Source organism: Streptomyces sp. KR80, from assembly GCF_052245555.1.
Taxonomy (GTDB): Bacteria; Actinomycetota; Actinomycetes; order Streptomycetales; family Streptomycetaceae; genus Streptomyces.
This window is the reverse complement of record NZ_JBQQCD010000001.1, coordinates 512,280-627,622: the sequence shown is the minus strand read 5'-3', so window position 1 is coordinate 627,622 and position 115,343 is coordinate 512,280. Positions and strand designations below refer to the sequence as shown.

97 protein-coding genes, 4 tRNA genes and 2 pseudogenes (2 of these 103 cut by a window edge) are annotated in these 115,343 nt (G+C 71.0%); 82 read left to right on the top strand and 21 right to left on the bottom strand.

Features of this window, described 5'->3' with window-relative positions; genetic code table 11:
- The 4 genes from ACTWQI_RS02825 to ACTWQI_RS02810 form a co-directional block, all read left to right on the top strand.
- Nucleotides 1-573, top strand: partial view of a mycothiol-dependent nitroreductase Rv2466c family protein gene (locus ACTWQI_RS02825; protein ID WP_443267025.1) — the 3' portion only. Its footprint begins 90 nt before the window's first position; the window shows 573 of its 663 coding nt (coding positions 91-663); its start codon lies off the left edge, out of view; the stop codon is at nucleotides 571-573.
- 100 nt (nucleotides 574-673) lie between these two features.
- Nucleotides 674-1,162 carry a ribose-5-phosphate isomerase gene (locus ACTWQI_RS02820; protein ID WP_443267023.1) on the top strand — a complete coding sequence of 163 codons (489 nt, stop codon included), beginning with the start codon at nucleotides 674-676 and terminating at the stop codon, nucleotides 1,160-1,162.
- Between the two features lie 7 nt (nucleotides 1,163-1,169).
- A complete protein-coding gene (locus tag ACTWQI_RS02815; protein WP_443267022.1) occupies nucleotides 1,170-2,024 on the top strand; it encodes an Fpg/Nei family DNA glycosylase in 855 nt (284 codons plus the stop codon).
- Between the two features lie 168 nt (nucleotides 2,025-2,192).
- Nucleotides 2,193-3,335: a PP2C family protein-serine/threonine phosphatase gene (locus ACTWQI_RS02810; protein ID WP_443267020.1), complete on the top strand. Its 1,143-nt coding sequence runs from the start codon at nucleotides 2,193-2,195 to the stop codon at nucleotides 3,333-3,335.
- 47 nt (nucleotides 3,336-3,382) lie between these two features.
- Here the strand turns inward: ACTWQI_RS02810 and ACTWQI_RS02805 are convergent, their stop codons facing one another.
- The 4 genes from ACTWQI_RS02805 to ACTWQI_RS02790 all read right to left on the bottom strand — a co-directional run bounded on the left by ACTWQI_RS02805 (nucleotide 3,383) and on the right by ACTWQI_RS02790 (nucleotide 8,281).
- A complete protein-coding gene (locus tag ACTWQI_RS02805) occupies nucleotides 3,383-4,774 on the bottom strand; it encodes a hypothetical protein (RefSeq protein WP_443267019.1) in 1,392 nt (463 codons plus the stop codon).
- Nucleotides 4,775-4,856: 82 nt separating this feature from the next.
- On the bottom strand, nucleotides 4,857-6,314 hold the full coding sequence (locus tag ACTWQI_RS02800; RefSeq protein WP_443267017.1) for an ATP-binding protein: 1,458 nt from the start codon (nucleotides 6,312-6,314) through the stop codon (nucleotides 4,857-4,859).
- Nucleotides 6,256-6,933, bottom strand: coding sequence for a response regulator transcription factor (locus ACTWQI_RS02795; RefSeq protein WP_443267015.1), 678 nt, complete (start codon nucleotides 6,931-6,933; stop codon nucleotides 6,256-6,258). Before ACTWQI_RS02795 ends, ACTWQI_RS02800 begins: the two co-directional genes overlap by 59 nt.
- A 151-nt stretch (nucleotides 6,934-7,084) precedes the next feature.
- A complete protein-coding gene (locus ACTWQI_RS02790; RefSeq protein WP_443267013.1) occupies nucleotides 7,085-8,281 on the bottom strand; it encodes an acyltransferase family protein in 1,197 nt (398 codons plus the stop codon).
- Between the two features lie 593 nt (nucleotides 8,282-8,874).
- On the opposite strand from ACTWQI_RS02790, the gene ACTWQI_RS02785 reads away from it, so the two are divergent.
- The gene (locus tag ACTWQI_RS02785) at nucleotides 8,875-9,069 is read left to right on the top strand and encodes a hypothetical protein (protein WP_443267012.1); all 195 of its coding nucleotides are present in this window, start codon (nucleotides 8,875-8,877) and stop codon (nucleotides 9,067-9,069) included.
- Between the two features lie 6 nt (nucleotides 9,070-9,075).
- Here ACTWQI_RS02785 and ACTWQI_RS02780 read toward each other — a convergent pair whose 3' ends face one another.
- Nucleotides 9,076-9,447 (bottom strand): arsenate reductase family protein, encoded by a 372-nt coding sequence (locus ACTWQI_RS02780; RefSeq protein ID WP_443267011.1) that lies wholly within the window; start codon nucleotides 9,445-9,447, stop codon nucleotides 9,076-9,078.
- A 115-nt stretch (nucleotides 9,448-9,562) separates the two neighbouring features.
- Nucleotides 9,563-9,633 (bottom strand) — tRNA-Gly (locus ACTWQI_RS02775).
- A gap of 184 nt (nucleotides 9,634-9,817) precedes the next feature.
- Here ACTWQI_RS02775 and ACTWQI_RS02770 point away from each other — a divergent pair.
- From ACTWQI_RS02770 to clpX, 5 genes are all read left to right on the top strand, one after another.
- Nucleotides 9,818-9,894 (top strand) — tRNA-Pro (locus tag ACTWQI_RS02770).
- A gap of 132 nt (nucleotides 9,895-10,026) precedes the next feature.
- Entirely contained in the window at nucleotides 10,027-11,421 is a 1,395-nt protein-coding gene (gene tig, locus ACTWQI_RS02765) for a trigger factor (RefSeq protein WP_443267010.1), read from the top strand.
- Between the two features lie 486 nt (nucleotides 11,422-11,907).
- Entirely contained in the window at nucleotides 11,908-12,525 is a 618-nt protein-coding gene (locus tag ACTWQI_RS02760; protein ID WP_443267008.1) for an ATP-dependent Clp protease proteolytic subunit, read from the top strand.
- 68 nt (nucleotides 12,526-12,593) lie between these two features.
- Nucleotides 12,594-13,253, top strand: coding sequence for an ATP-dependent Clp protease proteolytic subunit (locus ACTWQI_RS02755; RefSeq protein WP_443267181.1), 660 nt, complete (start codon nucleotides 12,594-12,596; stop codon nucleotides 13,251-13,253).
- Between the two features lie 152 nt (nucleotides 13,254-13,405).
- On the top strand, nucleotides 13,406-14,695 hold the full coding sequence (clpX, locus tag ACTWQI_RS02750) for an ATP-dependent Clp protease ATP-binding subunit ClpX (RefSeq protein WP_443267007.1): 1,290 nt from the start codon (nucleotides 13,406-13,408) through the stop codon (nucleotides 14,693-14,695).
- An 82-nt stretch (nucleotides 14,696-14,777) separates the two neighbouring features.
- Here clpX and ACTWQI_RS02745 read toward each other — a convergent pair whose 3' ends face one another.
- Both ACTWQI_RS02745 and ACTWQI_RS02740 read right to left on the bottom strand, forming a co-directional pair.
- Nucleotides 14,778-15,683: a hypothetical protein gene (locus ACTWQI_RS02745; RefSeq protein ID WP_443267006.1), complete on the bottom strand. Its 906-nt coding sequence runs from the start codon at nucleotides 15,681-15,683 to the stop codon at nucleotides 14,778-14,780.
- A 27-nt stretch (nucleotides 15,684-15,710) separates the two neighbouring features.
- Complete coding sequence (locus ACTWQI_RS02740; protein WP_443267004.1) at nucleotides 15,711-15,857, bottom strand: hypothetical protein; 147 nt, start codon at nucleotides 15,855-15,857, stop codon at nucleotides 15,711-15,713.
- Between the two features lie 383 nt (nucleotides 15,858-16,240).
- On the opposite strand from ACTWQI_RS02740, the gene ACTWQI_RS02735 reads away from it, so the two are divergent.
- The 17 genes from ACTWQI_RS02735 to obgE all read left to right on the top strand — a co-directional run bounded on the left by ACTWQI_RS02735 (nucleotide 16,241) and on the right by obgE (nucleotide 40,828).
- Entirely contained in the window at nucleotides 16,241-18,880 is a 2,640-nt protein-coding gene (locus ACTWQI_RS02735; protein ID WP_443267002.1) for a valine--tRNA ligase, read from the top strand.
- Nucleotides 18,881-18,973: 93 nt separating this feature from the next.
- Complete coding sequence (gene folC / locus ACTWQI_RS02730; protein WP_443267000.1) at nucleotides 18,974-20,512, top strand: bifunctional tetrahydrofolate synthase/dihydrofolate synthase; 1,539 nt, start codon at nucleotides 18,974-18,976, stop codon at nucleotides 20,510-20,512.
- A 10-nt stretch (nucleotides 20,513-20,522) separates the two neighbouring features.
- Nucleotides 20,523-20,879, top strand: coding sequence for a DUF4233 domain-containing protein (locus ACTWQI_RS02725; protein WP_443266998.1), 357 nt, complete (start codon nucleotides 20,523-20,525; stop codon nucleotides 20,877-20,879).
- An 80-nt stretch (nucleotides 20,880-20,959) separates the two neighbouring features.
- Entirely contained in the window at nucleotides 20,960-21,373 is a 414-nt protein-coding gene (gene ndk, locus ACTWQI_RS02720) for a nucleoside-diphosphate kinase (RefSeq protein WP_443266997.1), read from the top strand.
- A gap of 309 nt (nucleotides 21,374-21,682) precedes the next feature.
- Nucleotides 21,683-22,705, top strand: a complete 1,023-nt coding sequence (locus ACTWQI_RS02715) for a rod shape-determining protein (RefSeq protein ID WP_443267180.1) — start codon at nucleotides 21,683-21,685, stop codon at nucleotides 22,703-22,705.
- A 134-nt stretch (nucleotides 22,706-22,839) separates the two neighbouring features.
- The gene (gene mreC, locus ACTWQI_RS02710; RefSeq protein WP_443266995.1) at nucleotides 22,840-23,856 is read left to right on the top strand and encodes a rod shape-determining protein MreC; all 1,017 of its coding nucleotides are present in this window, start codon (nucleotides 22,840-22,842) and stop codon (nucleotides 23,854-23,856) included.
- A gap of 3 nt (nucleotides 23,857-23,859) precedes the next feature.
- Nucleotides 23,860-24,558 carry a rod shape-determining protein MreD gene (gene mreD, locus ACTWQI_RS02705; protein WP_443266993.1) on the top strand — a complete coding sequence of 233 codons (699 nt, stop codon included), beginning with the start codon at nucleotides 23,860-23,862 and terminating at the stop codon, nucleotides 24,556-24,558.
- Between the two features lie 94 nt (nucleotides 24,559-24,652).
- The gene (mrdA, locus tag ACTWQI_RS02700) at nucleotides 24,653-26,833 is read left to right on the top strand and encodes a penicillin-binding protein 2 (RefSeq protein ID WP_443266991.1); all 2,181 of its coding nucleotides are present in this window, start codon (nucleotides 24,653-24,655) and stop codon (nucleotides 26,831-26,833) included.
- Nucleotides 26,833-28,032 (top strand): rod shape-determining protein RodA, encoded by a 1,200-nt coding sequence (rodA, locus tag ACTWQI_RS02695; protein ID WP_443266990.1) that lies wholly within the window; start codon nucleotides 26,833-26,835, stop codon nucleotides 28,030-28,032. The genes mrdA and rodA overlap by 1 nt, the downstream gene beginning before the upstream one ends.
- 65 nt (nucleotides 28,033-28,097) lie before the next feature.
- A complete protein-coding gene (locus tag ACTWQI_RS02690) occupies nucleotides 28,098-29,762 on the top strand; it encodes a CYTH and CHAD domain-containing protein (protein WP_443266988.1) in 1,665 nt (554 codons plus the stop codon).
- A gap of 179 nt (nucleotides 29,763-29,941) precedes the next feature.
- The gene (locus ACTWQI_RS02685) at nucleotides 29,942-31,870 is read left to right on the top strand and encodes a TIGR03960 family B12-binding radical SAM protein (RefSeq protein WP_443266986.1); all 1,929 of its coding nucleotides are present in this window, start codon (nucleotides 29,942-29,944) and stop codon (nucleotides 31,868-31,870) included.
- A 165-nt stretch (nucleotides 31,871-32,035) separates the two neighbouring features.
- The gene (locus ACTWQI_RS02680; protein ID WP_443266983.1) at nucleotides 32,036-33,289 is read left to right on the top strand and encodes a hypothetical protein; all 1,254 of its coding nucleotides are present in this window, start codon (nucleotides 32,036-32,038) and stop codon (nucleotides 33,287-33,289) included.
- Nucleotides 33,290-33,337: 48 nt separating this feature from the next.
- Nucleotides 33,338-34,114, top strand: a complete 777-nt coding sequence (locus tag ACTWQI_RS02675) for a TIGR03936 family radical SAM-associated protein (RefSeq protein WP_443266981.1) — start codon at nucleotides 33,338-33,340, stop codon at nucleotides 34,112-34,114.
- 218 nt (nucleotides 34,115-34,332) lie between these two features.
- Nucleotides 34,333-38,052, top strand: a complete 3,720-nt coding sequence (locus tag ACTWQI_RS02670; protein WP_443266979.1) for an Rne/Rng family ribonuclease — start codon at nucleotides 34,333-34,335, stop codon at nucleotides 38,050-38,052.
- A 599-nt stretch (nucleotides 38,053-38,651) separates the two neighbouring features.
- Nucleotides 38,652-38,972, top strand: coding sequence for a 50S ribosomal protein L21 (gene rplU / locus ACTWQI_RS02665; RefSeq protein WP_443267178.1), 321 nt, complete (start codon nucleotides 38,652-38,654; stop codon nucleotides 38,970-38,972).
- Nucleotides 38,973-38,985: 13 nt separating this feature from the next.
- Complete coding sequence (gene rpmA / locus ACTWQI_RS02660; protein WP_443266977.1) at nucleotides 38,986-39,243, top strand: 50S ribosomal protein L27; 258 nt, start codon at nucleotides 38,986-38,988, stop codon at nucleotides 39,241-39,243.
- A 142-nt stretch (nucleotides 39,244-39,385) separates the two neighbouring features.
- The gene (gene obgE, locus ACTWQI_RS02655) at nucleotides 39,386-40,828 is read left to right on the top strand and encodes a GTPase ObgE (RefSeq protein WP_443266975.1); all 1,443 of its coding nucleotides are present in this window, start codon (nucleotides 39,386-39,388) and stop codon (nucleotides 40,826-40,828) included.
- 165 nt (nucleotides 40,829-40,993) lie between these two features.
- Here the strand turns inward: obgE and ACTWQI_RS02650 are convergent, their stop codons facing one another.
- A complete protein-coding gene (locus tag ACTWQI_RS02650; RefSeq protein ID WP_443266974.1) occupies nucleotides 40,994-43,090 on the bottom strand; it encodes a hypothetical protein in 2,097 nt (698 codons plus the stop codon).
- A gap of 341 nt (nucleotides 43,091-43,431) precedes the next feature.
- Between ACTWQI_RS02650 and proB the strand changes: the two genes are divergently transcribed.
- From proB to ACTWQI_RS02625, 5 genes are all read left to right on the top strand, one after another.
- The gene (gene proB, locus ACTWQI_RS02645) at nucleotides 43,432-44,652 is read left to right on the top strand and encodes a glutamate 5-kinase (RefSeq protein ID WP_443266972.1); all 1,221 of its coding nucleotides are present in this window, start codon (nucleotides 43,432-43,434) and stop codon (nucleotides 44,650-44,652) included.
- Between the two features lie 398 nt (nucleotides 44,653-45,050).
- Nucleotides 45,051-45,563 carry a hypothetical protein gene (locus tag ACTWQI_RS02640; protein ID WP_443267176.1) on the top strand — a complete coding sequence of 171 codons (513 nt, stop codon included), beginning with the start codon at nucleotides 45,051-45,053 and terminating at the stop codon, nucleotides 45,561-45,563.
- 373 nt (nucleotides 45,564-45,936) lie between these two features.
- On the top strand, nucleotides 45,937-47,262 hold the full coding sequence (locus ACTWQI_RS02635) for a glutamate-5-semialdehyde dehydrogenase (RefSeq protein WP_443266971.1): 1,326 nt from the start codon (nucleotides 45,937-45,939) through the stop codon (nucleotides 47,260-47,262).
- Between the two features lie 81 nt (nucleotides 47,263-47,343).
- Entirely contained in the window at nucleotides 47,344-47,961 is a 618-nt protein-coding gene (locus ACTWQI_RS02630) for an SCO2584 family spore wall biosynthesis protein (RefSeq protein ID WP_443266969.1), read from the top strand.
- Nucleotides 47,962-48,051: 90 nt separating this feature from the next.
- The gene (locus ACTWQI_RS02625) at nucleotides 48,052-49,125 is read left to right on the top strand and encodes an SCO2583 family membrane protein (protein ID WP_443266967.1); all 1,074 of its coding nucleotides are present in this window, start codon (nucleotides 48,052-48,054) and stop codon (nucleotides 49,123-49,125) included.
- Here ACTWQI_RS02625 and ACTWQI_RS02620 read toward each other — a convergent pair.
- On the bottom strand, nucleotides 49,103-50,221 hold the full coding sequence (locus ACTWQI_RS02620; protein WP_443266965.1) for a M48 family metallopeptidase: 1,119 nt from the start codon (nucleotides 50,219-50,221) through the stop codon (nucleotides 49,103-49,105). The genes ACTWQI_RS02625 and ACTWQI_RS02620 overlap by 23 nt on opposite strands.
- Nucleotides 50,222-50,496: 275 nt before the next feature.
- On the opposite strand from ACTWQI_RS02620, the gene ACTWQI_RS02615 reads away from it, so the two are divergent.
- The 9 genes from ACTWQI_RS02615 (at nucleotide 50,497) to ACTWQI_RS02575 (ending at nucleotide 55,300) form a co-directional block, all read left to right on the top strand.
- A complete protein-coding gene (locus tag ACTWQI_RS02615) occupies nucleotides 50,497-50,661 on the top strand; it encodes a hypothetical protein (protein ID WP_443266963.1) in 165 nt (54 codons plus the stop codon).
- 79 nt (nucleotides 50,662-50,740) lie between these two features.
- Nucleotides 50,741-51,364, top strand: coding sequence for a nicotinate-nucleotide adenylyltransferase (gene nadD / locus ACTWQI_RS02610; protein ID WP_443266961.1), 624 nt, complete (start codon nucleotides 50,741-50,743; stop codon nucleotides 51,362-51,364).
- Nucleotides 51,365-51,386: 22 nt separating this feature from the next.
- A complete protein-coding gene (locus ACTWQI_RS02605; RefSeq protein ID WP_443266960.1) occupies nucleotides 51,387-53,060 on the top strand; it encodes an LCP family protein in 1,674 nt (557 codons plus the stop codon).
- Between the two features lie 68 nt (nucleotides 53,061-53,128).
- Nucleotides 53,129-53,566: a ribosome silencing factor gene (rsfS, locus tag ACTWQI_RS02600; protein ID WP_443266958.1), complete on the top strand. Its 438-nt coding sequence runs from the start codon at nucleotides 53,129-53,131 to the stop codon at nucleotides 53,564-53,566.
- Nucleotides 53,563-54,216 (top strand): histidine phosphatase family protein, encoded by a 654-nt coding sequence (locus ACTWQI_RS02595; RefSeq protein WP_443267174.1) that lies wholly within the window; start codon nucleotides 53,563-53,565, stop codon nucleotides 54,214-54,216. Before rsfS ends, ACTWQI_RS02595 begins: the two co-directional genes overlap by 4 nt.
- A 151-nt stretch (nucleotides 54,217-54,367) precedes the next feature.
- A tRNA-Ala gene (locus tag ACTWQI_RS02590) sits at nucleotides 54,368-54,440 on the top strand.
- A gap of 138 nt (nucleotides 54,441-54,578) precedes the next feature.
- Nucleotides 54,579-54,815: a hypothetical protein gene (locus tag ACTWQI_RS02585; protein WP_443266956.1), complete on the top strand. Its 237-nt coding sequence runs from the start codon at nucleotides 54,579-54,581 to the stop codon at nucleotides 54,813-54,815.
- A 3-nt stretch (nucleotides 54,816-54,818) separates the two neighbouring features.
- Entirely contained in the window at nucleotides 54,819-55,052 is a 234-nt protein-coding gene (locus ACTWQI_RS02580) for a hypothetical protein (protein WP_443266954.1), read from the top strand.
- A gap of 175 nt (nucleotides 55,053-55,227) precedes the next feature.
- Nucleotides 55,228-55,300 (top strand) — tRNA-Ala (locus ACTWQI_RS02575).
- 58 nt (nucleotides 55,301-55,358) lie between these two features.
- Here ACTWQI_RS02575 and ACTWQI_RS02570 read toward each other — a convergent pair.
- Nucleotides 55,359-56,918, bottom strand: coding sequence for an NADH-ubiquinone oxidoreductase-F iron-sulfur binding region domain-containing protein (locus ACTWQI_RS02570; protein ID WP_443266952.1), 1,560 nt, complete (start codon nucleotides 56,916-56,918; stop codon nucleotides 55,359-55,361).
- Nucleotides 56,915-58,210 (bottom strand): hypothetical protein, encoded by a 1,296-nt coding sequence (locus ACTWQI_RS02565; protein WP_443266950.1) that lies wholly within the window; start codon nucleotides 58,208-58,210, stop codon nucleotides 56,915-56,917. The genes ACTWQI_RS02570 and ACTWQI_RS02565 overlap by 4 nt, the downstream gene beginning before the upstream one ends.
- 414 nt (nucleotides 58,211-58,624) lie before the next feature.
- Here ACTWQI_RS02565 and leuS point away from each other — a divergent pair, with 414 nt between their 5' ends.
- From leuS to ACTWQI_RS02540, 5 genes and pseudogenes are all read left to right on the top strand, one after another.
- Nucleotides 58,625-61,597 carry a leucine--tRNA ligase gene (gene leuS / locus ACTWQI_RS02560; protein ID WP_443266948.1) on the top strand — a complete coding sequence of 991 codons (2,973 nt, stop codon included), beginning with the start codon at nucleotides 58,625-58,627 and terminating at the stop codon, nucleotides 61,595-61,597.
- Nucleotides 61,598-61,831: 234 nt separating this feature from the next.
- Nucleotides 61,832-62,731 carry a hypothetical protein gene (locus ACTWQI_RS02555; RefSeq protein WP_443266946.1) on the top strand — a complete coding sequence of 300 codons (900 nt, stop codon included), beginning with the start codon at nucleotides 61,832-61,834 and terminating at the stop codon, nucleotides 62,729-62,731.
- A gap of 62 nt (nucleotides 62,732-62,793) precedes the next feature.
- Complete coding sequence (locus ACTWQI_RS02550) at nucleotides 62,794-63,642, top strand: DegV family protein (protein WP_443266944.1); 849 nt, start codon at nucleotides 62,794-62,796, stop codon at nucleotides 63,640-63,642.
- 949 nt (nucleotides 63,643-64,591) lie between these two features.
- The gene (locus tag ACTWQI_RS02545) at nucleotides 64,592-65,038 is read left to right on the top strand and encodes a helix-hairpin-helix domain-containing protein (RefSeq protein WP_443266942.1); all 447 of its coding nucleotides are present in this window, start codon (nucleotides 64,592-64,594) and stop codon (nucleotides 65,036-65,038) included.
- A gap of 182 nt (nucleotides 65,039-65,220) precedes the next feature.
- A pseudogene (locus ACTWQI_RS02540) lies at nucleotides 65,221-68,018 on the top strand (ComEC/Rec2 family competence protein); the annotation flags it as partial.
- A 10-nt stretch (nucleotides 68,019-68,028) separates the two neighbouring features.
- Here the strand turns inward: ACTWQI_RS02540 and ACTWQI_RS02535 are convergent.
- The gene (locus ACTWQI_RS02535) at nucleotides 68,029-68,274 is read right to left on the bottom strand and encodes a hypothetical protein (RefSeq protein ID WP_443266940.1); all 246 of its coding nucleotides are present in this window, start codon (nucleotides 68,272-68,274) and stop codon (nucleotides 68,029-68,031) included.
- A 72-nt stretch (nucleotides 68,275-68,346) separates the two neighbouring features.
- Here ACTWQI_RS02535 and holA point away from each other — a divergent pair, with 72 nt between their 5' ends.
- On the top strand, nucleotides 68,347-69,348 hold the full coding sequence (gene holA, locus ACTWQI_RS02530) for a DNA polymerase III subunit delta (protein ID WP_443266938.1): 1,002 nt from the start codon (nucleotides 68,347-68,349) through the stop codon (nucleotides 69,346-69,348).
- Nucleotides 69,349-69,582: 234 nt separating this feature from the next.
- On the opposite strand, the gene ACTWQI_RS02525 is transcribed toward holA, so the two are convergent.
- On the bottom strand, nucleotides 69,583-70,605 hold the full coding sequence (locus ACTWQI_RS02525) for a LysR family transcriptional regulator (protein ID WP_443266936.1): 1,023 nt from the start codon (nucleotides 70,603-70,605) through the stop codon (nucleotides 69,583-69,585).
- Between the two features lie 232 nt (nucleotides 70,606-70,837).
- On the opposite strand from ACTWQI_RS02525, the gene ACTWQI_RS02520 reads away from it, so the two are divergent.
- The 4 genes from ACTWQI_RS02520 to ACTWQI_RS02505 all read left to right on the top strand — a co-directional run bounded on the left by ACTWQI_RS02520 (nucleotide 70,838) and on the right by ACTWQI_RS02505 (nucleotide 76,001).
- Nucleotides 70,838-71,830, top strand: a complete 993-nt coding sequence (locus tag ACTWQI_RS02520; RefSeq protein ID WP_443266934.1) for an L-tyrosine/L-tryptophan isonitrile synthase family protein — start codon at nucleotides 70,838-70,840, stop codon at nucleotides 71,828-71,830.
- An 84-nt stretch (nucleotides 71,831-71,914) separates the two neighbouring features.
- Nucleotides 71,915-72,790: a TauD/TfdA dioxygenase family protein gene (locus tag ACTWQI_RS02515; protein ID WP_443266932.1), complete on the top strand. Its 876-nt coding sequence runs from the start codon at nucleotides 71,915-71,917 to the stop codon at nucleotides 72,788-72,790.
- A complete protein-coding gene (locus ACTWQI_RS02510) occupies nucleotides 72,790-74,709 on the top strand; it encodes an ArnT family glycosyltransferase (protein WP_443266930.1) in 1,920 nt (639 codons plus the stop codon). The genes ACTWQI_RS02515 and ACTWQI_RS02510 overlap by 1 nt, the downstream gene beginning before the upstream one ends.
- A complete protein-coding gene (locus tag ACTWQI_RS02505) occupies nucleotides 74,706-76,001 on the top strand; it encodes a glycosyltransferase 87 family protein (RefSeq protein ID WP_443266928.1) in 1,296 nt (431 codons plus the stop codon). The genes ACTWQI_RS02510 and ACTWQI_RS02505 overlap by 4 nt, the downstream gene beginning before the upstream one ends.
- 328 nt (nucleotides 76,002-76,329) lie before the next feature.
- Here ACTWQI_RS02505 and rpsT read toward each other — a convergent pair whose 3' ends face one another.
- Nucleotides 76,330-76,596, bottom strand: coding sequence for a 30S ribosomal protein S20 (gene rpsT / locus ACTWQI_RS02500; protein WP_443266926.1), 267 nt, complete (start codon nucleotides 76,594-76,596; stop codon nucleotides 76,330-76,332).
- A 190-nt stretch (nucleotides 76,597-76,786) separates the two neighbouring features.
- Here rpsT and lepA point away from each other — a divergent pair, with 190 nt between their 5' ends.
- The 5 genes and pseudogenes from lepA (at nucleotide 76,787) to hemW (ending at nucleotide 83,267) form a co-directional block, all read left to right on the top strand.
- A complete protein-coding gene (gene lepA / locus ACTWQI_RS02495) occupies nucleotides 76,787-78,661 on the top strand; it encodes a translation elongation factor 4 (protein ID WP_443266924.1) in 1,875 nt (624 codons plus the stop codon).
- 262 nt (nucleotides 78,662-78,923) lie between these two features.
- A complete protein-coding gene (locus tag ACTWQI_RS02490; RefSeq protein WP_443266922.1) occupies nucleotides 78,924-79,391 on the top strand; it encodes a hypothetical protein in 468 nt (155 codons plus the stop codon).
- A gap of 310 nt (nucleotides 79,392-79,701) precedes the next feature.
- Nucleotides 79,702-81,591, top strand: a complete 1,890-nt coding sequence (locus tag ACTWQI_RS02485; protein ID WP_443266920.1) for an AMP-dependent synthetase/ligase — start codon at nucleotides 79,702-79,704, stop codon at nucleotides 81,589-81,591.
- Nucleotides 81,592-81,735: 144 nt separating this feature from the next.
- Nucleotides 81,736-81,872: pseudogene (locus tag ACTWQI_RS02480) on the top strand (acetyl-CoA C-acyltransferase); the annotation flags it as partial.
- A 162-nt stretch (nucleotides 81,873-82,034) separates the two neighbouring features.
- Complete coding sequence (gene hemW / locus ACTWQI_RS02475) at nucleotides 82,035-83,267, top strand: radical SAM family heme chaperone HemW (RefSeq protein ID WP_443267173.1); 1,233 nt, start codon at nucleotides 82,035-82,037, stop codon at nucleotides 83,265-83,267.
- 105 nt (nucleotides 83,268-83,372) lie between these two features.
- On the opposite strand, the gene ACTWQI_RS02470 is transcribed toward hemW, so the two are convergent.
- Together ACTWQI_RS02470 and ACTWQI_RS02465 are read right to left on the bottom strand one after the other, a co-directional pair.
- Entirely contained in the window at nucleotides 83,373-84,203 is an 831-nt protein-coding gene (locus ACTWQI_RS02470) for a DUF3097 domain-containing protein (RefSeq protein WP_443266918.1), read from the bottom strand.
- A 34-nt stretch (nucleotides 84,204-84,237) separates the two neighbouring features.
- Nucleotides 84,238-84,975: an MBL fold metallo-hydrolase gene (locus tag ACTWQI_RS02465; RefSeq protein WP_443266917.1), complete on the bottom strand. Its 738-nt coding sequence runs from the start codon at nucleotides 84,973-84,975 to the stop codon at nucleotides 84,238-84,240.
- Between the two features lie 169 nt (nucleotides 84,976-85,144).
- On the opposite strand from ACTWQI_RS02465, the gene hrcA reads away from it, so the two are divergent.
- The 13 genes from hrcA (at nucleotide 85,145) to ACTWQI_RS02400 (ending at nucleotide 100,178) form a co-directional block, all read left to right on the top strand.
- Entirely contained in the window at nucleotides 85,145-86,161 is a 1,017-nt protein-coding gene (gene hrcA / locus ACTWQI_RS02460) for a heat-inducible transcriptional repressor HrcA (protein WP_443266914.1), read from the top strand.
- Complete coding sequence (gene dnaJ, locus ACTWQI_RS02455) at nucleotides 86,162-87,301, top strand: molecular chaperone DnaJ (protein ID WP_443266912.1); 1,140 nt, start codon at nucleotides 86,162-86,164, stop codon at nucleotides 87,299-87,301.
- A gap of 122 nt (nucleotides 87,302-87,423) precedes the next feature.
- Complete coding sequence (locus ACTWQI_RS02450; RefSeq protein ID WP_443266911.1) at nucleotides 87,424-88,494, top strand: nitronate monooxygenase; 1,071 nt, start codon at nucleotides 87,424-87,426, stop codon at nucleotides 88,492-88,494.
- Complete coding sequence (locus tag ACTWQI_RS02445) at nucleotides 88,491-89,234, top strand: 16S rRNA (uracil(1498)-N(3))-methyltransferase (protein WP_443266909.1); 744 nt, start codon at nucleotides 88,491-88,493, stop codon at nucleotides 89,232-89,234. The genes ACTWQI_RS02450 and ACTWQI_RS02445 overlap by 4 nt, the downstream gene beginning before the upstream one ends.
- A gap of 75 nt (nucleotides 89,235-89,309) precedes the next feature.
- A complete protein-coding gene (locus tag ACTWQI_RS02440; RefSeq protein WP_443266907.1) occupies nucleotides 89,310-92,636 on the top strand; it encodes a S41 family peptidase in 3,327 nt (1,108 codons plus the stop codon).
- A gap of 230 nt (nucleotides 92,637-92,866) precedes the next feature.
- Nucleotides 92,867-93,226, top strand: coding sequence for a histidine triad nucleotide-binding protein (locus ACTWQI_RS02435; protein WP_443267171.1), 360 nt, complete (start codon nucleotides 92,867-92,869; stop codon nucleotides 93,224-93,226).
- An 18-nt stretch (nucleotides 93,227-93,244) separates the two neighbouring features.
- Nucleotides 93,245-94,168, top strand: coding sequence for a ribonuclease Z (locus ACTWQI_RS02430; protein ID WP_443266906.1), 924 nt, complete (start codon nucleotides 93,245-93,247; stop codon nucleotides 94,166-94,168).
- Nucleotides 94,169-94,279: 111 nt separating this feature from the next.
- Nucleotides 94,280-95,464, top strand: a complete 1,185-nt coding sequence (locus tag ACTWQI_RS02425; RefSeq protein ID WP_443266904.1) for a carbohydrate kinase family protein — start codon at nucleotides 94,280-94,282, stop codon at nucleotides 95,462-95,464.
- Nucleotides 95,465-95,591: 127 nt separating this feature from the next.
- Nucleotides 95,592-96,593: a PhoH family protein gene (locus ACTWQI_RS02420; RefSeq protein ID WP_443266902.1), complete on the top strand. Its 1,002-nt coding sequence runs from the start codon at nucleotides 95,592-95,594 to the stop codon at nucleotides 96,591-96,593.
- Between the two features lie 13 nt (nucleotides 96,594-96,606).
- On the top strand, nucleotides 96,607-97,104 hold the full coding sequence (gene ybeY, locus ACTWQI_RS02415) for an rRNA maturation RNase YbeY (RefSeq protein ID WP_443266900.1): 498 nt from the start codon (nucleotides 96,607-96,609) through the stop codon (nucleotides 97,102-97,104).
- 153 nt (nucleotides 97,105-97,257) lie between these two features.
- Entirely contained in the window at nucleotides 97,258-98,610 is a 1,353-nt protein-coding gene (locus ACTWQI_RS02410) for a hemolysin family protein (protein ID WP_443266898.1), read from the top strand.
- A gap of 77 nt (nucleotides 98,611-98,687) precedes the next feature.
- Nucleotides 98,688-99,041 (top strand): cytidine deaminase, encoded by a 354-nt coding sequence (locus ACTWQI_RS02405; protein ID WP_443266896.1) that lies wholly within the window; start codon nucleotides 98,688-98,690, stop codon nucleotides 99,039-99,041.
- 117 nt (nucleotides 99,042-99,158) lie between these two features.
- A complete protein-coding gene (locus ACTWQI_RS02400) occupies nucleotides 99,159-100,178 on the top strand; it encodes a GTPase Era (RefSeq protein WP_443266894.1) in 1,020 nt (339 codons plus the stop codon).
- A gap of 76 nt (nucleotides 100,179-100,254) precedes the next feature.
- Here ACTWQI_RS02400 and ACTWQI_RS02395 read toward each other — a convergent pair whose 3' ends face one another.
- Both ACTWQI_RS02395 and ACTWQI_RS02390 read right to left on the bottom strand, forming a co-directional pair.
- Nucleotides 100,255-100,521, bottom strand: a complete 267-nt coding sequence (locus tag ACTWQI_RS02395; protein WP_443266892.1) for a protealysin inhibitor emfourin — start codon at nucleotides 100,519-100,521, stop codon at nucleotides 100,255-100,257.
- 25 nt (nucleotides 100,522-100,546) lie between these two features.
- Nucleotides 100,547-101,629 (bottom strand): M4 family metallopeptidase, encoded by a 1,083-nt coding sequence (locus ACTWQI_RS02390; RefSeq protein WP_443266891.1) that lies wholly within the window; start codon nucleotides 101,627-101,629, stop codon nucleotides 100,547-100,549.
- A 297-nt stretch (nucleotides 101,630-101,926) separates the two neighbouring features.
- Between ACTWQI_RS02390 and leuA the strand changes: the two genes are divergently transcribed.
- Both leuA and ACTWQI_RS02380 read left to right on the top strand, forming a co-directional pair.
- A complete protein-coding gene (gene leuA / locus ACTWQI_RS02385) occupies nucleotides 101,927-103,711 on the top strand; it encodes a 2-isopropylmalate synthase (protein WP_443266889.1) in 1,785 nt (594 codons plus the stop codon).
- A 217-nt stretch (nucleotides 103,712-103,928) separates the two neighbouring features.
- Nucleotides 103,929-104,603: a TerB family tellurite resistance protein gene (locus ACTWQI_RS02380; protein WP_443266887.1), complete on the top strand. Its 675-nt coding sequence runs from the start codon at nucleotides 103,929-103,931 to the stop codon at nucleotides 104,601-104,603.
- A gap of 52 nt (nucleotides 104,604-104,655) precedes the next feature.
- Here the strand turns inward: ACTWQI_RS02380 and ACTWQI_RS02375 are convergent, their stop codons facing one another.
- Complete coding sequence (locus ACTWQI_RS02375; protein ID WP_443266885.1) at nucleotides 104,656-105,714, bottom strand: LuxR C-terminal-related transcriptional regulator; 1,059 nt, start codon at nucleotides 105,712-105,714, stop codon at nucleotides 104,656-104,658.
- Between the two features lie 242 nt (nucleotides 105,715-105,956).
- On the opposite strand from ACTWQI_RS02375, the gene ACTWQI_RS02370 reads away from it, so the two are divergent.
- The 11 genes from ACTWQI_RS02370 to ACTWQI_RS02320 all read left to right on the top strand — a co-directional run bounded on the left by ACTWQI_RS02370 (nucleotide 105,957) and on the right by ACTWQI_RS02320 (nucleotide 115,004).
- Nucleotides 105,957-106,223 (top strand): hypothetical protein, encoded by a 267-nt coding sequence (locus tag ACTWQI_RS02370; RefSeq protein ID WP_443266883.1) that lies wholly within the window; start codon nucleotides 105,957-105,959, stop codon nucleotides 106,221-106,223.
- Nucleotides 106,224-106,494: 271 nt separating this feature from the next.
- Nucleotides 106,495-107,568 (top strand): winged helix DNA-binding domain-containing protein, encoded by a 1,074-nt coding sequence (locus ACTWQI_RS02365; protein ID WP_443266881.1) that lies wholly within the window; start codon nucleotides 106,495-106,497, stop codon nucleotides 107,566-107,568.
- A gap of 75 nt (nucleotides 107,569-107,643) precedes the next feature.
- Nucleotides 107,644-108,054, top strand: coding sequence for a hypothetical protein (locus tag ACTWQI_RS02360; RefSeq protein ID WP_443266879.1), 411 nt, complete (start codon nucleotides 107,644-107,646; stop codon nucleotides 108,052-108,054).
- Nucleotides 108,055-108,225: 171 nt separating this feature from the next.
- A complete protein-coding gene (locus ACTWQI_RS02355; RefSeq protein WP_443266876.1) occupies nucleotides 108,226-108,804 on the top strand; it encodes an SRPBCC family protein in 579 nt (192 codons plus the stop codon).
- Between the two features lie 66 nt (nucleotides 108,805-108,870).
- Nucleotides 108,871-109,335, top strand: a complete 465-nt coding sequence (locus ACTWQI_RS02350) for a MauE/DoxX family redox-associated membrane protein (RefSeq protein ID WP_443266874.1) — start codon at nucleotides 108,871-108,873, stop codon at nucleotides 109,333-109,335.
- The gene (locus ACTWQI_RS02345; RefSeq protein ID WP_443266873.1) at nucleotides 109,332-110,933 is read left to right on the top strand and encodes a radical SAM protein; all 1,602 of its coding nucleotides are present in this window, start codon (nucleotides 109,332-109,334) and stop codon (nucleotides 110,931-110,933) included. The genes ACTWQI_RS02350 and ACTWQI_RS02345 overlap by 4 nt, the downstream gene beginning before the upstream one ends.
- Nucleotides 110,930-111,748: a class I SAM-dependent methyltransferase gene (locus ACTWQI_RS02340; RefSeq protein ID WP_443266872.1), complete on the top strand. Its 819-nt coding sequence runs from the start codon at nucleotides 110,930-110,932 to the stop codon at nucleotides 111,746-111,748. The genes ACTWQI_RS02345 and ACTWQI_RS02340 overlap by 4 nt, the downstream gene beginning before the upstream one ends.
- 110 nt (nucleotides 111,749-111,858) lie before the next feature.
- Nucleotides 111,859-112,344, top strand: a complete 486-nt coding sequence (locus ACTWQI_RS02335) for a hypothetical protein (RefSeq protein WP_443266870.1) — start codon at nucleotides 111,859-111,861, stop codon at nucleotides 112,342-112,344.
- Nucleotides 112,345-112,430: 86 nt separating this feature from the next.
- Nucleotides 112,431-113,246, top strand: a complete 816-nt coding sequence (locus ACTWQI_RS02330; protein ID WP_443266868.1) for a Crp/Fnr family transcriptional regulator — start codon at nucleotides 112,431-112,433, stop codon at nucleotides 113,244-113,246.
- 139 nt (nucleotides 113,247-113,385) lie between these two features.
- Nucleotides 113,386-114,135, top strand: coding sequence for a DNA repair protein RecO (recO, locus tag ACTWQI_RS02325; RefSeq protein WP_443266866.1), 750 nt, complete (start codon nucleotides 113,386-113,388; stop codon nucleotides 114,133-114,135).
- A gap of 56 nt (nucleotides 114,136-114,191) precedes the next feature.
- Nucleotides 114,192-115,004, top strand: a complete 813-nt coding sequence (locus tag ACTWQI_RS02320) for an isoprenyl transferase (RefSeq protein WP_443266864.1) — start codon at nucleotides 114,192-114,194, stop codon at nucleotides 115,002-115,004.
- A 148-nt stretch (nucleotides 115,005-115,152) separates the two neighbouring features.
- Here the strand turns inward: ACTWQI_RS02320 and ACTWQI_RS02315 are convergent, their stop codons facing one another.
- Nucleotides 115,153-115,343 carry the end of a Fur family transcriptional regulator gene (locus tag ACTWQI_RS02315; protein ID WP_443266861.1) on the bottom strand. Its footprint extends 247 nt past the window's final position, so only the last 191 of its 438 coding nucleotides appear in the window; its start codon lies beyond the right edge, outside the window; it ends in the stop codon at nucleotides 115,153-115,155.

Below are 115,343 nucleotides of genomic sequence, written 5' to 3'. Positions count from 1 at the left end.
CTGACCTCGCGCTGGATGCTCGAAGTGGAGAAGGTGCGCCCGGTCGAGGTGCGCTGGCATGTGATGAGTCTGTCGGTGCTCAACGAGCCGAGGCTGGACGAGCTGCCCGAGAACTACCGCAGGTTGGTGGACCGGGCCTGGGGGCCGGTCCGCGTCGCCATCGCCGCGGAGCAGAAGTTCGGGAACGGCGTGCTCGGCCCGTTGTACACCGCTCTCGGCACCCGCCTCCACAACCAGGACCTGCCCCGCGAACGGGAGACGATCGTCGCCGCCCTGGAGGAGGCCGGACTGCCGGCCGATCTCGTGGACTACGCCGACTCGGACGAGTACGACGCCGAGCTGCGCGAGTCCCACCGCGAGGGGATCGAGCTGGTCGGCCAGGACGTCGGCACGCCGGTGATCGCGGTCCCCGGGGCGGACGGCGGACGGATCGCCTTCTTCGGCCCCGTCGTCACCCCGGCCCCCAAGGGCGAGGCCGCGGGCAGGCTCTGGGACGGCACCCTGCTGGTCGCCGCCACCCCCGGCTTCTTCGAGATCAAGCGGACGCGTACGGCGGACCCGGTCTTCGACTGACTGGCAGGCGGACGCCGCCTGAGAAGGCCCCCGCGCGATGGGCCGCGCAGGGGCCTACCCGGTGCCGTCCGGCCGGCGGCGGCCATGTCACACTCGGATCATGCGCGTGTACCTCGGCTCCGATCATGCCGGTTTCGAACTGAAGAACCACCTCGTCGAGTGGCTGAGGGCCCAGGGCCACGAGCCCGTCGACTGCGGGCCCCACATCTACGACGCCCAGGACGACTACCCGCCGTTCTGCCTCCGCGCGGCCGAGCGGACCGCCGCCGACCCCGACAGCCTCGGCATCGTGATCGGCGGCTCGGGCAACGGCGAGCAGATCGCCGCGAACAAGGTCGCGGGCGTACGCGCCGCGCTGGCATGGAGCGAGCAGACTGCCGCGCTCGGCCGGGAGCACAACGACGCCAATGTGATCAGCATCGGCGGCCGGATGCACACCCAGGACGAGGCGACGAAGTTCGTCGAGGTCTTCCTGAACACTCCGTACTCGGGCGAGGAGCGCCACAGCCGCCGCATCGAGATGCTCAGCCGGTACGAGACGACGGGCGAGCTGCCCCCCATCCCCCCGCACCACCCCCAGGAGGGCTGACCGCCGGATGCCCGAGGGGCACACCATCCACCGGCTGGCCGCCGACCACTTCGAGAGGTTCGGCGGCCGCGTCGTGCGCGCCACGAGCCCGCAGGGGAAGTTCACCGACGGCGCCGCACTGATCGACGGCACGGAACTGACCGAGACCGACGCCCACGGCAAGCACCTCTTCCTCGGTTTCCGGGGCACCGGCTGGGTGCACGTCCACCTCGGGCTCTACGGCACCTTCCGGTTCGGCGCGGGCCCGGCCCCCGCACCGGTGGGTGCCGTACGGCTGCGGCTCGCCACTGCCACTGCCACCGCCACCGCCACCGCCGCCGCCTACGCGGAGCTGCGCGGCCCGACCGCCTGCGAGTTGATCACCGACGGTGAGAAGCAGGCGATACACGACCGGCTCGGCGACGACCCGCTCCGCACCGACACCGCGTCCGGCGGCGGGGCGACGGGCGGCGAGGGCGCCTGGGCCCGCGTCTCGCGCAGCCGTACGCCGATCGCCGCGCTGCTCATGGACCAGAAGGTCGTCGCCGGGGTCGGCAACGTCTACCGGGCCGAGGTCCTCTTCCGGCACCGCATCGACCCCTATCGCGCGGGCCGGGACATCACCCGCGCCGAGTGGGAGGCGATCTGGGAGGACTTGGTGGGCCTGATGCGGGAAGGTGTGCGGAACAACCGGATCGACACGGTCCGCCCCGAACACACCCCGGAGGCGATGGGCCGCCCACCGCGGGTCGACGACCACGGCGGCGAGGTCTACGTCTACCGCCGGGCGCAGTTGCCCTGCCATATCTGTGGCGGCGAGGTCCGCACCGCCGACCTCGCCGCCCGCAATCTGTTCTGGTGTCCCGACTGCCAGCAGTCGTAGGGCTGTCAGGCGCCACGGCCCACCCCGACCCGCAGGGCGATCCTGCGGTCAATAACCGTCCCGATCAGCGCTTCCTCGCTCGTGCGTGCGCATTTCCCGTACGAATGTCCATCCCCCGGACGGCCGACGGTGCGCAGCATGCCCGCGGGTGGATAAGGTCCCAGGGCAATGGCACGCGTCGCGGGAGCAGAGACCCTGACGGCCCGGATGCGCAAGGGGACGCACCGGGTGCGTATAGGCCTGCGCCGAGCCGGAGTCAACTACTTCCGCGGCGACGGGACCGACTGGCTCGCGCTGGGCGCGCTGCTGCTGACCGTGCCGGCCCTCGCCGCCTGGACGATCGCGGCACCCGTGTGGTGCCCACCCGCCGCACTCGCGATCCCGATCATCGTCGGCGGGCTGCTGCTGCGCCCCGCCAGCCTGCTGCTGTTGTACGGCGCTTCGGCGGCGGCGCTTATCGGTGAGGCCGCGGCCCTCGGCCCGTACACCGAGGAACCCGCGGGCGTCACCCCCGGCACCATTCTCGTCGTCGGCACCGTGGGCTTCGCGGGGCTGATCATCGCTCAGTTCCGCAGCCGGGTCGGGGTGCCCTGGCGGCGCGGCGGGACCATGCTCTTCGACCTGCGCGAGCGGATCCGCGTGCAGAGCAAGCTGCCGAAGCTGCCGAAGGGCTGGCACCGGGAGATGGCGCTGCGCCCGGCGGGCGGGCAGTCCTTCTCCGGCGACTTCGTCGTCGCGGCCCGTACGAACGGCGGGCGGACGCTGGAGGTCGTCCTCACCGACGTCTCCGGCAAGGGTATGGACGCCGCCTCGCGCGCCCTGCTGCTGTCGGGCGCCTTCGGAGGTCTCCTCGGGTCGCTCCCGCCGCACGAATTCCTCCATGCGGCCAACGGCTATCTGCTGCGCCAGGACTGGGACGAGGGCTTCGCCACCTCCGTCCACCTCGTCCTCGACCTGGACAGCGGGGACTACGAACTCCTCTCGGCCGGGCACATCCCCGCCCTCCAACTCAGTGCGGGCACCGGCCGGTGGGAGGAGAAGGCGGCGGAGGGACCGCTGCTGGGGGTCTACGACGGGGCGCAGTTCGACCCGGTCAAGGGCACGCTGCGCCCCGGGGACGTGCTGATGCTCCTCACGGACGGACTGGTCGAGTCGGCGGAGCGGGATCTGACCGAGGGCATCGACCGGCTGACCGGGGAGGCCGAACGCTATGTCGCAGCCGGCTTCCGGGGCGCGGCGTGGCACCTCATCGAGGCGGTCGCCAGGGATGTCAACGACGACCGGGCGCTGCTGCTGATCTGCCGCGACTAGGGCGTGTCCATAGGACACGCCCCAGTTCGGCCTCCCCGCGGTTCGGGTCACGAGATCTTGAGTCCCGTAACCGTGGTCAGCAGCCCCTTCGCCTCGTCGGCCGCGCCCGGCGAGTCCTTGCCGTCTGCCGCCGTACGCAGCTTGTCCAGATGTGCGTCGAGCCGCTCGGCGTCGTCGGCCGCGAGAGAGTCCTTGATGCGGTCGCGGATCAGCTCGAGGGCGGTGACGTCACCGGCGACCGCCGCCTCGTCGCCCGCTGCCGCATCGGTGGCCGTCTGCCGCGCCCACAGCTGGAGGCGTGCCTGGTCGACGGTGTCGACCGAGGTGTACCGCAGCCGCAGATCGAGGGCGTTCTGGGCGACCCGCAGGGCGGCTGTGCGCGCCTCGGCGGAGCCGGGGTTCGCGGCCGCCGTGCCGAAGGACTCGATGTCGCGGCTCATCTGCCGGTCGAGCAGCTCCGGAATCTCATCCTCCGACCGGTAGCCGTTCCACGCCTCGAGCAGCCTGTCCGCCGCGGCCTGCGCCGCGCTCCGGTCGTTCTTCCCTGCCGTGTCGAAGGCGCCGAGAACGGCAATGGACAGCTCGTCAAGTCCCTTCGGCACAGGGCCGGGCCGGGCGTCCGTCGGGATGGCCAGCGACACCTTCTCCAGGTCGCCCCCGGCGGTCCCGGCGGCGAACTCCCCGTACCCGGGCGCGAAGATCTTGTCCTCACGGCTGCCGTCCATATGCAGCTCGCCCACCGTGATCGCGCCCTTGACCGGCTGGTACGGACCCTCGACCGTCTGCGCGGTGTTCTTGACGTGGACTTCCTCGAAGACCACCCCCGGCGCGTTCTCGGGCCGGTAGACATCGCCCTTCTCCGGCTTGTCAGGCATGATCATCGCGGCGGGTGCCGTGTCCCCGGCGATCCAGGTGCCCGCGGTGTCGGCGACGACCCCGTCCTCGTAGTTGAACACGTCTTCGCCGAAGTACCAGACCGAGCCGTCGTCGGCCTGCGCGAACCAGTCGAGCGCGACTTCCTGGATCCGTCCGTCCGAGAAGGCCGCGTACTGGCTGACCACCGTCTGGACCTTCTCGCCGCGCCAGGTGATGGTCTTCGTCTCCGGCAGCTTGGTGACCTCGGTGCGGAACGGCTTGCCGTCCACCTGGCCGCCGTAAATGGCCTGTTCGATCCGGGCGCTCGGATGCAGCGGATTAGTGATCTTCGTCGGCCGGGAGAACTCCGGGTCGCCGCGGTCCACGCGCTCGCTCTGCGGCGCGATCGGCAGGCACTTGCCGGTTTCCTCACCACTCTCCTCGTCCACCACCTTGATGCATTCGGGCTCCTTTGTCCGGTCCGAGGGCGAGCCCGATTCGCCGCATGCGACGGCCGTCAGGGCTGCCGCCAGGCCCAGTCCGATCGCCGCCGCGACAGGGCGTCGACGTGACGTGCTGTTCATGACGCGCCTCCCGCTCATCGCTCCTGGACTTCACGGTTGCACCGGACCGCTGAACAGAGCCTGAACGGGCCTGAATCCGCGTTCAGCCGGCTGCGAGGAGCGCAGGGAGTGCCACCTCGAAACGGGCGCCGCCCAGCGTGCCCTCCCGCACCGCCACCGTCCCGCCGTGCGCTGCCACCAGCTCCGCGACGATCGCAAGACCGAGGCCGCTGCCACCCCAGTCCCGGGCCCTGGCGTCGTCGAGCCGTACGAACCGTTCGAAGACGCGCTCCCGGTCGGCGGGCGGCACGCCGTCGCCGTCATCCTCCACGGCCAGCAGCGCCCGGCCGTCCTCGTCGCCGAGGCCGAGGGTGAACGAGACCCGTGTACGGGCATGCCGCGCCGCGTTGTCCCCGAGGTTGCGCAGCACGCGCCGCAAGGCCTGCCCGTCCGCGTGCACCCGGCAGGCCGAAACCCCCCTCGTGTCGACCGCCAGGTCCGTGGCCCTCCGCAGCCGCTTGGCCTCCTCCAGCACCAGGTCGTCGAGGTCCACGGGGTGCGGCTGCAACTGCAGGGCGTGCTCGTCGGCGCGGGCGAGCAGCAGCAGATCGTCGACGAGCCGCTGCAGGCGCAGCGCCTCCGCCAGGGCCGTCTCGGCGAGCACCGGGGTCGTGCCGCCGCTCCGCTCCGGGTGCGCGAGCGCGACCTCGGCGTGCTGCCGGATCGAGGCGACGGGGGAGCGCAGCTCGTGTGAGGCGTCGGAGATGAAGCGACGCTGGCTCGCCTGGGCCCGCATCAGCCGGTCGAGCATCCGGTTCATGGTGGCGGCGAGCCGGGCGATCTCGTCCTGTCCCGGCGGCTGCGGGACCCGGCGGTGCAGCTCGGTCGAGGAGATCTCGTCGACTTCGGCGCGGATCCGGTTCACGGGTCCGAGCGCCCGTCCCACCGCCGCCCAGGTCGCGGCCGCGGCGAGCAGCAGCACCAGCGGCAGCCCGATGAGCAGCAGCCGCGTCACGATCGCCGTCGAGTCGGAGACCCCGATCAGTGCGCGCCCGACCACGACGGTCACGGTGCCCTCCGGGCCTTCGGCCTGCTCCGCGACCGCGACGAACGGGTCCTCGTCGAGCGGTGTGGTGACCTGCTCCGCGTCGTTTCCATGCGGTCGTGCCAGGACCGGCAGCTCTTCGGCATTCGGGCTTGCGGCCATGACCTCGCCCCGGGCGTTCAACACCTGGATGTACTGCTCTTCAGGGTCGGCCACGGTCAGGGACGGCACCCCGCGACCGGCCTCCACGACCGCCGCCACCTGCTCCGCGCGGGCCCGCGCCGCGGACTCCACGTCCCCCGTGAGCTCCGCCCGCAATGCGGCCACCAGGCCGAACGCCCCGCCCACCAGGGCCACCGCCACCACCAGCACCGCGATCAGGGTGGACCGGACCTGGACCGTACCGATCCGGTTCCGGACCGTGCGCAGACCGGCCCGGAGCCGTCCCGGGAGCCGCTCATCCGCCATCGGCTGCCAGCCGGTAGCCGCTGCCGCGTACGGTCTCGATCGCCGCACGCCCGAAGGGACGGTCGAGCTTGTTGCGCAGATGGCGGATGTAGACCTCGACGATGTTCGGGTCACCTTCGAAGTCGTAGTCCCAGACGTGGTCGAGGATCTCCCGCTTCGAGACGACTTCGCCGCGCCGCCGCAGCAGGAACTCCAGCAGCGACAGCTCCCGCGCGGTGAGCTCGATCTCGGTGCCACCGCGGGACACCCGCCGCTCCGCGGGATCGAGCCGCAGATCGCCGGCCGTCAGGACCGATGGCCGCTCGTGCACGTCCCGGCGCAGCAGCGCGCGCAGTCGGGCGAGGAGCACGGCGTAGGAGAAGGGCTTGGTGAGGTAGTCGTCGGCGCCGGTGTCCAGACCCTCGACCTCGTCCCACTCGCCCTCCTTGGCGGTGAGCATGAGGATCGGGGTCCAGACCTCCTCCTTGCGGAGCGCGGCGCAGACCCGGTAGCCGTTGAGTCCCGGCAGCATGATGTCGAGCAGGATCGCGTCGTACGCGTTCTCGCACGCGAGCCACAGGCCGTCCGTGCCGTTCAGGGCCGTGTCGACGGCGAAGCCCTCCGCCTCCAGCCCTTCCCGGAGCCCGGCTGCGAACCGCTCTTCGTCCTCGACCACCAGTACACGCATCGCCGTGCCTCCGTCCCGAGGTCACGCATCGATTTTCCCACGCCGAGCTGAAGGTGGGCTGAATGCGTGCGGGGTGCGGAGGGCTCCCGGACGGGCGGGGGGACCGTGCCCCGCCCCTCCGAGGGGCGGGGCGGGATGTGCCGGGGACGCGTCAGGCGGCCTTGGCCGTCTTCGCGCGGTCGCGGGCCAGCTCGGCCGCGTCCTTCTTGAAGGCCCAGTCCATCTTCGGCTCCATCGCGAAGCGGAACATCCGCTGCACCGGTGGGGTGCACAGCAGCGTCACCACGACCGCGGCGATGAAGGTCACGGCGATCGCTCCCAGCGGCGTCTGCAGCCACGCGTAGTCGTCGAACCAGCCCCAGAAGCGGGAGCCCTTGGCGAGGAAGCCGTGCAGCAGATAGCCGTACAGAGTCCCCGCGCCCAGCGCCGTGAACCACATCTTCCGCCGGGGCACCCAGGCGAAGAAGCAGCAGACGAGCAGGACCGAACAGCCGAACAGCGCCGGTGTCATGACCAGGCCGGTCCACCAGGGCGCGGCGAGCTCCTGCACGCTGTCGCGGTGGTAGAACCACGCCGAGGACATCCGGGGCCCCGCCCAGTACGCGATCACCGTCGCCGCAGCGAAGGCCGGCACCGACAGGATCCGCACCTCGCGGCGCCGCATGAGCTGGAAGTGCTCCGGCTTCATGAACAGGCCGATCACGAAGAACGGCAGGAACTGCAGGACCCGCTGCAGGTCGAGGTCGTCGCCGATGTCCGGCGAGATCGAGGCGAGCGTGGCGATCGCCAGCGCCAGCGCCACCGGCCAGCGGACGAGCTTCCAGAGCGGGGTGGTGAGCCGCCATACGAAGAGGGCGGCGAGGAACCAGGTGAGGTACCAGGGGTCGAGGAGGCTGATCGGGTGCGACGGGTCGTCGTCCGCCCACTGCTTGAAGAACGAGTACGCGACCTCGAACAGCACGTACGGCACGGCGATGCCGGTCACCAGCCGCTTGAGCCGGTCCGGCCGCATGTCGAAACTGCGGGAGAAGTAGCCGGAGATGAGGATGAACGCCGGCATGTGGACCGTGTAGACGACCATGTACAGCGCCTCGGCGGCGCGGCTGCCGTCGGTCAGCGGTTCCCAGGAGTGGCCCATGGCGACCAGCACGATGGCCAGGTACTTGGCGTTGTCGAAGAACGCGTCGCGCTGCTTCGGTTTGTCGTCTCCGGCCCCGGTGGCGCTCGGTTTCGGTGGGCCCGTCGCCTTGCCGTCCGGGAGGCGCGAACCGTCGTCCGTGGGCGCGGCTTCCCTGGCCTGAGGGAGCGGCGCTCGCTGATAGCCGTGCGGGCGCAGGGTGTCCGTCATAGGCCCTCCCACCAGGAACTGGGCGAGACGATCCTGGACCTCACTGCGTATCCGGGGGTCGAGGCAGTGTGGAACATCTGAGGCACCTTAGCGTCGGAAGGCGGAATCCGTAAAACCTTCATCTCACCTCTCTACGAATCCTGCTGCTGGCACGTTCACATGAAGTAATAAGCGGGGTCCGGTTGTTGGGCGCGATGGAACCAGTTGCCCGTTCTGTCCCATCTCATCCCCCTTAAATGGGGCATATGCCCCGCAGGCGGCTCCGGTGATATGTCCGGTTCATTGGGGCTTTGTCATCGCCTTTGGTATTCCTGAGTTGGTGCGCCGTCACCTCGCGTTCGCCATTCCGAATAACCGCGAGGGGCGCAGTCGAGAACAGGTCCGTGGAGCACAACATGCATAGGGAAACGATCAGGTTGCATTCATCGCGGACACGGAGCGGGCGCCGGGCGGCCGGGCGGTGGCCTGAACTGTCCCCGGACGACGGGTCCCTGGGGAGCAATCAGTCGTCGGTTGGTGGCACGATGGTCCAAGCGGGGGTATGCGGGGCATGCTCGCCGGTGAGACGTTAGCGACCGAGGGTGTGATCCGTTGTGGCCATTTCGCTGTCCGTGGTGGTGCTGTTGGCGATTGTCCTTGTGGTGATGATCCGCGGGGGATCGATCAAGGCCGGGCCCGCCATCGTGGCGGCGCTGTTCGGCTTCTTCCTGGCCTCGACGGAGATGGCGCCGTCGATCAACAAGTTCCTGAACTCGATATCCGAGACGATCAGCCAGCTCAACTTCTGAGCGGGATCAGCTCCCCGGGCGGCGCGCGAGCGCATCCCGGACCGCCTCTTCGCTGCGCGCGACCGAGGCAGTGCCGTCGTCCGCCGTGATGATCGGCCGCTGGATCAGCCGAGGGTGTGCCGCGAGCGCCTCGATCCACCGCTCGCGCTCCGCCGGCTCCCGCGGCCATGCCCGGAGCCCGAGCTCCTTCGCCTCGTTCTCCTGCATGCGGACGATGTCCCACGGCTCGAGCCCGAGCCGGTCCAGCACCGTACGGAGCTCATCGACGCTCGGCGGCTCCTCCAGATACCGGCGCACGGTGTACTCGGCACCCTCCTCGTCGAGCAGCCGCACGGCGGACCGGCACTTCGAGCACGCGGGGTTGACCCAGATCTCCATGCCGCGCACCTTAACGGCGCACCCCACGGCAGCGGGGGCGGGAGGGCCGGAACGACGAGACCTCCGTACCCGGCCCGCAGGATGGTTGCGGACCGGGGACGGAGGTCGTACTGAGAGCGGGCGACGGGAATCGAACCCGCGTAGCCAGTTTGGAAGACTGGGGCTCTACCATTGAGCTACGCCCGCGGGCGCCGCAGATCGTGAAGACGGCGGCACGCAGTGCATCGTAGCGGGTCCGTACGGTCTCCCGCACACCCCGTCCGTCCTGCGCCATCGCCCCCGGGTTCCGCGCGAAGCCCGCGCGTAGGCAGCACGGTGGTAATGCGGCAGCCGCACCGCGTCCGGGCATGTACCCTACGTGTCGCACCAGCGGGGTGTGGCGCAGCTTGGTAGCGCGTCCGCTTTGGGAGCGGAAGGTCGTCGGTTCGAATCCGGCCACCCCGACCAGCAAGATCGCGTTGTGGGGGCGATCCCGCTTGCGGTTACTATGCAAGCTACGTGCCCGTGTGTCTGTCTACCGGGCGCCATCCGCTGTCACTCAGCAGAACCCCAGCAGTCAGCCCCCAAGGAGACCGAACCGTGAAGAGCGCCGTGGAGACCCTGAACCCGACCCGGGTTCGGCTCACTGTCGAGGTGCCCTTCGAGGAGCTCAAGCCCAGCCTCGACGCGGCGTACAAGAAGATCAACCAGCAGGTCACGGTGCCGGGCTTCCGCAAGGGCAAGATCCCGGCACGCGTCATCGACCAGCGGTTCGGCCGTGGCGCGGTTCTCGAGGAGGCCGTCAACGACGCGCTCCCCAAGTTCTACACCGAGGCTGTCAACGAAGGTGACCTGAACCCGCTGGGCCAGCCCGAGGTCGACATCACCGAGCTCAAGGACAACGAGGTCCTCGCCTTCACCGCCGAGGTCGACGTCCGCCCGACGCTCGAGATCCCGGACTACTCCGGCATCGAGGTCGAGGTCGACGCCGTCGAGGTCTCCGACGAGGACATCGAGAAGTCCGTCGAGCAGCTCCGTGAGCGCTTCGCCTCCACCAGCGCGGTCGAGCGCGCCGCCGCCGAGGGTGACGTCGTGACCATCGACCTCGAGGCCAAGGTCGACGGCGAGGTGCTGGAGGACGGGGTCGCCAAGGGCGTCAGCTACACCATCGGTTCCGGCGAGCTGCTGGACGGCATCGACGAGGCCGTCACCGGCCTCGAGGCCGGTGGCTCCGCCACCTTCACCACCGAGCTCAAGGGCGGCTCGGCTGTGGGCAAGGAGGCCGAGGTCACGGTCGACGTCACCGCGGTCGCCACCCGCGAGCTGCCCGAGCTCGACGACGACTTCGCCCAGCTGGCGAGCGAGTTCGACACCCTCGAGGAACTCCAGGCGGACAGCCGTAAGCGCCTTGAGCAGATGAAGAAGTACGACCAGGCCACCCAGGCGCAGGAGAGGGTGCTGGACGCCCTCCTGGAGCTGGTCGAGGTCCCGATCCCCGAGAAGCTCCTCGAGGACGAGATCCGGACCCGTAAGCACAACCTGGAGAGCCACCAGCTCAGCCAGATGGGCCTGGACCTCGAGGGCTACCTCAAGATCCAGAACAAGTCCGCCGAGGAGTTCGACGCCGAGCTGAAGCAGCAGGCCGAGAAGGGCATCAAGACCCAGTTCGTGCTCGACGAGCTGGTCACCAAGGAGAAGCTCTCGGTCGGCCAGGACGAGCTCACCGAGCACCTCATGCGCCGTGCGCAGTCGTCCGGCATGAGCCCGGACCAGTTCGCCCAGGCCGTCGTCGAGGGCGGCCAGGTGCCGATGCTCGTCGGCGAGGTCGCCCGCGGCAAGGCGCTCGCGGCGGTGGTCGAGGCCGCCACGGTCAAGGACACCAAGGGCGAGGTCGTGGACCTGGACGAGGAGGACGAGACCGCCGAGACGGTGACGGCTGCCGCCGAGGGCGAACCGGAGGCGGCGCAGACCGCCGAGGAGAAGCCCGAAGCCTGAGCCTCGCGAGCCCTCAACCCTTCCGACGGGCCCGGACGCGCCACAGGGCGCAACCGGGCCCGTCGGCGCACCACCGTGTGGTGGGGTCGGGGCCGTGCCGGGGTACGCCCCCGGCTACCGCCGGGGGCGCCCCCCGCCACACCCCCTCCTCACTCGTCTGCCGGGTCCGGCATACCCCCGACCCACCCACGGCGAGGGTGCCACCGACCCACCCACCGGCGACGTTGTCCCGGGGCCGTGCCGGATGGACGGCCCGGGGCCGTCCCGAGCCCGGTCGCGCTACGGCGTGAGCCGCGCGCGTCCGCGCCTGCGCTCACAGCGAACAGTTCCCGATGCGGGATGGCGCCCGCCGACCAGCGCGTTAGGGTCCGTAGATACGAGGGCTGGGGACTCTCCGGACGTCGTCGCAGTGCGCACGGGGAAGCCCTGAACCCAAGAAGAAGACGCTGACGGCGTGCGGCCGTCACACAACGAGCAGGTGGATACGTGACGAATCTGATGCCTTCCGCCGCCGCCGGCGAACCGTCCTTCGGTGGCCTCGGCGACCAGGTCTACAACCGGCTGCTCGGGGAGCGGATCATTTTCCTCGGCCAGCCCGTCGACGACGACATCGCCAACAAGATCACGGCGCAGCTGCTCCTCCTTGCCGCGGACCCGGACAAGGACATCTATCTCTACATCAACAGCCCGGGCGGCTCGATCTCAGCAGGCATGGCGATCTACGACACCATGCAGTACATCAAGAACGACGTGGTCACCATTGCCATGGGCCTGGCCGCCTCCATGGGCCAGTTCCTGCTCAGCGCCGGCACCCCCGGCAAGCGCTTCGCGCTGCCGAACGCCGAGATCCTGATCCACCAGCCTTCCGCTGGTCTGGCGGGTTCCGCCACGGACATCAAGATCCACGCCGAGCGGCTGCTGCACACCAAGAAGCGGATGGCGGAGCTGACCTCCTTCCACACGGGCCAGACCGTCGAGCAGATCATCAAGGACTCGGACCGCGACCGCTGGTTCTCCGCCGACGAGGCCAAGGAGTACGGCCTGATCGACGAGGTCATGGCCGCTGCCGCAGGCGTTCCGGGCGGGGGCGGCACCGGGGCCTGAGTGCCCCGCACGCACCCCGCAGCCGATCCCCAGCCCTCTGATACGCCACCAGGATGGTGAAGACCACGATGAACAACTTCCCCGGCAGCGGCCTCTACCAGGGCCCGGTCGCCGAGTCCCGCTATGTCGTCCCGCGTTTCGTCGAGCGCACCTCCCAGGGTGTCCGCGAGTACGACCCGTACGCCAAGCTCTTCGAAGAGCGCGTCATCTTCCTCGGCGTCCAGATCGACGACGCCTCCGCCAACGACGTCATGGCGCAGCTGCTGTGCCTGGAGTCGATGGATCCGGACCGGGACATCTCGATCTACATCAACTCGCCGGGCGGCTCCTTCACCGCCCTCACCGCGATCTACGACACGATGCAGTTCGTGAAGCCCGACATTCAGACCGTCTGCATGGGCCAGGCGGCCTCCGCCGCGGCCGTACTGCTCGCCGCCGGCACCCCCGGCAAGCGGATGGCGCTGCCCAACGCCCGCATCCTGATCCACCAGCCGTACAGCGAGACCGGGCGCGGCCAGGTGTCCGACCTGGAGATCGCGGCCAACGAGATTCTGCGGATGCGCTCGCAGCTGGAGGAGATGCTCGCCAAGCACTCCACCCAGCCGATCGAGAAGATCCGTGACGACATTGAGCGCGACAAGATTCTTACGGCCGAGGAGTCGCTCGCGTACGGTCTGGTCGACCAGATCGTTTCGACCCGGAAGAGCTCGGTCGGCATCGGCGGCTGACGGCTCAGTCGACAAATCCCCTTGGGCCGGGTCTCGGTCAAGCGAACCGGTCCAAGGGGGGCCCGCACGGGGGGCCCGGCAAGGTACCGTCGATAGGCAAGCACCCGGGTCTGCGTATGCGATGCAGATCCCAGGCGAAGGGGAAGCACCTCGTGGCACGCATCGGTGACGGCGGCGACCTGCTCAAGTGCTCGTTCTGCGGAAAGAGCCAGAAGCAGGTGAAGAAGCTCATCGCAGGCCCCGGTGTGTACATCTGCGACGAGTGCATCGATCTCTGTAACGAGATCATCGAGGAGGAGCTCGCCGAGTCCTCCGAGGTGCGCTGGGAGGAACTTCCCAAACCACGCGAAATCTACGAATTCCTCGAGGGCTACGTCGTCGGCCAGGAGGCCGCCAAGAAGGCGCTCTCCGTGGCCGTTTACAACCACTACAAGCGCGTCCAGGCAGACGAGAACGGGCAGGCCGGGCGCGACGACGGCATCGAGTTGGCGAAGTCCAACATCCTGCTCCTCGGCCCCACGGGCTCCGGCAAGACGCTGCTCGCCCAGACCCTCGCCCGGATGCTCAACGTCCCCTTCGCCATTGCCGATGCCACCGCACTCACCGAAGCGGGCTACGTCGGCGAGGATGTCGAGAACATCCTGCTGAAGCTGATCCAGGCGGCCGACTACGACGTCAAGAAGGCCGAGACCGGCATCATCTACATCGACGAGATCGACAAGGTCGCCCGCAAGAGCGAGAATCCGTCGATCACCCGTGATGTGTCCGGGGAGGGAGTCCAGCAGGCCCTCCTCAAAATCCTTGAGGGCACCACGGCTTCGGTCCCCCCGCAGGGCGGCCGGAAGCACCCGCACCAGGAGTTCATCCAGATCGACACGACGAACGTGCTGTTCATCGTGGGCGGTGCCTTCGCCGGTCTGGAGAAGATCATCGAGGCGAGGGCGGGCGCCAAGGGCATCGGCTTCGGGGCGACGATCCGTTCCAAGCGCGAGATCGACTCCTCGGACCACTTCCGCGAGGTCATGCCGGAGGACCTGGTGAAGTTCGGGATGATCCCGGAGTTCATCGGTCGTCTCCCGGTCATCACCAGCGTGCACAACCTCGACCGCGAGGCGCTCCTCCAGATCCTCGTCGAACCGCGTAACGCGCTGGTGAAGCAGTACCAGCGCCTTTTCGAACTCGACGGCGTAGAGCTGGACTTCGACCGTCCGGCGCTCGAGGCCATCGCGGACCAGGCGATCCTGCGCGGCACGGGCGCGCGCGGCCTGCGCGCCATCATGGAAGAGGTGTTGATGTCGGTGATGTACGAGGTGCCGTCCCGCAAGGACGTGGCCCGCGTCGTCATCACCGAGGACGTCGTGCACTCGAATGTGAACCCCACGCTGGTTCCGCGCGAGCCCCGCGCGATCGGCAAGGGCGAGCGTCACGAGAAGAGTGCATAGCACCCCGTACCCACGGACCTGCGAGGGGCGCCCGGCCGAACGGCTGGGCGCCCCTTCGTATCGTGGGTTCCGCGAACGGGCCTTACTTCTTGACGCGGATCTCGCTGCGGAGTTCGCTCGCGGTCTGCGCCCACTCCTCGACCGACGGGGCCTGCAGGCTGCTCAGGTCGGTCGCCCCGATGGTGGGGATCCAGTAGACGAGGGCCGCGGTGCTGGTGTCCCCCCACACGCAGATGGGGAATTTGGTGACATTACCCGCATTCATCGTGCCGCACTTCATGACATCACCGTCGAAGCCGGAGGGTTCCTGCTCCGTCGCGTCGGTGATCTGCCCCTTCGAGATCATCTCATCAACGGCGGCCGCGGGGTCGTCGATCGTGCCGTACGCGCCGGCGAACCCGAGGCTGTTGGAGGCACCCTTGTAGGAGCCGGAGGCGGTCGTGCCGTTCTCGATGAACTCGTCGCTGCCCGTCTGCCCGCTGCCGGGCAGCTGCTGCCCTGACGCCGAGTTCTTGGTGTACTTGCCGTCGAGCACCGACTCGGGCGTCGCGAGCTTGTACTCGCCGCCTCCGCCACCGCCACCGCTCATGAAGAAGATGACGGTGGTTACCAGCACGACCAGGCCGACGGCACCAGCGATGATGCCGATCAGCTTGCCGTTGCCGCCGCCCTGCGGAGGCGGCGGGGGAGCGGCCCAACCGGTCTGCGGCTGCTGCCCGTACGGGCCGGGCTGCTGCGGGGGCTGGCCCGGCGGCGGGTAACCGTAGCTCTGCTGAGGCGGTTGCTGGGGTGCCTGCTGCGGCGGCACGGGCGCGCCCTGCTGGGGATAGCCGTACCCGGGCTGCCCCTGGGGCGGCTGCGGCGGCTGCCCGTACGGGCCCGGCTGCTGGGACTGACCTCCGTACGGACCGGGCTGTTGAGGCTGGCCGCCGTACGGGCCCGGCTGCTGCGGCTGACCGCCGTACGGGCCGGGCTGGTTGTAGCTCATGGGGTTCCTCTCGCGGTCTGCTTCTCGCTACTGCTTGCTGACGACGCGGGCGTCGCTCCGGGCCTCGGCCGCGGTCTCCGCCGCGGCGCCGAGGTCCGCCGTTGCGGCGATGGCGGCCACCGGGTCGATGGTCATGGTCTGGCCCATCGTGCTGGAGCCGCTCCAGACGGACATGGAATCCCGGCTGACGTGGCGGGCGCGTCCGGGGCGTCGTTCGTGGTCTCGAGTCTCTGGCACGTCATCACGGCGCTGCCGGGCCCGCTCGGTCCCCGGGCGGCTCGGCCCGGCAGCCGGCACACGGCTCCCCGGGCCAGGGTGGCGGCTCGTGGTCGTTCATGACATCCCCCCGTTGGCACGATAGTTGCGGCCATATCCTTCCGGACGGCATACCCGGGCTTCACCCCGGGGCTGCAACAGGTTGGAAACTGTTGCAGCCCCGGGGTGACCCTCGGCGAGCAGCCGCGCCCGCGCGGCGGCCCGGCCGTCACCCGGGACGAGCCGGACGCCGGAAGGAAGTGGTTCGTAACGGCAGCGTTGCGGCCCTTACACTGGCCGTCGTGACCGACAACACCCAGCGCCCCCAGGACGGGGCCAACAGCGCGCCCGCAGCACATCTGCCGACCCAGTACACACCGGCCGACGTAGAGGGGCAGCTGTACGAGCGCTGGGTGGAGCGGGGCTACTTCGAGGCGGACGCGAAGAGCGACAAAGAGCCGTACACCATCGTCATCCCGCCGCCCAACGTCACGGGTTCCCTCCACCTCGGCCACGCGTTCGAGCACACGCTGATCGACGCCCTCACCCGCCGCAAGCGGATGCAGGGTTACGAGACGCTGTGGCAGCCCGGTATGGACCACGCGGGCATCGCGACGCAGAACGTCGTCGAGCGCGAGCTGGCCAAGGAGGGCAAGTCCCGCCACGACCTGGGACGTGAGGCCTTCGTCGAGCGCGTCTGGAAGTGGAAGGCCGAGTCCGGGGGCCAGATCTCCGGCCAGATGAAGCGGCTCGGCGACGGCGTCGCCTGGTCGCGTGAGCGCTTCACCATGGACGAGGGGCTGTCCCGGGCCGTCCAGACCATCTTCAAGCGGCTCTACGACGACGAGCTGATCTACCGCGCCGAGCGGATCATCAACTGGTGTCCGCGCTGTCTGACTGCCATCTCCGATATCGAGGTGGAGTACCAGGACGACGACGGCGAGCTGGTCTCGATCCGTTACGGCGAGGGGGACACCGCCATCGTCGTCGCGACGACGCGCGCCGAGACGATGCTCGGTGACACAGCCGTCGCCGTTCACCCGGAGGACGAGCGGTACGCCCACCTCGTCGGCACGGAGATCGAGCTGCCGCTCACCGGCCGCCGTATCCCGGTCGTCGCGGACGAGCACGTCGACCCCGAGTTCGGCACCGGCGCCGTCAAGGTCACGCCCGCCCACGACCCGAACGACTTCGAGATCGGGCAGCGGCACGGCCTGCCCGCGCTCACCGTCATGGACGAGCATGCGGTGATCACCGCGCACGGTCCGTTCCAGGGCCTGGACCGGCTCGAGGCCCGGTCGACGATCGTCGCCGCGCTGCGCGCCGACGGCCGGATCGTCGCCGAGAAGCGCCCGTACGTCCACTCGGTCGGCCACTGCTCGCGCTGCAAGACGACCATCGAGCCGCGGCTGTCGATGCAGTGGTGGGTCAAGGTCGGCCCGCTCGCCAGGGCCGCGGGCGACGCGGTCCGCGACGGCCGGGTCGCGATCCACCCCAAGGAGATGGAGTCCCGCTACTTCGGCTGGGTCGACAACCTCCACGACTGGTGCATCTCCCGACAGCTGTGGTGGGGCCACCGCATCCCGGTCTGGTACGGGCCGGACGGCGAGACCGTCTGCGTCGGACCGGACGAGGAGCCGCCGAGCGGCGAGGGCTGGCACCAGGACAGCGATGTCCTGGACACCTGGTTCTCCTCCGGCTTGTGGCCGTTCTCCACGCTCGGCTGGCCGGACCGGACCGAGAGCCTGGAGCGGTTCTATCCGAACTCGGTCCTGGTCACCGGCTACGACATCCTCTTCTTCTGGGTCGCCCGGATGATGATGTTCGGACTGTACGCGATGGACGGCACCCCGCCGTTCCACACCATCGCCCTGCACGGCATGGTCCGCGACCAGTTCGGCAAGAAGATGTCGAAGTCCTTCGGCAACGCGGTCGACCCACTGGACTGGATGGACGCATACGGCGCCGACGCCGTCCGCTTCACCCTGGCCCGCGGCGCCAACCCCGGTGTCGACGTCCCGATCGGCGAAGACTGGGTCCAGGCCTCCCGGAACTTCGCGAACAAGATCTGGAACGCGACGCGCTTCGCGCTGATGAACGGCGCGACGGTCGAGGGCGACCTCCCGGCCGCTGCGGAGCTGCGGGCCGAGGACCGCTGGATCCTCTCCCGGCTGAACAGCGTCGTCGCCGAAGTCGACGCGTACTACGAGGACTACCAGTTCTCCAAGCTCAGCGAGACCCTCTTCCACTTCGCGTGGGACGAGGTCTTCGACTGGTACGTCGAGCTGTCCAAGACCACCTTCGCCAAGGGCGGTCCTGCGGCCGACGCCTCCCGGCGCGTCCTGGGCGAGGTTCTGGACGTCACGCTGCGGCTGCTGAACCCGGTGGTCCCGTTCGTCACCGAGGCGCTGTGGACCACGCTCACGGGCCAGGAGTCGCTGGTCATCGCCGACTGGCCGAGCGACAGCGGCTTCCGCGACCGGGCGGCCGAGCAGGAGATCGAGATCGTTCAGCAGGTGGTCACCGAGGTCCGCCGGTTCCGCGCCGACCAGGGCCTGCAGCCCGGCCAGAAGGTCCCGGCCCGACTGGACCTGACCGGCAGCCCGGCGCTCGCGGCGCACGAGGACGCGATCCGGCAGCTGTTGCGGCTCCAGCCGGAGGGCGAGGGCTTCACCGCCACCGCCACCCTCCCGGTCGCGGGCGCGACGGTGTCGCTCGACCTGTCCGGTGTGATCGACGTCGAGGCGGAGCGGAGGCGGCTTGCCAAGGACTTGGCCGCCGCGGAGAAGGAGCTGGCACAGACCAAGGCGAAGCTCGGCAACGACGCGTTCCTCGCCAAGGCGCCGGACCAGGTCGTCGAGAAGATCCGCAACCGCCGTGCGGCCGCGGAAGCGGAGATCGAACGCATCACCACCCAACTGGGCGCCCTGCCGCAGGGCTGAGTCCCGGCGATGACGCAGGCGATGACGCAAGGCCCCGCGTACCCCGCGGGGCCTTGCGTCATCGTGCCGTCACCCGCTCCGTAGACTGGGCGCGTGAGTGAGACACCCCCGCACGACGGGCCCGCCGGCGAGAACGACGGCAGCCTCGACCCGCTTGACCAGTTCGACGAGATCGTCGAGGCGGAGACCGGCCGCGATCCCGATCTGGCGGTGATCGAGGCGGGCAGCCGTACCCTGCGTACGCAGGGCGGGTCGCCACAGGGCGACCCCGTCCCGGCCCGGCCCGCGGACCCCGAGGTCGACCGCGCGCTGCGCGAGGTCGAGGCGGAGCTCGCGGGGCGCTGGGGCGAGACCAAGCTCGAGCCGTCGCGGGTGCGCATCGAGGCCCTGATGGACGTGCTCGGCGAGCCGCAGCGCGCGTACCCCGCCATTCACATCACCGGCACCAACGGCAAGACCAGCACCGCCCGGATGATCGAGACCCTGCTGGCCGCCTTCGAACTGCGGACGGGGCGCTACACCAGCCCGCACGTCCAGTCGGTGACCGAGCGGATCAGCCTGGACGGGGCGCCGATCTCCGCCGAGCGGTTCATCGAGACGTACCGCGACATCGAGCCGTACGTGGAGATGGTCGACACCGCCCAGGAGTACCGGCTGTCCTTCTTCGAGGTGCTCACCGGCATGGCGTACGCGGCCTTCGCCGACGCACCGGTCGACGTGGCGGTGGTCGAGGTCGGGATGGGCGGCAGCTGGGACGCCACGAATGTGATCGACGGCCAGGTGGCCGTGGTGACCCCGATCGCGCTGGACCACACCGACCGGCTCGGTGCCACGCCCGGGCAGATCGCCGAGGAGAAGGCGGGCATCGTCAAGGAAGGCGCGACCGTCGTCCTGGCCCAGCAGCCCGTCGACGCGGCGCAGGTGATGCTCAAGCGGGCGGTCGAGGTGGACGCCACCGTGGCCCGGGAGGGCATGGAGTTCGGGGTCGTGAGCCGGGAGGTCGCGGTCGGCGGGCAGCTGTTGACGCTGCGCGGGCTCGGCGGGGAGTACCCGGAGGTCTTCCTGCCGCTGCACGGCGCACACATGGCCCACAACGCCGCGGTGGCACTGGCCGCGGTCGAGGCGTTCTTCGGGATCGGCTCGGAGCACGCCCGCACGCTGGACATCGAGACCGTGCGCGCCGGCTTCGCGTCGTGCGTCTCGCCGGGGCGCCTGGAGGTCGTACGTCACGGCCCCACGGTGATCCTGGACGCGGCGCACAACCCGGCGGGGGCGGCGGCCGCGGCGGGCGCGATCACCGAGGCGTTCGGTTTCAGCCGACTGGTCGGAGTCGTGGGTACGAGCGGTGGCAAGGACGTCAAGGGCTTTTTCGAGGCATTCGAGCCGATCTTCGCCGAGGTCGTGGTGACCCGGAACTCCAGCCATCGCGCGATGGACGTGGACGAGCTGGCGGCGGTCGCGGTCGAGGTCTTCGGCGAGGAGCGGGTGCAGGTCGAGCCACGGCTCGACGACGCCCTGGAGGCGGCGATCACGCTCGCCGAGGAGGAGAGCGAGTTCTCCGGTGCGGGCGTACTGGTGACCGGCTCGGTGATCACGGTCGGCGAGGCCCGGCTGCTGCTGGGAAAGGGCTGAAAGGGCGGATATGCGAACCCTCTGCGCTGCCACGCTCATCGGTGAGTTCTTCGTGATCGGCTTCGCGGGTCTGGTCGCGATGCAGACCTCGGGTCTGCCGACGGCCACCGTCTGGACGGTCAGCGGCGTCACCATGGTGCTGTCGGTGCTGCTGTGCGGGATGCTCTCCCGGCCGGGCGCGGTGCCGATCGGCTGGGCGCTGCAGATCGGGTTGATCGCGAGCGGTTTCGTCGTCCCGGTGATGTTCTTCCTCGGCGCGGTGTTTGCGGCCCTGTGGTGGGCATCGGTCCACTTCGGCCGGAAAGTCGACCAGTCGAAGGCCCGGTTCGCGGCCCAGGAGCGGGAAGAACAAGCCGACGCGGTGTGACGGAGCCCCCATTCACCCATGTAGCCTCTTCGCACCCGCACATTGCCGTACCCAGCGGCGTACCTGAAGGAGCCCGGACAGTGAGCCAGCGCACGCTCGTCATCATCAAGCCCGACGGAGTCCGCAGGGGCCTGGTCGGCGAGATTCTCGGCCGTATCGAGCGGAAGGCCGGCTGGCGGATCAGTGCGCTGGAGATGCGGGAGCTGGACCGCTCGCTGCTGGAGCAGCACTACGGGGAGCACGTCGGCAAGCCGTTCTACGAGCCGTTGGTGGAGTTCATGTCCTCCGGCCCGGTCGTGGTGCTCGTCGTCGAGGGGGAACGGGTCATCGAGGGCCTGCGGACGCTGGCCGGTCCGACCGATCCCATCGCCGCCGGTCCCGGCAGCATCCGGGGCGATTTCGGCACGATCGTGCGGGAGAATCTGATTCACGCCTCGGATTCGGAGGAGTCCGCCGAACGCGAGCTGAAGCTGTTCTTTCCCACGGTTGGCTGAAGGGTAGTCTCCCCCCTTCGCTTCTGACGGTCCGTCAGCCGTAATCCCACTGTGACCTGGGGCGATCGATAAAGATTTGGCGTCTCCTGGCATATGCGTGGCGATTGGGGGAACCTGTCACTCCGACACGACGTCACCAATACGGGGGTAGGCGCGTGTTCCGCTGACAATGGCGGAGTATCCCTCGCGGCGCGTCCGCCCCGGCGTGACTACGATGGAAACCTCCGCACACTCAGCGCTAACCCGCAGACGCAATTGCCATCATCGCTTCCAGCTGGGAAGGCCAGACGTATCCTCATGGGGAACAACATGTCGTTCATCGGCCGTGACATGGCTGTCGACCTCGGCACCGCCAACACGCTGGTGTACGTCAGGGGTCGCGGGATCGTCCTCAACGAGCCGTCCGTCGTCGCCATCAATACCAATACGGGCGGCATTCTGGCGGTCGGTGCCGAGGCGAAGAAGATGATCGGCCGAACCCCCGGCAACATCGTCGCCGTCCGCCCGCTGAAGGACGGCGTCATCGCCGACTTCGAGATCACCGAGCGGATGCTGCGCTACTTCATCCTGAAGATCCACAAGCGCCGCTATCTCGCCCGCCCGCGCGTGGTGATCTGCGTGCCTTCCGGTATCACCGGTGTCGAGCGCCGGGCCGTCATCGAGGCGTCCACCCAGGCGGGAGCCCGCCAGGTGCACATCATCGAGGAGCCGATGGCGGCGGCGATCGGCTCGGGCCTGCCCGTTCACGAGGCCACCGGCAACATGGTCGTGGACGTTGGCGGCGGCACCACCGAGGTGGCGGTCATCTCGCTCGGCGGAATCGTCACCGCACAGTCGATCCGAGTCGCCGGCGACGAGCTGGACAATGCGATCATTCAGCACATCAAGAAGGAGTACAGCCTCCTTCTTGGTGAGCGCACGGCCGAGAGCATCAAGATGACCATCGGCTCCGCGTGCGACATGGACGACGACGAGCACACCGAGATCCGCGGGCGCGACCTGGTCAGCGGTCTGCCCAAGACGGTCGTCATCTCCTCCGCCGAGGTCCGCAAGGCCATCGAGGAGCCGGTCAACGCGATCATCGACGCGGTCAAGACCACCCTCGACAAGTGCCCGCCGGAGCTGTCCGGTGACGTCATGGACCGCGGCATCGTGCTCACCGGCGGCGGCGCGCTGCTGCGGGGCCTCGACGAGCGGCTGCGCCGGGAGACCGGAATGCCCATCCACCTGGCAGAGGAACCGCTCGACTCCGTGGCGCTCGGCTCCGGCAAGTGCGTGGAGGAGTTCGAGGCGTTGCAGCAGGTGCTGGACGCGCAGCCGCACCGTTCATGACGAGCGGGCGACACCGCAGCGACAACAGAAGAAGAGAGACGAGGAATCCGCCGCGCGGGTGATGCCCCTGCTGTGCGGCGGATCGTTCACAGCAGAACAGTCCGCATCCGATGAGGAAGGCACGGCCGTCGCACGTGAGGGACACACGAGAGAGCCGGTTGCTCCTGGTGCTGCTGATCGCCATCGCGTTCGCTCTGATCACGGTGGACATCCGCGGCGGTGAGAACTCCCCGCTCGACAGCGCCCGGCAAGCCGCCGCGTCGGCCTTCGGGCCCGTGGAGCACGGCGTCGCTGCCGCCGTGGGCCCGATCGGCCACGCCATCGGAGCCGTACGCGACTCGGGCGGGCGGCACAGCCGGATCGCCCGGCTGGAGCGGGAGAACGCCGCCCTCAAGGCGAAGCTCGGCAGTGACGTCCGCACCCGCGGACGCGCCGCCGAGCTCGACAAGATGCTCAAGACCGCGGGCGCGGGCCAGTACGGCATCAAGGGCGCCGAGGTCATCGCCATAGGAGCGGCCCAGGGCTTCTCCTGGACCGTCACCATCGACGCGGGCAGCAATGACGGCATCGCCCGCGACATGACCGTGCTCAACGGAGACGGCCTGGTCGGCCGGGTCACCACCGTCGGCCCCGCCACCTCCACGGTCCTGCTCGCCAACGATCCGGACTTCACCGTCGGCACGCGGATGGAGAAGACCGCCGAGCTCGGCTTCGCCACCGGTCAGGGTGACCGGCCGCTGCGCCTCCAACTCCTCAACGGCAAGGCCAAGGTCAGCAAGGGCGACCGGCTCGTCACCTTCGGCTCGCGCGCCGACAGACCGTTCGTACCCGGCGTGCCGGTCGGGGAGGTCGTCCGCGTCGACCCCGCCGACGGCGCTCTCACCCGTACCGTCCAGGTCCGGCCGTTCGTCGGGTTCACCAAGCTCGACATCATCGGCGTCGTGGTGCAGCCGCCGCGCAAGGACCCGCGCGACATGGTCCTGCCGCCGCCCGCCAAGGCCAAGCCGACGCCCACCGTCACCGTCACCATGACCCCCGGCGGATCCGCCGACCCCTCGGGCACGGCGAGCCCGCCCGCGGACGAGTCCACGCCTTCGGACGAGGCCACGCCCGCCGGGGCGACGGCCGTGCCGAGCCCCACCAGGAGCTGACCCATGCGCTTCAACCGGATGCTGCTCTCGACCACGCTCGTGGTCGTCGCGCTCGTCGTCCAGGTGAGCATCCTGGCCCGGCTGCAACTCCCCGGCGCGGCTCCCGACCTGATGCTCCTCGTGGTGCTCGCCCTGGCTCTGGTGTACGGCCACACGGGCGGTTGCGTCGTGGGATTCGGGGCCGGCCTGCTGGCCGACCTCGCGCCGCCCGCGGACCACGCGGTGGGCCGGTACGCGCTCGTGCTGTCGGTCATCGGCTATCTCGCGGGTCTCGCCAAGCCGGAGAGCGGCCGTCTCCGCTCGGCGACCGGCCCTTTGATGGTCGTCGTCGCCGCGGCCGTCGGTGCCACGCTGCTGTACCTCGGTGTGGGCGCGCTCGTCGGTGACACAGGTGCCCACCATGTCGGTCTCGCGAGACTGATCCTCTCGGCCGCGCTCTACGACCTGCTGCTCGCGCCCTTCGTGGTGCCGGGCGTCATGTGGCTGGCCAGACGCGCCGAGAACGACCCCATGGCCGAGGCCGGCGGCGGCGCCTCCGGAACCGACGCCGCGCTGCGGGGCTTCATGACGGCCGGCAGTCTGCTCGTCGGCCGGAAGAGCCGGGTCGGCCGGTACAGCGGTCTCGGAGGCCGGCGGGGCGGGCTGCTCGGTGCACCGGCCAAGACGAAGACGGGGCGCATGAAGGGGGTCAAACGGCTGTGAACGCTGCACCCTCCCCCGACGCGCTGCAAGGGACGGTCGTCGCGCCGCGGGCCCTGCCGACGGCGCGGACCGGTGAGACACGCGAGGGGGCACAGTGACCAACCTTCCGGAGACCGGCCGGACTCCCCGGGTCACCATCCGTCTGGTGGCCATCCAGATCCTCGTCTTCTCACTGCTGCTCACCCTCGCCGGCCGCCTCTGGTATCTCCAGATCCGCAACGGCGACGAGTACGCCGACGAGGCCGCCAGCAACCACGTCCAGCAAGTCGTCCAGCCCGCCACCCGCGGCTCCATCCTCGACGCCCGCGGCGTCCCGCTCGCCGACAACGAGACCCGCCTGGTGGTCTCCGCGAGCCGCACCGATCTACTGAAGATGGAGGACGACGGCAAGGCTGTGCTCGCGCGCCTCGCCGACGTGCTCGACATGAAGCCGCACGAGGTCGCCGAGAAAGTCCGGCTCTGCGACTCCAAGACGCCGCAGCCCTGCTGGAACGGCTCGCCCTACCAGCCCATTCCCATCACCGACGAGGCCACCACCCAGCAGGCGCTGCAGATCCGCGAGCGGGCCGAGGACTTCCCCGGCATCACCGCCGAACCCACCGCCGTACGGCGCTACCCGGCGCCCCTGAAGGGCAACACCGCACAGGTCCTGGGCTATCTCTCGCCCGTCACCGACGAGGAGATCGAGAAGGCCAAGAACACCGACTCCCCGTTCCTGCGCTCGGACCAGGTCGGCCGCTCCGGTCTGGAGCGGACCTACGACAAGTACTTGCGCGGCAAGGCCGGTGTCACCCGCTACGAGGTCGACAAACTCGGCCGCGTCATCGGCCAGACCAACGCCGACAAGGGAACGGCCGGTTCCAGCGTCGTCACCAGCATCGACGCCCGCGTGCAGGCCATCGCGGAAAAGGAGCTCGATCAAGCGATGCGGGAGGCCCGCAAGCAGATCGACCGCAACACCAACCGCCCGTACGAGGCGGACGCGGGCGCGGTCGTGGTGATGGAGGCGAAGACCGGGCGCGTCGTGGCGATGGCCTCCAACCCCGACTATGACCCCAACGCCTGGGTCGGCGGTATCGACGGCAAGGACTACAAGCGACTGACCAGCAAGAAGTCCAACTACCCGCTGCTGAACCGGGCCATCCAGGGCCAGGCCGCCCCCGGATCGATCTTCAAGGTGGTCTCCACCGCCGCGTCGCTCAACGCGGGCTACGCATTCAACGGCGGCTACCCCTGCACCAGCTCGTACAGCATCGGCGGGCAGACCTTCCAGAACTTCGAGTCGCAGAGCCACGGGGCGATCAGCCTGGGCCGGGCGCTGGAGGTCTCCTGCGACACCGTCTTCTACCGACTCGGGCACGACGAGTGGAAGAAGGACGGTGGGCTCAAGCCGAAGAAGAACACCAAGGACTGGTTCTACAAGACCGCCCACGACTTCGGCCTGGGTGCCGAGACCGGCATCGACCTGCCCAACGAGGTCACCGGCCGCGTCCCCGACCGCCAGTGGAAGAAGGACTTCTGGAAGGCCAACAAGGACAGCTGGTGCAAACAGGCCAAGGCATGGCCCAAGAAGAAGGACTTCGACACCATTCTCGCCCGTGAGGGCTGCCTCGAAGGCTTCAAGCTGCACGCCTACGACGCCATCAACTACTCCATCGGCCAGGGGGACACCCTCGTCACCCCGATCCAGATGGCGACGATCTACGCCGCGGTCGCCAACGGCGGCACGCTCTACGACCCGACCGTCGGCAAGGCCATCGTCAGCCCCGACGGCAGGCACATCCAGAAGATCGAGCCCAAGTCCCACGGCAAGCTGCCGGTGACGAAGACGAACCTGAAGAAGATGGACGAGGCGTTCGCCGGTGTCGCCACCCGGGGCACGGCGGCCTGGCGGTTCGGCGGCTGGCCGCAGAAGAAGATCGAGATGCATGCCAAGACGGGTACGGCGGAGGTCTACGGCAAGCAGACCACCTCGTGGTTCGCCACCTACACCGACGACTACGCCATCGTCATGACGATCTCGCAGGGCGGCACCGGCTCCGGGGCCTCCGGCCCCGCGGTGCGCAACATCTACAACGCGCTCTACGGAGTCGACGAGAAGGGCACCATCGACAAGAAGCGCGCGCTGCTCCCCAAGCCCCAGAAGGACCTGCCGAAGATCGACAAGAACGGGACGATCGAGGCAGAGGAGATCAAGCCGTACGAGACCCCGAAGCCGTCCGAGTCGGCGGCACAGGTCGAGCTGGCGGCCGCTCTGGACAGGCGGAGGGACTAGTGGCCGGCGCCAACAACAGCTTCTCCATCAGCCGTTACCGGCCCAATCTCACCGTTTGGGCCAAGCTCACCGCGCGCGACTCGATGGTCCGGCGGCTCGACTGGACGATGCTCGGCTCGGCTCTGCTGCTCTCCGGGATCGGCTCGCTGCTCGTCTGGTCGGCGACCCGCAACCGCACGGAGCTCAACGAGGGTGACCCGTACTACTTCCTCTTCCGGCATGTGCTGAACACCGGTATCGGGCTGGCGCTGATGGTCGGCACGATCTGGGTGGGCCACCGCAGCTTGCGCGGCGCGATCCCGGTGCTCTACGGCGTCTCCGTGCTGCTCACCACGGCCGTGCTCACCCCGCTCGGCACGACCATCAACGGCTCGCACGCGTGGCTCAAGTTCGGCGGCCTCTCGCTCCAGCCCGCCGAATTCGCCAAGGTCACGATCATTCTCGGGATGGCGTTGCTGCTGGCCGCGCGGGTGGACGCGGGCGACCGGGTCCACCCCGACCACCGCACCGTCGTCATGTCCCTCGCCCTGGCCGCGCTGCCCATCGGGATCATCATGCTGATGCCGGACCTCGGCTCGGTGATGGTGATCGTGGTGATCGTGCTCGGCGTGCTGCTCGGCTCCGGGGCGTCCAACCGCTGGGTGATCGGCCTGATCGCCAGTGGTGCGAGCGGGGCCGTCGCCGTCTGGTGGTTCGGCCTCCTCGACGAGTACCAGATCAACCGGTTCGCGGCCTTCGCCAACCCCGAACTCGATCCGGCCGGCGTGGGCTACAACACCAACCAGGCACGGATCGCCGTCGGCTCCGGCGGCCTCACAGGTACCGGACTCTTCAACGGTCACCAGACCACCGGCCAGTTCGTGCCCGAGCAGCAGACCGACTTCATCTTCACCGTCGCGGGGGAGGAGCTGGGCTTCCTCGGCGGTGGCCTGATCATCCTGCTGTTGGGCATCATCCTGTGGCGCGCCTGCCGTATCGCCCGCGACACGACCGAGCTGTACGGCACGATCGTCGCCACCGGCATCATCGCCTGGTTCGCCTTCCAGTCCTTCGAGAACATCGGCATGACGCTCGGCATCATGCCGGTCGCGGGACTGCCGCTGCCCTTCGTCTCCTACGGCGGCACGTCGATGTTCGCCGTCTGGATGGCCATCGGGCTGCTCCAGTCCATCAAGGTCCAGCGTCCGGTGTCGGCTTAGGCCAGGCGCTCAGGTCGCTGCTGACGGGGGTGTCGCGGGCCGACCCCTGCCGTTAGATTCGCGTTATGGCGGACGAGGTGCGCGAGATCGAGCGCAAGTACGAGTCGACCGCCGACGGGCTGCCCGACCTGACCGGTGTCCCCGGGGTCGCGGCCGTGGTGGATGAGGGTGTCACCGACCTCGACGCCACGTACTACGACACCGCCGGGGTGGGGACGCCCCCGGCCGGAGGCTGGGAGCGGCTCGCCGCGGACGGCATCACGCTGCGCCGTCGCACCGGCGGCGACGACGCCGGCTGGCACCTCAAGCTTCCCGTCGCCACGGACGTCCGGGAGGAGATCCGCGCGCCGCTGTCCGACGGGCTGCCCGAGCAGCTGGCCGCGCTCGTACGGTCGCGGGTCCGCCGAGCCCCGCTCGTACCGGTCGTCCGGCTGCGGTCCCGGCGGGACGTGCGCCGTCTCGTCGACGCGGACGGTGCGCCGCTCGCCGAGGTCAGTGTGGACGACGTCGTCGCCGAGCGGCTGGCCGGAGGCGACGGGACGGCGAGGTGGACCGAGATCGAGGTCGAGCTCGCGGAGGGCGCCGACCGCGGATTCCTCGACGCCGTCGAGGAGACGCTCGGCAAGGCTGGAGTGCGGCGCGCGGCCGGCCCGTCCAAGCTCGCCCGCGCGCTGGCCGAGACCCGCCCGCGGGCGGAAGGGCAGGACGAGCAGGCGCGGCTCGGACCGGTCGGCGCAGCCGTCGGCGAACCGTCCGGAAAGGGGCCCACGAAGGAAGTGCCCGGCAAGAAGTCGGGCAAGAGAGCCGGGAAGAAGCTGGGGAAGACGCCCGGGAAGTCGGCCGAGCCATCCGCCGGCGACCATCTGCTGCGCCATCTGCGCGCCCAGGTGACCGCCATCGTCGAACTGGATCCCGCCGTCCGCCGCGACCAGCCCGACTCCGTCCACCGCATGCGCGTCGCCACCCGCCGCCTGCGCAGCGCCTTCAGGTCCTTCCGCAAGCTCCTCGACCGGGAGGTGACCGACCCGATCAGCGACGAGCTGAAGTGGCTCGCGGGCGAGCTCGGGGTCGAACGCGACCGCGAGGTGCTCACCGCGCGGCTGTACGAGCGGCGGGCCGAGCTGCCCGGCACGCTGCTCGTCGGGCCTGTCGACGCAAGGCTCCGCACCTGGTCGGACGCCCAGCGCAGCGGAGCGCACGACCGGGTCGCCGCGGTCTTGGACGACGGGCGCTATCTGGACCTCCTCGACGCCTTGGACGCGCTGCTCGCCGGTCCGCCGCTGCTTCCGGCAGCCGCCCGCGCGCCGCTCGAGGTCCTCCCCGACGCCGTGGTCCGCGACTTCGACCGGCTCGCGGCCGCCATGGACACCGCCCTCGCCGCCACGGAGGGCGGCGAGCGGGACGTCGCCATGCACGAGGCACGTAAGGCCGCCAAGCGGACCCGGTACTCCGCCGAGACCGCCCAGCCTGCGATCGGCAAGCCGGCGAAACGTTTCGTGCAGCACATGAAGGCGCTGCAGGACGCGCTCGGCGACCACCAGGACAGCGTCGTCGCCCGCGGTGCCCTCCGCGACATCGCCGCCCAGGCCGAGGCGGCGGAGGAGAGCTCCTTCACCTACGGGGTGCTGTACGGGCGCGAGGAGGCGCGCGCGGCTCGTCGTGAGCGGGAGCTGCCCCAGGCGTGGAAAGAGGCGTCGCGGAAGGGGCTCCGCACGGCCCTGGGGGCGTGAAACCGCGGTCGCCTCGCCGCGTAGCCCCGCCCGCGCGGGGAAGATCCCCGGGTCTGGGACAGGTGTGATGTGCGCGGTCGGCCCCGCGCCTGCGGGGACGCATCTTCGTCCGTTCGGGCGACCCTCGAGGCGCGTTAGTCTTGAGGGTCACCTTTGCCCGTTCAGGAGAGAACCCTCAGATGCCTGTCGAGTCGGTCTTCCCACGCCTGGAAGCGCTTCTGCCGCACGTCCAGAAGCCGATCCAGTACGTCGGGGGGGAGCTGAACTCCACCGTCAAACCGTGGGACGAGTGCGACGTGCGCTGGGCGCTGATGTACCCGGATGCGTACGAGGTCGGACTGCCCAACCAAGGCGTCATGATCCTTTACGAGGTGCTCAACGAGCGTGCGGGCGTGCTGGCCGAGCGGACGTACAGCGTCTGGCCGGACCTCGAGGAGCTCATGCGCGAGCACGGCGTCCCGCAGTTCACGGTCGACGGGCACCGCCCGGTCAGCGCCTTCGACGTGCTCGGCGTCTCCTTCGCCACCGAACTCGGCTACACCAACCTGCTCACCGCCCTCGACCTGTCCGGCATCCCGATGGAGGCCAAGGACCGTACGACCGACCACCCCATCGTCATGGCGGGCGGCCACGCGGCCTTCAACCCGGAGCCGATCGCGGACTTCATCGACTGCGCGGTCATCGGCGACGGCGAGCAGGCGGTCCTGGAGATCACCGAGATCGTCCGCGCCTGGAAGGCCGAGGACCGCCCGGGCGGCCGCGACGAGCTGCTGTTCCGGCTGGCGAAGACCGGCAGCGTGTACGTGCCGAAGTTCTACGACGTGGAGTACCTCGCCGACGGGCGGATCTCCCGCGTCGTACCGAACCGCTCCGGCGTGCCGTGGCGGGTGTCCAAGCACACCGTCATGGACCTCGACGAGTGGCCGTACCCGAAGCAGCCGCTGGTCCCGCTCGCCGAGACCGTCCACGAGCGGATGTCCGTGGAGATCTTCCGCGGCTGCACGCGCGGCTGCCGCTTCTGCCAGGCGGGCATGATCACCCGCCCGGTGCGCGAGCGCTCGATCACCGGCATCGGCGACATGGTCGACAAGGGCCTGAAGAACACCGGCTTCGAGGAGGTCGGCCTGCTCTCCCTGTCCTCCGCGGACCACAGCGAGATCGGCGACATCGCCAAGGGCCTCGCCGACCGCTACGAGGAGGACAAGATCGGCCTGTCCCTCCCGTCCACCCGGGTCGACGCCTTCAACATCGACCTGGCCAACGAGCTGACCCGCAACGGGCGCCGCTCCGGCCTCACCTTCGCCCCCGAGGGCGGCTCCGAGCGCATCCGCAAGGTCATCAACAAGATGGTCTCGGAAGAGGACCTGATCCGGACCGTCGCCACGGCGTACGGCAACGGCTGGCGGCAGGTGAAGCTGTACTTCATGTGCGGCCTGCCGACCGAGACCGACGAGGACGTGCTGCAGATCGGCGACATGGCGACCAAGGTCATCGCCAAGGGCCGCGAGGTCTCCGGCAAGAACGACATCCGCTGCACGGTCTCCATCGGCGGCTTCGTGCCCAAGCCGCACACCCCGTTCCAGTGGGCGCCGCAGCTGTCCGCCGAGGGGACCGACGCCCGGCTGGAGAAGCTGCGCGACAGGATCCGCGGGGACAAGAAGTACGGCCGCTCGATCGGCTTCCGCTACCACGACGGCAAGCCGGGCATCGTCGAAGGTCTGCTCTCCCGCGGCGACCGGCGGGTCGGCGCGGTCATCCGCGCCGTCTACGAGGACGGCGGCCGCTTCGACGGCTGGCGCGAGCACTTCTCGTACGACCGCTGGATGTCCTGCGCCGAGAAGGCGTTGCCTGCTCAGGGCGTGGACGTCGACTGGTACACCACCCGCGAGCGCACGTACGAGGAGGTCCTGCCCTGGGACCACCTGGACTCCGGGCTCGACAAGGACTGGCTCTGGGAGGACTGGCAGGACGCGCTCGACGAGACCGAGGTCGAGGACTGCCGCTGGACCCCGTGCTTCGACTGCGGTGTCTGCCCGCAGATGGACACACACATTCAGATCGGGCCGACGGGCAAGAAGCTGCTGCCGCTGACGGTCGTCAACCAGTAGCCCCGTCGGCATCCTCGCCCAGGCCCGGTCGCGTTGCGGACATCGTGACCGGGCCCGGTGGCGCAACCGGTCCGGGGCCGGTGGCGTCCGGTCAGGTGACGGCCCGTGCTGGGTGCGGCGGGGACACAGCGCGAACACATCGGTGCCACAGCGGGGGAGGGCGGCATGACGCCGGAGGACGACGGCAGACGACCGGAGCCGGTGCCCCCGGTCACGGAGGCCCGGCCGGGCAGCGATGACCGTGGCCCCGAGCGTCCGGCCCCCGCGGAGGGCTGTCTGACCAGGGCGATACGGCTGCCCGTACGGATCGTCGTCCTGGTCCTCGTGGTGCCCGTGCGGATGGTCTGGGACGCCCTGGTCGTCTGCGGCAAGGCGCTCGAGCGGACCGTGCTGCGGCCTGCCGCCCGCGCTCTGGGGTGGCTCTGGCGCACCCTCGTCGTCGTGCCGGTCACCGCCGTCGGCCGCGCTCTGGCCTGGCTCGGCCGCACGCTGATCGTGACCGCACTCGACTGGCTGTGGCGGACGCTGCTCGCCCCGGCCGGACAAGGTCTGGGTGTCGCCCTCGAGTGGCTCGCCCGTGCCGTCCTCGTCTGGCCCTGGGTCGCCCTCCACCGCTACGTGCTCGCCCCGGCGGGCCGCGGCGTCGCTTGGCTCTGGCGCATCCTCGTCGTGACGCCGCTCTCGTGGCTGTGGCGGCAGGTGATCGCTCCCGCAGGCCGCGGGCTGGGCGCCGTGCTGGCCTGGCTCGGCAGGGCCCTGTTCGTCTGGCCCTGGGTCGCCCTGTACCGGTACGTCCTCGCCCCCGTCGGCCGTGCCGTCGCCTGGCTGGGCCGCACTGCGTATGCGGGCCTGGCCGCCGCGATGCGCGGCATCGGCGTCGCCCTGGCCTGGCTCGGCCGGACGCTGATCGTGCTGCCCGCCGCCGCGCTGTACCGCTTCGTCCTGACCCCGGCCGGGCACGGGCTGCGCTGGCTGGGCCGGATCCTCCTCGTCGTCCCGGCCGTGGCCGTCTGGCGCTGGATCCTCAAGCCCGTGGGGCACGCCCTCGCCGTCGTCTGCCGTGAGATCGGCGCTGCCCTCGGCCACGCCTGGCGCGTGGCCGGCTACATCTCCCGCGCCGTCTGGCGCTTCCTCGCCCGGCTCTTCCGCTGGATCTTCGTCGAGCCGGTCCGCTGGGTGTACCGCACCGTCCTGACACCCATCGGTCATGCCGTGCGGGACCAGCTGTGGCGTCCGGCGGCCCAGGCGGTACGTGCCGTCGGCCGCGGTGTCCGCCAGGCCCTGGTCTCGGCGTGGGAGAGCGCCCGGCAGACCCGGGCCGAGATCCGCCGGGCACTGTTCGGGGCGCCCCGCCGGGAACCGGTCCCTCCGCGGACACGTACTCTTGGTAGCAGTACGACCGCTCTCACGAAGGACTGAACGACACTGGGCAAGCGACAGCCCGAAGGCCCACCGCCCGCACCCGCGGTGCAGCGCATCCGATTGCGCTACACCAAGCGCGGCCGCCTCCGGTTCACCAGCCACCGCGACTTCCAGCGCGCCTTTGAGCGCGCGCTGCGTCGGGCCGAGGTGCCCATGGCGTACTCGGCCGGTTTCACGCCGCATCCCAAAGTGTCGTACGCCAATGCCGCACCCACCGGCACGGGCAGTGAGGCGGAGTACCTGGAAATCGCCCTCACCGAGCCACGCGATCCCGAACGGCTGCGGCAGCTACTCGACGAGTCGCTGCCGGCCGGACTGGACATCACCGACGCCGTCGAAGCCCGCACCTCAGGGCTGGCCGAGCGGCTGGCGGCGTCCGTCTGGGAGGTGCGGCTCGAGGGGGTGGAGCCCGCGGATGCCGAGCGGGCCGTCGCGGCGTTCCTCGCGGCCGAGACCGTCGAGGTCGAGCGCCGTACGAAAAACGGGTTGCGAACCTTCGATGCACGCGCCGCCGTCGCGCGCCTCGAAGCCCTCGAGGAGACGGCTGATAGGCCCGGGGACGGCGCCTGTGCGATACTGCGGCTGGTTGTTCGGCATCTGACACCTGCCGTACGACCCGACGACGTCCTGTCCGGTCTCCGCGCTACGGCCGACCTGGCGCCGCCGGTCCCCGCTGCGGTGACCAGGCTGGCGCAGGGGCTGCTCGATGAGGAGTCCGGCACGGTGACCGACCCGCTCGCACCGGACCGCGAGGCAGTCACGGCCGCCCCATCCACGGCCGCCGGGCTCGCCGCCGCGACGGCGGCGACCGGTTCCGGATAGGACGCGTCGGTGTGCCGTCGATGCACCAGGGAGCCACCCGGGTTCGGCAGGCGCAGTGATACAGAAGACTTTCGCCGGTGTCGGCCATACGGCCCCGGCGAGCGAGACGACAGCTCCCGTGTGGCGCCCGCGCCCCGGACGGCGGCACCGCGCACATCACGCGGGCCGCGGCCGGAAACCGACGCGGCGCCCGGGAGCGTGACGGGAGAACCGCCCGCATGCTCGAACCAATGGAGCCCCAGGAGGCGGCGCTGGGCGGCGCCGCCGGGAACGGCTCAGACAACAACAACAGCCCCAGTGACCATCTGCCGACGCGCCGACGGCGCCGCGCGGCCTCCCGCCCCGCGGGCCCGCCGAGCGGCACCGACACCGCTGCCGACGCCCCGGCCATACCGGCCACGGAACCGGAACCCCCGATCGCGGTCCCCGCGGTCGGCGAGACCATCGGTGTGGGCGACGCCCTCGCCGAGGCCGTAGCCACCGACGCCGCTGCCCAGGCGGTGGATCCCACCGCCGAGGCCGGGGACACCGCCGCGGCCGCTGAGCCGGCGAAGCCCGCCCGTACGCGCCGACGTGCGACCCGCAAGGTGACCGCTCCGGCGGGTGCGCCGCAGGTCGCCGAGTCCGAGCCCGAGCCCGAACCCGCCCTCGAGGCCGCGACCACCGCGGCTGCCGATGAGGCGGTGGCAGGCGAGGCGGCGGCTGAAGAGGAGCCCCAGCCCACCGTCGTAACCGAGGCCGTCCCCGCCGGGACGCCTGTGGCTGCCTCCGCTGCCGCTGATGCCTCCGCCGAGGCCGGTGAGGCCACGAAGCCCGCTCGTACGCGTCGTCGCGCCACCCGTCGGTCCTCCGCTCCGGCAGAGGTGCCCGGGAGCGCAGAGGGCGAGGCCGCGGAGCCCGAGGAGACCACCACCACCGATGGGGCGCCGTCCGATGTGGCCGCCGCTTCGGAGAAGGCAGGTACGGGAGACGCCACGGCCCTGGTGGCCGGAGCCACTGAGACCGCTGCCGGTGCCAACGAGGTTCCGGTCGGGATCGAGGTCGCCGCGTCCGAGGAGCACGAGGCTCCCCGTGGCCGTACCCGCCGCCGTGCGTCCCGCAAGACCGCCCCCGAGCCCGAGGCGCAGGCCGAGACGCCCGGCGAGGCTGAGCAAGAGCCCGAGGCCGCGCCTGCGACAGGGCGGCGGAGGGCCACGCGGCCGCCGACCGCCGTGTTCCAGGCGCCGGTGTTCACCGAGCCCGTGTTCCAGACGCCCGAGACCGCTGCGGCCGCCGCTGCGGCCGAGACCGCGGCCGAGGACGCCGGGGAGGACGAGGAGGAGCAGCGTCCTGCCGCACCCTCTGGCGCCCGCCGACGTCGCCGCCGCGGTGCTGTCGCGGAAGAGCAGCCCGCCGAGGCCGCCGAGGAGCAGGCCGAGGCGGAGGAGGGCGAAGCCGAGACCGACGAGGAAGCGGGCGAGCGCCCCGCACGCCGTCGCCGCCGTGGCGGCCGTCGCCGGCGCCGGGGCGAGTCCGCGGAGGAGGCCGCCCAGGCCGAGGAGGCGGTCGAAGAAGCGGCTCAGCAGGCCGAGGAGCAGGAACAGGAGGAGGCCGAGGAAGCCGCCGCCGGGGCCGGCACCAGCAGCAGCCGTCGCCGTCGTCGCCGTCGTCGCCGCACCGGTGACGCAGTCGAGGCCGAGCCGGGTACGGACGAGCCGGAGCGCACGGTCGTCAAGATCCGCGAGCCGCGTCCCAAGGCCGAGCCGTCCGACGAAGTGCAGTCCATCAAGGGCTCGACCCGCCTGGAGGCGAAGAAGCAGCGCCGCCGGGAGGGGCGCGAGCAGGGCCGCCGCCGGGTGCCGATCATCACCGAGGCGGAGTTCCTGGCGCGCCGCGAGGCCGTCGAGCGGGTGATGGTGGTCCGGCAGAGTGGCGACCGCACCCAGATCGGTGTGCTGGAGGACAACGTCCTCGTCGAGCACTTCGTGAACAAGGAGCAGGCCAACAGCTACGTCGGCAACGTCTACCTGGGCAAGGTCCAGAACGTGCTGCCGTCCATGGAGGCCGCGTTCGTCGACATCGGCAAGGGACGCAACGCCGTTCTCTACGCCGGTGAGGTCAACTTCGAGGCGCTGGGCATGGCCAACGGCCCGCGCCGTATCGAGACCGCGCTCAAGTCCGGCCAGTCGGTGCTGGTCCAGGTCACCAAGGACCCGATCGGTCACAAGGGCGCCCGGCTGACCAGCCAGGTCTCGCTCCCCGGCCGCTACCTGGTCTACGTGCCCGAGGGCTCGATGACCGGCATCAGCCGCAAGCTCCCCGACACCGAACGCGCGCGCCTGAAGACCATCCTCAAGAAGATCGTCCCCGAGGACGCGGGCGTCATCGTCCGTACGGCCGCGGAGGGTGCGAGCGAGGAGGAGCTGAGCCGGGACGTCGAGCGGCTGCAGGTGCAGTGGGAGGAGATCCAGAAGAAGTCGAAGAACGGCAACGCGCCGACTCTTCTGTACGGCGAGCCGGACATGACCGTCCGGGTCGTCCGCGACATCTTCAACGAGGACTTCTCCAAGGTCATCGTCAGCGGTGCCGACGCATGGGAGACGATCCACGGCTACGTCTCGCACGTCGCCCCGGACCTCACGGAGCGGTTGGAGAAGTGGACGTCGGAGGTCGATGTCTTCGCCACGTACCGGATCGACGAGCAGCTGATGAAGGCGCTGGACCGCAAGGTCTGGCTGCCTAGCGGCGGCTCGCTGGTGATCGACCGGACCGAGGCGATGGTCGTGGTCGACGTCAACACCGGCAAGTTCACCGGCCAGGGCGGCAACCTCGAGGAGACGGTCACCAGGAACAACCTGGAGGCTGCCGAGGAGATCGTGCGCCAGCTGCGGCTGCGCGACCTCGGCGGCATCATCGTGATCGACTTCATCGACATGGTGCTCGAGTCCAACCGGGACCTGGTGCTGCGGCGCCTGCTGGAGTGCCTGGGCCGGGACCGTACGAAGCACCAGGTGGCCGAGGTGACGTCGCTGGGCCTGGTCCAGATGACCCGCAAGCGGGTCGGCCAGGGCCTGCTGGAGTCCTTCTCGGAGTCCTGCGAGCGCTGCAACGGGCGCGGCGTCATCGTCCACATGGAGCAGCCCACGGCGGCCGCCGGCGGGGGCGGCGGCAAGCGCAAGCGGAAGGGCAAGGGCGTCGCACAGCCGGAGCCCACGCCCGAGCATGTGCACGAGCGCGAGCCCGAGGTCATCGAGGCGGAGGCCGAGACGGTGCCGGAGGCCGAGGCGGAGGCGCCCGAGCCCAAGGCGCTGCCGGAGCCGGTCTTCACACCGGACGAGGAGCTGTTCAGCAGCGCGGCCGAGGCGGAGGCGGCGGCGACCCGGCGCCGTACGCGGCGCAGGGCGACCCGCAAGGTGTCGGCACCGGCCGGTCCGCCGAAGGCGACGGAGTCCGCGGAGGAGGCGGCCGTAGTCGTCGCTCCGGCCGCTTCGGCCCCGGAACCGCAGCCCGAGGCGGCCGCGGAGCCGGTCGCCGGGACAGCCGAGCGCGAGCCTGAGCCCGAGCCGACGACGTACGAACCGGCCGCCGAGTCTGCTCCGGCCCGTAAGCGCCGCCGCGCGACGCGCAAGGTGACGGCGCCGTCGGGTCCGCCGAAGGCGATTCAGGCGGAGGAGTCGGCTGTCGTGGTCGTCCCGGCGTACCCGGAGTCGACGGAGCCCGAGGCCGGGGCCGAGGACCGGGGCGGCGAGGCCGCGGCGGAAGACGGCACCGAGGCCGAGGGCCCGGCGAAGAAGGCGGTCCGAAAGACCGGGGCGAAGAAGGCCACGAAGAAGGCCGCCTCGAAGAAGGCGGCGAAGAAGACGACCGCCAAGAAGACGACCGCCAAGCAGGGGGCGAAGCAGACGGTGGCCGCGGAGCAGTCCGTCCCGTCCGTCTCCGCCCCCGCCGAAGAGTCGTAGCCCGACTGGCCAAGCCCACACCGCCCGGTGCCTGCCCCATTGGGACAGCCACCGGGCGGTGGCGCGAGTGCCCCAACGGGGCCTTCGCCACTTCGCGGGCCACTTCCCCGACCTCGGCGCGCGAACGCCCGGCCTCGGCGCGCGAACGGCCCCGGGCACCGTGCCCGCGTCAGCGGCCAGGTGACGGAGCGAGCCCGTCAGCCTGCCTGTCTGCCGCAGGGTCGCGGCGGGCCGCGAGGGTCTCCGGCGCGCGGGCAGCTCGTCGCGCGTACCCCCGCCGCGAGCGGCCACCTGGTGACGGTGCGCCGGGGGATCCGGTGTGTTGGCTCCCGGGTCTGCGGGCCGGTGGGTGCTGGGGGCACTCCGCAGGAGGGGCGCGTTCCGCCGCGCGGAGCGGCCACCCCGGCGAGGGGCTCGGTTTGACCGCCTGGTGCGGGTTCCGTAACCTTGACCGTCGGCGTCTGTACGCCAAACCCCTGAGCAACTTCCTCCCGGACCGCCGGGAGAGGCCGCTCGTCCCTCCGGATATCACGGGCCCCCGGCCCGTGTGAGCGGCTGGCATCAAGGGTCCCGTGACGAGCAGAGAGAGTGAGATCCGCGTGTACGCAATCGTGCGCAGCGGTGGTCGCCAGCACAAGGTCGCTGTTGGTGACATCGTTGAGGTAGACAAGATTTCCACCAGCAACGTGGGTGACACGGTCGAGCTCTCGACCCTGCTCATCGTCGACGGCGACGCCGTGACCAGCGACCCGTGGGTGCTGGCCGGGATCAAGGTCCAGGCCGAGGTCGTGGACCACCACAAGGGTGCCAAGATCGACATCCTTCGGTACAAGAACAAGACCGGTTATCGTCGGCGCCAGGGCCACCGCCAGCAGTACACGGCCCTGAAGATCACCGGCATCCCCGCGGCTGCGAAGTAAGGACTGAGGAGAGATGGCACACAAGAAGGGCGCATCGTCCACGCGGAACGGTCGCGACTCCAACGCCCAGCGGCTCGGCGTCAAGCGCTTCGGCGGCCAGGTGGTCAACGCCGGCGAGATCCTGGTCCGTCAGCGTGGCACCCACTTCCACCCGGGCGCCGGTGTCGGCCGTGGTGGCGACGACACGCTGTTCGCCCTCGCCGCCGGTGCGGTCGAGTTCGGCACCAGCCGTGGTCGCAAGGTTGTGAACATCGTTCCGGTCGCTGAGTAACTCAGCCCCGTAGAGCGATCCGAGGGCGGACCGTGCTTTCCCGCGACGCGGGGAAGCGGGTCCGCCCTCGGCGTGTTGAGTACCAGCAGTCCCGCACGTCCTTCCGCCGGTGGCGGGAGACCCCATCTTGGAGGCAACCCGTATGACCACCTTCGTGGACCGCGTCGAGCTGTACGTCGCCGCGGGTAACGGAGGCCACGGCTGTGCCTCCGTTCACCGGGAGAAGTTCAAGCCGCTCGGCGGTCCGGACGGCGGAAACGGCGGCCGTGGCGGCGATGTGATCCTGGTCGTCGATCAGTCGATCACCACGCTCCTCGACTACCACCACTCCCCGCACCGCAAGGCCACCAACGGCAAGCCCGGCGAGGGCGGCAACCGCTCCGGCAAGGACGGTACGGACCTGATCCTGCCGGTCCCCGACGGCACGGTCGTCCAGGACAGGCACGGCAACGTCCTCGCCGACCTGGTCGGCCACGGCACGCGCTTCATCGCCGCCCAGGGCGGCCGTGGCGGTCTCGGCAACGCCGCGCTCGCCTCGGCCCGCCGCAAGGCCCCCGGCTTCGCCCTGCTGGGCGAGCCCGGCCAGTCCCAGGACATCGTCCTGGAGCTCAAGACCGTCGCCGATGTGGCGCTGGTCGGTTATCCGAGCGCCGGCAAGTCTTCCCTCATCTCGGTCCTCTCGGCTGCCAGGCCCAAGATCGCCGACTATCCCTTCACCACCCTGGTCCCCAACCTCGGTGTGGTGACGGCCGGTTCGACCGTCTACACCATCGCCGACGTCCCGGGCCTGATCCCGGGCGCCAGCCAGGGCAAGGGCCTGGGCCTGGAGTTCCTGCGGCACGTCGAGCGCTGCTCGGTGCTCGTGCACGTCCTGGACACGGCGGCGCTGGAGTCCGAGCGCGACCCGCTCACCGACCTCGACATGATCGAGGCGGAGCTTGCGGAGTACGGGGGCCTGGACGACCGGCCGCGGATCGTCGTCCTCAACAAGATCGACATCCCGGACGGCAAGGACCTCGCCGACATCGTCCGGCCCGAGCTGGAAGCTCGCGGCTACCAGATCTTCGAGGTCTCGGCCATCGCCCACCTGGGTCTGAACGAGCTGTCGTACGCGCTCGCGGACATCGTCGCCAAGGCGCGGGCCGCCAAGCCCAAGGAGGAGGCGACGCGGATCGTCATCCGCCCCAAGGCCGTGGACGACACGGGCTTCACCGTCACGGCGGAGGGCGAGGGCTTCTTCCGGGTGCGGGGCGAGAAGCCGGAGCGCTGGGTCCGCCAGACCGACTTCAACAACGACGAGGCCGTCGGCTACCTCGCCGACCGGCTGGCTCGGCTCGGCGTCGAGGAGGAGCTGGTCAAGTCCGGTGCCCGTGCGGGTGACGGGGTGGCCATCGGCTCCGACGAGGACGCCGTCGTCTTCGACTGGGAGCCGACGATGGTCACGGGCGCCGAGATGCTCGGCCGCCGCGGCGAGGACCACCGCTTCGAGGCCCCGCGCCCGGCCGCGCAACGCCGCCGCGAGCGCGAGGCCGAGCGCACCGACGCCGCCCAGCAGGAGTACGAGGGCTTCGACCCCTTCGCATAGCCCGCGACGGGCGCCCCGGGGCGCCACCGTGGTCCTGCTGCTGCAGGTGCCTCAGCGACCGCGGCAGCGGTGTCGCAGCAGGCCCTCCCCGACGCGAACGGTCACCCGCCGCCGAGCGGCCCACGAGGGGAACACCGCCGGCGCCCCCGGCCGGCCCGGCGAGGGCTAGGCGGTGACCGAGTCCTCCGCGCCGTTGGTGTCCAGCTGCTCCTCCTCGGACAGTTCCGCGTCGGAGTTGTCCAGCTCCTCCCGCTGGCCCGGGATCTCGGACGCCAGGCGGGCGGCCATCCGTACGCGGCGCTCATCGGCCTTGGCGGCCAGGGTGAGCGAGGCCTTGTCGAAGCGCTCCAGAGACGGCGGGTCGGACGGGCCGAGCAAGTGTTCCTTGAGCTCCGCGCGGGCCGCCGCGAGGGTGTCCTTCCCGGGGTCGCGCACGGACTCCAGGAGCGCAGGCACCACCTTCGCGTCGGGGCTCAGGATCGTGGCCGCTCGTACGGTCGGATACCCGGCGCGGAACTCGTCCTCCGCCAGCCCGCTGGTGTTCGCCACCGCGTACGGCTTCTCGCTGGTCAGATAGTCCGAGACGACGCTCGACACATCGCTGATCAGCAGATCGGCCTGGTTGAAGCAGGCGTAGATGCCCGGCCGGGCCTCGGTGATGATCTGGTGCTCCCACTCCGGGAACGACGACCAATACGCGGTCTCCCACGCGGCGGTCGCCTTGTCGACTGCCGCCTGGCGGTCGCCGTCCGGGGAGCCCTGGAGCATCATCCGCTCGATCTCGTCCGCGCTCGCGCGGAAGGCGGTGCTGGTGAGCCGGTCGAGTTCGGCGGTCCGGCGGGCGAGCTCCGCCGCGGCCTCCGGCCCCGGCCGTGCCCCGCTCCGCTCGGCGTTCGCCTCGACGATCATTGCCCGGATGCGCTCGTCGGCGCGACCCGCGCGCGGGTCGACGGAGCCGGTCATCGGGTGCGGCTTGTAGAGCAGCCGCACCTGGGGGTCGGCGAGCAGTTCGCGGACGATGTTCTCACCGGCGAGGATCACCGAGGTGTTGCCGGGCTGGCCGTCCCAGCCCTCCCAGGTGGGTGCGTAGAGGACGGTGGTCAGTTCGCCGGTCGGCGCGCCCGGGTACGGCCGGATCGGGGCCAGTTGGGGCCGGCCCACCTCCACGACGTCCTTGTCCTCGACGCCGATGTCCGCGAGCTGGTAGCGCTCGCGTGCGGCCGAACCGGCCACCCACACCTCGTCGTACGCCTTCGCGTAGGGGTTGCAGCTGGAGAGCTTGTCGCTCTCCCCGTGATTGATGAAGGCGTGCTTGATCGACGGGATGCGCAGCACCTGCGAGGTCTTGCCGGAGTTCGCCGGATGCAGCAGCACCTTCAGCGTCGACTGCTCCAGGTTCATCAGATGGGCGACCTTGGGGATGCAGATGATCGGCACATCCGTCGCCTCGATCTTCTGCACCATGAAGCGCTCGCGCAGCACGATGACCGGCTTGCCGTCGAGCTGGGCCAGCGTCGACAGCCACATGTTCGCCTGGTACGCGGACGTCGTGCCGCCGGAGAAGTACATGCCGATGGTCGGCCGGTACTCGGCCAGCCAGCCGTTCAGCCAGGCCAGGGCCTTCTGTTCGGTCACGGGCCGCTTGCGCGGCAGCAGCCAGGTGGCGAGGTGGACCGTGCCGACGACGATGACGGCCAGCGAGAGGCCGAGCCCGGCGGCGGCCCAGCCGGCGTCCCTGGTGATCGCGGTCATCAGCAGCCCGGCCGTGGTCGGCACGGAGAAGGTCAGCAGCCGGTGGCCCGGGCGCCGGAGGAGGATGCGCGGCGGGGCGGCCGTGAGGTGCAGCGCCGAGGTGTCGATGTTCCGCGTGACGATCGGCAGCACACGGGTGCGCCGCACCAGCACCGCGACCGCCTGGCAGGCGAAGTGCACGGCGTAGAAGGAGAGCAGCGCGATGGTCACCGGCGACTGCTCGTGCAGCGGATTGATCCCGTCTATGCGCAGCAGGCCGACGAGGATCAGCATGTCGCGCAGCAGCTGCCGGACCGTGACGTCGAACCGGATCTTGCCCAGCAGCGACAGCAGACCTGGTTGCTTGTACTGCAGATACAGATCGAGTGCGAGGCCTGTCGCGGAGGCGGCGACGAAGGTCGGCACGTCGGGCAGCAGAGCGCCGGTGAGTTGGGCTGCGAAGGCCACGACCATCGCCAGCAGCGCGGAGAGCTGCACGACGCGGCGGGGGGAGAGTCCGGCAAAGGGCACGGGCTGGGCTCCTGGCAGGGAGACGAACGGATCGGGGGCGGCCGAGTGGGGGCCGGCCGGGCCTCGCGCCGGTGCCGCACGGGGGCGACGGCGACGGGGGACGACCACTGACCGTATGACGTGCGCTGCCTTGGTGACAATCTGGCGTGACCGCTATCACTGCGTATCCGGTCAAAGGCAGTGAACCAAATCGGCCGAGGAGGAGCTCCGATGTGTTCCTCGCCACGCCGCAGCTTCCCACGGCGGCGGAGCGTCCGCCGATCGGGACGGCTCGTCACCGCCGGTCCGCGCTGACGTAGATTTGCCAGGCGGAGAGCTCGAACGATCAGTGGGGACAGACAGTGCCAGCAGGGGCAAGAGCCGTACGAGACGGGGTGGCGGGCGCCCGCAGGGTCGTGGTCAAGGTCGGTTCGTCGTCACTGACCACCGCGGCCGGAGGGCTCGACGCCGACCGTGTCGATGCGCTCGTCGACGTCCTCGCGAAGGCCCGCAGTGAAGGCAGTGCGGCCCGAAGGGCCTCGGTTGAGGGTGGTGGCGCGCTGGGGGCACCTCCCAGCGATAGCTGGGGGAGGGCGGGAGGAGAGAAGGAGATCGTGCTGGTCTCCTCCGGCGCGATCGCGGCCGGCCTCGCCCCGCTCGGGCTGCGGCGCCGCCCCCGCGACCTGGCCCGGCAGCAGGCGGCCGCCAGCGTCGGGCAGGGCCTGCTCGTCGCCCGTTACACCGCCTCCTTCGCCCGCTACGGCGTCCGCGTCGGCCAGGTGCTGCTCACCACCGACGACACCAGCCGCCGGGCCCACTACCGCAACGCCTACCGCACCCTGGACAAGCTGCTCGCCATGGGTGCCCTGCCCGTGGTCAACGAGAACGACACGGTCGCCACGGACGAGATCCGCTTCGGCGACAACGACCGGCTCGCGGCGCTCGTCGCCCATCTCGTACGGGCCAACCTGCTGGTCCTGCTGTCCGACATCGACGGGCTCTACAACGGCGATCCGAGCACCCCCAGCGCGACCCGGATCTCCGAAGTCGCCGGGCCGCAGGACCTCGCGGGCGTCTCGTTCGGCAGCGTGGGCAAGGCCGGGGTCGGCACCGGGGGCATGGTCACCAAGGTCGAGGCGGCCCGGATCGCCGCCGCGGCGGGCGTTCCCGTGGTCCTCACCTCCACCACGCACGCGGCCGACGCGCTCGCCGGCCGTGCCACCGGCACGTACTTCCACCCGACGGGCCGCCGGTCGGCCGACCGGCTGCTGTGGCTCGCCCATGCCTCCACACCGCGCGGTGCGCTCACGCTGGACGACGGCGCGGTACGGGCCGTGGTCGAACGCCGCACCTCGTTGCTGCCCGCCGGGATCGCCGCCGTGGAAGGGGAGTTCTCCGCGGGCGACCCCGTCGAGCTGCGCGACACCGAGGGAAGGGCGGTGGCCCGCGGGCTGGTCAACTTCGACGCGAAGGAGATCCCCCGGCTGCTGGGCCGCTCCACCCGGGACCTCGCCCGCGAGCTCGGCCCTGCGTACGAGCGGGAGGTCGTGCACCGCGACGACCTGGTCGTATTGGGTCACTGACGAGCGTCAACAACGGGCGAGATCGGTGAAAAGTCCAACCTTTCCCAGGAGACCTTCGCGAAAACCGCCCGCAGCCGCTCCTCGGCTGGTCAACTTTGAAGACGGACACCGCGCGGACCGCGGTGGTCCGCCGAGGACAGCACCGCATGGCTCGCTCGTGTGCGTGGGGTACCGCCGGCTCCCTCCCCGTGGGGGACCTCCCGGGCCGCTGGGCCCGGAGGGACTCCCAGGGAAGCGGGCGCGGGGTGCCTCTCCCCACGCCCGAAGGGCTATGGGGGAGGAGCGCTACGCATGCAGGGAGGCCGCTGGTGAGACGAGGGCGCCCAGGGGCACGGTCCCGAGGTGGGGGGCCTGCCCCGGCTACGTCCCCCAGCTACCTCCCGCTGGGCTCACAGGGACTGCCGCAGGGGTCCCCGGAGGGGCCACCAGCGGGCCGCAGCGCCCGCGCCCGACGGGCTGGGGCGGAGGAGCGGACGCTGACCAGCGTCGCAGCGGGGGACCGTACCGACCGGCGCGGAGCCGTCGGCAGCGGTGAGCCCCGGTCGGGTCCTGCCGTGGAGGAACGTGGGGCCTCCCGGCTGTGGCACGTCACGCTCAGCGTCTCCGGTCCTGAGGCCCCGCTGAAAGATGTCAGGCGATCGCTCGAACAGCTCGCCCACGACCATCCCTTCCTGCTGACCAGCCGCTATGCGAACGACCACGCCGAAATCCGCTACTGGGAGGAGGCCCGCGACCTGCACGACGCGGCCGCAGTGGCGCTCCGGCTCTGGGGGGAACACCGTTCGACGGCCAAGCTGCCGCCGTGGGAGATCGTGGGCCTCGAGGTCATCGACCGCGAGACGTACCACCAGCGCATCGCCGAGGGCTACGGGCCGCCTCCGGCGACGCGCGTGGGCGTCCACCCGTACTGACGGGCGGGCGGGTTCTCACAGCCCGCTGGCCGTCCCCTCCACCACGGTGGCAGCGCAGCACCGCCCCCGGCGCGGGTGCACGGAGGCAGAGGTCCGCGCGCCTGTCCGACCGCGGCAGGGGCGCCAGGTCAGTGGACGCGGGCTTGCGAGGCGGCACTCACCGGCAACGTCGTGCCCCTGGTGGTCCGGGTGCACGCGGGCCGCGGGCGGAGCGCAGCGGCGGCCGCCGTGTGACCCCGGCTGCCGCGCGGCGGGGGCGCCGGTCTGATCGGGCCCGCGCGGGGGCGGGCATACCACCGCAGCGGGCCGCAGGCCGTCTCGCAGTACGGAATATCGGCCGGGGCCCGGCCGAAGGCTCAGTAGGCTGGCCGCCATGAGCAGCGATTTCCCCTCACCCCTGGCCGACCCCACGCCGAAGTCCCCCGTCATCCGCGCCGCCTACCGCGCCCGGGCCGCGGCCGCCGACCTGGCGCCCCTGCCCCGGTCGGTCAAGGACGACGCGCTACTGGCCATCGCCGACGCCCTGGAGGTGCGGACCAAGGAGATCGTCGAGGCCAACACCGAGGACGTCGAGCGGGCTCGCGCCGCCGGCATCAGCGAGGCGATCATCGACCGGCTCACCCTCACCCCCGAGCGGGTCCGCGCCATCGCCGCCGATGTGCGCAAGGTCGTCTCCCTCCCCGACCCCGTCGGGGAGGTCGTCCGCGGGTCCACCCTCCCCAACGGCATCGACCTGCGCCAGGTACGCGTGCCGCTCGGCGTCGTCGGGATCATCTACGAGGCCCGGCCCAACGTCACCGTCGACGCCGCCGCCCTCTGCCTGAAGTCGGGCAACGCCGTGCTGCTCCGCGGCTCCTCCTCCGCGTACGCCTCCAACCAGGCCCTGGTCACCGTGCTGAGGGATGCGGTCGGCGGGGCCGGGCTGCCCGCCGACGCCGTGCAGCTGGTCCCCGGAGAGAGCCGGGACTCCGTCCGCGAGCTGATGCGCGCCCGCGGCATGGTCGACGTGCTCATCCCGCGCGGCGGCGCCTCGCTCATCCGCACGGTCGTCGAGGAGTCGACCGTCCCCGTCATCGAGACCGGCACCGGCAACTGCCATGTCTACGTCGACGCCCACGCCGACCTCGACATGGCCGTCGAGATCCTGATCAACTCCAAGGCACAGCGCCCCAGCGTCTGCAACGCCGCCGAGACCCTCCTCGTCCATCAGGACATCGCCGCCGTGTTCCTGCCCCGTGCCCTGGAGGCGCTGGCCGACGCCGGGGTGACCGTGCACGCGGACGAGCGGGTGCTGGAAGCGGCCCAGCGGGCGGGGACGCGGGCCACCGTCGTGCCCGCCGTCGTGGAGGACTGGGAGACCGAGTACCTGTCGTACGACATCGCCGCCGCCGTGGTGGACGACCTGGACGCGGCCGTCTCGCACATCCGGCTCTGGAGCTCCGGCCACACCGAGGCGATCGTCACCGGCTCCCAGGCCGCCGCCCGCCGGTTCACCCAGTTGGTCGATTCCACCACGGTCGCCGTGAACGCCTCGACCCGCTTCACCGACGGCGGCCAGTTCGGCTTCGGCGCCGAGATCGGCATCTCGACGCAGAAGCTGCACGCGAGGGGACCGATGGGCCTGCCCGAGCTGACGTCGACCAAGTACGTGGTCACCGGGGACGGGCACGTGCGGGACGCGCGTCAGCGCAGCTGCTGACCGTCCCCCGCCGCCTTTTCGGCCGTCCCGGATTTCCGTCTCTCCCTGCCCAAAGGGTGCGGGCGGCCGTACTCTGGACGGGTGCCGGACGACGTGGGGGGCAGGCCGTTCCCGGACGGCGACGAGCCCGACAACCACAGCCACGGGGCAGCGGACGAAGAGTTCGCGTCCGTGGTCTTCGACGAGGACTTCGTACGGTCCGCGCAGATCCATGAACCCACCGCCGTCGAGCGGATGCTCGCCGCCGCCCAGGCGCGTGCCGAGGCCGAGGCCAGCCGCCGCCGGGCGGGCGCCGGGCCGACGGAGGACGACTTCTACGACGACGGGTACGGTCACGACGGCGATCCGGACTTCGACGGGGAGTACGCCGACGCCTTCGACCCCGATCCGGACGACGACGGCTACGGCCCGTACGGTCCTTACGGAGGCACACTCCGGCCTTACCGCAGCCACGCCCGGTGGCACCGCCCGGTGGCCTGGGTCCTGGCCGTTCTGATGGGCATCGGCATGGTCGCGCTCGCGTTCGCCGCGGTCTACCGTGGAGCTGCGGGCAACCGGCAGGAGCCGGCTCCGCCACCTGCCACGAGCGAGGTGGACGGACCGCAGGTGGGGCAGCTCACCGGGCAGCCCGGTGCGCAGCCGTCGATATCGGCCGAATCTGCGGTGCCGACCATCTCGGCAGGGCCTCGTGCGCATTGACCGGGCATCGACCGGAATTGTTGAGTCTTCGTCAGAAGTTGTCGTCTGCCAGGGCGTTTACCGTGCCGCCAACAGACCTACTCTGAAAGTATGGCGGGGCCTGGAGAGCCACCTGAGGGGACACCCGAGGGCGTTCCGGGAGGTGGAGAGGACGAATACCGATCCGTCGTCTTCGACGAGTCGTTCGTCCGCGCTGCCCGGCTCCAGGAGTTCTCCGCACAGGAGCGGCTGGACGATCACCTCCCTGCCGTGCGCAGCCGCCGCCCCTGGTCTCGGATCAGCGGTTCCAAGCAGGCCCTCGTCCTGGTCCTGCTGATCGCCCTGGCCTTCGCCACCGCGATCTACATGGGCGTGCGCCACCCCTACCAGCAGGCGGCCGGGCCGACCGCGGAGCCGCTGCGGATCACGCTGATACCGCTCGCACCGCGCGGCACCGTGCCGGGCGGTGCGCCCGCGGAGCTCTTCCAGCACAGTCCGGCAGCGGAGTACCGCGTGGGAGCCGAAGGCGTGACCCTGCCCGCCGCCCGGGCCACCCGCAGCTTCTCCGACAGCCAGGTGGTGGCCGCCCTCGACTCCGCCAAGGAGTACATCGTCCGTTCCTCGCTGGACCCGGAGGTCCTCAGCGGGCAGTCCGTACGGCCCGTGCGCGTCCTGATAGACCCGGACCAGGCCGCCCAGTTCGACCGCAGCCTGGAGCGTCCGGCCGACGACGGCCGGCACGCCGCCACCGGATGGCTGGTCCGGTTCGACCGCCAGGTGGCGCTGGCCGACCCCGGGATACGGGTGCACGGCGCCCTGACGGTCTCCCAGGTGGGCGCGAACCATCTGGAGATCGTCGGTGATCACACCTTTGTGTACGCGGTGCGCGCGGCCGAGGGCGGGGACGCTGGCTCCGACCGGGCGTCGCTGTTCACCGTGCGCCGCGAGGTGCGCTTCCGCTTCGACCACGAGGACCTGCGCGACCACCGGGTGGAGCTGCTGAACGCCTCCGTTCAGGCCGGACCGCTGGCCTGCGCCGCCGACTCCGCCGGCCATCTGCGGCCCCTGCTGGCCGGGCAGGACGCCAAGGGGGACGCCCCGGCCGGTACGGATCCGTACGCGCCGGGCCGGCCGGCCACTTCGCTGTGCGGCGTGCTGGAGACTAGCGCTCAGCCGAGCCCGTAGAGCCCGGCCGGTCGTTGTCGTCGCCGGGGTGCTCGCCGTCGGCGGGCCGCTCACCGCCTTCGGGCCGGTCGGTCTGGCGGCCGGTGAACGCGTCGCGCAGCCGCCCACCCAGATCGCCGGCTCCGCCGGCGATGTCGCGCATCAGCCCTATGAGGGGATCCCTGCTGGTGCGCACGGTGTCGGCGTAGTGGTTGGCGTGCTCCCGGAAGGAGTCCGACACCGAGGCGTCCCGGTCCCCGTCCCGCCGCAGGTAGTGGCCCTCCATGATCCGCTGGTGATCGCGGCCCTCCGCCCACTTCTTCAGCTCCGCCGCACGCACGGTGGTGAAGGGGTGACTGCGCGGCAGCACGTTCATGATCTTGAGCACGGAGTCCCGGAGGTCGCCTCCCGCCTCGTACTCCTCGGCCTGCTCCAGGAAGGCGTCCACGTTCATCTCGTGCAGATGGTGGCCGCCCGCGAGCTTCATCAGGCCGCGCATCGAGGCCTGGAGGTCCTGCCCGACCAGCAGCCCTGCCCGGTCCGCCGACAGCTCCGACTTGCGGAACCACTCGCGCAGCGCGGTGACGATCGCCATCACCGCCACATTGCCGAGCGGGATCCAGGCGACCTTGAGCGCGAAATTGGTGAGGAAGAGCAGGATCGTGCGGTAGACGGAGTGTCCGGAGAGCGCATGGCCCACCTCGTGGCCGACCACCGCCCGCATCTCCTCCTCGTCGAGCAGCTCGACGAGCCCGGTGCTCACCACGATGATCGGCTCGTCGAGGCCGATGCACATGGCGTTCGGTTTCGGGTCCTGCGTGACGTACATCGGCGGGACCTTCTCCAGGTCGAGGATGTAACAGGCGTCCCGCAGCATCGTGTGGAGGTGGGCGAACTGCCGGTCGCCGACGCGCACCGAGTCCGACAGGTACAGCAGCCGCAGACTCCGCTCCGGCAGCAGTCCGCTCAGCACCTTGAAGACGGTGTCGAAGCCGCTCAGCTTGCGCAGTGCGACGAGCGCGGAGCGGTCCGCCGGGTGCTCGTACGCCCGCGAGGAGATCCCTGGGAACCGTCGGCGGTCGCGGCTCGGGACGTGGCTGTGGCTCTGCTCGGTCATCTGGCCCCCTTGTCGGCCCGGCTGTGGCCCCTTCATGGTCGCGCGCCCGCCGGGCGCTCGACGCGTCGATGAGCGCCTCCGGCGCGCGTTCAGCGTCCCGCTGAGGGCCCAGCCTAGGCGCTGGGATCTGCGCGAGGCGCGGCGCGACGGGCCGGAACGGCCATCAGGTCTTCAAGGACGCGCGGAGGTGGCGTGAGGTTGCCCGGGAGCCCCGCTTACGATGAGGGCGCCAGCAAGGAACACAACCGACGACTGACTGGATAGGCCTGCCGACGATGAGTCTCCTGAAGCCCGCCCACGCCCTGGTCACCCTCGCCTCCGAGGGCGGCGAGCACGGCGGCGAGCACGCCAGCCTGAACCCGTACCTCACCGGTGGCGGCGCGCTGTTCGTCCTGCTGCTCCTGCTGTGGATCACCACCCGGTTCAACCGCGATCGCTGAGCCTGCAACCGCTGAGCCGGGGGCGGCGCCGACGGGCTCCCCGGCCATGGCCGGAACCGGGACAGTAGGCTCTGCACGCATGGGAAAGCAGGGAAGGCCTGTGACAGGTCCGGCGAAGCGGCGACTCGGAGTGATGGGTGGAACGTTCGATCCCATCCATCACGGGCACCTGGTCGCCGCGAGCGAGGTGGCCGCACGGTTCCATCTCGACGAGGTGGTGTTCGTGCCGACCGGCCAGCCCTGGCAGAAGACGCACCGGCATGTCTCTCCGGCCGAGGACCGCTACCTGATGACGGTGATCGCCACCGCGTCGAATCCACAGTTCTCGGTCAGCCGCATCGAGATCGACCGCGGTGGCAAGACGTACACCATCGACACCTTGCGCGAGCTGCATGAGCTGAATCCGGATTCCGAGCTCTACTTCATCACCGGTGCCGACGCCCTGGCCCAGATTCTGACGTGGCGGGACGCCGCCGAACTGTTCTCGCTCGCGCACTTCATCGGGGTGACCCGGCCGGGCCATCTGCTCAGCGACCCCGGGCTGCCGGACGGCGGGGTCTCCTTGGTGGAGGTTCCGGCGTTGGCCATCTCCTCGACGGACTGCCGGGCGAGGGTGGCCGCAGGGGACCCGGTCTGGTATCTGGTGCCGGACGGTGTTGTGCGCTACATCGACAAGCGCGGGCTGTACCGGGACGCTGGATAGCCGTGTACGGGAAGGGGCACCGGTGAACGACGCACACTCCGGGCGGCACTACTCCGAGGGCGGGCCAGAACGCGGCCAGGACCCTTACGAGCAGCAGCAGTACGACCCCTACGCTCAGCAGTACGAGCAGTACGAGCAGTACGGACAGTACGGTCAGCAGTACTACGACCCCTATGCCCAGCCCCAGCAGCCCCAGCCGCACTACGACCAGTACGGCCGGCAGTACTACGACCCGTACGCGCAGCCGCAGCAGCCCCCCCAGCCCCCCCAGCAGGCCCCGCAGCGGGTCGACGAGCAGCAGTGGATCCCGCAGCAGCAGTCGTACGACACCTACGCGCCGAGCACCGGCCAGACACCGCAGGTCCCGCCGCAGGCGCAGCCGCGCGACCCCAACCCGCAGCACGGCCCCCCTCCGGAGCGTGCGCCGGCCCCTGACTACGGCACCGAGCAGTTCTCGTTCATCGAGGAGCCGGACGAGGAGTCCGACGACGTCATCGACTGGCTGAAGTTCGCGGAGACCCGCTCCGAGCGGCGCGACGAGCGCAAGCGGAAGGGGCGCAACCGCGTCGTCGTCCTCGCCGTGATCCTCGCGCTCGCGCTCGTGGGTGGCGTCGGCTACCTCTGGCACGCGGGCAAGCTCCCCGACCTGGCGGGAGTGGACTCCGGTGCACAGGCCGGGGGTGGCCCCCAGAAGCGGGACGTGATCGTCGTGCACCTCCGCGACACCAAGGGCGGCGGCAGTTCCACGGCGCTGCTGGTCGACAACGAGACCACCAAGAAGGGCACCACCGTCCTGTTGCCGAACTCGCTGGCGATCGCCACCGACGACGGCACCAGCACCACCCTTGGCAAGTCGGTCGTGGACGAGGGCACGACGTCCACCCGGGACGCCCTCGACGGGCTGCTGGGCACCAAGATCGCAGGCAGCTGGCGGCTGGACACCCCGTATCTGGAGAACCTCGTGGAGTCGGTCGGCGGGATCGTCGTCGACACCGACGCGACGGTGCCCGGCCGGAAGAAGGGCGACGACCCGCTCGTCAAGAAGGGTGAGCGGCAGGAGCTGTCCGGCCAGGCGGCCGTCGGCTACGCCACCCACCGTGCCGCGGGTGAGCCGGAAGACCGGCAGCTGCGGCGGTTCGGCCAGGTCATGCAGGCCACCCTGAAGAAGATCTCCAGTGATGCCCAGGCCGCGACGACCACCGTGGAGACGCTCAACCAGATCCCGGACCCGTCGCTGACCGAGGCCCAGCTCGGCGCGTCCCTGGCGCAGCTCGCGGCGCAGGTGAAGAACGGCTCGTACGAGACCGCGGTGCTGCCGGTCCAGCCGGACGGGACGCTCAGTGAGAAGGTCTCGCGGAGCGTGGTCGGGTCCGTGCTGGGCGGAACGGTCAAGAACGCCGACCCGGACGCGGCCCCGCGCGTGAGCGTGCGCAACGCCACCGGCGACAAGAAGGCCGTCTCCAGCGCCCAGGTCACCCTGGTCAACGGCGGCTACACGTTCGTCGACGGCGGCGCGGCCGGCGCGGCACAGTCCGCCTCCCAGGTGCTGTACGCGGACGCGGCGCAGGCCGGGAAGGCCAAGGAGGTGGCCAGGACGCTGGGTCTGCCGGAGAGCGCGGTGAAGAGGTCCAAGGGCGGTGCGGCGAACGCCGACATCACGGTCGTGCTCGGCCGGGACTACGACGCAGGGAGATGAGCCGGTCCGGGACTGTCCGTGGGGCGTGAGACCCTTGATGGGTACCTGCTCCCGGACGAAAGCCTGCTGTGACCGCCACGGACCACTCCCTCGAGCTCATCAACGTCGCCGCACAGGCGGCTGCCGACAAGCTCGCGCACGACATCATCGCGTACGACGTCAGCGACGTGCTGTCGATCACCGACGCCTTCCTGCTGGCCTCGGCCCCCAGCGACCGCCAGGTCAAGTCGATCGTCGACGAGATCGAGGAGCGGCTGCAGAAGGAGCTGGGGGCCAAGCCGGTGCGCCGGGAGGGCGACCGTGAAGCCCGCTGGGTCCTGCTGGACTACGTGGACATCGTGGTGCACGTGCAGCACAGCGAGGAGCGGGTGTTCTACGCGCTGGAGCGGCTGTGGAAGGACTGCCCGGAGCTTCAGCTGCCGGAGGACGCCGTCGCCACCCACGGCAAGGCCGAGGACTACGCGAAGCGCCAGGCGGCCGACGACCTGGACGGAGACCTGCTCTGAACGGCGGCAACGGCGGCCGGGACCGCCGCATAGTCCTGTGGCGGCACGGCCAGACGTCGTGGAACCTCGAGCGCCGCTTCCAGGGCTCCACGGACATCGAGCTGACCCCGGCGGGCCTCGCCCAGGCGCGCCGCGCCGCCCGCCTGCTGGCGGCGCTGAAGCCGGACGCGATCATCGCCTCGGACCTGCAGCGGGCGGCCGCGACGGCCGCGGAGCTGGCCGCGATCACCCGCCTGGAGGTCACGCACGACGAGGGTCTGCGCGAGACCTACGCCGGCAGCTGGCAGGGGCTCACCCACGAGGAGATCGTCGAGCGGTACGGCGAGCAGTACGCGGCGTGGAAGCGGGGCGAGCCGGTGCGCCGCGGCGGCGGCGAGCTGGAGACCGAGGTCGCGGATCGGGCGGCCCCGATCGTCGAGCGCAGCGCGGACAAGCTGCCGGACGGCGGCACGCTCGTCGTGGTCAGCCACGGTGGCACGATCCGCACCACGATCGGCCGTTTCCTCCGTCTCGAGCCGGGGAGCTGGGAGGCGCTGGGCGGGCTCTCGAACTGCTGCTGGTCGGTGCTGGGTGAGGGCGCGCGGGGCTGGCGGTTGCTGGAGCACAACGCCGGGACGCTGCCGGAGCCGGTGCTCGGGGACGACGACTGAGGCGGCGGTTCGGCGGCGCTGCAGAGCTCGTGGACGTCGGCCGGGACGCGCTGGGCGTCGGCGGCCGGTCGGTGGACGAAGGGATTTCCTTTTCCGGCCGTTCACCGGTTAAGCTTCTTCTCGTTCGAGGCGCCCCGGCGCCGAGAAGCTCGGGGCTATAGCTCAGTTGGTAGAGCGCTTGCATGGCATGCAAGAGGTCAGGAGTTCAATTCTCCTTAGCTCCACAGCTCGATCCCGCTCCCGTCAGGGGGCGGGACTTCTGCTGGTCAAGGCCTGCGCGGCCCTGACCTCCTTCCAGGAGCCCACTGACCTGGGCGCCGTCCCGTGGCAGAATCGGACGGCCGGAAGTGGAGGGAACGCGCATGCCGACGAGCACTCTCGGGGAGGTCGACGATCTGCTCGATATCGCCGCGGCGCACGGCGGCGGTCGGCTGCCCGGGTGCGCGCCCCGCTTCACCTGCCTCGCCGAGCAGGGTGCCGCGCCGCGCGCGGACCTTCTCAAGTGCCCGGCCTGCGGCTCGGCGCACGTCGCCCAAGTCCTCGGCGACAACGGTGGGATCAGTTACGTCTGCACGGCCTGCGGCCACAGCTGGAGCTGACTGATGGGTGCACACAGGCGGAAGTGCGACTGGTGCGGCAGCGGGACTCCGATCGTCCGCGACATGGAGCCGATCAACTCCGACTACCAGTACTGGTGCGAGGAGTGCGCTCGAGCACTGATCATAAAAGGCGACCCGATCGAGACGTACCGTGAGCTCGAGGGCGAGCCCATCTACGGACGGCTGCTCGACGAGCACTGCACCCTCAAGCGCTTCTACTCCTTCGCGACCGCCTGACCACGGTCGTGACCTGAGCCGAGGTCAGAACGAGCGCAGGCGGGTCCGTGGCATGGCGTCGGCAGCGGCGTAGGGCTGCCCAGGGGTTGACAGCCCGATGGATTTGGCGAAGGCCCAGGGGGCCCGTGTATGGTTGGCGACGCCGCCGTCGGCGTACCGTGGCGGAGCACGACCTGGGGCTATAGCTCAGTTGGTAGAGCGCTTGCATGGCATGCAAGAGGTCAGGAGTTCAATTCTCCTTAGCTCCACGGATAGGAGAGCGGGCCGCCCGACCGGGCGGCCCGCTCCCCTTTTGGGACCCCCCGCTCAGCTCTGGCCGCGGGGGAGCGCCTTCCGACTGGCCGGAGCCTGCTCGGCAGGTGCAGCCTCGAGGCGGAGCGCGAGCTCCGGGCACCGGCGTACGGCACGCTGGGCGTTCGCCCGCAGGTGCATGGGTACGGCCGCGTCCGCCAGGGTCGGATATCCGTCCGGCCCCATCCGGATGAGTTCGGGGACCACGCCCGCGCACAGGCCGTGGCCCTTGCACAGCGTCCAGTCCACGGCCAGCTTCTCGCCGCTCGGGATGCCCTCCTCCTCGTAACCAGGGGCGGGCAGCGGCAGCACGCCTTGCGTGGGCCGGCCGCAGCCGCCGCCGAGCACGTGGGCGGCGAGATCGTCGGTGAACGCCTTCAGCGTGGACTGCAGGAAGCGCACGGACCCGTCGGGGTGCTTGCAGGCACCGCGGCCCCGTACGGCCTGAGTCACCTGGCGGAGCGCTTCCAGCGAGGTCGGTCCGCCGCCGCCCAGCACCTCCGAGAGCCCGGCGGCGGCAGCGGGCAGGCCCAGCTTGCACGGCCCGCACTGGCCCGCTGTCTCGGCGGCCAGCCAGTTCGCCACCCTCAGGGACTCGCCGAGCGGGCAGGTCTCGGGGCCGATGGGCAGAATCGCGCCCGCGCCCAAGGCGCCGCCGGCCGTGGCCATGGCCTTCTTGGAGATGATCGCCCCCTGGGCTGTGAGCCCGTCGATCCAGGCACCGTGGTAACCGCCGGAGAGCACGGCCTGGGGCAGCGGCGGCGCACCGCACAGCTCCATGACGTAGCGCAGCGGGACACCGACCGGTACTTCCAGGACGGTCGGCCGGGCCACCGAGCCGGAGACGGTGAGCATCACCGTTCCGGGTTCGTCCATCAGCCCGGTGTTGCCGTAGCGCTGCGCGCCCAGCCGGGTGGCGATGGCCAGTTGCGCGAAGGTCTCGGCGTTGGACAGCAGGGTGGGGGCACCGCCCACACCCGAGTCGGAGGCGCGCACCTTGCGGCCGGCGGGTAGCGACGGGCCGCCGTTCACCGCGCTGATGACCGCGGACGCCTCACCGGACACCATCCGCTCGGGGGTTCTGACCACCCGTACGCGCAGTCCCCGGCCCCGCCGGTCGGACAGTCCGCGCTCGGACAGCGCCTCCCGGAGGGAGGCCTCCGTGGAGTCCCGGGTCACGGCGATGGCCAGGAGGCGGGCGCCGAGCGCCTCGGCGGCCAGCAGGGCGCCGTCCAGGATGAGGTGCGGGGCGCGGCACATCAGCACGGTGTCCTTGCGACAGGCGGGTTCGCCCTCGCTGCCGTTGACGACGACGACGGGACGTACGCCCCGCCGGATCGCGCTCTTGGCGACCGCACGCAGCTTCTTGGCGAACGGGAAACCCGCGCCGCCGCGGCCGCTCAGGGACACCGCCTCGGCCAGATCGGCGAGGCGTTCACCGACCATCGGCTCCAGGGCTCCGTGGACCTTCAGATGCATGCCGAGATCCAGCCGCTGGACCAGGTCGAACCCGGCGGTCAGCTGCGGCAGGCCGACGACCCGCACTTCGGGCACATCGGGCAGGGGGGTGTTCATGGCCGGTCTCCCGCGGGCTGGTGCCACGGCTCACCGGGCGACGGTGGATAGGGCGTGCCGGACCGGGGGTCGGTCTCCGGGCGGGCTCTGCGGGTCTCGCCGGGCGGCGGCGGGGACGGGGCGGGCCAGCGGCCGGACGCGGGAGACGGCGGCGCCGCGTACGACGGCACCGGCGGGAGAGTCTCCGTGGGCGCCGGGTACGGCGGGACGGGCGGCAGGATCTCGGTGGGATCTGTTGCGGACACCGTGGGCATGGTCTGCGTCGGGTCGGCGTACGCGGACATCGGGTACATCGGGGACACCGGGGAGAGCGTCTCCATCAGCGGATCGGACCCCGGGACCGGGCGGCCGGTGGCCTGCCCGAACGCGGTTGAGGGCTGTGGTGCCGCGGAGACCGCGCGGTAGGCCGCGGAGATGTCCGCACCCCGGCCCGCCGAGATCGGCGCCGGCCGCGCCGAGTCGAGCCGCAGGGGCGGCTCGTCGATCCGCGGGGCGCGGCTGATTCCTCCAGGGAGCGGGCCCGACCCGGGCAGCGGAGCGACCGAGGGGTCGCGCTCCGACGGGGATGATGCTTCGGCACGTCGGCGCGGAGCCCGGGTGCCCTCCTCGGGCCGGGTGATGGATATCAGCAGGCGCGCGACGCGGCGCTTCTGGGGCGGTGGGAGCAGCCGTACGGACACCGCCAGCGCCACGGCGACCACGACCATCGCATACATGGCGACGACCCATCCCGCGGCGGGGCGCCCGGCGTTGAGGCCATGCACCAGAGCCGCCCCCCATGCCGGATAGGCCATGGCGTGGAGCGCGCGCCAGCGGGCGGCCACGGCCCCCGGTGTGGCCATGGCGCTGCGCAGCGCTCCGGTTGCTCCCGCGAAGATCATCAGGTGCGCGGCGAGTGAGCCGAGCCCAATCAGTCCTGCCGAACCCTGCATGCCGAGCCCGAACGGCACCAAGGTGCCCAGCAGACCGACGTGACCGGAGGAGATCTTGGTGGTGATGTGCAGCAGCAGGAAGCCGAGCGAGGCGACCGCGAGCGTGCGGTGGATGGCCTGGGCGAGCAACCGCTCCCGCGGCTCGAACAGATTGCGGTCGGTGGCTATCAACCCCCAGACGACTGCGCCCGACAGGGAGAGGAGGGTCAGCACACCCCCGGTGAAGTCCAGCGCGGCGCGCACTTCTTCCCCGGCGGCCAGGACGAGCACCGGAATGAGGACGATGACCGCGACCGATACGCCGTACTGGGCGGGGCGGGACAACGAGGACGGTGTTCGCAGCTTGCGATGAGGGTGCATTCGGGCGACTCCAGTGGTGCGAGTGAGGGGTCCCGTTCCGCATGCTAAATGGCAGGTGAAAGATCATCCGGGTGTTTGGTTATTTGCTCGAATGTCAATTGCGGAGATCGGTTGCGGTCGTCGCTGTGCGCGAGTGGCCGGTGGCTCTGTGCGGCCCTTGCGGACGCTGCGGTACGCTGACCCCATGCGTGCCGTACGCCTCCTGCTTAGCGGGCCGCGCTGATCAGTACCGACCGGCGGACATCGGATCTTTCCGGGTGATCCTCCCCCTGGGAGGTGCCCCCAGGGGGAGGGCCCCCAGAGCCACCGGTCGGAATCAGCGCGGCGTCCCCTCCTGTGCGAGGGGCCTTTTTGTTTCAGGGGCAAGAAGGTCCGATTCCGTTGGCAGAGACCATCGATGGAGCTTTGAGGACGATGAGCGAGACGAATTCCTCCCCCGGCCCGCGCGCCGGGGGATCGCCGGCCGAGGCGGCTGCGCCGCACCGCTATACGGCCGCCATGGCCGCCGACATCGAGGCACGTTGGCAGGACTTCTGGGATGCCGAGGGCACCTATGCGACGCCCAATCCCAAGAGGGAAATGGCCGGGTCGGCCGAGGTCGTCGGCCGCCCGAAGAAGTACATCATGGACATGTTCCCGTATCCGTCGGGTGCGGGACTGCACGTCGGCCACCCGCTGGGCTACATCGCCACGGATGTCTACGCCCGGTTCCAGCGGATGACCGGTCACCACGTCCTGCACACGCTGGGCTTCGACGCGTTCGGCCTGCCCGCCGAGCAGTACGCGGTGCAGACCGGCACCCACCCGCGGGTCTCCACCGAGGCCAACATCGAAAACATGAAGGTCCAGCTGCGGCGGCTGGGTCTGGGCCACGACAAGCGCCGGTCGTTCGCCACGATCGACCCGGACTACTACCGGTGGACCCAGTGGATCTTCCTGCAGATCTTCAACTCCTGGTACGACGAGGAGGCGAAGACGGCGCGGCCGATCGCCGAGCTGGTGGCACAGTTCGAGAGCGGGGAGCGCGCGACGCCGTCCGGGCGGCCCTGGAGTGAGCTGAGCGCCGCCGAGCGCGCCGGCATCCTGGGCGAGTACCGGCTGGCGTACGCCTCCGACGCGCCGGTCAACTGGTGCCCCGGTCTGGGCACGGTGCTGGCCAACGAGGAGGTCACCGCGGAAGGCCGCTCCGAGCGCGGCAACTTCCCGGTCTTCAAGGCCAAGCTGCGTCAGTGGAACATGCGCATCACCGCCTATGCGGACCGGCTGCTGGAGGACCTGGACGCGCTGGACTGGCCCGAGGCCATCAAGCTGCAGCAGCGCAACTGGATCGGCCGCTCCGAGGGCGCCCGGATCGACTTCCCCGTGGCGGACAAGGGCGCGATCACGGTCTTCACGACCCGTCAGGACACCCTGTTCGGTGCCACGTACATGGTGCTGGCGCCCGAGCACGATCTGGTCGACGCGATCGTCCCCGCCACCTGGCCCGAGGGCACGCACCACGTGTGGACCGGCGGGCACCCCACCCCGGGCGAGGCGGTGGCCGAGTACCGCAAGCAGGCGGCGGCCAAGTCCGACGTCGAGCGGCAGGCCGAGGCGAAGGACAAGACCGGCGTCTTCACCGGTGCGTACGCCACCAATCCGGTCAGTGGCGAGCAGGTCCCGGTCTTCATCGCCGACTACGTGCTGATGGGCTACGGCACGGGCGCCATCATGGCCGTCCCGGCGCACGACAGCCGGGACTTCGTCTTCGCCCGCGCCTTCGAGCTGCCGATGCGCTGCGTCGTGGATCCCTCCACTGCATCCGACAGCTCCCCCGGAGCGAGTCGCGGCACGGATCCGACCACCTGGGACGACGCCTTCGACTCGTACGACGCGAGGATCGTCAACTCCACGGGGCCGGAGATCTCGCTGGACGGCCTGACAGTCGTCGACGCCAAGGCCCGGATGACGCAGTGGCTGACCGACCGGGGGATCGGCGAGGGAATGGTCAACTTCCGGCTGCGCGACTGGCTGTTCAGCCGGCAGCGCTACTGGGGCGAGCCGTTCCCGGTCGTCTACGACGAGGACGGCATCGCGCACGCGCTGCCCGACTCGATGCTGCCGGTCGAGCTGCCCGAGGTCGACGACTACTCGCCGCGCACCTTCGACCCGGACGACGCCGACACCTCGCCGGAGACTCCGCTGTCCCGCAACGAGGACTGGGTCGACGTCGAACTGGACCTGGGCGACGGCGTCAGGAGGTACCGCCGTGAGACCAACACCATGCCCAACTGGGCCGGTTCGTGCTGGTACGAGCTGCGCTACCTGGATCCGCACAACGACGAGAAGGTCGTCGACCCGGAGATCGAGCGGTACTGGATGGGGCCGCGGGAGGGACAGCCCGCGGGTGGCGTCGACCTGTACGTGGGCGGCGCGGAACACGCGGTGCTGCACCTGCTGTACGCCCGCTTCTGGCACAAGGTTCTGTTCGACCTGGGTCACATCTCTTCATACGAGCCGTTTCACAAGCTGTTCAATCAGGGCATGATTCAGGCCTACGTCTACCGGGACGGGCGCGGCATCGCGGTGCCTGCCGCCGAGGTGGAAGAGCGGGACGGCGCGTACTACTACCAGGGCGAGAAGGTCACCCGTCTGCTGGGCAAGATGGGCAAGTCCCTGAAGAACGCCGTCACCCCGGACGAGATCTGCGCCGAGTACGGAGCCGACACGCTGCGGCTGTACGAGATGGCGATGGGCCCGCTGGACGTCTCCCGCCCCTGGGACACGCGCGCCGTGGTCGGCCAGTACCGGCTGCTGCAGCGGCTGTGGCGGAACGTCGTGGACGAGGACACGGGCGCGGTCACCGTGGTCGACGCGGAGCCGGACGAGGAGACGCTGCGTGCCCTGCACAAGGCGATCGACGGAGTCCGTCAGGACATGGAGAACCTGCGCTTCAACACGGCCATCGCCAAGGTGACCGAGCTGAACAACCACCTGACGAAGGAGTATGGGGGCAGGCCCGCAGGGCCCTCGGTTGAGGGTGGTGGTGGGCGACGGGCGGGACGGCCGGTGCCCCGGTCGGTCGCCGAGCAGCTGGTCCTGCTGATCGCGCCGCTGGCTCCGCACATCGCCGAGGAGCTGTGGCACCGGCTGGGACGCGACTCGACGGTGGTGCACCAGGCCTTCCCCGTCGCCGACCCGTCGTACGTGGTCGACGAGACGGTGACCTGCGTCGTACAGATCAAGGGCAAGGTCAAGGCGCGCCTGGAGGTGCCGCCGTCGATCGCCGATGAGGAGCTGGAGCGGCTGGCACTGGGGGACACGGGCGTCCAGGCCGCGCTGGGCGGCGCGGACATCCGCAAGGTGATCGTGCGGGCGCCGAAGCTGGTCAACATCGTGCCCGCGTGAGCCAGGGGCTGCCTGCTGCGAGCGGTCTGCTGCTCCTGCAGGCGCGGGCCGTTGGCCGACAGTGTGTGAGCCGATCAGGCGTGCGGCCTGTGCGCCGAGTGGCTGAGGGGCCTATCGGCGTGCGGCGCCGAGGCGGCCGGTCGTGGGTTCGATGGAACCCGTGACCGGCCCCGGCCGTTTACGGTGGAAGGGTCACCGCGACACTCGGCCATCGGTTACCGGGAAGGACCGCTCATGGAAGCCGCGATCCTCATCCTCGCGCTGCTCTTCGTGGCATTCGTGGCGCTCGGCGCCTATGTGACGGTGAAAGTGGTCGGAGCGGCGAAGCGCGGAGTGGACCGTACGGTCGCTCAAGCGCGCCGTGCCGTCGAGGACACCACGCTCAGGGCGAAGCAGCTGGCCCAGCCCGGCGTGCTGGGAGACCTCGCCGAGCTGCGGGTCTCGCTGAGGACGTCGATGAGGGCCACTCAGGACGCGCTGCACGCGGCCCCGCCGGAGGACGCCGCGGTGTCGGAGGCGTCCCGGCTCTTCCAGCGGCTGAGCGCGCACGGGATCGAGCTCGACGACGACCTCAAACGCCTGGAGCGGGAGCCGGACAAGGGACGGATCACGGAGCGACTGCCCGAGCTGCGCGAGCGCACCGAGCGGATCGTCCGCCACGCGGACTCGCTGCGGTGGGCGGCACAGGACCGGGCACTGCGGTTCGCGGACGACGACCTCGCGGCGCTCGGGCGCCAGATCGACGTCGAGGCGGGGGCGCTGCGGCACTGGACGTCCGAGCCGGGGGCGCCGGGCGGCACTGAGGCGTCGGCGACGGCGGGTTCATCACGGGCCGCGGCCGACCCGGCCGTTTCCCCTGGCACGGCTTCGCAGTCCGCCGCGGCTTCCGCGGAGACTCCGGCGTCGGCGCAGGCTCGTGCGTCGGCGCAGACCCCCGGGTCGGGGAGCGGGAAGCCGGGGGCCACTCCAGCTCCGGGGAGCGACACACCGGCGCCGACTCCGACTCCGACCTGGCCGGACGTGTCCCGGCCCGACGCGGTCGCTCAGGAGCCGCCCGCGATCACCGAAGGAGATCCGCGACGGCAGTTCGCGTACCCGTGGGAGAAGGAGCGCCGACCGGAGAGCACCACCTGAGCGGTGGACGCTCGGGCGGCCCGCACTGTCGGCCATGGGCGTCCCCGGATAATCTCCCAGTCATGTCCCCCCGTGTCGCCATCATCACCGATTCCACGGCCTACCTGCCGCAGCAGGCGATGGAGCGGCACGGCATCATCGCGGTGCCGCTGACCGTGGTACTCGGCAACAGGGCGCTGGAAGAGGGCACCGAGGTTTCGGCCCGCTCCGTCGCCCAGGCGCTGCAGCGCCGCACCTCGGTGACGACCTCCCGGCCCAGCCCCGCAGCCTTCGCCGCGACGTACCGGTCCGTCGCGGAGGCGGGCGCGGAGGGCATCGTGTCACTGCACCTGTCCGCCGAGATGTCCGGCACGTACGACGCAGCGGTGCTCGCGGCGCGGGAGGTCCCCGTGCCGGTACGGGTGGTGGACACCGGAATGGTCGCCATGGCGCTCGGCTTCTGTGCCCTGGCGGCGGCGGAGACGGTGGAAGCGGGCGGCACTTTGGACGAGGCCGTGGTCGCGGCCGAGAAGCGCGCCGAGGGCACCTCGGCGTACTTCTACGTCGACACCCTCGACTACTTGCGGCGCGGTGGCCGGATCGGGGCGGCGCAGGCCCTGCTCGGCTCGGCTCTCGCGGTGAAGCCGCTGCTGCAGTTGGACGGCGGCCGCATCGAACTGCTGGAGAAGGTGCGCACGGCGTCCAAGGCCATCGCCCGGCTCGAGGAACTCGTGGTCGGGCGGGCGGGCTCGAGTCCGGTGGACATCGCGGTCCACCATCTGGCCGCGGCGGACCGGGCCGAGCAGCTCGCCGCCCGCCTGCGCAACCGGGTGCCCGGCCTGGCCGAGCTGCACGTCAGCGAGGTGGGCGCGGTGATCGGCGCCCATACGGGCCCGGGTCTGCTGGGTGCGGTTCTGTCGCCGAGGAGCTGAACGAACGCCCCTCGTGCGGCCGCAGTTGTCGCGTGCCTGGTGACGGACGGCGGCACATCGCTCGTGCGGGTGATGGATTTATCCACAACTGGCAAGTTTTCCACGGAAACTGGAGCTGCTCAGCAGGCACCGCGGATCGCGCCTACGGTCGACGGTCATGGACATTCGATCACGCACCGTGACCAGTGGGCCGGGTCGTGCGCCCGGTTCCGATCAGCGAGCCCGGCGACGCCATGCCGCGCGCCGGGCGAACGGATGGAGTCGTGCGGGCCGTACCGCTCGTATGCACGCCGCGGCGGCATGCGGCCAGGCGACGGTCCGCGAGCGCGCGGCCACGCTCTTCGTCCAACCTCCGCCGCGGGCCGGGGCAGCCGAGCTCGCTCCCCCTGGCCGTGCCCCCTCATGGGTGACCGGGACGGGTGGTCGGCCCACCTCGGACGCCGATGCGCTCGTGGTGCGAGCAGGCCCAGCCCGCGTGACGCTGCCCCCGGCCAAGGAGGCATGCGTGACGGCGACGCCGACGGATACGGTGCCGTCCGCCCGCTCACCTGCAGGACGCGGCGCCGCGGTTGGGCAGGCGAACGCTCGGCCGAATTCGGATGCCACCCCCGGCGCGAGTCCCCAGGGCGAAGTGACCTCTGGTCCTCCGGCGGGGGACGGTGACGGCACCGACACAGGCGCAGTCCGGCGGCGTACGCACTGGTGGCTCGCGGTCCGCGAACGGCTGCCGCTATGGGTTCAGTTAAGGTGCGGCATCGACCCGCGGGCGCTCGTGGCGCTCGCTGTCGTGCTCGCGTTCTTCGGAGCGTTCGCGGTGTATCAGCACTGGACGGGGCGACCGCAGACCGTGCGGGCACCGTCGGCCGAGCCATCGGCGGGTCCTGCGCCCGTCTCCGTCCCCGCTGTGCCCCCCGCACCGAGCGACGCCCCGGGCTCGCCCACACGTGGCATGGACCGCCGCATCGTGGTCGATGTGGCGGGCAAGGTCCGCAGGCCCGGTATTCACCGGTTGCCCGCCGGTGCTCGCGTCGCCGACGCGCTGCGCGCGGCGGGCGGGGTGCGCCCGGGCACCGACACCCGGACATTGAACCGGGCCCGGCTGCTCAGCGACGGTGAGCAGGTCGTCGTCGGCGGTGCGGCACCCGCTGGGGCCGGTGCGGGTTCGGCGCCATCCGATCCGGGCGGCGCTCCGGGCGCCGCCGCGGGCCCCGTCAGCCTCAACGCCGCCACTGCGGAACAACTCGACGCGCTGCCCGGCGTCGGACCCGTACTGGCCCAGCACATCCTCGACTACCGCGAACAGAACGGGGGTTTCCGATCTGTCGACCAACTCCGTGACGTTCACGGCATCGGTGCACGCCGCTTCGCCGAACTCCAACCCCTCGTGCAGCCATGAACCGCTCCGCCGTGCGGACGGCGCACGACGACTGCCGCGGACCGTCCGACCCCCGGCAGGAAGGACCCACCGACCTGCGCCTCATCCCACCGGCCCTCGCCGCTTGGGCCACGGCGGCGGTGGCGGTGAGCATTCCCACCGCGTGGGCGCTCCTCGGCGCCGCCGGCTGCCTGGCCACGGCGATGGCGCTGCTGCTGTGGTGGCGAGCCGGCGCGCGGGCAGGCCGTGGGCGGTCATCCGGCCTCGGCGGGCGCCGGGGCGGAAGCGACGGTCCGGGCCGTAGGGACGCCCCGGAGGGGAGCCCTCGCCGGCCGCGTGTGGAACGGCGCGGAGGTGGTCCTCCTGACGGTAGTGATCCTTCTCCTGACGGAGGCCCAGTTCCGGGCACGGGTTGTGTGGTTCCCGGAGCGTTGGGAGCCGGCCTCGGTACCCGCGGGGGAGACATCGCGGCCGGGCGGTCACACCGTGAGCGCGGTGGCCCGCGCTACGCAGCCGTGACGGCCCTCCTCTGCGCCGCAGCCGCGGCGACGTCAGGTGCTCTGACCGCCGCCGACCTGCATCGCGGCCCACTGCCCAGTTGGCCCGGCAATACGCCGATGCCACCGTGGAGTTGACCGTGACCGGCGATCCACGCCTGACCCGCCCCCGAGTCCGGGGCGCGCAGCGCGCGCCCGCCGCGGTTGTCGTGGAGGCCGAAGCGCTGCGCGTGACGAGCCCGGACGGCACGGACACTGCGGTACGGACCCCTGTGCTCGTCACCGTGCAGCCGCGCGGCTCCCTCGTGGATGCGGGCGATCGGGACGCGGCGCGCCGTCCCGCGTACATCCCTCCGTCCTCGGACGCGGATCCTGACGCAGACCCAGCCCCGAACCCAGCCCTGGACCCAGCCCTGGACCCGGACGCAGATCCGGGGCCGGACCGGGAGCCGGACCCAGGTCGGTCCCCGCCCGACGCACATGCTCAGGGCCCACACGTTGCGCACGTCGCGCCGCAGGATGACTGGTTACGGCTGCTGCCGTCCACGCGGCTGCGCGTGCGGGCGCGCACTGCGCCGCCGCTGCCCGGCGCCGGCGGTGAACCGGTCGCCGTCGTCCTGCGCGTGACCGATGACGGACCCCCGCAGGTGATCGGCGCTCCGAGCGCCGTGCAGCGGATTGCCGGTGACCTGCGCGCCGGACTGCGGGAAGCGACCGACCGCCTGTCGCCCGACGCCCGCGCCCTGTTGCCGGGGCTCGTCGTCGGGGACACGTCCCGTATCCCGCCCGAGCTGGACGAGGCCTTCCGGGCCACCGACCTCACCCATCTGCTTGCCGTTTCAGGGGCCAACCTCACCATCGTGCTCGCGCTGCTCATCGGGCCACCGCATCTCGCCCTCCGCGCCGAGCGGCGCGGACTCGCGCCGTGGCTCGGGATCCCCTTGCGCAGTACCGCACTCCTCGGTGGGCTGCTCACCCTCGCCTTCGTGATCGTCTGCCGTCCTGAGCCCAGCGTGCTGCGCGCGGCAGCCTGCGGCCTCGTCGCTCTGTTCGCCATTGCGACCGGCCGCCGCCGATCCCTGCTCCCGGCCCTCGCCACGGTCGTGCTGCTGCTGGTCCTGTACGACCCATGGCTCGCGCGGTCGTACGGCTTTCTGCTCTCCGTGCTGGCCACGGCCGCGCTCCTGACGATCGCGCCACGCTGGAGCGCCGCGCTGCAGTCGCGCGGGATGCCGCCGAGGCTCGCCGAGGTGCTGGCGGCTGCGGCGGCCGCGCAGACGGTCTGCGCACCCGTCGTCGCCGTGCTGGCCGCGCGGGTCAGCCTGGTGGCCATCCCCTGCAATCTGCTGGCCGAGATCGCGGTCGCGCCCGCGACCGTCCTCGGCTTCGCCGCGCTGGCGGCCGCTTCCGTGGCCATGCCCGTCGCCAGGGGGATCGCCTGGCTCGGCAGCTGGCCCGTCGAGTGGATCGCGGGCATCGCCCGCACCGGTGCCGCGCTCCCCGGAGCCGAACTGGACTGGCCGGGCGGCTGGTCCGGAGGCCTGTTGCTGGCCGCCGTGACCGGGGCGGCCGTCCTCGCGGCTCGCCGTCTGCTGCGTCACCCCTGGGTCTGTACGGCGGCGGCCCTGCTCCTCCTCCTGGCGATCACGCGCCCGGCGCCCCTGCCACGGCTGCTCACCGGCTGGCCGCCGCCCCGCTGGAAGTTCGCGGTCTGCGACGTGGGCCAGGGCGACGCGCTCGTGCTGTGGGCGGGCCGCGGCACGGCGGTGGTCGTGGACGCCGGCCCCGACCCCCGGTTCGCCGACCTCTGTCTGCGCGCCCTGGGTGTGACCCGCATTCCCCTGGTGGTGCTCACGCACTTCCACGCCGACCACGTAGCCGGTCTGCCCGGAGTGCTGCGCGGCCGGGCGGTCGGCGCGATCGAGACCACCACGCTCGAGGAACCCGCCGACCAGGCCAAGTTCGTACGACGCGTGGCGGCCGGGGCACGCCTCCCGCTGGTCCGCACCGCACCGGGGGAGCGGCGGCTCGGACCGCTCCGATGGAGCGTCCTGTGGCCGCCCGCACCACAGCCTGCACCGCTCCCCACCACGCCTCGGCCTCCGTCGCAGCGGCCTTCCCTTCCCGCACCGTTCGCGACACTCGGCGGGGCGAACGACGCCAGTGTCACGCTTTTGGTCCGCACTTCCGGACTCACGCTGCTCCTGCTCGGCGACCTCGAACCGCCCGCGCAGCAGCGCCTGTTGGCCACCGTTCCCGAACTGCCGCCCGTGGACGTCCTCAAGGTCGCCCATCACGGTTCCGCGTACCAGGACTCGGGCCTCCTCGACCGGGTCCGTCCCCGGCTCGCCCTGATCTCCTGCGGCGAGGACAACCCGTACGGCCATCCGTCCCCCCGCACCGTCGCCGCACTCCGCCGCAGCGGCGCGACCGTACTGCGCACCGACACCGACGGTGCGATCGCCGTGACGGGCGCAGGACCCCGGCTGTCCGTCGCCGTCAGAGGCGGCAGAGCTACTCCGTCTCCACCCAGCCGTCGTACTCCGCGACGAACGCGTCGAGTGCCGTCGCGTCGAGGTGGCGCGCCGGGTCCTCGACGACGACCAGCCACTGGGCGTCCTCGGCGTCGTCCTCACCCGCCAGGGCGTCCCGTACGAGCTGTGGCCGCTCGGCGACGCCGAACCTGTGGGCGAGGGCTTCGGCCACTTCCTCCGCAGCATCGCGGTCGGGCAGCACCAGTACATGTCGAACGTCGCTCACCCGGTCATTCTCCGGCACGACCGGAAGTTGTCCGGCCGGGGGTGTCAGTGGCCCATGGGATGCTGGACAGCGATGGCCACAAGGAATGCGCCGACGACTCGGCCCGACGATCCGCTCGCCCCCGTCACGCTCGCCGTGGGGCAGGAGGAGCTGCTGCTCGACCGCGCCGTGCAGCAGGTGGTCGCGGCGGCGCGCGCCGTCGACGCGGACACCGATGTGCGCGATCTGACTCCCGAAGCCCTGCAGCCCGGCACGCTGGCGCAGCTGACCAGCCCATCGCTCTTCGCCGAGCGCAAGGTCGTGGTGGTCCGGAACGCCCAGGACCTCTCGGCGGACGCGATCAAGGACATCAAGGCCTATCTCGCCACCCCCGCCGAGGAGATCACCCTCGTCCTCCTCCATGCCGGTGGCGCCAAGGGCAAAGGGCTGCTCGACGCGGCCCGCAAGGCAGGAGCCCGGGAGATCGCCTGCCCCAAGATGACCAAGCCCGCCGACCGGCTGACGTTCGTACGGTCGGAGTTCCGCACCGCCGGCCGGTCCGCGACGCCGGGGGCGTGCCAGGCGCTGGTGGACGCGATCGGCAGTGATCTGCGGGAGCTCGCCTGCGCCTGCTCCCAGCTCGCCGCCGACGTCGAGGGCACCATCGACGAGGCCGTCGTCGCCCTCTACTACACCGGCCGGGCGGAGGCGTCGAGCTTCACGGTCGCCGACCGCGCGGTGGAAGGCCGGGCCGCGGAAGCGCTCGAAGCGCTTCGCTGGGCCATCGGGACGGGCGTGGCCCCGGTCCTGATCACCAGCGCGCTCGCCCAGGGGGTGCGGGCCATCGGCAAGCTCGCATCCGCTCCGCGCGGGATGCGTCCCGGCGACCTGGCCCGCGAGCTGGGCATGCCGCCCTGGAAGATCGACCGCGTGCGGCAGCAGATGCGTGGCTGGTCCGCCGACGGCGTCTCGGCCGCGCTGCGGGCCGTGGCCGAGGCGGACGGCGCGGTGAAGGGCGGCGGGGACGACCCGGAGTACGCCCTCGAGAAGGCCGTCGTTGCGATCGCCCGCGCAGCGCGCCCCGCCCGCCGCTGATCCCGCCGCTCCAGCTCAATTCTCCAGGCCCGGCCCCGGACCGCGGGCTCCGCGCCCCGCCCTGGACCACAGCCGCGCCGAGCTTGGACCCGCGGGGCCCACCCCCAGCCCTCGACCGACCGTGCCGGCGGTCGCGCTCCTCGTCGCAGCACACAGGGGGCGACCAGGCACACCTGAAGGGACATGTGGAGCAGCACATGCCGAAGGCCCGCCGCCTCGTCCTGAGGAGGGGTTTCAGTGCCGGAACGTCCCGCTCGCCCCACCCGCCGACGTGACCTGTTCGCCGGGTCGGCGCCGTAGCACGCCGCCGCCGTCGAACTGCGGGTGGCGGGCGAGCCAGTCCAGGTACGCCGGGCTGCGGCCGACCGCCGCCGCGTACGCGTCCGTGGCGAAGGCCACCACGTGCCGGGTGGCTTGCGCGATCTGCTCCGAGCGGCGCCACACGAGGGTGTGCCGGACGGTCAGAGGCGAGCCCGCCAGCGGGCGGATCGCGATGCCCGCCGTCTCCCGGAAGGTGGCCTGCCCCAGCCCAACGCAGTGCCCTTCGCTGATCAGGTCGCGTGCGCCAGTCGCCTCCGTCTCGTGGACGACCCGCGGGGTGAAGCCAGCCCGGCGGCACAGGGGCGTGAAGCACTCGCGCAGGCCGTTGTCGTCCAGCGGCGGCAGCACCCAGGTGGCGTCGGCGAGTTCGGCTAACTGAACCTCACGCTGGGTGGCCGTGGCGTCGGCGGCGGGCAGCAGGGCGAATGCCGGTTCCACGGCGACGACATGGCACTCCAGTTCCGGGCCGAACTGCAGCGGACACTGCTCGTAGTCGATGACGCTTGCGAACTCCAGGTGGCGGTGGGCCACTAGCCGGGCCAGCACATTGGAGGAGGACTCGGTGCGCAGGGTCACCTCGCCCGCGAAGTGCTCGTTCAGCCGGCGCAGCGTGCCCGCCATCAACGGCCCCGGCACCGCGCCGTAGCGAATGCGGGGCTGCTCCCCCTCCTCGGTGTAGCGCATGGTCTCGTAGTGCAGTTCCTCCATGGCCGACAGCACCTGGCGGGCCCTGGCGAGGACGAACTCCCCCAGCGGCGTCGGCACCACCCCCTGCCGGTCGCGCACGAAGAGGCGTCCGCCGATCCGGCGCTCGATCCGCTGCAACTGGCCGGTCAGCGACGGCTGGGACACCCCCAGCGCAGCTGCGGCGCGCGTCACGCTGCCCGCCTCCGCGATCGCGGAGACCGCTCGCAGGTGGCGGGCTTCGATGACCATAGGGCGACCCTATGTACGGCTCGGATTAGCGGCAAGAGCGCTCTCAGACGAGAGTTGACGCACCGACCGGGCCGGCACCGATCCGGCACCGCAAGGGCGGTTGTCGCCGACGGCAGATCGCCGGCGTGGCGACCTGCGCCGGTCGATCGAGCGTCATGGTCCGCGTCCGCCCGGAACGCCCCCGGCGGACCGTGGCCACTTCCGCCAGCGAGCCGGCCGACGGGAAGTCATCATGGTGAATGCCGAGGCAGTGTCGCACGAGGTCATGCGGGCCGTCGTCCGGCACCGACGCAGGGCGCGGAACTCCGCCCAGTGCGCCACCGACCCGTGTGATGCCTGCCTCTTGCCGCACCTGGGGACGGTCAGGTCATCCGTGGAGTCGGGCGCGCCCATCGTGTTCGTCCTGCCGGGATTCCCCTGCAAGTCGCCCAATCCGTCCAAAGTGCTCGGCGTGCTGCCGGACATGGCCGAGGAACTCGCACTCGACTTCCTCGACAGCCTGTGCCGACGGATCGGTGAGATCCACGCGCCCGGCGCGCACGTCGTCATCTGCTCCGACGGGCGGGTCTTCAGCGACCTGATCAACGTGCCGGACGAGCACGTCACCGCCTACCACAGCACACTCCAGCGCATCATCGACGGGCGCCATGCGCAGACGCTCTCGCAGTTCAGCATCGACGACCTCCCCCGCATGCGGTGCCTCCCGCACGACCGCATGCGCCGGATGCTGGACGAGATCTACGCGGAGGCGCCGGAGGAGATCCGGCGCGAGGTACGCGGCGGGGGCGAACCGCTTCGGCTCTACCGCGCGATCACGCGGTTCCTCTTCGAGGACGGGCTCACCCCGGGCCGTCACGGCAGCCGCAGGGCACTGCAACGGGACGCCAGGCAGCGGGCCTACGGCGTCATCCGGCGCAGCCGGGCGTGGGGCGCACTGGTCGCGGACCGCTACCCCTCGGCGGTCCGGCTGTCCATCCATCCGCAGAGCTGCGGCTCGGCGAAGTTCGGCATCAGGCTGACGGCAGAGAACGACGACTGGCTCACCCCGTGGCACGGGGTCGCCGTCGAGATGGACGGGCGTTTCGTGCTGCGGGGGCGCGCCGAGGCGGAGCGGATCGGCGCGCGGCTGGTCCACCGCGACGGCAGGCCCAGCCACTACACCACTACGTCGCCGCACCCGCCGGACGACGAGAGCCGGCTCGTACGCCCCGCCCTCCTGTCCTGAGCCCCCGCCCGCCGCAGGCGGCAGAGGCCCGACAGGTCCGACACCCCAGGTCCGACAGGTCCGTCACCCCCAGGAGTTCTTCGCATGCCGCACGCCTCCCTCCGGGATTCTCTCCCCGGCGTGACGCCCCTCGGTCCGTTCGGGGCTTGCCTCCAGGCGCCGCCGGGAGGCGTTGGCCTGGCGGCCCTCTCGGTGCCTGCCCTGCGTGAGCTGGTGCGCGAGCACCATCTGCTCCTGCTGCGTGACTTCACCTCCCCTGAGGACGCGCCGGAACTCGCGGACTGGTGCCGGGGGTGGGGCGAGGTGATGAGGTGGCCGTTCGGCGACGTACTGGAACTGCGCGAGGCCGACACCCCGACGGACCACATCTTCGACAGCAGCTGCGTGCCGTTCCACTGGGACGGCATGTACAAGCCGTTCATCCCCGAGTTCCAGGTCTTCCACTGCGTACGAGCGCCCGGCGACGACGGGGGACGTACCACGTTCTGTGACACCGTCCAGCTCCTTGCGGACGCGCACCCGGCCGTACTGAGCCTGTGGCACGAGGTCACCGTCACCTACCGCATCCGCAATGTCGTCCACTACGGCGGGCAGGCGGTCTCCCCGCTGATCGTGCCGCACCCCGGCACCGGGGTGCCGACACTGCGCTTCAACGAGCCCCCGCCGCAGGACGATTCGGACTTCCTCAACCGACCCGAGCACCACTTCGACGGCATCGCGGCGGAACGGGTACCGGAACTGCTCGCCGGGCTGCACGACGCCCTGCACGATCCGCGCCACTTCTACGGGCACTCCTGGCAGCAGGGCGACATCGTCGTCGCGGACAACTACGCCCTGCTGCACGGGCGTGAGTCCTTCACCAGCAGGGCGCCACGGCATCTGCGCCGCGTGCATGTGCTGGGCAGCCCGCCGTTCGCCAATCCAGCAGTGCGCCGGGACGGGGACGGGTCGGGAGCGTGATGAGACCGCTTCCCGTCCGGGGTCCGGCCTGGGTGGCGGGACTGTCGACCGCGGCGGCGTTCGCGCTCGCCTTCTGGGCCCACAGCCGTGTCGACCCGCACTACTACTACGCGGCCGCCGCCCGGTCGATGGCCACCGACTGGCACGCCTTCCTGTATGGGGCGTACGACCCGGCCGGGACCGTCACCGTCGACAAGGTGCCGGGAGCGCTCTGGTTCCAGGCGCTGTCCGTGCGGCTGTTCGGCTTCCATTCCTGGGCGCTGCTGCTGCCGCAGGCGATGGCGTTCGCCGCCACCGTCCCCGTCCTGTACTCGACTGTGCGCCGCTGGGCCGGGGGCTCGGCAGGGGCCGTTGCCGCCGTCGTCTTCACCCTGACGCCCGTCGGGGTCGTACTCGCTCGGGAGAACATCCCCGACACCTTCCTGGTGCTGGCCTGCGTGTGCGCCGCCCGCGCGGCTCAACTGGCCGTCGTGGACGGGCGGCATCGGCAGCTGGCGGCGGCCGGTGCCTGGGTGGGCGTGGCCTTCCACTTCAAGATGGGCCAGGCGTTCCTTGTGCTGCCCGCCCTCGCCCTGGCCTACGGCGCCACGGCCGCCGGCAGCCGGGCGCTGCGGCTGCGCCGGCTGGCCGCTGCCGGGGCGGTGACCGTCGCGGTGAGCGCCCTGTGGCCGGTCCTGGTGGCTCTCACCCCGGCACGGAAACGGCCCTACATCGACGGCAGTTCGCACGACTCGGTGTGGGAGATGATCTTCCAGTACAACGGGCTCAGCCGATTCGGGCACGGCGACCACTCGGCATCCGTGGTGACGAGCTTCCTGGCGGACTTCGGGGGGCCGCCCGGCGCGGGACGGCTGTTCAACGGGGAACTCGGCCCGGAGGTGAGCTGGCTCCTGCCTCTTGCTGTGGTCTCGCTCGCCGCCGGGCTGGTGGCATGCCGCAATGCTCCGCGCACTGATCCGGCGCGGGCCGGATGGCTGCTCTGGGGCGGCTGGCTGCTCGTCCACGCGCTGGTGTTCAGCACCGCCGCCGCCGTCCACCCCTACTACACGGCTGCGCTGACCCCCGCCGTCGCGGCGCTCACCGGCGCCGGCTCGGTGCTCGCGGTCCGGTCCTGGCGGCATCGGGCTCCGAGCGGCCGGCTGCTGCCCGCCGGCGTCGCGGGGACCGGGGCGTGGGCCGTCACGCTCCTCTGGCGGGCCGACGGCCCTCGCTGGCAGGTGGCGGCGGTAGCTGCGGTCTGCCTCCCGGTGTGCGCCGCACTCGTGGCCGGCATGACCGGCCGGCGGCCCGCAACGGGCACCGGCCGGCCGGGGGCGGCGACGGCCGTGGCGCTGACCACCATCGCTCTGACGCTCGGTCCCGGTCTCTGGGCCGTGAGCGCGTCGGGGCGGCCGTACGAGGGCCTGACCGGGCTGAACCCGGTCGCCGCGAGAACCACGGAGCTCCCCGCGGCGGCCATGGCCTCCCTGCACGGATTCCCGCACGACGTCCGCCTTCCGGCCGAGATGGGGAACATGAACATGACCACCCCGAACGCGGGCCTGCTGGCCTACGTGACAGCGCACCACCACGGCGAGCGCTACCAACTCGCCGTGCCCACCGCGAACACAGCCTCGCCCTACCTGCGCGCGGGCCACAGCGTGCTGCCCATGGGCGGGTTCACCGGCGCGGCCCCCGTACCTTCGCTGCCGGAGCTGGCCACCCTCACCGCCTCGGGGCAGCTCCGTTACGTCATGACCGGCGGGTTCCACGGCGCCATGGGAGGCCCGATCGCCCAGGCCAGACTGCGCTGGGTGGTGGCACATTGCGCCGCCGTACCACCCGCGCTCTACCGCCTCTCCGGCGACCCGCAAGGGCCGCCGGGCATGCCCGAGACGCTGTACGACTGCGCCCCCACGACCGCGCGGGGCCGGCGATGAGCGCCGGGCGCACCCTCGGCGCCCCGGCGGCGCCGAGGGCCGTGGCCCATCTCGCGCAGCGGCCGGTGTGGGTGGTGGCGCTCGGCGCGGCGCTGTTCGCCGCGCTCGCGGCGCTGCACTGGTCCGCCACCGGATTCGTGGTGATGAGCGACTTCTTCGACCTGTCCGTGTACCGGGCCGGCGGGCAGGCCCTGCTCGACGGCGTACCGCTGTACGAGGGCAGGCTGGGCGGTGGCGCCTATTCCTTCACCTACCCGCCGTTCGCGGCCATGCTGTTCGTGCCGCTGACGCTCGGGCCGGTGGAACTGTGGCAGGCCCTGGTCTTCCCGGCCGGCGTCGCGCTGCTCGCCGCTTCGGTCCACCTCGCGCTGGGTGCCCGCAACGGCTCCCGGCGCGGGCGGCTCAGGGCGGTGGCGGCGCTGACGGCTCTGCTGTTCTGGCTGGAGCCCGTCTCGTGGACCCTGTACCTGGGGCAGATCAACCTGCTGCTGATGGTGCTGATTCTGGGCGATCTGACCGGCGGTGACGGCAGTTCCCGTACCCGGGCCCGGTTGCGCGGTATCGGGGTGGGCCTCGCGGCCGGCATCAAGCTGACCCCGGCGCTGTTCATCGTCCATCTGCTCCTGACCCGGCAGTACCGGGCCGCAGCGACCGCCACCGTGACGGCCGTCGCCACCGTGGGCCTGAGTCTGCTCATCGCACCGGACGACACCGTGGACTACTGGGGCGGCACGTTTCTGCACACGGACCGGATCGGCGAGGTCGCCAGCCAGATGAACCAGTCGGTGAACGGCATGCTGGCCCGGCTCACCGACACCGCCGAACCGCCGTTCGCGCTCTGGGCCACACTGGCGGTGCTGACCGCGGCAGCCGGTCTCGGGCTGGCCGCCGTGGCACACCGGCGCGGTATGCCGCTGCTGGGCGTCACTCTGTGCGGCCTCACCTCGGCGGCAGTCTCGCCCGTCTCCTGGAGCCACCACTGGGTCTGGTTCGTGCCGCTGGTGGTGATCGTGCTGTGCTCGGCACCGCTGAGTGCGAGGCTGCTCGCAGTCCTCGCCGGATTCGCCGTCGTGACCTTCGCCTGGCCGCTGCACTTCTTCACCGGGCACCGGATGGACGCGCCACCCCTGGGCGTGGTGGCGCTGCCCAGCCGGCACGGCTGGGAGGTGCTCTACGGCAACGCCTACCTGTTCGTCTACGCGGGCGCACTGGCCGCCGCTGCCGTGCTGAGCACCCCGATCGCCGCTGACCACTCCGCACGCGGCCCGCGTGCCCCGAGTGCCGGACGTTGACCTGCAAAAACGTGAGCAGAAGCCCTTTGACCTGCGAAATCAGCCCCCCACGTTCCCGATCATTTCCGGCTGTTTCCGGGCGCCAGGTGTACAGAATGCGTACTGCCCGACCGGTGGGGTCCAGTCGGGCAGTAGTGGTCTGGTCTGTGACCAGGACCTTCGCTTGTCGTGCTGTGCGCCGCACCCGCGTGGCGAACGCAGGCCGCGTGCGGCGCGATGCTCCAGAAAGATCTACGAGCGGTGCCGGCCGGAGCGGTTGAGAGGGACCGCTGATTCCTCCCGGCACAGGGGCTCAAGGCCCCGTACGAGCTGTGGTCAGCCCGGTGGGTCAGCCCTGAAGAGAGGCGACCCGGTCAGCCAGCGCCGACTTCTTGTTGGCGGCCTGGTTCTTGTGGATCACGCCCTTGCTGACGGCCTTGTCCAGCTTGCGGGACGCCTCACGAGCGGCCACGGTGGCCTTCTCGACGTCGCCGGCCTCGACGGCCTCACGGGTCTTGCGGATCGCGGTCTTGAGCGACGACTTGACGGCCTTGTTGCGCAGCCGCGCCTTCTCATTCGTCTTGTTCCGCTTGATCTGGGACTTGATGTTCGCCACGAAAGAGCCTTTGCAGGTTCGTTGGAATTCTGAGCTGCACCGCGTGTGAGAGGGCACGAGGCACAGTGGGCCAGGCTACCAGCAGCCGCGATGCCCTCCCAAACCGGGCGCCGCCCACCGGGCGTGGGAGGATGGAGGCTACGTATCGATCCGACCAAGGCGACAGACGCCTCAAGAAACAGGACCCTGCGTGCCCGCGACCCCAACCAACGTGCCGGACCCGAGCCGTACCGACCCGGCGCTGATCCGCAACTTCTGCATCATCGCGCACATCGACCACGGCAAGTCGACGCTCGCCGACCGGATGCTCCAGCTGACCGGCGTGGTCGACCAGCGGCAGATGCGTGCCCAGTACCTCGACCGGATGGACATCGAACGCGAGCGCGGCATCACGATCAAGTCCCAGGCGGTCCGGCTGCCCTGGGCGCCCACCCAGGGCGAGGGTGAAGGCACCACCCACATCCTCAACATGATCGACACACCGGGCCATGTGGACTTCACCTACGAGGTCTCCCGCTCCCTCGCCGCCTGCGAGGGCTGCATCCTCCTGGTGGACGCGGCCCAGGGCATCGAGGCGCAGACCCTCGCCAACCTCTACCTGGCGCTGGAGAACGACCTCACGATCATCCCGGTCCTCAACAAGATCGACCTGCCGGCCGCGCAGCCCGAGAAGTACGCCGCCGAGCTCGCCCACATCATCGGCTGCGAGCGGTCCGACGTGCTCAAGGTCTCTGCCAAGACCGGCGAGGGCGTGTCCGAACTGCTCGACGAGGTCGTGAAGCTCGTCCCTTCACCGGTCGGCGTCAAGGACTCCCCGGCCCGGGCGATGATCTTCGACTCGGTCTACGACTCGTACCGCGGCGTCGTGACGTATGTGAAGGTCGTCGACGGGCGGCTCGGCAAGCGCGAGCGGATCAAGATGATGTCCACCGGCGCCGCGCACGAGCTGCTGGAGATCGGCACGAACTCGCCTGAGATGACCCCCTCCGACGGTCTCGGCGTCGGCGAGGTCGGCTATCTGATCACCGGCGTGAAGGACGTCCGCCAGTCCAAGGTCGGCGACACCATCACCCAGCTCACCAAGGGTGCCCAACAGCCGCTGGGCGGCTACAAGGACCCGAAGCCCATGGTGTTCTCCGGCCTCTACCCGCTCGACGGCTCGGACTACCCGGAGCTGCGCGACGCCCTGGACAAGCTGCAGCTCAACGACGCGGCGCTGGTCTACGAGCCGGAGACCTCGGCAGCCCTGGGCTTCGGCTTCCGCGTCGGCTTCCTGGGTCTGCTGCACCTCGAGGTGATCCGCGAGCGCCTGGAGCGCGAGTTCGGTCTCGACCTGATCGCCACCGCACCGAACGTGATCTACCGGGTGGACATGGAGGACGACACCGAGCACACCGTCACCAACCCCAGTGAGTTCCCCACCGGCAAGATCGCCCAGGTCCACGAGCCGGTCGTACGGGCCACCCTGCTCGCCCCGAGCGAGTTCATCGGCGCGATCATGGAGCTCTGCCAGAACCGGCGCGGCGCGTTGCTCGGCATGGACTACCTCTCCGAGGACCGCGTCGAGCTGCGCTACACCCTGCCGCTCGCCGAGATCGTCTTCGACTTCTTCGACCAGCTGAAGTCCAAGACCCGCGGCTATGCCTCGCTCGACTACGAGCCCACCGGCGAGCAGACCTCCGAGCTGGTCAAGGTCGACATCCTGCTCCACGGTGACAAGGTGGACGCCTTCTCGGCCATCGTCCACAAGGACAAGGCCTACAACTACGGCGTCCGGATGGCCTCCAAGTTGCGCGAGCTCATCCCCCGGCAGCAGTTCGAGGTGCCGATCCAGGCAGCCATCGGGTCCCGGGTGATCGCCCGCGAGACCGTTCGCGCGATCCGCAAGGACGTCCTCGCCAAGTGCTACGGCGGTGACATCTCCCGTAAGCGGAAGCTGCTGGAGAAGCAGAAGGAGGGCAAGAAGCGGATGAAGGTGGTGGGCCGCGTGGAGATTCCGCAGGAGGCCTTCATCGCCGCGCTCTCCAGCGACTCCGAGGTCGGCGACGCCAAGGCGAAGAAGTAGCCGCAGGAGCAGCGGCAGCCGCGTAGCCGCAGGAGCGCAGGTCAGGTCGGCGGCGCCGCGGCGGTCACACGAAAGGCGCCTGCCCCGCACCCGGGGCGGGCGCCTTTTTCGTGCCATCCGGGTGAATGCCGGTGCTTCCGGTTTCTCCCGGGAGAAAGCGTCCGTTACGCACTGCAGCAGCGGTGTTCCCGGTGGCCGGCTGCCACCGGGCCGGTACGACGGTCGTGCCGGCCATGGCACCGCCTTTGGAAGGGATGCTGAAGTGAAGTACACCCAGGCCGCCATCGCCGCCGCCGCGGTCGCCGGCTCCGTCTTGGCCCTCGGCACCGATACCGCGGCCTTCGCGGCCGAGGAGAAGCTGAAGGCCAAGAAGACCACCGGCTTCATGCGCACGCAGAAGAGCCACCTGATCAAGCTGGACGAGCCGCCGCTCGGCACGGTGCGGAACCCGGTGGACAACAACCTGGCCACACTGTTCACCGCCGCCATGCAGCCGTTCGGCACCCCGCCCAACCCCAGCAGCCAGGCGTCGGGCGGCAGGATGAACCAGTGGAAGGGCGTCGGTACCACCCGGCGGCAGACCACCGGGACAGAACAGGGGCAAACGAAGAACGGAGCCACCTACGAGAGGAGCAGGACGGAGGACCGGAAGGACAACAGGACCGGCCTGGTGCCGCTGCTCGGCGGCCTGCTCCTGGGCAACGACAACAACGGCAACGACAACAACTGAGTAACGAGCTCTCCCCGCCTTCTGCAGTTCCGCCCTGTGCACAGCTCGCGAGCGGGTCCGGACATATCACGCCGGGCCCGCTTCTTCATGACGCCAGGTTCCGACGAGGTCACGTCCGGGTGTCGAGACGCGCAAAATGAGTCCGCTGACCCCCCTTACGCGCAGGCGGAACCAGCTCTACCCTGATGCCCTGCTCAAGGTTACTCGCCAGTTAAACAGTTGGCGCGTAAACCGCTTCTTGTCACACCAGAGCCTTTCCGTCACAGCACAGCTTCCCGTCACAGCAGAGCCGCGGGGCACGGAGGATGTCGTGAGCGACACACAGACGTTGATCGAGAACCGGCCGCCTTCCGTGGCGACGCTCTTCCTGGAGCGAGTCGAAGCCACGCCGGATGCCGAGGCGTTCCGCTATCCGGTACTGCGAACCACCGGTGAGGGCCCGGAGGAGTGGCGCTCGCTCACCTGGCGGCAGTCCTCTGAACGGGTTCTGGCCATCGCCGCCGGCCTTATCGACCTGGGGGTACAGCCCGAGGAGCGGGTGGCGATCGCCTCCAATACCCGTATCGAGTGGATCCTCGCCGATCTGGGCATTCTCTGCGCAGGCGCGGCGACGACCACCGTTTACCCGTCCACCAACGCCGAGGAGACGGCCTACATCCTCGCAGACTCGAGCAGCCGGGTGCTGATCGCCGAGGACGCCACACAGCTGGCCAAGGTGCGCGAGCGACGGGCCGAGCTGCCCGCCCTGGCCCATGTCGTGGTGATCGACGAGGCCGGCGTCGAGTACGCCGAGGGCGACCCCGAGGGCTGGGTTCTCTCTCTCGCCGACCTGGAGTGGCGCGGTTCCGTCTATCTGGAGCGGAAGCCGGACAGCGTCCACGACCGGATCGCCGCGATCACCGCCGATCAGCTGGCCACCCTCATCTACACCTCGGGCACCACCGGCCGCCCCAAGGGCGTACGGCTGCCGCACGGCAACTGGTCGTACATGGCCACGGCCATTCCCGCCACCGGTCTGGTGACGGCCGAGGACGTGCAGTACCTGTGGCTGCCGCTGGCGCACGTCTTCGGCAAGGTGCTGACGTCCGGTCAGATCGGCGCCGGGCACGTCACCGCCGTCGACGGCCGCATCGACAAGATCATCGAGAATCTGCCGGTGGTGAAGCCGACCTACATGGCGGCTGTGCCCCGCATCTTCGAGAAGGTCTACAACGGTGTCGCGGCCAAGGCGCGGGAAGCCGGCGGCGCCAAGTACAAGATCTTCCAGTGGGCTGCCGGAGTCGCCCGCGAGTACGCCAAGGCGGCGCAGGACAACATGCAGCGCACCGGCAACCGGACCGCGCCCCTGGGCCTCACTGTGAAGCACGCCATCGCCGACAAGCTCGTCTACACCAAGCTGCGCGCCGCCTTCGGCGGCCAGCTGCGCGCCGCCGTCTCAGGATCCGCCGCCCTCGCACCGGACATCGGCTTCTTTTTCTCCGGCGCCGGTATCCACATCCTCGAGGGCTACGGTCTCACCGAGTCCAGCGCCGCCAGCTTCGTCAACCCGGGAGAGGCGTACCGCGTCGGCACCGTCGGCAAGCCGCTGCCCGGCACGGAGGTGCGGATCGCGCACGACGGCGAGATCCTGCTGCGCGGCCCCGGCATCATGGAGGGCTACCACGGGCTGCCGGAGAAGACCGCGGAGGTGCTGGAGCCCGACGGCTGGTTCCACACCGGCGACATCGGCGAGCTGTCCGTGGATGGCTACCTGCGGATCACCGACCGGAAGAAGGACCTGATCAAGACGTCGGGGGGGAAGTACGTCGCCCCGGCCGAGGTGGAGGGCCAGTTCAAGGCGGTCTGTCCGTTCGTCTCCAACATCCTGGTGCACGGTGCCGACCGCAATTTCTGCACCGCGCTGATCGCGCTCGACGAGCCGGCGATCACCGGTTGGGCGAAGGACCACGGCATGGCGGGCAGGCCGTACGCCGACATCGTCTCGACGAAGGCGGTCGAGGAGCTGATCAGCGGCTACGTCGACCAGCTCAACGCCGGTCTCCAGCGCTGGCAGACGATCAAGAAGTTCCGCGTCCTGCCGCGGGATCTCGACGTCGAGCACGGTGAGCTGACGCCGAGCCTGAAGCTCAAGCGCCCGGTCGTCGAGCGGGAGTACAAGTACCTGATCGACGAGATGTACGACGGCACCCGCGAGGCGTGACCCCTCGCCGGGGAGGCCGCTGAAGCGAGCGCGTTGCCGGCGGCATGACCGGCGAGCAGCTACGGCTCCCCGCACGCGGGCACCTGGCCGTACGGCATGGCCCGAGCTGCCCGGTGCCCGCGCCGCGCTGTGGGGGGCCAAGCGCCGGACGGCACGGTCGTGGCGAAGGAGGACGGCCCGCGCGTCGGCGTGACACTCGAGGGTGTCCAGGGCATCAAGCCGGTCTTTCGCCGGGCTGGTCACCGCGGGCGACTGCCGGGCCGCTGAACGACGGCGCGGCAGTGCGGCAAGCTCGCTTGCGCCACGCTTTGCGAGGGTGGCTGCCCCATGCCACCGGCTGGTCCGACGCCAGGAGCCGCCAGGAGAGGCCGGACGCCCCGAGCGTAGGGGCGGCTTCCGGGCCGGGGGCCGAGATTGGTCCGCCGGCGGGGGACAATGAGGGCATGCCCTCCGCACTGCCCGACGGCGAGCCCGTGCCGCACGACGGCTCCCTGCCCGGCCACGCCCTGGACGGGGCCACCGGCCGGCCGCTCGGTTTCTACCTGCATGTGCCGTACTGCGCGACGCGCTGCGGTTACTGCGACTTCAACACCTACACCGCCGGCGAGCTGCGCGGTTCCGGTGGCGCCCTGGCATCGCGCGAGAACTACGCCGAGACGCTGATCGAGGAGATCCGGCTCGCTCGGAAGGTGCTGGGCGACGACCCGCGCCCAGCCGAGACCGTCTTCGTCGGCGGGGGTACGCCGACTCTGCTGGCGGCCGCGGATCTGGCGCGGATGGTCGGGGCGATCCGGGACGAGTTCGGGCTGGCGGAGGGGGCGGAGATCACCACCGAGGCCAACCCGGAGTCGGTCGATCCGGGCTATCTGGCCGAGCTGCGGGAAGGCGGCTTCAACCGGGTGTCGTTCGGCATGCAGAGCGCGCGCCCGCACGTCCTGCAGGTGCTCGACCGCACGCACACGCCCGGGCGGCCGGAGGCGTGCGTCGCCGAGGCCCGGGCCGCCGGGTTCGACCAGGTGAATCTCGACCTGATCTACGGCACCCCGGGCGAGAGCGACGAGGACTGGCGGGCGTCACTGGACGCGGCGGTCGGTGCGGGCCCCGACCATGTGTCCGCGTATGCGCTGATCGTCGAGGAGGGTACGCAGCTCGCCCGGCGGATCCGGCGCGGCGAGGTGCCGATGACCGACGACGACGTGCACGCCGACCGTTATCTGATCGCCGAGGAGGCGCTGTCCGCGGCGGGCTTCGGCTGGTACGAGGTGTCGAACTGGACCACCTCGGAGGCCGGGCGCTGCCGCCACAACGAGCTCTACTGGACGGGCGCCGACTGGTGGGGCGCCGGTCCGGGCGCGCACAGCCACGTGGGCGGTGTGCGGTGGTGGAACGTGAAGCACCCGGGCGCGTACGCGCAGGCGCTGAGCGAGGGGCGCTCGCCGGGTGCGGGGCGGGAGCTGCTGAGTGACGAGGACCGCCGGGTCGAGCGGATCCTGCTGGAGCTGCGCCTCGCGGACGGCTGTCCGCTGGAGCTGCTCGCCCCGGCGGGTGCGCGGGCCGCCGAGCGTGCGCTCGTGGAGGGCCTGCTGGAGCCGGGCCCGTACGCGGCGGGGCGGGCCGTACTGACCCTGCGGGGGCGGCTGTTGGCGGACGCCGTGGTTAGGGACCTGGTGGACTGATCACTCGCTGGAGTGAAGTCAAGCGGATGCACGGGCACTGCCCTGCGCCCCCCTGGGCCGCCGCCGTACATGCCGTACATACGGGCGGGACGTGCAGCGGAGCCGTCAAGCGCCCTCGCCGGCCGTGACGAAGTCGATCAGCTCCTCCACCCGCCCGAGCAGCGCCGGCTCCAGGTCCCTGTAGCTGCGGACCGAGCCGAGGATGCGCTGCCACGCCGCGCCCGGGTTCTCCGGCCAGCCGAGGGCCCGGCAGACGCCCGTCTTCCAGTCCTCGCCGCGGGGGACGGACGGCCAGGCCGCGAAGCCGACGGAGGACGGCTTCACGGCCTCCCACACGTCGATGTAGGGGTGGCCGACCACGAGTGTGTGGGCGTTCGTGACCTCGGCGGCGATCCGGGACTCCTTCGAGCCGGGCACCAGGTGGTCGACGAGGACCCCGAGGCGGGCGTCAGGGCCGGGCGAGAAGTCCCGGACGACGGCGGGCAGGTCGTCGATGCCCTCCAAGTACTCGACCACCACGCCCTCGATCCGCAGATCGTCGCCCCAGACCCGCTCCACGAGCTCGGCGTCGTGCCGTCCCTCGACATAGATGCGTCCGGCGCGCGCCACCCTCGCGCGCGCCCTCGGTACGGCGATCGAGCCGGATGCCGTACGGGCCGGGGCAGGCGGGGCCGAGGTCGAGGGGCGCACGAGTGTGACGACGCGCCCCTCCAGGAGGAAGCCGCGCGGTTCCATGGGGAAGACCCGGTGCTTGCCGAACCGGTCCTCCAGGGTGACCGTCGGACCCTGCGCGGTCTTCTCGCAGCGGATCACCGCCCCGCAGAACCCGGTGGTGACCTCCTCGACCACGAGATCGGGCTCCGCCACCACCTCGGGTGCGGGCTTCTGCTTCTTCCACGGCGGGGTGAGGTCCGGCCCGTACTGTCTGCTGCGCACCCGGCAGACAGTAGGAAGAAACGGCCCGTCCTGGCTAGGACACGCCGAAGCGGGCGGCCAGTTCGTCGCGCTGGGCCCGGACGAACCGGGCGTCGACCACCGCACCGTGCCCGGGCACGTACAGTGCGTCCTCGCCACCGAGGTCCAGGAGCCGGTCCAGCGCCGCCGGCCACTGGCCCGGCACGGCATCCGGACCGGCCTGCGGCTCGCCCGACTCCTCCACCAGGTCGCCGCAGAAGACGACGCTCTGGGTCCCCCCGTGACCGGGCACCAGCACCGCGATGTCGTGTCCGGTGTGACCGGGGCCCACGTTCACCAGGACCGCCTCGCGCCCCCCGCCGAGGTCGACCGCCAGGTCGCCGGAGATCGGATGGCCCGGGACCAGGAGCTGTTCGACCGCCTCGAGCGCGGCGTCCCCGGCGATGCCGTGGCGTACGGCGTCCGCCCGCAGCGTGTCGCGCCCCCGCCGCCCGCCCAGCATCCGATCCATGCCGACCGCGGCGTACACCTCCACCCCCGCGAAGGCGGCGGCCCCGAGCACATGGTCGAAATGCGGATGCGTGAGTGCGAGATGTGTCACCCCGCGGCCGAGCACGCCCTCGGCCTGTCTGCGCAGCTCCGCGCCCTCGTGCAGCGTCGCCCCCGCGTCCACCATGAGCACGGCCGACGGGCCGTGCACCAGGCCGGCCGTCGCGTCCCAGCCGGGCAGCCGACGCCGTGCGACGCCGGGTGCGAGCTGTTCCCAGCCCGCCTCTTCCCAAGTGCGCTCCATACGACGACGCTAGTCGCAGCCGACCACGCCCGCCCGCCGCTCCGGCGCCGGGCGGAAGCGGCCCTTGCCTGGTCACCACCACCCCGCCGTACACTGGCTCGGGGATGCTGGCACTCCGCAGCAGCGAGTGCCAAGCAGGGGTCCGGGAACACCAGCTGGAGGTGTGCGCATGCTCAGCGAACGAAGACTCGAGGTGCTGCGCGCCATCGTCCAGGACTACGTGGGCACGGAGGAGCCGGTCGGTTCCAAGGCGCTCACGGAGCGGCACGGCCTCGGCGTCTCCCCGGCCACGGTCCGTAACGACATGGCCGCCCTGGAGGAAGAGGGATTCATCGCCCAGCCGCACACCAGCGCGGGCCGCATCCCCACCGACAAGGGCTACCGGCTTTTCGTGGACAAGCTGGCCGGCGTCAAGCCCCTGTCGCCGCCCGAGCGCCGGGCCATCCAGAACTTCCTGGAGGGAGCCGTCGACCTGGACGACGTGGTCGGCCGTACGGTACGGCTGCTGGCGCAGCTGACCCGCCAGGTCGCGGTCGTCCAGTACCCGTCGCTGACGCGGTCGACCATCCGGCACGTCGAGCTGCTGTCGCTGGCCCCCGCCCGGATCATGCTGGTGCTGATCACGGACACCGGCCGGGTCGAGCAGCGCATGGTGGACTGCCCGGCGCCGTTCGGCGAGACCTCGCTCGCCGACCTCCGGGCGCGGCTCAACAGCCGTGTCGTGGGGCGGCGGTTCGCCGATGTGCCGCAGCTGGTGCAGGACCTCCCCGAGTCCTTCGAGACGGAGGACCGGGGCTCGGTCTCCACGGTCCTGGCGACGCTCCTGGAGACCCTGGTCGAGGAGACCGAGGAGCGGCTGATGATCGGCGGCACCGCCAATCTCACCCGCTTCGCCCACGACTTCCCCCTGACCATCCGGCCGGTGCTGGAGGCCTTGGAGGAGCAGGTGGTGCTCCTCAAACTGCTCGGGGAAGCCAAGGACTCGGGCATGACTGTACGAATCGGGCATGAGAATGCTCACGAGGGACTGACGTCCACATCGGTCGTCGCGGTCGGCTACGGTTCGGGCGACGAGGCAGTCGCCAAACTCGGTGTGGTCGGACCGACCCGCATGGACTACCCCGGAACGATGGGAGCGGTACGCGCAGTGGCACGTTACGTCGGACAAATCCTGGCGGAGTCGTAAGTGGCCACGGATTACTACGCCGTCCTCGGCGTGCGCCGCGACGCCGGGCAGGACGAGATCAAGAAGGCCTTCCGTCGCCTCGCCCGCGAACTGCACCCGGACGTCAACCCCGACCCGAAGACCCAAGAGCGGTTCAAGGAGATCAACGCCGCCTACGAGGTGCTGTCGGACCCGCAGAAGAAGCAGGTCTACGACCTCGGTGGCGACCCGCTCGCCGGTGCGGCGGCCGGCGGTGGCGGCGCGGGCGGCTTCGGCGCCGGCTTCGGCAACTTCTCCGACATCATGGACGCGTTCTTCGGCACCGCCTCGCAGCGCGGACCGAGGTCCCGTACGCGGCGCGGCCAGGACGCGATGATCCGGCTCGACATCGAGCTGGACGAGGCGGCCTTCGGTACGACGAAGGACATCCAGGTCGACACGGCGATCGTCTGCACGACGTGCAGCGGCGAGGGCGCCGCGCCGGGCACCTCGGCGCAGACCTGCGACATGTGCCGGGGCCGCGGTGAGGTCTCACAGGTGACGCGGTCGTTCCTGGGCCAGGTCATGACCTCCCGGCCGTGCCCGCAGTGCCAGGGCTTCGGCACGGTCGTGCCGACTCCGTGCCCCGAGTGCGCGGGCGACGGGCGGGTACGCTCGCGGCGCACGCTGACCGTCAAGATCCCGGCGGGCGTCGACAACGGCACGCGCATCCAGCTCGCGGGCGAGGGCGAGGTCGGCCCGGGCGGCGGCCCCGCGGGTGACCTCTACGTCGAGATCCACGAGCTGCCGCACCCGGTGTTCCAGCGGCGCGGCGACGATCTGCACTGCACGGTGACCATCCCGATGACGGCGGCCGCGCTGGGCACGAAGTGCCCGCTGGAGACGCTCGACGGTCTGGAGGAGGTCGACATCCGGCCGGGCACGCAGTCCGGGCAGTCGATTCCGCTCCACCAGCGCGGCATCACACATCTGCGCGGCGGCGGGCGCGGGGATCTGGTCGTCCACGTCGAGGTCCAGACCCCGTCGAAGCTCGACCCGCAGCAGGAGGACCTGCTGCGGCAGCTCGCCAAACTCCGCGGCGAGGAGCGGCCGATGGGCCAGTTCCAGCCCGGCCAGCAGGGCCTCTTCTCGCGTCTGAAAGACGCCTTCAACGGCCGTTAGCCGCTTGTCGGCAGTCGTTCCGCCTGGGAGATCCTCCCGGGGATGCCCACCTCACTGGGGGCGCCTCCCCGAGGTGGCTGCTGGAGGAGCGACTGCCCACAGTGGCGTGAAACGATAGGTCCATGGCCTCCGTGTTCAACGATCTGTCGCCGTACCCGATCGTGCAGGCCCCCATGGCCGGCGGCGTATCGGGCCCCGAGCTCGCCTCCGCCGTGTGCGACGCGGGCGGCCTGGGCTTCCTGGCCGCCGGGTACAAGACGCCGGAGGCCATGTTCCAGGAGATCAAGCAGCTGCGCGGGCTGACCCGGCGCCCCTTCGGCGTGAACCTCTTCATGCCGCAGCCCTCCGTCGCCGACGCGGCCGCCATCGAGGTCTACCGCGAGCAGCTCGCCGGAGAAGCGACCTGGTACGAGACCCCGCTCGGTGACACCGGCGGGACCACGGACGACGCCTACGACGGCAAGGTCGCCATACTCCTCGACGACCCGGTCCCGGTCGTCTCCTTCACCTTCGGCTGCCCCTCCCGCGCGGTGCTCGACGCCTTCACCGAGGTGGGCACCCTGACCGTGGTCACCGTCACCAGCTCGGCGGAGGCCGGGGCCGCGCAGCGGGCCGGGGCCCACGCCGTCTGCGTCCAGGGCGTCGAGGCCGGCGGCCACCAGGGCACCCACCACGACGACCCGCATGTGGCTGGGGGCGTCGGCCTGCTCACCCTCATCGCCCAGGTCCGCGAGGCCGTGGAGCTGCCGATCATCGCGGCCGGTGGGCTGATGCTCGGTGCGCAGATCGCCGGCGTGCTGGCAGCCGGGGCCGTCGCAGCTCAGCTCGGTACGGCCTTTCTGGTCTGCCCCGAGTCCGGTGCGCACCCCCTCCACAAGCGCGCGATGACCGACCCGGTCTTCCCGGGCACCGAACTCACCCGCGCCTTCTCCGGCCGCCCGGGGCGCGGGCTGGTCAACCGTTTCATGCGTGAGCACGGCCCGTATGCCCCGGCGGCGTACCCGCAGATCCACTACCTGACCGCTGGGCTGCGCAAGGCGGCGGCCGCGGCCGGTGATCCGCAGGGCATGGCGCTCTGGGCCGGTCAGGGCCACCGGCTGGCGCGCGAGCTGCCCGCCGCGCAGCTGATGGAGACCCTGGCCGTGGAGCTGGATGCCGCGCGGGCGTCACTCGCGCCGGGTGCCACGTCATGACCGCACCGGTGTTCCTCGCCGACGGCGACCGGCTCCGCGCGGGCACGACGACGATCACCCTGGACGGGCCCGAGGGGCGGCATGCGGTATCGGTGCGGCGGCTGCGGGTCGGCGAGGAGATCGTGCTGACGGACGGCGCCGGCCTCGGGGCGTACGGCACCGTGGCCGCGGTCGAGGGCAAGGACCGGCTTGAGGTCGCGGTCGCCGAGCTGCGCACCGAGCCCGAGCCGAGCCCGCGGATCACCGTCGTCCAGGCGCTCCCCAAGGGCGACCGGGGCGAACTCGCTGTCGAGACGATGACGGAGACCGGGGCCGATGCGATCGTTCCCTGGGCGGCGTCCCGTTGTGTCACGCAGTGGAAGGGCGAGCGCGGACTGAAGTCCCTCGGGAAGTGGCGGGCCACCGCGCGCGAGGCGGGCAAGCAGTCCCGTCGGCTCCGCTTTCCCGAGGTCACCGACCTGATGACGACCCGTCAGGTAGCAGTGCGGCTGGCCCAGTCGTCGTTCGCCGCCGTGCTCCACGAGGAGGGCGGCGCGCCGCTGGCGACCGCCGAACTCCCCGACCAGGGAGACATCGTGCTGGTCGTCGGCCCTGAAGGGGGCGTCTCCCCGGAGGAGTTGGCGGCCTTCGCCGCTTCGGGAGCGAAGCCACACCGCCTGGGCCCGACCGTCCTGCGCACCTCCACGGCCGGTACGGCGGCGACGGCGCTGCTGCTGGAACGCACCGGCCGCTGGTCCTGACCACGCCCTGATCCCCCCTTCCCGCTCGCCGAAATGGCTCGTAGGGGCCGTGCCGCGTGATTAGTGTGGCGGCCCATGACCCAGCCTTCGCCCTCGTCGACCCCGTCCTCCCAGCCGCCGGCACAGGCCGTGAACCAGCCCTCGTATCTGCGGTACCCGCATCTGCACGGCGAGTTGATCAGCTTCACCGCCGAAGACGACGTCTGGGCGGCGCCTCTCGACGGCGGCCGCGCCTGGCGGGTCAGTGCCGACAACGTGCCCGTCTCGCATCCACGGTTCTCCCCGGACGGTACGCACATCGCCTGGACCTCCACCCGGGACGGTGCGCCCGAGGTGCACACCGCCCCGGTCGACGGCGGCCGCTCGACCCGGCTGACGTACTGGGGCAGCTGGGAGACGTCCGTACGCGGCTGGCTGCCCGGCTCGGAGGACGGGCTTGACGGCGGGGTCCTGGCGATCAGCACCTACGGGCAGCCCTCCGTGCGCCGGACCTGGGTGCGTGCCGTCCCGCTGGACGGCGGCCCGGCGCGCCTCCTGCCGTACGGCCCGGTCGGCGACGTGGCATACGGCCCGGGCGGGGCCGTCCTGCTGCTGTCGGCCACCACGGGCCGCGAAGCGGCCCACTGGAAGCGCTACCGGGGCGGTACCGCGGGCAAGTTGTGGATCGCCCGCGAGGCCGACCAGCCGTTCGAGCGGCTGCACGAGGCGCTCGACGGGAACCTCGAGTGCCCGCTGTGGGTCGGGGACCGTATCGCGTTCCTCTCCGACCACGAAGGCGTCGGCGCGCTCTACTCCTCCCTCTCCGATGGCTCCGACCTGCGCCGTCACACTCCCCTGGAGTCCCCGGGCGAAAGCTGGGGGAGCCAGGGCACGGCCGGCTTCTACGCCCGCCACGCCGCCACCGACGGCACCCGCGTCGCGTACTGCCGGGCCGGTGAACTCTGGCTGCTGGACGATCTGGACAGCGCCGAGCCCCGCCACCTCGACATCCGCCTCGGCGGACAACGCAGCGATCTCCAGCCGTGCCCGGTGCGCGCCGCCGCGCATCTCGAAGACGCTCGCCCCGACCACACCGGGCGCGGCAGCGCCGTCGAGATCCGCGGTGCCATCCACTGGATCACCCACCGCGAGGGCCCGGCCCGCGCGCTGGCCGCCGAGCCCGGCGTACGGTGCCGGATGCCGCGGGTCTTCCGGACGGGCGGCGCGGAGTGGGTCGTATGGGTCACGGATGCCGAGGGCGAGGACGCTCTCGAGTTCGCGCCCGCCGGCGGCACGGCTCCGGATACGGCCCCGCGGCGGCTCGCCGCCGGGCAGCTCGGCCGAGTCCTCGACCTCACCATGGCGCCTGATGGCAGCCGTGCCGCCGTCGCCTCCCACGACGGCCGCGTCCTGCTCGTCGAGCGGGTATCGGGTGAGGTCCGCGAGGTGGCTCGGAGCGCGTACGGTGACGCCGACGGCCTGGTCTTCTCGCCCGACTCCGGCTGGCTGGCCTGGTCCCATCCAGGGCCCGGCCCGCTGCGCCAGCTGAAGCTCGCCAACACCGCCGACCTGTCCGTCGCCGACGCCACCCCCTTGCGCTTCAACGACTTCTCACCCGCCTTCACCACCGACGGCAAACACCTCGCCTTCCTCTCCGAGCGGGCCTTCGACCCCGTCTACGACGCGCACGTCTTCGACTTGGCGTTCGTCGGCGCGTGCCGTCCGCACCTGCTGACGCTCGCCGCCGACACGCCCTCGCCCTTCGGCCCGCAGCGGCACGGCCGCCCCGCTGACGGCGACACCGGCGACCACGGCGGCGATGAGGGCAAGCCGCCGGTGACCCGTATCGACCTCGACGGTCTCGCCGACCGGGCCGTGCCCTTCCCCGTCGAGGCCGCCCGCTACTCCACCCTGCAGACCGCCGGGAACGCCGTGCTGTGGCTGCGCCACCCGCTGCGCGGCGTCCTCGGCTCGGCCCTGGCCACCCCTGACGCCGACGGCCCGACCACCTGTCTGGTCCGCTTCGACCTGGGACGGCGCCGCGTCGAGGAACTCGCCCAGGACGCCTACGACTTCGCGGTCAGCGGTGATGGCAAGCGAGTGCTGTTCGCCACGGGCGAGAAGCTGCGCCTCGTACTGTCCGACAGCAAGTCCGGCTCCGACGAGGACGACGAGGACGACAGCCGCCTCACCGTCGACCTCTCCCGGATCCGGCAGACCGTCGATCCAGCGGCCGAGTGGCGCCAGATGTACGCGGAGGCGGGCCGCCTCATGCGGGACAACTTCTGGCGGCCCGACATGGGCGGCACCGACTGGGACGCGGTCCTCGACCGCTACCGCCCGCTGCTCGCCCGGGTGGCCACCCACGACGACCTCACGGACCTGCTGTGGGAGGTGCAGGGGGAGCTCGACACTTCGCACGCCTTCGTCGCCCCGCCCGGCGGTTACGGCAACCCCACCCACCGCCAGGGCCTGCTCGGCGCCGACATATCCCGGCACACCGGCGACGGGGCGGAGGCCCCCGCCTGGCGCATCGACCGCATCCTCCCGTCGGAGACCTCCGACCCCGAGGCACGTTCGCCGCTCGCCGCTCCCGGTGTGGCCGTACGGCCGGGGGACACGATCCTCGCCGTCGACGGCCACCGGGTGGATGTCGTCACGGGGCCGGGGCCGCTGCTGGTCGGCGCGGCAGGCAAGCCGGTCGAGCTGACGATCGGCCCGGCCGGCGGCGGCGACCCCCGCCACGCCGTCGTCCTACCGGTCTCCGACGAGGAGCAGCTGCGCTATCACGCGTGGGTCGCCGACCGGCGCGCCTACGTCCACGAGCGGTCGGGCGGCCGCCTCGGCTACCTTCACGTGCCCGATATGCAGGCGCCCGGCTGGGCCCAGATCCACCGGGACCTGCGGGTCGAAGTCGCCCGCGAGGGCCTGGTGGTGGACGTCCGGGAGAACCGCGGCGGCCACACGTCCCAGCTCGTGCTCGAGAAGCTGGCCCGCCGGATCGTCGGCTGGGACGTGCCCCGCGGCATGCGGCCCACCAGCTATCCGCAGGACGCGCCCCGCGGCCCGGTCGTCGCCGTCGCCAACGAGTTCTCCGGCTCCGACGGCGACATCGTCAACGCGGCGATCAAGGCGCTGGGCATCGGCCCGGTGGTCGGCACCCGCACCTGGGGTGGTGTCATCGGCATCGACAACCGGTACCACCTCGTCGACGGCACATCCGTCACCCAGCCCAAGTACGCCTCCTGGCTGGAAGGTTACGGATGGGGCGTGGAGAACCACGGCGTCGACCCGGACGTGGAGGTCGTCCACACCCCGCAGGACTGGGCGGCCGACCGCGACCCGCAGCTCGACGAGGCCATCCGCATCGCCCTGGCGGCCCTCGCCGAGAACCCGGCGAAGACCCCGCCGGACCTGCCGTAACCGTTCGCGCGGGGCGACTGTAGGGAGCGGCTTTCCGGGGTGCGGGGGGCCGGGGGCCAGGGCCTCCGGACCCCGGCCCCCTCCGACGCACCTGGTGTCCGCCTGAGCCGATCGATGCATGCCGTCGGACACGGACGGCCAGGGGCATGGCCGATAGCATGCGTGCGTACGAGATCGTCAGCAGCCGCACCACGGTCTTCGTGGGGCGGACCCGAAGGAGATCCGGGCACATGGCGGGAGAACCACAGGCGGACTGCCTGTTCTGCAAGATCGTCGCAGGGGAGGTCCCCGCGACGGTCGTCCGCGAGACCGAGACGACCGTCGCGTTCCGCGACATCAACCCCCAGGCGCCGACCCACGTGCTCGTCGTCCCGAAGGCGCACTACCGGGACGCCGCCACCCTCGCGGCCGCGGAGCCGCAGCTCACCGCCGACCTGCTCCGCGAGGCGGGCGAGGTCGCCGCCGAGGACAAGGTCGTCGGCACCGGCTACCGCATCGTCTTCAACACCGGCTCGGGCGCCGGCCAGACCATCTGGCACGCCCATCTGCACGTGCTCGGCGGCCGCGGCCTCGACTGGCCACCCGGATAGCCCCGGCAAGGACCGACGTTGACCGCACGCGAACTCGTCGTCCTCGGCACCGCGAGCCAGATCCCCACCCGGCACCGCAACCACAACGCGTACCTGCTGCGCTGGGACGGCCACGGCATCCTGTTCGATCCCGGCGAGGGCACCCAGCGGCAGATGACCCTCGCGGGTGCCGCCGCCCACGACCTCGACCGGATCTGTGTCACGCACTTCCACGGTGACCACGCGCTCGGCCTCGCCGGTGTGATCCAGCGCATCAACCTCGACCGGGTCCCGCACCCCGTCACCGTGCACTACCCGGCGAGCGGCAAGCACTTCTTCGACCGGCTGCGCTACGCCACGGCCTACCGCGAGACGGTCCAGCTGCTCGAGCAGCCGCTCTCCGGCGACGGCGGCGTGCTGGTCGCCGACCGGGACTTCACCCTGGAGGCCCGTCCGCTCTCGCACCGCGTCGAGGCCTTCGGCTACCGCCTCACCGAGCCGCACGGCCGGCGGATGCTGCCGGAGCGGCTGGCGGCGTACGGGATCACCGGCCCCGACATCGGCCGCCTCCAGCGCGACTCCACCCTCACCACGGCGGACGGCAGGACCGTCACCCTCGACGAGGTGAGCGCGTCGCGGCCGGGCCAGAGCTTTGCGTTCGTCATGGACACCCGGATGTGCGACGGCGTGCACGCTCTCGCCGCGGGCTGCGACATGCTCGTCATCGAGTCGACCTTCCTCGACCAGGACGCTCGACTGGCGGAGGAGTACGGGCACCTGACAGCAGGCCAGGCAGCCGGTGCGGCGGCGGAGGCGGGCGTACGCCATCTGGTGCTCACGCACTTCTCGCAGCGCTACTCCGACCCCGCGGAGTTCGAGCTGCAGGCGCGGGCGGCAGGCTTCGAAGGGGACTTGACCATCGCCCGTGACCTGCTGCGCGTCCCGCTGCCGAAACGGCGCTGAGCGCGCTCTCGACCGGTCCGGCCGCTGTCCGGCCCGACCCTACGATGGAGGGCAGGCACAGGGTGCGACGCATGGGCCGGCGGCCGGTCCGGGAGCACCAGGGAGCGCACGATGAGGGAACGAAGGGAACGAAGAGAGCCGGCGGGGTGGCACACGGCCGGCGCCGGGCACCGGAACGGGGCGGTGGACACCACGGCGGTCGGCACCACCGCACACGGTCACCTGGTGGACCCCCTCGCCCGACTCCGTACCGCCGGCGACCCGCCGGTCGACGTCTACCTCACCGGCACCGTCTTCCTCGACATCATCTTCACCGGCCTCGACAGCGCTCCGGTGCGCGGCACCGAGTCCTGGGCGCGCGGCATGGGCTCCAGCCCCGGCGGGGTCGCCAACATGGCCACTGCCCTGGCCCGGCTCGGTCTGCGCACCTCACTCGCCGCGGCGTTCGGCGACGACATGTACGGCGACTACTGCTGGGACAGCCTCCAGAACGGGGAGGGCATCGACCTGTCCCCGTCGCACCGGGTGCCGGGCTGGCACTCCCCGGTCACCGTCTCCATGGCGTACGAGGGCGAGCGCACCATGGTCTCCCACGGCCACGAGGCGCCGCCGCCCGACCTCGAGGAAGGTGCGCCCACGCATCCGCCGCCCTCCCGCGCCTGCGTCGCCGCGCTGGCCCCCGGCCGCCAGGAGGACTGGATCGCGACCGCCGCCCGCCGCGGCACCCGGATCTTCGCCGACGTCGGCTGGGACGACACCGGCCGCTGGGAGCTCTCCGCCCTGGCCGACCTGGGCCGCTGCGAGGCCTTCCTGCCCAACGCCGAGGAGGCGATGCGCTACACCCGCACCGACTGCCCCCGCGCCGCCGCCCGCGCACTGGCCGAGAAGGTGCCGCTCGCCGTCGTCACGCTGGGCGCCGAAGGTGCGTACGCCGTCGACGCCGGCACCGGTGAGACCGCGTCCGTGCCCGCCATCGAGGTCGAGGCGCTGGACCCGACCGGAGCCGGGGACGTTTTCGTCGCGGGCTTCGTCACCGGCACGCTGGCGGGCTGGCCGCTCGCCGACCGGCTCGCCTTCGCGGGTCTGACCGCCGCGCTCTCGGTCCAGGAGTTCGGCGGCTCCCTCTCCGCCCCCGGCTGGGTGGAGGTGGCCGCCTGGTGGCAGCACGTGAAGGCCTACGACGACCAGGTGGCCGCCCTGCGGCACTACGCCTTCCTCGACGATCTGCTCCCCGCCGCCGCGCGGCCCTGGCCGCTGCGCCGCGCCGTCCCCACGATCGGCTTCCGGCAGCACTGAACCGGGACGGAAAAGGACTCGGGTGTTGTCGGTGCTCCGTCGTAGGCTTGAGATATCACAGGCCGCGCGGACCGCGTGCGGCACGTCGAGCACAGAAGGCGGGGTCAGCAGGCCAGAGGGCCGGCCCATGACTCAGACACCGACACGATCGCAGGCAACCGCCCACTTCACCGTCTCGCCGAAGCATCCCATGGTGATGGTTCTGGGGTCCGGGGATTCGCTACTGCGCGTGATAGAGAAGGCGTTCCCGTCGACCGACATCCATGTGCGCGGCAACGAGATCAGCGTCACCGGGGAGTCCCGGGAAGTCGCGCTGGTGCAGCGCCTGTTCGACGAAATGATGCTGGTGCTTCGCACCGGAGCGCCGATGACGGAGGACGCAGTGGAACGCTCGATCGCCATGCTCCGCGAGGAGACCGAGGGCGCAGACGCGGTCGAGACCCCCTCAGAGGTACTGACCCAGAACATCCTCTCCTCCCGCGGCCGGACCATCCGTCCGAAGACCCTCAACCAGAAGCGGTACGTCGACGCCATCGACAAGCACACGGTCGTCTTCGGCATCGGCCCCGCCGGCACCGGCAAGACCTATCTCGCGATGGCCAAGGCCGTGCAGGCCCTGCAGTCCAAGCAGGTCAACCGGATCATCCTGACCCGGCCGGCGGTCGAGGCGGGCGAGCGGCTCGGCTTCCTGCCCGGCACGCTCTACGAGAAGATCGACCCGTATCTGCGCCCGCTCTACGACGCGCTCCACGACATGCTGGACCCGGACTCGATCCCGCGGCTGATGGCAGCCGGGACGATCGAGGTCGCTCCGCTGGCCTATATGCGCGGTCGGACGCTCAACGACGCGTTCATCATCCTCGACGAGGCGCAGAACACGAACCCCGAGCAGATGAAGATGTTCCTCACCCGGCTCGGGTTCAACTCCAAGATCGTGGTCACCGGCGACATCACCCAGATCGACCTCCCGGGCGGCACGACGAGTGGTCTGCGCCAGGTCCGGGACATCCTGGTGGGCGTCCGCGACCTCCACTTCTCCTACCTGACGAGCAACGACGTGGTCCGCCACAAGCTGGTCAGCCGTATTGTCGACGCCTACCAGAAGTACGACGACAGCAACGGAAAGTAAGACACAGCGCACCATGTCGATCGACGTCAACAACGAATCCGGCACCGACATCGACGAGCAGGCGATTCTGGACGTCGCCCGCTACGCCCTCGCCCGGATGCGCATCCACCCGCTCTCCGAGCTGTCGGTGATCGTCGTCGACGCCGCCGCCATGGAGCAGCTCCACATCCAGTGGATGGACCTGTCCGGCCCCACCGATGTCATGTCCTTTCCGATGGACGAACTCCGGCCGCCGGTCAAGGACGACGAGGAGCCCCCGCAGGGGCTCCTCGGGGACATCGTCCTCTGCCCGGAGGTGGCCAGGAAGCAGGGCGAGGAGGCGCCGACCGAGCACTCGATGGACGAGGAGCTCCAGCTCCTCACCGTCCACGGCGTTCTCCACCTCCTCGGTTACGACCACGAGGAGCCGGGTGAGCGGGCGGAGATGTTCGGGTTGCAGAAGGCCATCGTCGACGGCTGGCGCGCCGAGCGCGGGGTCGAAGGCCCCTCTCCGGCCCCCACGACGCGATGACGACGGGGCAGCGATCATGCAGCGGACCGACCCCATCGCCCGGACGCGCCCGACGACGGAAGCGCCGATGACCGTACGCCCCACGCCGGAACCGCCCTCAGCTACCTCCCCCAGCTATCGCTGGGCGGTGCCCCCAGGGAGGTGCCTCCAGCCATGACCGGGCAGCTCGTCGTCGCCGCCGTCCTGCTGGTGGTCATCGCCTGGCTGGCCGCCTGCGCCGAGGCCGGCCTGGCCCGCACGACCCGCTTCCGCGCCGAGGAGGCCGTACGATCCGGGCGGCGCGGCAGCGCCAAGCTGCTCGCGGTCGCCGCGGACCCGACCCGCTACCTCAATGTCGCGCTGCTGGTCCGGGTCGCCTGCGAGATGGCCGCCGGCGTCCTCGTCACCTACGTCTGCCTGCAGGAATTCGACGAGACCTGGGAGGCGCTGGTCGTCGCGATCGGCGTGATGGTGCTCGTCAGTTACGTGGCCGTGGGCGTCTCGCCGCGCACCATCGGCCGCCAGCACCCGGTGAACACGGCCACCGCCGCCGCGTACGCGCTGCTCCCGCTCGCCCGCATCATGGGCCCCGTCCCGCAGTTGCTGATCCTCATCGGTAACGCGCTCACTCCCGGGAAGGGCTTCCGCAAGGGCCCGTTCGCCTCCGAGGCGGAGCTGCGCGCGCTGGTCGACCTGGCCGAGTCGGAGCAGCTCATCGAGGCCGAGGAGCGCCGCATGGTGCACTCCGTCTTCGAGCTGGGTGACACCCTCGTCCGCGAGGTGATGGTGCCGCGCACCGACCTCGTGGTCATAGAGCGGGCCAAGACCGTCCGCCAGGCGCTCACCCTCGCGCTGCGCTCCGGCTTCTCCCGTATCCCGGTGACCGGCGAGAACGAGGACGACGTCGTCGGCATCGTCTACCTCAAGGACCTGGTGCGGAAGACGCACATCAACCGGGACGCCGAGAACGATCTGGTCTCCACGGCGATGCGGCCGGCCGTCTTCGTGCCCGACACCAAGAACGCGGGCGATCTGCTGCGCGAGATGCAGAAGGACCGCAACCATGTGGCGGTCGTCATCGACGAATACGGCGGCACGGCCGGCATCGTCACCATCGAGGACATCCTCGAGGAGATCGTCGGCGAGATCACCGACGAGTACGACCGCGAACTGCCGCCGGTCGAGGACCTCGGCGACGGCACGTACCGCGTCACGGCCCGGCTCGACATCGGAGACCTCGGCGACCTGTACGGCCTCGAGCTGGACGACGAGGACGTGGAGACGGTCGGCGGACTGCTCGCCAAGTCGCTTGGCCGGGTGCCGATCGCGGGCGCGACGGCCGAGGTGGACGTCTCCGAGGACGCCGCCGACCTCTCCCTCGAGGCGCTGCGCCTCACCGCGGAGTCCCCGGCGGGGCGCCGGAACAGGATCGTCACGGTCCTCGTGCAGCCCGTCCGCACCGGCACCGGCGGCACAGCGGTGCAGAGCGTCGCCGAGGACACATCCCGCGGCGAACCCCGGTCGTAGCCGCGGGCCGCGGGCAGGGGCATCCCGCGACGGCCCGCCGGGCCGGGGGGTCCCGCGGGATCTCTATGATCCTCAGCATGAGTGAGAGCACCGAGCTGGACCCCGAGGACCGCAAGATCATCACCCTGGCCCGCTCCGCCCGGGCGCGCAACGCGGTGCCCGAGGGTGCGGCCGTACGGGACGAGACCGGGCGTACGTACGTGGCGGCCACGGTCGACCTCGCCTCGCTCAAGCTCAGCGCGCTCCAGACGGCCGTCGCCATGGCCGTCGCCAGCGGCGCCACGTCCCTGGAGGCCGCGGCCGTCGTCAGCGACGCCGAAGCAGCCTCGGACGCCGATCGCTCCGCCGTGCGCGACCTCGGCGGCCCGGACACCCCGGTCCTCCTCGCCGCCCCGGACGGCACCCTGCGCGCGACCGTCTCCGCCGGGTGACGGGGCCGCGGCCGTGGCGGCGTACCCGACCCGCGGGCGGCTCAGCCAGCAGTGCGGGACCGCTTCGGGGCCCCGGCCCGGACGGGGTGGTCGGGAGGGCCCGGACGATCGGGGAGAATGGGCGCCATGAGTGACCGATCCCCCTCACCCCAGGCCGCGCCGGACGGCGCCCCGCACCGCGCGGGCTTCGCGTGCTTCGTCGGCCGCCCCAACGCGGGCAAGTCGACCCTGACCAACGCACTGGTGGGGACGAAGGTCGCGATCACCTCCACCCGGCCGCAGACCACCCGGCACACCGTCCGGGGCATCGTGCACCGGCCGGACGCCCAGCTCGTGCTCGTCGACACCCCGGGCCTGCACAAGCCCCGGACGCTGCTCGGCGAGCGACTGAACGACGTCGTACGGACCACGTGGGCCGAGGTCGACGTCATCGGTTTCTGCCTGCCCGCGGACCAGAGGCTCGGCCCGGGCGACCGCTACATCGCCACCGAGCTGGCCGGCATCAAGCGCACCCCCAAGGTCGCGGTCGTCACCAAGACCGACCTCGTGGACTCCCAGCGGCTCGCCGAACAGCTCATCGCCGTCGACCGGCTCGGCAAGGAACTGGGCCTGGAGTGGGCGGAGATCGTTCCGGTCTCGGCCGTCGCCGCGGAGCAGGAGGCGAGACGCCATCCCCCGGCCGACGGCAGCGGCCGGAACGGTGCCGGCCAGGTCGGACTCCTCGCCGACCTCCTCGTCCCGCTGCTCCCCGAGGGCCCGGCGCTCTACCCCGAGGGCGACCTCACCGATGAGCCCGAGCAGGTGATGGTCGCCGAGCTGATCCGCGAGGCCGCGCTGGAGGGCGTGCGTGACGAGCTGCCGCACTCGATCGCGGTCGTGGTCGAGGAGATGCTGCCGCGCGAGGGCCGCCCGGCGGACCGGCCGCTGCTGGACGTCCACGCGAACATCTACATCGAACGGCCCAGTCAGAAGGGCATCGTCATCGGCCCCAAGGGCGCCCGACTGAAGCAGGTCGGCAGCACGTCGCGCACGCACATCGAGGCCCTGCTCGGAACCCCGGTCTTCCTGGACCTCCATGTGAAGGTCGCCAAGGACTGGCAGCGCGATCCGAAGCAGCTGCGGAGGCTGGGTTTCTGAACCGGCCGGGCGAGGGCGCCGCCGAGCCGCGCGAACCGGCGGTGGGGTCAGCCGGCCCGGGCGGCCCTGCCCCTGCTCAGGCGGCTTCCTTCAGCACCCGCGAGATCAGCTTGCGCTGCGGCTCGCTGAGCCGCGGATCCGAGCAGTACACCGTGCGGTCGTCGATCGTGATCTGATAGCTGAAGCCGTCGGGTACGCCGATCGGGGGCGTGCCCCGGCCTTCTGCGACAGCCTGCTCGGCCAGGGCGTACCACTCCTGGGCGTCGGCCCGCCCCGAGGTGTCCACCTCGGCATGGCGCTCGACCCCCGCGAACCCTCCGGTGCGCTTCACCTGAATTCGCATGAGTCCTCTGTACCCGCTCCGGCGGTCACGTACCGGGTTTCCGGTCGCCGGTCGCCACACCCACCTGCGACCAGGCCTTCAGCAGCGCCTGGCGCTCCGCACCGTCGCCGTAGCGGGCCTGCGCCGCGGCGATCGTGAGCCGTGCGAAGCCGGCGAAGTCGGCGTCCGGGGCCAGCTCGCCGCCGGTCAGCACGTCGTACCAGATCTGCCCGGCACGCTCCCACGCGTGGCCACCGAGGGCCTCGGCCGCGAGGTGGAAGGCGCGGTTCGGGATGCCGGAGTTGATGTGCACCCCGCCGTTGTCGCTGCTGGTACGGACGTAGTCGGCCATCGTGGCCGGCTGCGGGTCCTTGCCCAGGACGTCGTCGTCGTACGCCGTGCCGGGGGCCTTCATCGAGCGCAGTGCGACGCCGCTGACGCGCGGGGCGAGCAGCCCGGCGCCGATCAGCCAGTCGGCCTGGTCGGCCGTCTGCCCCAGCACATACTGCTTGATCAGCGAACCGAACACATCGGAGATCGACTCGTTCAGGGCCCCGGACTGGCCGTAGTACTCGAGGTTCGCGGTGTACTGCGTGACGCCGTGCGTCAGTTCGTGGCCGATCACCTCCACCGGGAGCGTGAAGTCGAGGAAGATCTCGCCGTCGCCGTCGCCGAAGACCATCCGCTCGCCGTCCCAGAAGGCGTTGCCGTAGTCCTCGCCGTAGTGGACGGTCGCCTCCAGTGGCAGTCCGGAGCCGTCGATCGACTGGCGGGAGTAGGCGGTGAGGAAGAGCTCGAAGGTCGCGCCGAGCCCGGCGTATGCGCGGTTCACGGTCGCGTCCCCGGTCGGCTCGTCGCCCTCGCCCCGCACCTTGCGGCCGGGCAGCTCCTCGCGGTGCCCGGCGTCGCAGACCGTGCGGTCCGGCCGGTCTGCCGGTCCGCGGCGCGCGGTCACGGCGGACGCCCCGACGACGGCGGTCAGCCGGCGGCGGGTGCGCTGCGCGGCGTCGCGCTCCAGCGTCCGGCGGGCGGGACGGGCCAGAGCGGGGTCCCCGGACCGGGCGAGCCGGTCGAGCAGGTGCGGCGGGACGATGGTGCAGAAGACGGGATGTACGGAAGGTACGGTCATGCAGCGCAATGTCGCACAGGGTCACCCCGGTGTCACTGATGGCAAGCGTGATTAATGAAATGGAGTGATCGGTCACTCTTTGCCCGTTACCAGTTCTGGTCTTGCATACTGATACGGACTCGGTGTCCTCCATGCGGCTCGGCTAAGCTGCTGCGCATCATGCGTTTCGGGCTGCTTCTTCTTAGCTGCCGCGGCGAGGGCCTGTAGTCGTAGGCCGACCCCCTCCCCGCGGAGTCCGGTGCTGCCCCAGCTGCCGCCGTCGGCCGTCGAAGCCCCTTCGACAGGAGCCCAGCGCACATGACGACCTCCTCCAACTCCACCGGCGAGCATCCGGTCGGCCGCCCCACGCCCGTCACCGCGGCCACCGTGACCCAGCGCCCCTCCGGGATGCCGATCCACAAGTACGGCCCGTACGAGGCCGTGGACATCCCGGACCGCACCTGGCCCGAGCAGCGCATCACCAAGGCGCCCCGCTGGCTGTCCACCGATCTGCGCGACGGTAACCAGGCGCTGATCGACCCGATGTCCCCGGCTCGTAAGCGCGCGATGTTCGACCTCCTGGTGAGGATGGGCTACAAGGAGATCGAGGTCGGCTTCCCCTCCTCCGGGCAGACGGACTTCGACTTCGTCCGCTCGATCATCGAGGAGGGCGCGATCCCCGAGGACGTGACGATCTCCGTCCTCACCCAGGCGCGCGAGGAGCTGATCGAGCGCACCGTCGAATCGGTGCGCGGCGCGCACCGGGCGACCGTCCACCTGTACAACGCCACCGCCCCGGTCTTCCGCCGCGTCGTCTTCCGCGGCACCCGCGAGCAGGTCAAGGCCATCGCCATCGACGGCACCCGGCTGGTGATGGAGTACGCCGACAAGCTGCTGGGCGACGAGACGGTCTTCGGCTACCAGTACAGCCCGGAGATCTTCACGGACACCGAGCTGGACTTCGCGCTGGAGGTCTGCGAGGGCGTCATGGACGTCTGGCAGCCCGAGGACGGCCGTGAGATCATCCTCAACCTGCCGGCCACCGTGGAGCGTTCGACGCCCAGCACCCACGCCGACCGCTTCGAGTGGATGTCGCGGAATCTGTCGCGGCGCGAGTACGTATGCCTGTCCGTGCACCCGCACAACGACCGCGGTACCGCCGTCGCCGCCGCCGAACTGGCGATCATGGCCGGCGCGGACCGGATCGAGGGGTGCCTGTTCGGCCAGGGCGAGCGGACCGGCAACGTCGACCTGGTGACGCTGGGCATGAACCTCTTCTCCCAGGGCGTCGACCCACAGATCGACTTCTCGCAGATCGACGAGATCCGTCGCACTGCCGAGTACTGCAACCAGATGACCATCCACCCGCGCCACCCCTACGCGGGCGACCTGGTCTACACCGCCTTCTCCGGCTCCCACCAGGACGCCATCAAGAAGGGCTTCGAGGCGCTCGAGGCGAGCGCGGCGGAGCAGGGCAAGACGGTCGACGAGATCGAGTGGGCCGTGCCGTACCTGCCGATCGACCCGAAGGACGTCGGCCGCTCCTACGAGGCGGTCATCCGGGTCAACTCCCAGTCCGGCAAGGGCGGTATCGCCTACGTCCTGAAGAACGACCACAAGCTGGACCTGCCACGCCGGATGCAGATCGAGTTCTCGAAGCTGATCCAGGCGAAGACCGACGCCGAGGGCGGCGAGGTCACGCCCCAGGAGATCTGGTCGGTCTTCCAGGACGAGTACCTGCCGAACCCGGACAACCCGTGGGGCCGCATCCAGCTCCGCGCCGGCCAGAGCACCACCGACAAGGACGGCACGGACACGCTCACCGTCGAGGCGGTCGTGGACGGCACCGAGACGGTGCTGACCGGTACCGGCAACGGACCGATCTCCGCCTTCTTCGAGGCACTGAACGCGATCGGCGTCGACGTCCGGCTGCTCGACTACCAGGAGCACACGATGAGCGAAGGCGCCAGCGCCCAGGCGGCCTCGTACATCGAGTGCGCCATCGAGGGCAAGGTCCTGTGGGGCATCGGCATCGACCCCAACACGACCCGGGCGTCGCTCAAGGCCGTCGTCTCCGCGGTCAACCGGGCGTCCCGCTCCTGACCCGACGCCGTTTCACCGGCTTTCACGCCGTCATCGCACGTCACCGCGGCCCCGAGCGCCTCGCAGCGCTTGGGGCCGCGGACGCGTGTGCACAGGGTGCTGACTACGCATCAAGGAGTGGCTAACATCACCCCAGCACGGCGCCGTTGCCGAAGAGTCACCGCAGCGCAGCGGTCCGTGTCCGGGTGATTCGGGCCAATGCGCCGGAGGTGCGCAAATGCAGCGCGTGTGGGGAGTGCGCACGACCTGGCGCACGGTCGGCGACGGCGAGTTCTTCTGCCCGGAGTGCGGCGGAGACCGCAACTACCGCCGTCGCGCCGGTCGTCGCAGGCTCGCCGTGTTCGGTCTGCCGCTCCTCTCGCGCGGCGCCACGGGCCCCGTCGTCGAATGCTCAGCCTGCGGAGGCCGGTTCGGCGCGGACGCGCTCGACCACCTCACCAGCACCCGCTTCTCCGCCATGCTCCGTGACGCTGTGCACACGGTCGCCCTGGCCGTCCTCGCGGCAGGCGGAGCCGAGGACCGCACGGTCCGGGAGACCGCCGTCGGCGCCGTGCGCGAGGCCGGCTTCGAGGACTGTACGGGGGAGCAGCTCCTCGCCCTCGTCGAGTCGCTCGCCGCCGACACCGGCCGGCTGCCGGGCTCCTTCGACGAGGGATTCGAGGGCGGCACGGCCCTGGCCATCGAACTCCACGAGGCCCTGGACCCCATCGCCCCGCACCTGGTCCCCGCAGGGTGCGAGAGCATCCTGGTGCAGGGCGCCCGGATCGCCCTCGCCGACGGCCCGTACACGCCGACCGAGCGCGAAGCCCTCGCCGCCGTCGGGCGCGCCCTCCGGATCAGCTGTGAGGACACCGAGCGCGTGCTGCAGGCCGCGGCCCGGATGCCTTCCTGAGGGTCCCTGGGCCCCCGCGAGCCGAGTGCGGTCCGAGCCGCCTGTGGGCCCTTCAGTCGACCAGTCCGCGCCGGGCGGCCGCCACCCCGGCCGCGAACCGGCTCTGCGCGCCCAGCTTTTCGGCGATCTGTGTCATCAGCCGTCTCAGTGTCCGCTCCGAGCAGCCGAGCCGACGGGCGATGCTCTCGTCCTTGGCGCCCGCGGCGAGCAGTGCCAGCACCTCTCGTTCCTGGGGTGAGAAATCCTGCGCGGCATCCGGCTGCCGGCCGGACGCCGGGCTTCCGGAGTACGGCTTGCCGAGGTCCCAACTGTGCTCGAACACCTGCAGAAAGCATCGGGCAAGCCGGGGACTGTGCAGGATCACGTCGCCGTCCCGGCCGTGCGGATCGGGCCCGACGGCCATCACCGTGATCGCGCGGTCGACGATGTTCATGTACAGCGGGAGGGCCGGCACGACCCGGACGGCGGCTCCGCCGTCGAGCAGCATGTCGAGATAGCGGACGACCCCCGGCCCCCGGAGCGCCTGCGCGGACACCAGCATCCGGAAGGCGACCCCCTGCCGCAGCATCCGGTCGTCGGAGACCAGACTCGCCTCCAGCACCGCGGGTTCCGGGAAGGTGTTGCGCATCGCGACGAACTCCTCCCGGCTCAGCGCGTCGAGGTCGTCCAGCCGCTTCCGCAGCCGGTCCCGGTCCTCGAAGAACTCGACCTCCACCGTCTCCCGGCCCCATCGCCGCGTCGAGGGGAACAGGGCCAGGACGTCGTCGATGGCCCGGATGTTGCGCGCGAGCGCCCCGACCGCCGACCGCAGCTGCTGCTCGTGGTCCAGCAGCAGTTCCCGCAGCGCCCGTTCGGGCGCGCTGAGCCGCGACCGCCGTACGTCGAGCAGTCCGCGATCGGTGAGCCACTGGGCGATGTCTTCCGGGAGAGCGCGGAGCTCCTCGGCTTCCCGGGCGGTGTCACGGCGGCCGGGGTCGGTGATCCGCTCGACCAGGGTCGCGTAGACGTCTCCGGCCGCTGCCGCCTCGCGGGCGCCGGCCTCCGTTGGACATGGCGGCTCATCCGGCCCGTTGGGCGGACGGCCGCCGGTGCGGCAGTGCTCGGCAGGCATAGCCGCACGATAAATCGCCGGGGAGCCGCCGACCAGACCGGTGAACGAGCCGGCCCCGCAACCCTGGCCGGGACCGGTCACGCCGGATCCGGCCGGGGTCAGCGTCCTGTTACCGCCGTTAACGTCGTCAACGCCCACCCCCCACAGGGGCCGGCACCGCCCAGGGGGCGGTGCCGGCCTTGATGGCCTGCGAGGAACTGGCTGACCAGTCGGCTGACGGCTCGTGTGGAGATCATGCGGGCGTGTTGGGGGCGGTCGTCACAGGGGTGATGGGGGCTGCGCCGCTCGGCGAGGACGGTGTGCTGATCGTCCACGAGCCCGACTACTCCGCGGGCTCCTTCGGCCGCCGCTTCACCCGCCCCGAACTGACCGCCGCCTTTTCGGAGGAGGGATGGCAAGTCCCGGAGGACGACGCCATCGAGCTGCACGCCATCGACCCGGAGAGTGACGCGGACGCGCTGCGGCTGCCCGGCTACTACGCGGTCCTCCGCCGCCGCCCCATGCGCTGACGCGCATGGTGGCGACGATGCGCTGAGCTGCGGCCCGACGCCCGCAGCGCCCAGCGCAGCTCGACGGAGAGCCGCACCATCCGTGCGCGCTGTGCTAGCTGGCGGGCGTCCACACGGCCGCGCCCTCGGCAAGCCGAGCCGCCCGGCACGGGGTGAGCCTCGCGCACACTGCGCCGACCAGCCCGCTCGCCGCGGCGGTGCGCCGCCGGCCTCAGTGTGCGGATGTCATCATCCGGGGGCAGCCTTGTAAGCCTGGCAGAGGAAGACCGTGGTGGAAGAACAACAGTCGGATACGCTGCGACGCGCTCGGGCGCAGGCACTCGCGGGCGGAGTCAGGGAGAAGTCCGTCAGTCAGGTGCTCGGGCGCGTCCTCGCCGTACAGGCACAGGATCTCGCCGCCGCCGGGCTCGGGCTGCGGGTACGCGCCCGGGACCTGACCGCCGCCGACGTCGCCCGGGCGACCGACACCGACCGCACCGCCGTCCGCGGCTGGTTCCTGCGCGGCACTCTGCAGCTGGTTCCCGCGGCCGACGCCCGCTGGCTGCTTGCCCTGCTGGGCCCGGCCTTCCTCGCGCTCAGCGCGCGTCGCTACCGCGAACTCGGCCTGGACGAGGCCCTGTGCGAGCGCGCCGAGCGCCTGATCGTCACGGCGATCGACGGCGAAGGACCCCTCACCCGCAGTGAGCTGACCGAGCGGCTGACGGCCCTCGGTGTCGATCCCCAGGGCCAGTCCGCCTTCCATCTGATCCGCCGGGCCGCACTGGCCGGCCGGATCTGCCACGGCCCGCAGCGGGCGGGCGAGGCGACGTTCGTCCTCCTCGACGACTGGATTCCCGCAGCCCCAGGGCCACTGCCCTGGGAAGGCGAGACCGCCGAAATCGAACTGGCCTGCCGCTATCTCGCTGCCCACGCCCCCGCCACCGTGCAGGATTTCGCCCACTGGTCCGGGCTCAAACTCACGGTGTGCAAAAGGGCCTGGGGCGCAGCGGCAGAGTCGGGGCGGCCAGAACAGGCACCCGTTTCGGCGGAAGGGCCTGACGTACGGCTGATCCCCGCGTACGACAACTATCTCGTCGGCTACCGCAGCCGGGAGCTGTCCGTACCCGCCGACCATGAGCGGCGAGTCTGGCCCGGCGGTGGGCAGATCCGGCCGACAGTGCTGGTCGACGGCTGGGCCATCGGCACGTGGAGCCGCCCTGCCCGCGGCGGCGACGTGCGGTTCGAGCCCTTCCCCGCGAGCGCCCCGGTCTCCCGCGCGGTGTCGGAGGGGATTGCCGCCGAGGCGGCCGATGTTGCACGTTTCTGTATTTCCGCTACGACCGCTCACGATGGGCCGGATTCGTAACCGGGCAATAACTCGGTCTGTCGAGCGTCGCTGCCATCCGCCAAGTCCTGAACCCCATCAGAAGAGGCCGTTGACATGGCACTCGCCCGGCACGCCGATATCAATCGATTCTGGTTCGGGCGGACCGTCAGCAATTTCGGAGACAAGATCTCGCTGCTCGCTCTGCCCACTCTCGCGGTCGTGGTACTCGACGGATGCGCGTTCGAGGTTGGCGTGCTCGGCGCGCTGCGCTTCCTCCCCTTCCTGCTGTTCGCACCCCTCGCCGGTCTCGTGGCGGACCGGGTGTCGCGCCGCATGGTCATGATCGTGGCCGACCTGGGCCGCTTCGCCACGCTCGCCACCGGGCTCGCCTCTGGACAGCACATAGATTCAACAGCCCCCCGTTGTTGTCCGAGCTGCCGCGCCGCGGCAACGCTACAGGACGCCTGTACGGGGATGGAGGGCTTGTGCAGGACCTGTTATCGCCTTGGGGAGACGCGGAGTTGACGTCAGCCGTCGGTGGCTCCGCTGAGCGTCAAGGGGCCCGCCGAGCACCTTGGCGATGGCTGCCAGGCGGACGGTGACGACCGGCCGGTGCAAGCGGGATCACCGAGGGATCGGGCCCGGTGCTCTAGCGTCGCGCCATGGACTGACGTGACTGTCCGGAGGTGGATGATCATGATGCGGGTTGGGCGGCTTGTGCGGATCGCCGGGTGGACCGCCGGCGTGGGCGGTGCGGCCGCTGCGACCTGCCTGGGACTGGTGACCGGGGCGGTGCCCCTCGATGTGGGCGTGGGGCGGCGCAGCCGCGTTCTGGGGCCACGGACCCTCGACATCGCGGCACCCAGGGATGTCGTGTTCGACGTGGTGGCCCAGCCGTATCTGGGCAGGACCACCCGAGCCATGCGGGAGAAGGTGAATGTCCTCGAACGCGGCAACGACATGGTGCTGGCCGAGCACTTCACCCCGCTGGGCGGCCGACTGAAGGCGGTCACGGTGGAGACGGTGCGGTTCACCCGGCCCGAGCGCATCGACTTCCGCCTGGTCCGAGGCCCCGTACCACTGGTGATCGAGTCCTTCGTCCTGACCGACCACCCGTCCGGGACCCGCCTGGTGTACGAGGGGCGGATGGGCACGGACCTGTGGTGGCTCGGAACGTGGTGGGGCACCAAGGTGGCCGGCCGCTGGGAAAGCGCAGTCGCCGATTCGCTGGCGGCGGTCAGGACCGAAGCAGAACACCGGGCCGCCCGCCGGTGAACACGCCGCCCCCTCAGTGAGCGCGCTTACAGTTCCGGGCCGTGAGGTGCCCGTAGCGTTGCGCGTGTGGTGCTACGACTCGTCCTCGGCACGGTGTACACGGCGATGGCCGTCGGCCAGCTCGCCTCTTTCCCCCGCATGCCCGGGATTCTGTCCGCCTACGGGCTGGTGGACGGGGCCACCGCGGCGGTCCTGGCGGCCGGGCTGATCGTCGGTGAGCTGGTGTGCGGGCTGTGGTTCCTGGCCCGCCCCAGGTCGACGGCGATCGCGCCGGTATGGGTGTACACCGCCGTGTCCGTGGTCTGGAGCTCGCTGGCGGTGCAGGCATACGTCCGCGAGCTGACGGTGGACAACTGCGGCTGCTTCGGGGTGTACCTGACACAGCGGCTCGGCTGGTTGGTGCTGGCCCAGGAAGCGCTGACGCTGCTGTACGCGGGCGTGCTGCTGCGCGGCGCCCGCCGGGCACGGGCCGCTGCTGCCTCCCCCGACCAGGGGCACGACAACGATGACGTGAAGGCGGAAACGCGATGACGGTGGACGACACGGCACGACCGGCACAGGCGGCAGCGCAGACGCCCGCCCCGCTCCCGGCCAAGAAGGACCGGGACGAGGTCTTCATCGAGTTCACCAAGTCGATCTGCCCGCTGTGCAAGACGCCCGTGGACGCCCAGGTCAACATCCGCGAGAACCGGGTCTATCTGCGTAAACGCTGCCGCGAGCACGGGCAGTTCGAGGCCCTGGTCTACGGCGACGCGGAGGATTACCTGTCCTCGGCCCGGTTCAACAAGCCCGGCACCATCCCGCTGACGTTCCAGACCGAGGTGCGGGACGGCTGCCCGAGCGACTGCGGGCTGTGCCCGGAACACAAGCAGCACGCCTGCCTGGGCATCATCGAGGTCAATACCGGCTGCAATCTGGACTGCCCGATCTGCTTCGCCGACTCCGGCCACCACGGGGACGGGTACTCGATCACCCACGAGCAGTGCGCGCGGATGCTGGATGTGTTCGTGGCGAGTGAAGGGGAGGCGGAGGTGGTGATGTTCTCCGGCGGAGAGCCCACCATCCACAAGCACATCCTGGACTTCATCGACCTCGCCCAGGACCGGCCCATCAGGAACGTCAACCTCAACACCAACGGCATCCGCCTCGCCACCGACCAGCGGTTCGTCGCCGAACTGGGCAAGCGCAACCAGGTCCCCGGCAAGTCGGTGAACATCTACCTGCAGTTCGACGGCTTCGACGAACGCACCCACATCGAGATCCGCGGCCGCGACCTGCGGACGTTCAAGCAGCGAGCTCTGGACAACTGCGCCGAGGCCGGGCTGACGGTCACCCTGGTCGCCGCCGTCGAGCGGGGGCTGAACGAGCACGAACTCGGCGCGATCATCGAGTACGGCATCGATCACCCGGCCGTGCGGTCGGTGGCCTTCCAGCCGGTCACCCACTCCGGTCGGCACGTGCCCTTCGACCCGCTGAACCGGCTCACCAATCCCGACGTCATCCAACTGATCAACCAGCAGTTGCCTCGGTGGTTCAGGAAAGGCGACTTCTTCCCCGTCCCGTGCTGTTTCCCCACCTGCCGGTCCATCACCTACCTGCTGGTGGACGGGGAGCCGGGCAACCGGACCGTGCTGCCCATCCCCAGACTGCTGCAGGTCGAGGACTACCTGGACTACGTGACCAATCGCGTGATGCCCGACGCCGGAATCCGGGAGGCACTGGAGAAGCTGTGGTCCGCCTCCGCGTTCATGGGCACGGAGACCACCGAGGACAAACTACGGGCCACCGCGGAGGCACTGGACTGCGCGGACGCGTGCGGCATCGACCTCCCCTCGGCGGTCAAGGAGCTGAACGACAAGGCGTTCATGATCGTGGTGCAGGACTTCCAGGACCCCTACACCCTCAACGTCAAGCAGCTGATGAAGTGCTGTGTGGAGGAGATCACCCCGGACGGACGGCTGATCCCGTTCTGCGCATACAACTCCGTCGGCTACCGCGAGCAGGTCCGCTCGCAGCTGTCCGGGGTGCCCGTCGCGGACGTGGTCCCCAACGCCCTGCCGCTCGCCGGACGGCTCGCCGACACCCCGTACGGCTCCAAGACCGCGGCCGGTGAGGAGGGCACCCGATGACGGACCGGAACCCCGGTGCACGGGATGCGTCCAGTGACGGCCTCAAGGCGTGCTGTGCCGCCGCGTACTCCTCCGACGTGGTCGCCCTCCTGCTCGGGGACTCCTACCACCCCGGAGGGGCCACCCTCACCAGGCGCCTTGCCGACCTCCTGGGTCTGACGCAGGACTGCCGCGTCCTCGATGTGGCCTCCGGCCGCGGCACCACCGCCCTCCTCCTCGCCGACGCCTACGGGGTGCGGGTGGACGGCGTGGACTACTCCCCGGCCAACACCGCCCTCGCCCAAGGGGCCGCCTCGGCCGCGGGATTCGGCGACCGGGCCGTCTTCACCACCGGCGATGCGGAGCGCCTGCCCTACCCGGACGGCGTGTTCGATGCGGCGGTGTGCGAGTGCGCGCTGTGCACGTTTCCGGACAAGGCCGCAGCAGCCGCCGAGTTCGCCCGCGTCCTCGCGCCCGGTGGACGGGCCGGCATCAGCGACGTCACCGCCACCCCCGACCGGCTTCCGCCGGAACTGACGTCTCTCGCCGCGCGGATCGCCTGCATCGCCGACGCCCGCCCCCTGCCCGAGTACGCGGAGATCCTGGCCGCCGCCGGGCTGCGTACCGTCCGCACCGAGGGCCACGATGCGGCCATGACGCGCATGATCGACCAGATCGAGGCGCGGCTGAACCTGCTGCGCCTGACCGCCGCCGCCAAGCTCGTCGACGCCGGCGTGGACCTGGACGCGGCCCCGGAGGTGCTGCGGGCCGCCCGTGCCGCCGTCGCGGACGGCGCCCTCGGCTATGCCCTGCTGATCGCCGAGAAGTCCCCCTGACGACCACCGGTTCTACCGGCTGGTACGTAAGCGCCCTCACATACCTGTGCGCAGCATCGGCCATAGCGTCGCCACAAGAGCAGGAACTCGCACAGAGAGGATTTCTGATCATGGCAACCACCGTGCAGGTATCCCCGAGAACCGCCGTCATGCCGGTCCACGCGGCATGGGGCGCGGCTGCCGGCCTGGTCGGCGGCGTCGGGTTCGGCATCTGGATGTCCGTGTCCCGGCCGATGATGGACACCGCGATGATCACGATGGTCGCCGGTCTCCTCGGTTCGACCAACGCCTTCGCCGGGTGGCTGATCCACCTGTCCATCGCCCTCTTCGCCGGCACGACCTTCGGCGTGCTGCTGGGACAGTGGGCCCAGAAGGTGGCACCCGCTGTTGCCCTTGGACTGGTCTACGGCGCCGTGTGGTGGTTCATCGGCGCGCTGTGGATCATGCCCGCCAACATGGGCATGCCGGTCTTCGAGTGGAACGACGTCACCAGCTCCAGCCTCGGCGGCCACCTGGTCTTCGGGCTGCTCGCCGGTCTCACCTTCTCCGGTATCGCCCAGGCGATGGGCAAGCGGATCGGCTCGTCCGGGACATGACGCCGATGCGCCCCGCGTCGACCCCGGGCCCCGGCACGCCCCAGCGGGGTGCTGCGCAGCGTCGCAGCACCCCGGCCGACGCTGCCATGCCCTACTGTCTGACCGAGAGCGTGGGCGCGCTGGCCGACTCGGCGTGGGGCGCGTCGCCCCCGCCCTGGGCTCCGGGGCGACGCGAGGAGACCGTTCACATGATCGAGCGCGACGACGACGCCGACCGCACCTGGTGCATCTCCGAGGTCGACATCTTCCGCGACCTGTCCGAGCCCGAGATGGCGGCCATCGCCGCCGCGGCACCGATGAAGACCTACGCCGCGGGGGAGATCCTCCACTCGCCGCAGCAGCCCTGCGAGGTGCTGTTCATCCTCAAGCGCGGGCGTATCCGCATCTTCCGGGTCTCCGCCGACGGCCGCGCCCTGACCACCACGATCATCAGCCCGGGAACGATCTTCGGCGAGATGGCCCTGCTCGGGCAGCGGATGTACGACAACTATGCCGAGGCCCTCGACGACGTCACCGTCTGCGTGATGAGCCGCGCCGACGTACGGAAGTTCCTGCTGGCTGATCCCCGGATCGCCGCCCGCATCACCGAGATCCTCGGTCGCCGCCTCGCCGACCTCGAACAGCGCCTGTCCGACAGTGTCTTCAAATCCGTGCCCCAGCGCATCGCCACCACCCTGACCACGCTCGCCGGCCGCGCCGACACCCCGGCGGGCAGACTCCGCCCGGGCGCCCGCCACCTGCAGATCACCCTCACCCACGAGCAACTCGCCGCCCTCGCCGGCACGTCCCGCGAAACGACCACCAAGGTCCTGCACGAGTTCGCGGGCGACGGACTGCTGCGGCTGGCCCGGGGCCGTATCACCGTCCTGGACCTGCCGCGCCTGAACGATGAGGCCGGATAGCCGGCTGTGGAAGACCGTCGGCTGCGCCGTCGCTGTGGCACGGGGGGAATGCGACAATGGCCGACGTGGCCTGCCTGACCCGGCTCCTTGCCGTGACTGCGATCGAGGTGGAGCGTGCCTCGTTCGACGGGGGTACGCGATGAGTCTCTTTCGCGACGACGGCATTGTGCTGAGAACGCAGAAGTTGGGCGAGGCGGACCGGATCATCACGCTGCTCACTCGCGGCCATGGGCGGGTGCGCGCCGTTGCCCGCGGAGTGCGCCGCACCAAGTCGAAGTTCGGGGCGCGGCTCGAACCGTTCTCCCACGTCGACGTGCAGTTCTTTGCCCGCGGCAGTGAGCTCGTGGGCCGCGGCCTCCCGCTGTGCACGCAGAGCGAGACCATAGCTCCGTACGGTGGTGCCATCGTCGCCGACTACGCCCGCTACACCGCGGGCACCGCGATGCTGGAGACCGCGGAGCGATTCACCGACCACGAAGGAGAGCCCGCCGTGCAGCAGTACCTGCTGCTGGTGGGTGGGCTCCGGACCCTCGCCTACGACGAGCACGCCCCGCATCTCGTCCTCGACGCCTTCCTCCTCCGTTCGCTCGCGGTCAATGGCTACGCCCCGAGCTTCGACGCCTGCGCGAAGTGCGGCATGCCCGGTCCGAACCGGTTCTTCTCGGTCGCGGCCGGAGGCGTGATCTGCGCGGAATGCCGGGTGCCCGGTAGCGTCGTACCCTCCCCTGAGGCACTGACGCTGCTCGGCGCCCTGCTGACCGGGGACTGGGAGACCGCGGACGCCTGCGAGCAGCGGTACGTCCGGGAGGGCAGCGGTCTGGTGGCGGCGTATCTCCACTGGCACCTGGAGCGCGGACTGCGCTCGCTGCGCTACGTGGAGACGCGGTAGCGGAGCCAGGCACCTCATCGAAGCAGCAGCACACACAGACAGGAGACGTGGACCGCATGGCACGACGCGGGATTGGCCGTTCCCGACGCGAGTACCGGGCTCCGGACCCGCACCCGTCCGGTGCGCGCCCGCCGAAGATCCCCGGGGAGCTCGTGCCGAAACACGTGGCGATCGTCATGGACGGCAACGGCCGGTGGGCCAAGCAGCGCGGCCTTCCGCGCACCGAGGGCCACAAGGTCGGCGAGGCCGTCGTCCTCGACGTCCTCAAGGGTTGCCTGGAGATGGGCATCAAGAACCTGTCGCTCTACGCCTTCTCCACCGAGAACTGGAAGCGCTCGCCTGAGGAGGTGCGCTTCCTGATGAACTTCAACCGCGACGTGATCCGCCGCCGCCGCGACGAGATGGACGAGCTGGGCATCCGTGTCCGCTGGACCGGACGCATGCCCAAGCTGTGGAAGTCCGTCGTCCAGGAGCTTCAGGTCGCGCAGGAGCAGACCCGCCACAACGACGCCATGACGCTGTACTTCTGCGTCAACTACGGTGGCCGGGCCGAGATCGCGGACGCAGCGGCCGCGTTGGCTGCGGACGTTCGGGCGGGCGCGCTGGATCCGGCGAAGATCACCGAGAAGATCTTCGCGAAGTACCTGTACTACCCGGACATGCCGGATGTGGACCTCTTCGTCCGCCCCTCCGGTGAACAGCGCACCTCCAACTACCTGATATGGCAGAGCGCGTACGCCGAGATGGTCTTCCAGGACGTGCTGTGGCCGGACTTCGACCGCCGCGACCTGTGGAGGGCGTGTCTCGAGTACGCCTCCCGCGACCGCCGCTTCGGCGGTGCGGTGCCGAACGAGATCGGCTCGACCTGATCGGCCCCGGCCCAGCCGACTGAGCTGATCGCCGTCGCGGCGGAAGGATCTTGCCGCTACGGCAAGGAAATCCCGTCGCAGCGGTGAGCAGCCACTACGGCGGAGTCCGGCGGTGCCGAACTGCCCCCGCCGTAACGTGGACGGGCCCCTACGCCTGCGCGGCCTTCACCGCGCAGGCCCCGCACGTGCCGAAGATCTCCACCGTATGGGCGATGTCCACGAAGCCGTTGTCCGCCGCGATCTGATCGGCCCACCGCTCGACGGCCGGACCCTCCACCTCGACCGCCTTGCCGCAGGAGCGGCACACCAGATGATGGTGGTGGTCGTCGGTGCTGCAGC

Bases quoted from the DNA above. Each gene is read 5' to 3' on its own strand.
- ACTWQI_RS02820 (WP_443267023.1), top strand. From the start codon at position 674: ATGCGCGTGTACCTCGGCTCCGATCATGCCGGTTTCGAACTGAAGAAC.
- ACTWQI_RS02815 (WP_443267022.1), top strand. From the start codon at position 1,170: ATGCCCGAGGGGCACACCATCCACCGGCTGGCCGCCGACCACTTCGAG.
- ACTWQI_RS02810 (WP_443267020.1), top strand. From the start codon at position 2,193: ATGGCACGCGTCGCGGGAGCAGAGACCCTGACGGCCCGGATGCGCAAG.
- ACTWQI_RS02805 (WP_443267019.1), bottom strand. From the start codon at position 4,774: ATGAACAGCACGTCACGTCGACGCCCTGTCGCGGCGGCGATCGGACTG.
- ACTWQI_RS02795 (WP_443267015.1), bottom strand. From the start codon at position 6,933: ATGCGTGTACTGGTGGTCGAGGACGAAGAGCGGTTCGCAGCCGGGCTC.
- ACTWQI_RS02790 (WP_443267013.1), bottom strand. From the start codon at position 8,281: ATGACGGACACCCTGCGCCCGCACGGCTATCAGCGAGCGCCGCTCCCT.
- ACTWQI_RS02780 (WP_443267011.1), bottom strand. From the start codon at position 9,447: ATGGAGATCTGGGTCAACCCCGCGTGCTCGAAGTGCCGGTCCGCCGTG.
- ACTWQI_RS02755 (WP_443267181.1), top strand. From the start codon at position 12,594: ATGAACAACTTCCCCGGCAGCGGCCTCTACCAGGGCCCGGTCGCCGAG.
- ACTWQI_RS02745 (WP_443267006.1), bottom strand. From the start codon at position 15,683: ATGAGCTACAACCAGCCCGGCCCGTACGGCGGTCAGCCGCAGCAGCCG.
- ACTWQI_RS02740 (WP_443267004.1), bottom strand. From the start codon at position 15,857: ATGTCCGTCTGGAGCGGCTCCAGCACGATGGGCCAGACCATGACCATC.
- ACTWQI_RS02725 (WP_443266998.1), top strand. From the start codon at position 20,523: ATGCGAACCCTCTGCGCTGCCACGCTCATCGGTGAGTTCTTCGTGATC.
- ACTWQI_RS02715 (WP_443267180.1), top strand. From the start codon at position 21,683: ATGTCGTTCATCGGCCGTGACATGGCTGTCGACCTCGGCACCGCCAAC.
- mreD (WP_443266993.1), top strand. From the start codon at position 23,860: ATGCGCTTCAACCGGATGCTGCTCTCGACCACGCTCGTGGTCGTCGCG.
- ACTWQI_RS02690 (WP_443266988.1), top strand. From the start codon at position 28,098: ATGGCGGACGAGGTGCGCGAGATCGAGCGCAAGTACGAGTCGACCGCC.
- ACTWQI_RS02685 (WP_443266986.1), top strand. From the start codon at position 29,942: ATGCCTGTCGAGTCGGTCTTCCCACGCCTGGAAGCGCTTCTGCCGCAC.
- ACTWQI_RS02680 (WP_443266983.1), top strand. From the start codon at position 32,036: ATGACGCCGGAGGACGACGGCAGACGACCGGAGCCGGTGCCCCCGGTC.
- ACTWQI_RS02670 (WP_443266979.1), top strand. From the start codon at position 34,333: ATGCTCGAACCAATGGAGCCCCAGGAGGCGGCGCTGGGCGGCGCCGCC.
- rpmA (WP_443266977.1), top strand. From the start codon at position 38,986: ATGGCACACAAGAAGGGCGCATCGTCCACGCGGAACGGTCGCGACTCC.
- obgE (WP_443266975.1), top strand. From the start codon at position 39,386: ATGACCACCTTCGTGGACCGCGTCGAGCTGTACGTCGCCGCGGGTAAC.
- ACTWQI_RS02635 (WP_443266971.1), top strand. From the start codon at position 45,937: ATGAGCAGCGATTTCCCCTCACCCCTGGCCGACCCCACGCCGAAGTCC.
- ACTWQI_RS02625 (WP_443266967.1), top strand. From the start codon at position 48,052: ATGGCGGGGCCTGGAGAGCCACCTGAGGGGACACCCGAGGGCGTTCCG.
- ACTWQI_RS02620 (WP_443266965.1), bottom strand. From the start codon at position 50,221: ATGACCGAGCAGAGCCACAGCCACGTCCCGAGCCGCGACCGCCGACGG.
- ACTWQI_RS02615 (WP_443266963.1), top strand. From the start codon at position 50,497: ATGAGTCTCCTGAAGCCCGCCCACGCCCTGGTCACCCTCGCCTCCGAG.
- nadD (WP_443266961.1), top strand. From the start codon at position 50,741: ATGGGAAAGCAGGGAAGGCCTGTGACAGGTCCGGCGAAGCGGCGACTC.
- ACTWQI_RS02585 (WP_443266956.1), top strand. From the start codon at position 54,579: ATGCCGACGAGCACTCTCGGGGAGGTCGACGATCTGCTCGATATCGCC.
- ACTWQI_RS02580 (WP_443266954.1), top strand. From the start codon at position 54,819: ATGGGTGCACACAGGCGGAAGTGCGACTGGTGCGGCAGCGGGACTCCG.
- ACTWQI_RS02570 (WP_443266952.1), bottom strand. From the start codon at position 56,918: ATGAACACCCCCCTGCCCGATGTGCCCGAAGTGCGGGTCGTCGGCCTG.
- ACTWQI_RS02565 (WP_443266950.1), bottom strand. From the start codon at position 58,210: ATGCACCCTCATCGCAAGCTGCGAACACCGTCCTCGTTGTCCCGCCCC.
- leuS (WP_443266948.1), top strand. From the start codon at position 58,625: ATGAGCGAGACGAATTCCTCCCCCGGCCCGCGCGCCGGGGGATCGCCG.
- ACTWQI_RS02555 (WP_443266946.1), top strand. From the start codon at position 61,832: ATGGAAGCCGCGATCCTCATCCTCGCGCTGCTCTTCGTGGCATTCGTG.
- ACTWQI_RS02550 (WP_443266944.1), top strand. From the start codon at position 62,794: ATGTCCCCCCGTGTCGCCATCATCACCGATTCCACGGCCTACCTGCCG.
- ACTWQI_RS02545 (WP_443266942.1), top strand. From the start codon at position 64,592: ATGGACCGCCGCATCGTGGTCGATGTGGCGGGCAAGGTCCGCAGGCCC.
- holA (WP_443266938.1), top strand. From the start codon at position 68,347: ATGGCCACAAGGAATGCGCCGACGACTCGGCCCGACGATCCGCTCGCC.
- ACTWQI_RS02525 (WP_443266936.1), bottom strand. From the start codon at position 70,605: ATGGTCATCGAAGCCCGCCACCTGCGAGCGGTCTCCGCGATCGCGGAG.
- ACTWQI_RS02520 (WP_443266934.1), top strand. From the start codon at position 70,838: ATGGTGAATGCCGAGGCAGTGTCGCACGAGGTCATGCGGGCCGTCGTC.
- ACTWQI_RS02515 (WP_443266932.1), top strand. From the start codon at position 71,915: ATGCCGCACGCCTCCCTCCGGGATTCTCTCCCCGGCGTGACGCCCCTC.
- ACTWQI_RS02510 (WP_443266930.1), top strand. From the start codon at position 72,790: ATGAGACCGCTTCCCGTCCGGGGTCCGGCCTGGGTGGCGGGACTGTCG.
- ACTWQI_RS02505 (WP_443266928.1), top strand. From the start codon at position 74,706: ATGAGCGCCGGGCGCACCCTCGGCGCCCCGGCGGCGCCGAGGGCCGTG.
- hemW (WP_443267173.1), top strand. From the start codon at position 82,035: ATGCCCTCCGCACTGCCCGACGGCGAGCCCGTGCCGCACGACGGCTCC.
- ACTWQI_RS02465 (WP_443266917.1), bottom strand. From the start codon at position 84,975: ATGGAGCGCACTTGGGAAGAGGCGGGCTGGGAACAGCTCGCACCCGGC.
- hrcA (WP_443266914.1), top strand. From the start codon at position 85,145: ATGCTCAGCGAACGAAGACTCGAGGTGCTGCGCGCCATCGTCCAGGAC.
- ACTWQI_RS02450 (WP_443266911.1), top strand. From the start codon at position 87,424: ATGGCCTCCGTGTTCAACGATCTGTCGCCGTACCCGATCGTGCAGGCC.
- ACTWQI_RS02445 (WP_443266909.1), top strand. From the start codon at position 88,491: ATGACCGCACCGGTGTTCCTCGCCGACGGCGACCGGCTCCGCGCGGGC.
- ACTWQI_RS02440 (WP_443266907.1), top strand. From the start codon at position 89,310: ATGACCCAGCCTTCGCCCTCGTCGACCCCGTCCTCCCAGCCGCCGGCA.
- ACTWQI_RS02435 (WP_443267171.1), top strand. From the start codon at position 92,867: ATGGCGGGAGAACCACAGGCGGACTGCCTGTTCTGCAAGATCGTCGCA.
- ACTWQI_RS02425 (WP_443266904.1), top strand. From the start codon at position 94,280: ATGAGGGAACGAAGGGAACGAAGAGAGCCGGCGGGGTGGCACACGGCC.
- ACTWQI_RS02420 (WP_443266902.1), top strand. From the start codon at position 95,592: ATGACTCAGACACCGACACGATCGCAGGCAACCGCCCACTTCACCGTC.
- ybeY (WP_443266900.1), top strand. From the start codon at position 96,607: ATGTCGATCGACGTCAACAACGAATCCGGCACCGACATCGACGAGCAG.
- ACTWQI_RS02410 (WP_443266898.1), top strand. From the start codon at position 97,258: ATGACCGGGCAGCTCGTCGTCGCCGCCGTCCTGCTGGTGGTCATCGCC.
- ACTWQI_RS02405 (WP_443266896.1), top strand. From the start codon at position 98,688: ATGAGTGAGAGCACCGAGCTGGACCCCGAGGACCGCAAGATCATCACC.
- ACTWQI_RS02400 (WP_443266894.1), top strand. From the start codon at position 99,159: ATGGGCGCCATGAGTGACCGATCCCCCTCACCCCAGGCCGCGCCGGAC.
- ACTWQI_RS02395 (WP_443266892.1), bottom strand. From the start codon at position 100,521: ATGCGAATTCAGGTGAAGCGCACCGGAGGGTTCGCGGGGGTCGAGCGC.
- ACTWQI_RS02390 (WP_443266891.1), bottom strand. From the start codon at position 101,629: ATGACCGTACCTTCCGTACATCCCGTCTTCTGCACCATCGTCCCGCCG.
- leuA (WP_443266889.1), top strand. From the start codon at position 101,927: ATGACGACCTCCTCCAACTCCACCGGCGAGCATCCGGTCGGCCGCCCC.
- ACTWQI_RS02380 (WP_443266887.1), top strand. From the start codon at position 103,929: ATGCAGCGCGTGTGGGGAGTGCGCACGACCTGGCGCACGGTCGGCGAC.
- ACTWQI_RS02375 (WP_443266885.1), bottom strand. From the start codon at position 105,714: ATGCCTGCCGAGCACTGCCGCACCGGCGGCCGTCCGCCCAACGGGCCG.
- ACTWQI_RS02360 (WP_443266879.1), top strand. From the start codon at position 107,644: ATGGCACTCGCCCGGCACGCCGATATCAATCGATTCTGGTTCGGGCGG.
- ACTWQI_RS02355 (WP_443266876.1), top strand. From the start codon at position 108,226: ATGATGCGGGTTGGGCGGCTTGTGCGGATCGCCGGGTGGACCGCCGGC.
- ACTWQI_RS02345 (WP_443266873.1), top strand. From the start codon at position 109,332: ATGACGGTGGACGACACGGCACGACCGGCACAGGCGGCAGCGCAGACG.
- ACTWQI_RS02340 (WP_443266872.1), top strand. From the start codon at position 110,930: ATGACGGACCGGAACCCCGGTGCACGGGATGCGTCCAGTGACGGCCTC.
- ACTWQI_RS02335 (WP_443266870.1), top strand. From the start codon at position 111,859: ATGGCAACCACCGTGCAGGTATCCCCGAGAACCGCCGTCATGCCGGTC.
- ACTWQI_RS02330 (WP_443266868.1), top strand. From the start codon at position 112,431: ATGCCCTACTGTCTGACCGAGAGCGTGGGCGCGCTGGCCGACTCGGCG.
- recO (WP_443266866.1), top strand. From the start codon at position 113,386: ATGAGTCTCTTTCGCGACGACGGCATTGTGCTGAGAACGCAGAAGTTG.
- ACTWQI_RS02320 (WP_443266864.1), top strand. From the start codon at position 114,192: ATGGCACGACGCGGGATTGGCCGTTCCCGACGCGAGTACCGGGCTCCG.